Source organism: Sphingomonas sp. PP-CE-1A-559 (assembly GCF_004340965.1).
GTDB lineage: Bacteria > Pseudomonadota > Alphaproteobacteria > Sphingomonadales > Sphingomonadaceae > Sphingomonas.
On sequence record NZ_SLYA01000001.1, the window covers coordinates 57,672 to 171,781 of the forward strand.

103 protein-coding genes (2 of these 103 cut by a window edge) are annotated in these 114,110 nt (G+C 66.5%); 68 read left to right on the forward strand and 35 right to left on the reverse strand.

The genetic code is table 11. The features are described from left to right. From C8J42_RS00235 to C8J42_RS00245, 3 genes are all read left to right on the forward strand, one after another. Positions 1–296: the 3' portion of a hypothetical protein gene (locus tag C8J42_RS00235; protein ID WP_133018496.1), read on the forward strand. The gene continues 133 nt to the left of window position 1, outside the view; the window shows 296 of its 429 coding nt (coding positions 134–429); its start codon lies off the left edge, out of view; its stop codon occupies positions 294–296. Next, positions 281–592 (forward strand): DUF1294 domain-containing protein, encoded by a 312-nt coding sequence (locus tag C8J42_RS00240; RefSeq protein WP_133018497.1) that lies wholly within the window; start codon positions 281–283, stop codon positions 590–592. Before C8J42_RS00235 ends, C8J42_RS00240 begins: the two co-directional genes overlap by 16 nt. A gap of 81 nt (positions 593–673) precedes the next feature. Next, complete coding sequence (locus C8J42_RS00245) at positions 674–1,117, forward strand: nuclear transport factor 2 family protein (RefSeq protein ID WP_133018498.1); 444 nt, start codon at positions 674–676, stop codon at positions 1,115–1,117. A gap of 4 nt (positions 1,118–1,121) precedes the next feature. Here the strand turns inward: C8J42_RS00245 and C8J42_RS00250 are convergent, their stop codons facing one another. Continuing rightward, positions 1,122–2,585 (reverse strand): ATP-binding protein, encoded by a 1,464-nt coding sequence (locus tag C8J42_RS00250; protein ID WP_056051716.1) that lies wholly within the window; start codon positions 2,583–2,585, stop codon positions 1,122–1,124. Between the two features lie 112 nt (positions 2,586–2,697). On the opposite strand from C8J42_RS00250, the gene C8J42_RS00255 reads away from it, so the two are divergent. The 5 genes from C8J42_RS00255 (at position 2,698) to ruvA (ending at position 6,644) form a co-directional block, all read left to right on the forward strand. Next, a complete protein-coding gene (locus tag C8J42_RS00255) occupies positions 2,698–3,243 on the forward strand; it encodes a DUF1003 domain-containing protein (RefSeq protein ID WP_133018499.1) in 546 nt (181 codons plus the stop codon). Between the two features lie 29 nt (positions 3,244–3,272). Next, positions 3,273–4,016: a YebC/PmpR family DNA-binding transcriptional regulator gene (locus C8J42_RS00260; protein WP_056051712.1), complete on the forward strand. Its 744-nt coding sequence runs from the start codon at positions 3,273–3,275 to the stop codon at positions 4,014–4,016. A 201-nt stretch (positions 4,017–4,217) separates the two neighbouring features. Further along, positions 4,218–4,724 (forward strand): crossover junction endodeoxyribonuclease RuvC, encoded by a 507-nt coding sequence (gene ruvC / locus C8J42_RS00265; RefSeq protein WP_056061275.1) that lies wholly within the window; start codon positions 4,218–4,220, stop codon positions 4,722–4,724. Between the two features lie 323 nt (positions 4,725–5,047). Beyond that, a complete protein-coding gene (locus C8J42_RS00270) occupies positions 5,048–5,962 on the forward strand; it encodes a hypothetical protein (RefSeq protein ID WP_165895392.1) in 915 nt (304 codons plus the stop codon). Between the two features lie 82 nt (positions 5,963–6,044). Beyond that, a complete protein-coding gene (gene ruvA, locus C8J42_RS00275) occupies positions 6,045–6,644 on the forward strand; it encodes a Holliday junction branch migration protein RuvA (protein WP_133018501.1) in 600 nt (199 codons plus the stop codon). 237 nt (positions 6,645–6,881) lie between these two features. On the opposite strand, the gene C8J42_RS00285 is transcribed toward ruvA, so the two are convergent. Next, a complete protein-coding gene (locus C8J42_RS00285; protein ID WP_133018503.1) occupies positions 6,882–7,790 on the reverse strand; it encodes a 2-hydroxyacid dehydrogenase in 909 nt (302 codons plus the stop codon). A gap of 54 nt (positions 7,791–7,844) precedes the next feature. Here C8J42_RS00285 and ruvB point away from each other — a divergent pair, with 54 nt between their 5' ends. The 7 genes from ruvB to C8J42_RS00320 all read left to right on the forward strand — a co-directional run bounded on the left by ruvB (position 7,845) and on the right by C8J42_RS00320 (position 17,182). Next, positions 7,845–8,870 (forward strand): Holliday junction branch migration DNA helicase RuvB, encoded by a 1,026-nt coding sequence (ruvB, locus tag C8J42_RS00290; RefSeq protein WP_056061260.1) that lies wholly within the window; start codon positions 7,845–7,847, stop codon positions 8,868–8,870. A gap of 252 nt (positions 8,871–9,122) precedes the next feature. Continuing rightward, a complete protein-coding gene (gene ptsP / locus C8J42_RS00295; RefSeq protein ID WP_133018504.1) occupies positions 9,123–11,396 on the forward strand; it encodes a phosphoenolpyruvate--protein phosphotransferase in 2,274 nt (757 codons plus the stop codon). 108 nt (positions 11,397–11,504) lie between these two features. Continuing rightward, complete coding sequence (locus C8J42_RS00300) at positions 11,505–12,473, forward strand: helix-turn-helix domain-containing protein (protein WP_133018505.1); 969 nt, start codon at positions 11,505–11,507, stop codon at positions 12,471–12,473. Positions 12,474–12,569: 96 nt separating this feature from the next. Next, positions 12,570–13,493: a tetratricopeptide repeat protein gene (locus tag C8J42_RS00305; protein ID WP_133018506.1), complete on the forward strand. Its 924-nt coding sequence runs from the start codon at positions 12,570–12,572 to the stop codon at positions 13,491–13,493. Between the two features lie 193 nt (positions 13,494–13,686). Next, positions 13,687–14,652: a tRNA lysidine(34) synthetase TilS gene (tilS, locus tag C8J42_RS00310; protein WP_133018507.1), complete on the forward strand. Its 966-nt coding sequence runs from the start codon at positions 13,687–13,689 to the stop codon at positions 14,650–14,652. 100 nt (positions 14,653–14,752) lie between these two features. Continuing rightward, on the forward strand, positions 14,753–16,741 hold the full coding sequence (gene ftsH / locus C8J42_RS00315) for an ATP-dependent zinc metalloprotease FtsH (RefSeq protein ID WP_133018508.1): 1,989 nt from the start codon (positions 14,753–14,755) through the stop codon (positions 16,739–16,741). Between the two features lie 63 nt (positions 16,742–16,804). Continuing rightward, positions 16,805–17,182, forward strand: coding sequence for a hypothetical protein (locus C8J42_RS00320; protein ID WP_243643963.1), 378 nt, complete (start codon positions 16,805–16,807; stop codon positions 17,180–17,182). Between the two features lie 134 nt (positions 17,183–17,316). On the opposite strand, the gene C8J42_RS00325 is transcribed toward C8J42_RS00320, so the two are convergent. After that, complete coding sequence (locus tag C8J42_RS00325; RefSeq protein WP_056061241.1) at positions 17,317–18,426, reverse strand: DUF3667 domain-containing protein; 1,110 nt, start codon at positions 18,424–18,426, stop codon at positions 17,317–17,319. A gap of 77 nt (positions 18,427–18,503) precedes the next feature. Between C8J42_RS00325 and C8J42_RS00330 the strand changes: the two genes are divergently transcribed. From C8J42_RS00330 to C8J42_RS00385, 12 genes are all read left to right on the forward strand, one after another. Next, a complete protein-coding gene (locus tag C8J42_RS00330) occupies positions 18,504–19,766 on the forward strand; it encodes a glutamate-5-semialdehyde dehydrogenase (RefSeq protein WP_133018509.1) in 1,263 nt (420 codons plus the stop codon). A 49-nt stretch (positions 19,767–19,815) separates the two neighbouring features. Further along, positions 19,816–20,052 (forward strand): hypothetical protein, encoded by a 237-nt coding sequence (locus C8J42_RS00335; RefSeq protein WP_133018510.1) that lies wholly within the window; start codon positions 19,816–19,818, stop codon positions 20,050–20,052. Beyond that, positions 20,049–20,336, forward strand: coding sequence for a type II toxin-antitoxin system RelE/ParE family toxin (locus tag C8J42_RS00340; RefSeq protein WP_056061230.1), 288 nt, complete (start codon positions 20,049–20,051; stop codon positions 20,334–20,336). Before C8J42_RS00335 ends, C8J42_RS00340 begins: the two co-directional genes overlap by 4 nt. Continuing rightward, positions 20,333–20,947 (forward strand): nicotinate-nucleotide adenylyltransferase, encoded by a 615-nt coding sequence (locus tag C8J42_RS00345; protein ID WP_056061228.1) that lies wholly within the window; start codon positions 20,333–20,335, stop codon positions 20,945–20,947. Before C8J42_RS00340 ends, C8J42_RS00345 begins: the two co-directional genes overlap by 4 nt. A 1-nt stretch (position 20,948) precedes the next feature. After that, positions 20,949–21,356, forward strand: coding sequence for a ribosome silencing factor (rsfS, locus tag C8J42_RS00350; protein WP_056061225.1), 408 nt, complete (start codon positions 20,949–20,951; stop codon positions 21,354–21,356). A gap of 18 nt (positions 21,357–21,374) precedes the next feature. Further along, on the forward strand, positions 21,375–21,797 hold the full coding sequence (locus tag C8J42_RS00355; protein ID WP_060526522.1) for a 23S rRNA (pseudouridine(1915)-N(3))-methyltransferase RlmH: 423 nt from the start codon (positions 21,375–21,377) through the stop codon (positions 21,795–21,797). 3 nt (positions 21,798–21,800) lie between these two features. Then, positions 21,801–22,979: a peptidoglycan DD-metalloendopeptidase family protein gene (locus C8J42_RS00360; RefSeq protein WP_243643964.1), complete on the forward strand. Its 1,179-nt coding sequence runs from the start codon at positions 21,801–21,803 to the stop codon at positions 22,977–22,979. 182 nt (positions 22,980–23,161) lie between these two features. Then, positions 23,162–24,550 carry a S41 family peptidase gene (locus C8J42_RS00365; RefSeq protein ID WP_133018511.1) on the forward strand — a complete coding sequence of 463 codons (1,389 nt, stop codon included), beginning with the start codon at positions 23,162–23,164 and terminating at the stop codon, positions 24,548–24,550. A gap of 20 nt (positions 24,551–24,570) precedes the next feature. Then, a complete protein-coding gene (locus tag C8J42_RS00370) occupies positions 24,571–25,053 on the forward strand; it encodes a disulfide bond formation protein B (protein ID WP_133018512.1) in 483 nt (160 codons plus the stop codon). Continuing rightward, complete coding sequence (locus C8J42_RS00375; protein ID WP_133018513.1) at positions 25,050–25,586, forward strand: demethoxyubiquinone hydroxylase family protein; 537 nt, start codon at positions 25,050–25,052, stop codon at positions 25,584–25,586. Before C8J42_RS00370 ends, C8J42_RS00375 begins: the two co-directional genes overlap by 4 nt. Positions 25,587–25,648: 62 nt before the next feature. Next, positions 25,649–26,167 carry a hypothetical protein gene (locus C8J42_RS00380; protein ID WP_133018514.1) on the forward strand — a complete coding sequence of 173 codons (519 nt, stop codon included), beginning with the start codon at positions 25,649–25,651 and terminating at the stop codon, positions 26,165–26,167. A gap of 535 nt (positions 26,168–26,702) precedes the next feature. Further along, positions 26,703–27,395: a DJ-1/PfpI family protein gene (locus C8J42_RS00385; protein ID WP_120299505.1), complete on the forward strand. Its 693-nt coding sequence runs from the start codon at positions 26,703–26,705 to the stop codon at positions 27,393–27,395. On the opposite strand, the gene C8J42_RS00390 is transcribed toward C8J42_RS00385, so the two are convergent. Further along, positions 27,386–28,018 (reverse strand): DedA family protein, encoded by a 633-nt coding sequence (locus C8J42_RS00390; protein ID WP_133018515.1) that lies wholly within the window; start codon positions 28,016–28,018, stop codon positions 27,386–27,388. The two genes, C8J42_RS00385 and C8J42_RS00390, sit on opposite strands and share 10 nt — an antisense overlap. Positions 28,019–28,098: 80 nt before the next feature. Here C8J42_RS00390 and C8J42_RS00395 point away from each other — a divergent pair, with 80 nt between their 5' ends. Beyond that, the gene (locus C8J42_RS00395) at positions 28,099–28,896 is read left to right on the forward strand and encodes an aldo/keto reductase (RefSeq protein WP_056061196.1); all 798 of its coding nucleotides are present in this window, start codon (positions 28,099–28,101) and stop codon (positions 28,894–28,896) included. A 147-nt stretch (positions 28,897–29,043) separates the two neighbouring features. On the opposite strand, the gene C8J42_RS00400 is transcribed toward C8J42_RS00395, so the two are convergent. The 7 genes from C8J42_RS00400 to C8J42_RS00425 form a co-directional block, all read right to left on the reverse strand. Next, a complete protein-coding gene (locus tag C8J42_RS00400; RefSeq protein ID WP_133018516.1) occupies positions 29,044–30,429 on the reverse strand; it encodes a UdgX family uracil-DNA binding protein in 1,386 nt (461 codons plus the stop codon). A 121-nt stretch (positions 30,430–30,550) separates the two neighbouring features. After that, a complete protein-coding gene (locus tag C8J42_RS00405) occupies positions 30,551–31,795 on the reverse strand; it encodes a putative DNA modification/repair radical SAM protein (protein WP_133018517.1) in 1,245 nt (414 codons plus the stop codon). A 218-nt stretch (positions 31,796–32,013) separates the two neighbouring features. After that, the gene (locus tag C8J42_RS19955; RefSeq protein WP_165895133.1) at positions 32,014–32,190 is read right to left on the reverse strand and encodes a hypothetical protein; all 177 of its coding nucleotides are present in this window, start codon (positions 32,188–32,190) and stop codon (positions 32,014–32,016) included. A 33-nt stretch (positions 32,191–32,223) separates the two neighbouring features. Next, entirely contained in the window at positions 32,224–35,610 is a 3,387-nt protein-coding gene (locus tag C8J42_RS00410; RefSeq protein ID WP_133018518.1) for an AAA family ATPase, read from the reverse strand. A 267-nt stretch (positions 35,611–35,877) separates the two neighbouring features. Next, positions 35,878–36,618: a thioredoxin domain-containing protein gene (locus tag C8J42_RS00415; protein ID WP_133018519.1), complete on the reverse strand. Its 741-nt coding sequence runs from the start codon at positions 36,616–36,618 to the stop codon at positions 35,878–35,880. Between the two features lie 26 nt (positions 36,619–36,644). Next, a complete protein-coding gene (locus tag C8J42_RS00420) occupies positions 36,645–37,310 on the reverse strand; it encodes a thioredoxin domain-containing protein (protein WP_133018520.1) in 666 nt (221 codons plus the stop codon). Then, positions 37,310–37,873: a DciA family protein gene (locus tag C8J42_RS00425; RefSeq protein ID WP_133018521.1), complete on the reverse strand. Its 564-nt coding sequence runs from the start codon at positions 37,871–37,873 to the stop codon at positions 37,310–37,312. Before C8J42_RS00425 ends, C8J42_RS00420 begins: the two co-directional genes overlap by 1 nt. A gap of 59 nt (positions 37,874–37,932) precedes the next feature. On the opposite strand from C8J42_RS00425, the gene C8J42_RS00430 reads away from it, so the two are divergent. The 8 genes from C8J42_RS00430 (at position 37,933) to C8J42_RS00465 (ending at position 51,866) form a co-directional block, all read left to right on the forward strand. Continuing rightward, positions 37,933–38,949, forward strand: a complete 1,017-nt coding sequence (locus C8J42_RS00430) for an A/G-specific adenine glycosylase (protein WP_133019159.1) — start codon at positions 37,933–37,935, stop codon at positions 38,947–38,949. Continuing rightward, a complete protein-coding gene (locus C8J42_RS00435) occupies positions 38,946–40,298 on the forward strand; it encodes a serine hydrolase domain-containing protein (protein WP_133018522.1) in 1,353 nt (450 codons plus the stop codon). The genes C8J42_RS00430 and C8J42_RS00435 overlap by 4 nt, the downstream gene beginning before the upstream one ends. Positions 40,299–40,303: 5 nt before the next feature. Next, positions 40,304–41,182: an NAD(+) diphosphatase gene (gene nudC, locus C8J42_RS00440; RefSeq protein WP_133019160.1), complete on the forward strand. Its 879-nt coding sequence runs from the start codon at positions 40,304–40,306 to the stop codon at positions 41,180–41,182. A 55-nt stretch (positions 41,183–41,237) separates the two neighbouring features. Beyond that, on the forward strand, positions 41,238–42,644 hold the full coding sequence (locus tag C8J42_RS00445; RefSeq protein ID WP_133018523.1) for an L-serine ammonia-lyase: 1,407 nt from the start codon (positions 41,238–41,240) through the stop codon (positions 42,642–42,644). Between the two features lie 10 nt (positions 42,645–42,654). Beyond that, positions 42,655–44,688, forward strand: a complete 2,034-nt coding sequence (locus C8J42_RS00450; protein WP_133018524.1) for a M3 family metallopeptidase — start codon at positions 42,655–42,657, stop codon at positions 44,686–44,688. Beyond that, positions 44,685–45,746, forward strand: a complete 1,062-nt coding sequence (locus tag C8J42_RS00455) for a PLP-dependent cysteine synthase family protein (RefSeq protein WP_133018525.1) — start codon at positions 44,685–44,687, stop codon at positions 45,744–45,746. Before C8J42_RS00450 ends, C8J42_RS00455 begins: the two co-directional genes overlap by 4 nt. A 7-nt stretch (positions 45,747–45,753) precedes the next feature. Continuing rightward, positions 45,754–49,293, forward strand: coding sequence for a hydantoinase B/oxoprolinase family protein (locus C8J42_RS00460; RefSeq protein ID WP_133018526.1), 3,540 nt, complete (start codon positions 45,754–45,756; stop codon positions 49,291–49,293). A 269-nt stretch (positions 49,294–49,562) separates the two neighbouring features. Continuing rightward, the gene (locus C8J42_RS00465; RefSeq protein WP_133018527.1) at positions 49,563–51,866 is read left to right on the forward strand and encodes a glycoside hydrolase family 3 C-terminal domain-containing protein; all 2,304 of its coding nucleotides are present in this window, start codon (positions 49,563–49,565) and stop codon (positions 51,864–51,866) included. A gap of 528 nt (positions 51,867–52,394) precedes the next feature. Here the strand turns inward: C8J42_RS00465 and C8J42_RS00470 are convergent. Further along, entirely contained in the window at positions 52,395–54,209 is a 1,815-nt protein-coding gene (locus C8J42_RS00470) for a DUF885 family protein (RefSeq protein ID WP_133018528.1), read from the reverse strand. Between the two features lie 238 nt (positions 54,210–54,447). Here C8J42_RS00470 and C8J42_RS00475 point away from each other — a divergent pair, with 238 nt between their 5' ends. Continuing rightward, a complete protein-coding gene (locus C8J42_RS00475; RefSeq protein ID WP_132833366.1) occupies positions 54,448–54,627 on the forward strand; it encodes a hypothetical protein in 180 nt (59 codons plus the stop codon). 45 nt (positions 54,628–54,672) lie between these two features. Here C8J42_RS00475 and C8J42_RS00480 read toward each other — a convergent pair whose 3' ends face one another. After that, complete coding sequence (locus C8J42_RS00480; RefSeq protein ID WP_133018529.1) at positions 54,673–55,761, reverse strand: mannose-1-phosphate guanylyltransferase/mannose-6-phosphate isomerase; 1,089 nt, start codon at positions 55,759–55,761, stop codon at positions 54,673–54,675. 161 nt (positions 55,762–55,922) lie between these two features. Between C8J42_RS00480 and C8J42_RS00485 the strand changes: the two genes are divergently transcribed. The 5 genes from C8J42_RS00485 to C8J42_RS00505 all read left to right on the forward strand — a co-directional run bounded on the left by C8J42_RS00485 (position 55,923) and on the right by C8J42_RS00505 (position 63,605). Further along, entirely contained in the window at positions 55,923–57,311 is a 1,389-nt protein-coding gene (locus C8J42_RS00485) for a TIGR03013 family XrtA/PEP-CTERM system glycosyltransferase (protein ID WP_056484844.1), read from the forward strand. Positions 57,312–57,330: 19 nt separating this feature from the next. Further along, positions 57,331–59,370 (forward strand): XrtA/PEP-CTERM system histidine kinase PrsK, encoded by a 2,040-nt coding sequence (prsK, locus tag C8J42_RS00490; protein WP_243643965.1) that lies wholly within the window; start codon positions 57,331–57,333, stop codon positions 59,368–59,370. Continuing rightward, a complete protein-coding gene (gene prsR, locus C8J42_RS00495) occupies positions 59,367–60,725 on the forward strand; it encodes a PEP-CTERM-box response regulator transcription factor (protein ID WP_133018530.1) in 1,359 nt (452 codons plus the stop codon). The genes prsK and prsR overlap by 4 nt, the downstream gene beginning before the upstream one ends. Positions 60,726–60,828: 103 nt before the next feature. Continuing rightward, positions 60,829–62,739 carry a tetratricopeptide repeat protein gene (locus tag C8J42_RS00500; protein ID WP_243643966.1) on the forward strand — a complete coding sequence of 637 codons (1,911 nt, stop codon included), beginning with the start codon at positions 60,829–60,831 and terminating at the stop codon, positions 62,737–62,739. 62 nt (positions 62,740–62,801) lie between these two features. Beyond that, a complete protein-coding gene (locus C8J42_RS00505; RefSeq protein ID WP_133018531.1) occupies positions 62,802–63,605 on the forward strand; it encodes a DUF815 domain-containing protein in 804 nt (267 codons plus the stop codon). Between the two features lie 43 nt (positions 63,606–63,648). Here the strand turns inward: C8J42_RS00505 and C8J42_RS00510 are convergent, their stop codons facing one another. Both C8J42_RS00510 and C8J42_RS00515 read right to left on the reverse strand, forming a co-directional pair. Continuing rightward, the gene (locus C8J42_RS00510; protein WP_082452997.1) at positions 63,649–63,891 is read right to left on the reverse strand and encodes a hypothetical protein; all 243 of its coding nucleotides are present in this window, start codon (positions 63,889–63,891) and stop codon (positions 63,649–63,651) included. A gap of 98 nt (positions 63,892–63,989) precedes the next feature. Continuing rightward, positions 63,990–65,771: an ABC-F family ATP-binding cassette domain-containing protein gene (locus C8J42_RS00515; RefSeq protein ID WP_133018532.1), complete on the reverse strand. Its 1,782-nt coding sequence runs from the start codon at positions 65,769–65,771 to the stop codon at positions 63,990–63,992. A 121-nt stretch (positions 65,772–65,892) separates the two neighbouring features. On the opposite strand from C8J42_RS00515, the gene C8J42_RS00520 reads away from it, so the two are divergent. The 3 genes from C8J42_RS00520 to C8J42_RS00530 all read left to right on the forward strand — a co-directional run bounded on the left by C8J42_RS00520 (position 65,893) and on the right by C8J42_RS00530 (position 68,304). Continuing rightward, entirely contained in the window at positions 65,893–66,207 is a 315-nt protein-coding gene (locus tag C8J42_RS00520; RefSeq protein ID WP_133018533.1) for a hypothetical protein, read from the forward strand. Between the two features lie 23 nt (positions 66,208–66,230). Then, a complete protein-coding gene (locus tag C8J42_RS00525; RefSeq protein ID WP_056061146.1) occupies positions 66,231–66,896 on the forward strand; it encodes a response regulator transcription factor in 666 nt (221 codons plus the stop codon). A 97-nt stretch (positions 66,897–66,993) separates the two neighbouring features. Further along, positions 66,994–68,304 (forward strand): HAMP domain-containing sensor histidine kinase, encoded by a 1,311-nt coding sequence (locus C8J42_RS00530; protein ID WP_133019163.1) that lies wholly within the window; start codon positions 66,994–66,996, stop codon positions 68,302–68,304. A 97-nt stretch (positions 68,305–68,401) separates the two neighbouring features. Here C8J42_RS00530 and C8J42_RS00535 read toward each other — a convergent pair whose 3' ends face one another. Beyond that, positions 68,402–69,304: a prephenate dehydratase gene (locus C8J42_RS00535; protein ID WP_133018534.1), complete on the reverse strand. Its 903-nt coding sequence runs from the start codon at positions 69,302–69,304 to the stop codon at positions 68,402–68,404. 146 nt (positions 69,305–69,450) lie between these two features. Here C8J42_RS00535 and C8J42_RS00540 point away from each other — a divergent pair, with 146 nt between their 5' ends. Next, positions 69,451–70,170, forward strand: a complete 720-nt coding sequence (locus tag C8J42_RS00540; protein ID WP_133018535.1) for a cytochrome c family protein — start codon at positions 69,451–69,453, stop codon at positions 70,168–70,170. 227 nt (positions 70,171–70,397) lie between these two features. Here C8J42_RS00540 and C8J42_RS00545 read toward each other — a convergent pair whose 3' ends face one another. Further along, positions 70,398–71,282 (reverse strand): TIGR00730 family Rossman fold protein, encoded by an 885-nt coding sequence (locus C8J42_RS00545; protein ID WP_056484830.1) that lies wholly within the window; start codon positions 71,280–71,282, stop codon positions 70,398–70,400. Positions 71,283–71,328: 46 nt separating this feature from the next. Continuing rightward, on the reverse strand, positions 71,329–71,982 hold the full coding sequence (locus C8J42_RS00550; RefSeq protein ID WP_207897039.1) for an extensin family protein: 654 nt from the start codon (positions 71,980–71,982) through the stop codon (positions 71,329–71,331). Positions 71,983–72,192: 210 nt separating this feature from the next. On the opposite strand from C8J42_RS00550, the gene C8J42_RS00555 reads away from it, so the two are divergent. From C8J42_RS00555 to C8J42_RS00575, 5 genes are all read left to right on the forward strand, one after another. Next, entirely contained in the window at positions 72,193–73,347 is a 1,155-nt protein-coding gene (locus C8J42_RS00555; RefSeq protein WP_133018536.1) for a phosphoserine transaminase, read from the forward strand. A gap of 145 nt (positions 73,348–73,492) precedes the next feature. Continuing rightward, positions 73,493–75,070, forward strand: a complete 1,578-nt coding sequence (gene serA, locus C8J42_RS00560; RefSeq protein ID WP_093398618.1) for a phosphoglycerate dehydrogenase — start codon at positions 73,493–73,495, stop codon at positions 75,068–75,070. 110 nt (positions 75,071–75,180) lie between these two features. Then, positions 75,181–75,543: an endonuclease domain-containing protein gene (locus C8J42_RS00565; protein WP_279388683.1), complete on the forward strand. Its 363-nt coding sequence runs from the start codon at positions 75,181–75,183 to the stop codon at positions 75,541–75,543. After that, positions 75,540–76,640 carry an ATP phosphoribosyltransferase regulatory subunit gene (locus tag C8J42_RS00570; RefSeq protein ID WP_133018537.1) on the forward strand — a complete coding sequence of 367 codons (1,101 nt, stop codon included), beginning with the start codon at positions 75,540–75,542 and terminating at the stop codon, positions 76,638–76,640. Before C8J42_RS00565 ends, C8J42_RS00570 begins: the two co-directional genes overlap by 4 nt. Before the next feature lie 30 nt (positions 76,641–76,670). Continuing rightward, positions 76,671–77,960 (forward strand): adenylosuccinate synthase, encoded by a 1,290-nt coding sequence (locus tag C8J42_RS00575; protein WP_133018538.1) that lies wholly within the window; start codon positions 76,671–76,673, stop codon positions 77,958–77,960. A 58-nt stretch (positions 77,961–78,018) separates the two neighbouring features. Here C8J42_RS00575 and C8J42_RS00580 read toward each other — a convergent pair whose 3' ends face one another. The 6 genes from C8J42_RS00580 to C8J42_RS00605 form a co-directional block, all read right to left on the reverse strand. Then, positions 78,019–78,513 (reverse strand): hypothetical protein, encoded by a 495-nt coding sequence (locus C8J42_RS00580; protein ID WP_133018539.1) that lies wholly within the window; start codon positions 78,511–78,513, stop codon positions 78,019–78,021. Between the two features lie 56 nt (positions 78,514–78,569). Then, positions 78,570–79,637 carry a chorismate synthase gene (aroC, locus tag C8J42_RS00585; protein ID WP_133018540.1) on the reverse strand — a complete coding sequence of 356 codons (1,068 nt, stop codon included), beginning with the start codon at positions 79,635–79,637 and terminating at the stop codon, positions 78,570–78,572. Next, a complete protein-coding gene (locus C8J42_RS00590; protein ID WP_207897040.1) occupies positions 79,634–80,047 on the reverse strand; it encodes a DUF559 domain-containing protein in 414 nt (137 codons plus the stop codon). Before C8J42_RS00590 ends, aroC begins: the two co-directional genes overlap by 4 nt. Before the next feature lie 61 nt (positions 80,048–80,108). After that, positions 80,109–80,912 carry an enoyl-ACP reductase FabI gene (gene fabI, locus C8J42_RS00595; protein WP_133018541.1) on the reverse strand — a complete coding sequence of 268 codons (804 nt, stop codon included), beginning with the start codon at positions 80,910–80,912 and terminating at the stop codon, positions 80,109–80,111. A gap of 11 nt (positions 80,913–80,923) precedes the next feature. After that, positions 80,924–81,799: a YihY/virulence factor BrkB family protein gene (locus C8J42_RS00600; RefSeq protein ID WP_243643967.1), complete on the reverse strand. Its 876-nt coding sequence runs from the start codon at positions 81,797–81,799 to the stop codon at positions 80,924–80,926. Positions 81,800–81,881: 82 nt separating this feature from the next. Beyond that, on the reverse strand, positions 81,882–82,820 hold the full coding sequence (locus C8J42_RS00605; protein WP_107964574.1) for a DnaJ C-terminal domain-containing protein: 939 nt from the start codon (positions 82,818–82,820) through the stop codon (positions 81,882–81,884). 94 nt (positions 82,821–82,914) lie between these two features. On the opposite strand from C8J42_RS00605, the gene C8J42_RS19960 reads away from it, so the two are divergent. Then, entirely contained in the window at positions 82,915–83,055 is a 141-nt protein-coding gene (locus C8J42_RS19960) for a hypothetical protein (protein ID WP_165895393.1), read from the forward strand. Between the two features lie 137 nt (positions 83,056–83,192). Here C8J42_RS19960 and C8J42_RS00610 read toward each other — a convergent pair whose 3' ends face one another. The 4 genes from C8J42_RS00610 to C8J42_RS00625 form a co-directional block, all read right to left on the reverse strand. Further along, complete coding sequence (locus C8J42_RS00610; RefSeq protein WP_133018543.1) at positions 83,193–84,077, reverse strand: transglutaminase family protein; 885 nt, start codon at positions 84,075–84,077, stop codon at positions 83,193–83,195. A gap of 172 nt (positions 84,078–84,249) precedes the next feature. Then, positions 84,250–86,688 (reverse strand): circularly permuted type 2 ATP-grasp protein, encoded by a 2,439-nt coding sequence (locus C8J42_RS00615; RefSeq protein WP_133019166.1) that lies wholly within the window; start codon positions 86,686–86,688, stop codon positions 84,250–84,252. Positions 86,689–87,083: 395 nt separating this feature from the next. Further along, entirely contained in the window at positions 87,084–89,576 is a 2,493-nt protein-coding gene (gene ligD / locus C8J42_RS00620) for a DNA ligase D (RefSeq protein ID WP_133018544.1), read from the reverse strand. A 111-nt stretch (positions 89,577–89,687) separates the two neighbouring features. Continuing rightward, a complete protein-coding gene (locus tag C8J42_RS00625) occupies positions 89,688–90,569 on the reverse strand; it encodes a Ku protein (RefSeq protein WP_133018545.1) in 882 nt (293 codons plus the stop codon). A gap of 110 nt (positions 90,570–90,679) precedes the next feature. Between C8J42_RS00625 and pdxH the strand changes: the two genes are divergently transcribed. Genes pdxH through C8J42_RS00640 form a run of 3 tightly spaced genes read left to right on the forward strand, consistent with a single transcriptional unit; the run spans position 90,680 to position 93,004 of the window. After that, the gene (gene pdxH / locus C8J42_RS00630; RefSeq protein ID WP_133018546.1) at positions 90,680–91,258 is read left to right on the forward strand and encodes a pyridoxamine 5'-phosphate oxidase; all 579 of its coding nucleotides are present in this window, start codon (positions 90,680–90,682) and stop codon (positions 91,256–91,258) included. Continuing rightward, positions 91,255–92,202, forward strand: a complete 948-nt coding sequence (locus tag C8J42_RS00635; protein ID WP_133018547.1) for a cation diffusion facilitator family transporter — start codon at positions 91,255–91,257, stop codon at positions 92,200–92,202. Before pdxH ends, C8J42_RS00635 begins: the two co-directional genes overlap by 4 nt. Before the next feature lie 10 nt (positions 92,203–92,212). Beyond that, on the forward strand, positions 92,213–93,004 hold the full coding sequence (locus tag C8J42_RS00640; protein ID WP_133018548.1) for a PhzF family phenazine biosynthesis protein: 792 nt from the start codon (positions 92,213–92,215) through the stop codon (positions 93,002–93,004). A 138-nt stretch (positions 93,005–93,142) separates the two neighbouring features. Here the strand turns inward: C8J42_RS00640 and C8J42_RS00645 are convergent, their stop codons facing one another. Both C8J42_RS00645 and mnmA read right to left on the reverse strand, forming a co-directional pair. After that, the gene (locus tag C8J42_RS00645; RefSeq protein ID WP_133018549.1) at positions 93,143–93,391 is read right to left on the reverse strand and encodes a UvrB/UvrC motif-containing protein; all 249 of its coding nucleotides are present in this window, start codon (positions 93,389–93,391) and stop codon (positions 93,143–93,145) included. A gap of 14 nt (positions 93,392–93,405) precedes the next feature. Next, complete coding sequence (mnmA, locus tag C8J42_RS00650) at positions 93,406–94,527, reverse strand: tRNA 2-thiouridine(34) synthase MnmA (protein WP_133018550.1); 1,122 nt, start codon at positions 94,525–94,527, stop codon at positions 93,406–93,408. Between the two features lie 195 nt (positions 94,528–94,722). Between mnmA and C8J42_RS00655 the strand changes: the two genes are divergently transcribed. The 3 genes from C8J42_RS00655 to C8J42_RS00665 all read left to right on the forward strand — a co-directional run bounded on the left by C8J42_RS00655 (position 94,723) and on the right by C8J42_RS00665 (position 95,704). Beyond that, positions 94,723–94,950, forward strand: a complete 228-nt coding sequence (locus C8J42_RS00655; RefSeq protein ID WP_056061089.1) for a hypothetical protein — start codon at positions 94,723–94,725, stop codon at positions 94,948–94,950. 103 nt (positions 94,951–95,053) lie between these two features. Further along, positions 95,054–95,353 (forward strand): DUF1153 domain-containing protein, encoded by a 300-nt coding sequence (locus C8J42_RS00660; RefSeq protein ID WP_133018551.1) that lies wholly within the window; start codon positions 95,054–95,056, stop codon positions 95,351–95,353. Between the two features lie 93 nt (positions 95,354–95,446). Further along, positions 95,447–95,704, forward strand: a complete 258-nt coding sequence (locus tag C8J42_RS00665; RefSeq protein WP_056484797.1) for a GlsB/YeaQ/YmgE family stress response membrane protein — start codon at positions 95,447–95,449, stop codon at positions 95,702–95,704. 216 nt (positions 95,705–95,920) lie between these two features. Here C8J42_RS00665 and C8J42_RS00670 read toward each other — a convergent pair whose 3' ends face one another. Further along, positions 95,921–96,658 (reverse strand): SIMPL domain-containing protein, encoded by a 738-nt coding sequence (locus tag C8J42_RS00670; protein ID WP_133018552.1) that lies wholly within the window; start codon positions 96,656–96,658, stop codon positions 95,921–95,923. 207 nt (positions 96,659–96,865) lie between these two features. Between C8J42_RS00670 and C8J42_RS00675 the strand changes: the two genes are divergently transcribed. The 5 genes from C8J42_RS00675 (at position 96,866) to crcB (ending at position 105,276) form a co-directional block, all read left to right on the forward strand. Next, positions 96,866–98,056, forward strand: a complete 1,191-nt coding sequence (locus C8J42_RS00675; protein WP_133018553.1) for an efflux RND transporter periplasmic adaptor subunit — start codon at positions 96,866–96,868, stop codon at positions 98,054–98,056. A gap of 4 nt (positions 98,057–98,060) precedes the next feature. Then, a complete protein-coding gene (locus C8J42_RS00680; protein WP_133018554.1) occupies positions 98,061–101,282 on the forward strand; it encodes an efflux RND transporter permease subunit in 3,222 nt (1,073 codons plus the stop codon). 531 nt (positions 101,283–101,813) lie between these two features. Further along, positions 101,814–103,082, forward strand: a complete 1,269-nt coding sequence (locus C8J42_RS00685; RefSeq protein WP_243643970.1) for a DUF445 domain-containing protein — start codon at positions 101,814–101,816, stop codon at positions 103,080–103,082. A 257-nt stretch (positions 103,083–103,339) separates the two neighbouring features. Further along, positions 103,340–104,689, forward strand: coding sequence for a methylamine utilization protein MauJ (mauJ, locus tag C8J42_RS00690; protein ID WP_133018555.1), 1,350 nt, complete (start codon positions 103,340–103,342; stop codon positions 104,687–104,689). A 212-nt stretch (positions 104,690–104,901) separates the two neighbouring features. Continuing rightward, positions 104,902–105,276 (forward strand): fluoride efflux transporter CrcB, encoded by a 375-nt coding sequence (gene crcB, locus C8J42_RS00695; protein WP_133018556.1) that lies wholly within the window; start codon positions 104,902–104,904, stop codon positions 105,274–105,276. A gap of 101 nt (positions 105,277–105,377) precedes the next feature. Here crcB and C8J42_RS00700 read toward each other — a convergent pair whose 3' ends face one another. Then, positions 105,378–106,082, reverse strand: coding sequence for an HAD-IB family hydrolase (locus C8J42_RS00700; RefSeq protein ID WP_243643972.1), 705 nt, complete (start codon positions 106,080–106,082; stop codon positions 105,378–105,380). A 62-nt stretch (positions 106,083–106,144) separates the two neighbouring features. Between C8J42_RS00700 and C8J42_RS00705 the strand changes: the two genes are divergently transcribed. The 5 genes from C8J42_RS00705 (at position 106,145) to C8J42_RS00725 (ending at position 110,073) form a co-directional block, all read left to right on the forward strand. After that, on the forward strand, positions 106,145–107,254 hold the full coding sequence (locus tag C8J42_RS00705) for an ABC transporter permease (protein ID WP_056061063.1): 1,110 nt from the start codon (positions 106,145–106,147) through the stop codon (positions 107,252–107,254). After that, positions 107,254–108,162 (forward strand): ABC transporter ATP-binding protein, encoded by a 909-nt coding sequence (locus C8J42_RS00710; RefSeq protein WP_056484782.1) that lies wholly within the window; start codon positions 107,254–107,256, stop codon positions 108,160–108,162. The genes C8J42_RS00705 and C8J42_RS00710 overlap by 1 nt, the downstream gene beginning before the upstream one ends. Continuing rightward, complete coding sequence (locus C8J42_RS00715) at positions 108,162–109,127, forward strand: MlaD family protein (RefSeq protein WP_056484780.1); 966 nt, start codon at positions 108,162–108,164, stop codon at positions 109,125–109,127. The genes C8J42_RS00710 and C8J42_RS00715 overlap by 1 nt, the downstream gene beginning before the upstream one ends. Before the next feature lie 8 nt (positions 109,128–109,135). Continuing rightward, positions 109,136–109,717 carry an ABC-type transport auxiliary lipoprotein family protein gene (locus tag C8J42_RS00720; protein WP_133018557.1) on the forward strand — a complete coding sequence of 194 codons (582 nt, stop codon included), beginning with the start codon at positions 109,136–109,138 and terminating at the stop codon, positions 109,715–109,717. A gap of 65 nt (positions 109,718–109,782) precedes the next feature. Next, a complete protein-coding gene (locus C8J42_RS00725) occupies positions 109,783–110,073 on the forward strand; it encodes a plasmid stabilization protein (protein ID WP_133018558.1) in 291 nt (96 codons plus the stop codon). 214 nt (positions 110,074–110,287) lie between these two features. On the opposite strand, the gene C8J42_RS00730 is transcribed toward C8J42_RS00725, so the two are convergent. The 3 genes in view from C8J42_RS00730 to glgA are tightly spaced (at most 18 nt apart) and all read right to left on the reverse strand, a layout consistent with a single transcriptional unit that may run on beyond the window. Further along, positions 110,288–111,124, reverse strand: coding sequence for a CoA ester lyase (locus C8J42_RS00730; RefSeq protein WP_133018559.1), 837 nt, complete (start codon positions 111,122–111,124; stop codon positions 110,288–110,290). Between the two features lie 18 nt (positions 111,125–111,142). Continuing rightward, a complete protein-coding gene (locus tag C8J42_RS00735) occupies positions 111,143–112,762 on the reverse strand; it encodes an alpha-D-glucose phosphate-specific phosphoglucomutase (RefSeq protein WP_133018560.1) in 1,620 nt (539 codons plus the stop codon). Beyond that, a protein-coding gene (glgA, locus tag C8J42_RS00740; protein ID WP_133018561.1) for a glycogen synthase GlgA crosses the window boundary here: on the reverse strand, positions 112,759–114,110 show its 3' portion. Its footprint extends 94 nt past the window's final position; 1,352 of the gene's 1,446 nt are visible here — the last part of the coding sequence; its start codon lies beyond the right edge, outside the window — the gene reads right to left on this strand; the stop codon is at positions 112,759–112,761. Before glgA ends, C8J42_RS00735 begins: the two co-directional genes overlap by 4 nt.

A 114,110-nucleotide genomic window follows, 5' to 3' on the forward strand; every position in this document is an offset into this window, starting at 1 on the left:
CTGACGGCCACGCCGCATGGGAGCTGAAGACGCTCGGTGGCCTGGGTACCGCGCTGTTCGGTGGATCGAGCTATGTTTCGATGGGGCTCGGTCCGGCTGAAGACTCGGTCATCACTAACGCACGCCAATATGTCGATGCGTGTGCCAGCGTCGCCAGCGGAATGGTATGCACGGTCACCGGGCCGGCGGAATTCCAGATTGGCGTGAAAGACCACATGGTCAAGATGCGCGCGAATGCAGGCGAGCGTGCACAGGTCAGCATGGTAAAGATGCGCATCCGATGCGAGGACCGTTGACCGCGCCGAATATTGCGCTTGCTGTCGTCACAGCCGTCCTCTTGCTGGTGCTGGTCAACGTCATCACGGTCGCCGCGTTCGCGCTCGACAAGCGGCGATCATCGACTGGCGCGTGGCGCATTCCTGAATCCCGCTTGCTCTGGCTCGCCGCACTTGGCGGCAGCCCGGGCGCGTTCTGGGCGCGCAATCGCTACCGGCACAAGACACGGAAGCAACCATTCGTCGGTCGGCTCCAGCTCATCGCGATGGTACAAGTTGGCGTCGTCGCAGGTCTCGCCATCGCGTTCGCATTCTAGGTTCGGCGACCGGCAGCGTCATTGCTGCACCTGGAAAAATAGGTGTATTGCTGTAATGCTACATTGCATCGGGGGGCAAGCATGCGGGTATTTCTGGGGATTGCGGCGGCATCATTGGTTAGTGCTCCCGTCGCGGCGCAATCGGTTGAGGTCGACACCCAAAAACTCGGTCAGCGGGCCGAGGCGTTCGTCCGGGTCCGCAACCAGTTCGATCAGGCGGCGATGATCGCGATGATGGCGCCCGAGTACCGGGAGGTGTCGCCCGTTGGCGAGGTCGATTCCCGCGAGCGCGTGATCGGGTTCTACGCAGCCGACAAGAAATCGGCCGCACCGCCGATGACGATCACCGAGACCGTCGCGCGGCCTGTTGGCACGATCGGTGTCGTCACGATGCGGATCGCCTACACCATGCCCGGCAAGGACGGTCAGATGCAGACGCGCGCGCTGCGGGCCGGCTTCGTCGCGCGACGGATCAAGGGCGACTGGCAGTTCGTGTCGTTGCAGTTCACCCCGATCCGCGGATGACGACCTAAGCCGCCTCCGCCGGCAGCGTCGTCCAGCCCAGCCCTGGGATCGTGATCGAGCGTTTGCCGGCGAGATCGGTGCGGCACACGATCAGTTCGCGGCTCTCTATGTAGCCGATCAGGCGCTTCACACGGCCAAGCGAACTCGTACCATACGTCGCTGCGATGCGCGCGTCAGACGGGCAGGGCTCGCCTTCACGTGCCGCGCGGGCCACCAAAAGGAACGCGCCGAGCATGTCGTCGGGCAGGCCGCTCGCCACGTCCAGCGCCGCCGTCCACGCCTCGTCCGTCATGTCGAAAATACCGGCGCGGGCGCAGCTCAGCCGCCGCACGAAGCCGGGCAGGTCGAGCGGCGGCTTGGCGAGGCCCCCCATCCGGCAGCGCACCTGGAAATCCTGGAACAGCACCGACGGAGGCCGCAGCGTCGACTCAGGATCCTCGACGATCGCGCGGAACACGTCGGCGTAGACCGCCTCGACCTCGTCGTCGGTCTTCTCGGGCGGCGGCGGTGCGGCGGTGCGCGGTTCGGGCGGGCGGGCGATGCCGTCGAGCAGTTCCTCCGCCGGCACGCGACGCGGGCGCGAATCGAACATCAGGCCGAGTTCGGGCGCGTCGACCACCGGCTCGGACAACAGGTCCTGCAGGTCCATCGGCGCAGCGCTGGGGAGGGGAGTGAGCTTCGGGCTTCCGCTGCGCGCGGAGGTCGCTACATCGCCGATCTTCACCGTGATCGGTCGCCGCGAAACCGCCGGCCCGAGCGCCATGAACGTGCCCCGCTGGAGATCGCGAATCGCTTCGGCCTGGCGTCGCTCCATGCCGAGCAGATCCGCCGCGCGCGCCATGTCGATGTCGAGGAAGGTGCGCCCCATCAGGAAGTTCGACGCTTCCGCGGCAACGTTCTTCGCGAGCTTGGCCAGCCGCTGCGTCGCGATCACCCCGGCGAGGCCGCGCTTACGGCCGCGGCACATCAGGTTGGTCATTGCCGCCAGCGATGCGCGGCGGACTTCCTCTGACACTTCGCCGCCGGTCACCGGCGCGAACATCTGCGCCTCGTCGACCACCACCAGCACCGGATACCAATGCTCGCGCGGCGCATCGAACAGCGCTGAGAGGAACGACGCCGCACAGCGCATCTGGCCCTCGACCTCGAGTCCTTCGAGGCTCAGCACGGCGGACGTCCGATGTTCGCGCAACCGCGTCGCGATGCGCGAGATTTCGCGCTCGCTATAGTCGCCGGCCTCGATCACGACGTGACCATGCGGGCCGGCGAGCGTCACGAAATCGCCTTCCGGATCGATCACGATCTGCTGGACGTGGCCCGCCGATCGCTCGAGCAGCCGGCGCAGCAGATGCGATTTTCCCGAGCCCGAATTGCCCTGCACCAACAGGCGGGTGGCGAGTAATTCCTCCAGGTCGACGCCGACGGCAGTACCATTGCCGTCGGTGCCCATATTCACGCTAACCGTCATGCCGCGCGTTTGGCAGGTGCGGGCGCATGGGAGCAAGGAGTCTTTGTCGCTTCCGTCGCAAGCCGGGCTTTGCGCGCTGGCATAATCCGCATTCCGGGCTAGGGCGCAAACCATGGCTACGAAACAATCCCTGCTCGCCGACCTTTCGCAGCGACTGCTCGGCAAGGCGCCGGGCGATCTCGACGACGAGGAGCGCCGCGTCCTCGCGGGGATCGAATCGGGTACCACCGTCAGCCGCGACGCCGCCGACGTGTCGGACGAGCGATCGACGTTCGGTGAACGGCTGTCGGACCGCGTCGCGGCGATCGGTGGGTCATGGGGGTTCATCATCGCGTTCAGTGCGGTGCTGATCGGCTGGATGCTGCTGAATTCGGACATCCTCGCGCATTTCGGCCGCGCGTTCGATCCGTATCCCTACATCTTCCTCAACCTGCTGCTGTCGACCGTCGCGGCGATCCAGGCGCCGGTGATCATGATGAGCCAGAACCGACAATCGGCGAAGGACCGCCTGGCGGCGAGCCTCGACTACGAGACCAACCTGCGCGCCGAACTCGACATCCTGCGCGTGCATCACAAGATCGATCATCTCGTGCTCGCCCGGCTCGAAGCGATCGAGCGGAAAATCGACGGTCTGGCGAAATCCGCGCCTGACGCCTAAGAGCGGGGCCATCAGCTAAAGAGGCACCGATGGCAGGCCATTCCAAATACAAGAATATCATGTACCGCAAGGGCGCGCAGGACAAGAAGCGCTCGTCGGCGTTCAGCAAGCTCAGCCGGGAAATCACGGTCGCGGCCAAGATGGGCCTGCCCGACGTCGACATGAACCCGCGCCTGCGCGCGGCGGTCAACGCGGCCAAGGCGGCGTCGCTGCCCAAGGAGAACATCCAGCGCTCGATCGACAAGGCGAGCCGCGGCGATGCCGAGAATTATGAGGAAATCCGCTACGAGGGCTTCGGCCCCGGCGGCGTGTCGCTGATCATCGAGGCGCTGACCGACAACCGCAACCGCACCGCGACCAACGTGCGCGTCGCGGTCGGCAAGAACGGCGGCAACCTCGGGGCGGGCGGTTCGGTCAGCCACGCATTCGACCGCGTCGGGCTGATCTCGTATCCGGCAAGCGCGGGCGATGCCGACACGGTGTTCGAAGCGGCACTCGAAGCGGGCGCGGAAGACGTCACGTCGAGCGAGGACGGCCATGAGGTCTGGACCGCGCAGGGCGACCTGCACGAGGTGGCCAAGGCGTTGGAAGCCAAGCTCGGCGAGGCGGAAGGCGCAAAGCTCGCCTGGCGTCCGCAGGTGATGGTCGCGGTGGGTGCGGATGATGCGGCGACGCTGTTCAAGCTGATCGACGCGCTCGACGACGACGACGACGTGCAGACGGTGTGGGGCAATTACGAAATATCCGACGAGATCATGGAAACGCTCGGCTGAGATGAAGAAGGTTGGTTCACGCGGAGACGCGGAGACGCGGAGAGTTGTGTTTCGTGGCGACCTCCTCCGCGTCAGCGGCCTCATCTCTGCCGGCCGGCCCGGAGAACTGAAAGTCCCGCTAACGCAAGACGATCGCCAAGAACGCACCCTCTCCGCGTCTCCGCGCCTCCGCGCGAACCAACTTTCTCCTTCTACCTGCGCATGATCATCCTCGGACTAGACCCCGGCCTCGGCACCACCGGCTGGGGCGTCATCCGCGCCGACGGCAACCGCTTGAGCCATATCGCCAACGGCCAGATCAAGACCGATCCGTCGATGGCGCTCCCCCGCCGCCTCACCGCGCTCTACAACGCGCTGATCGACGTCATCCGCACCGAGCGCCCCGACGGCGCCGCGGTCGAGGAAGTGCTCGGCAACACCAACGCGCAGTCGACGCTGAAGCTCGGGCAAGCGCGCGGCGTCGTCCTGCTCGCCGCGGCGGGCGCAGGGCTGCATATCGGCGAATACCACCCGTCGACCGTCAAGAAGGGCGTCGTCGGCACCGGCGGCGCAGACAAGAAGCAGATCCAGGCGATGATGGCCGTGTTGTTGCCCGGAGCGAAACTCGCCGGCCCCGACGCCGCCGACGCGCTCGCGGTCGCGATTACGCATGCGCATCACGTTGCCAGTGCCGCCGCCCTGGCACGACGCAGCGGCATAGGCGCCTGACCTCTTCGGCGATCCGACCAACGCGGGGTAACGCCGTCCCCGGCGTAGCATCCGACGACGCGCGCCACGGCTAGCCGCATCACAAATATCAACCGTAGCCAATATCCGCTCGGACAAAACCTGGTTCATTTTGAATGAGATCAGCGCCTGAGCGCTATAATTACACCTCAATCAAGTTTTAATAGCCAAGCCTGCATTGCTGTGGCAGCGCCGCCCGTGATTTTTTAATTTAGATTAAGGGCGGCGCGATGCTTGTCGAACACGTACGAGGTGGGACGAACAGCAACAATGTTCCGGCCTCGGCGTTCGCAATGCCCGCGGGCATGACGATGCGGTACGACCTCCCCGATCTCGCGCTGTCCGAGTATTTGACGGGGTACGCGATCTACGCCTCGAACGACCGCACCCCGATGCTCAACTGGTATCTGCCGGCACCGGCGATGATCTCCGTACTGGTCGATGCCGGGCCACTGACCGTCTCGGTCGGCAACCACCGCTTCGGCCCGCTCGACCGCGCAAGCTTCTACGGCCCGACCAGCCGCGCCTTCCGGACCGAGACGCGTGGCGGGATCGCCGTCGGCATCGGCCTCAGCGCGCTCGGCTGGTCGCGGCTCACCGCGCGGTCGGCGGGCGAATTCCACAACCGCGTCGTGCCGCTCAGTTCGGCGCTAGGGTCAGATCTTTCCGCGCGGCTGGTCGAAGGGCTCGACGCGCTAGACGACGACACGATGATCAAGCCGCTGCTCGATGCGGTGTTCGCTGCGTTTTTCACTCGCCCGCATCCGCGCGAGGATCTGATCCGCGCGTTCACGGCGTTGACCGTCACCGACGGCGTGATCGAGATGAAGGACGTCGCGGACCGCCTCGACATCCCGACGCATGAACTGCGACGCATGGCGACGCGCCATTTCGGCATGCCGCCAAAGCTGTTGCTAAGGCGCGCACGGTTCCTGCGATCGTTCATCAGCCTGATCAGGACGGACGGCATGGCGGACTATTCGAAGATCGACAGCAGCTATTTCGACGCCTCGCATTTCCTCCGCGATGCCGGCACGTTCCTCGGCACGACCCCGCGCCGCTTCATCGCGTCCGACACCGTATTCCTGCGCGCCAGCCTGCGTGCCCGCGCGATGGTGATCGGCGCGCCGACTCAGGCGCTGCACGAAGCCGCGAAGGCTACCGCGACCGTCCAGAACCGACCGACGGGCGAGCAGGATCGTCCGCAGCCTAACGCCTGACCGGCATGCGCGTCGATCGAGCAGGGAAGCGGGTATTTTGACGGGATGACGCCGCGCCGTCGATGTTCTACCGCCTGATCCAATGATCGTGCATCTCAAAGGACGGCTGGACTCGACCGGCATCGACCATGCCGTGATCGACGTCGGCGGCGTCGGCTATCTCGTCGGCGCATCGGCGCGCACGCTGTCGGCGCTCGGCCCAATCGGCGAGGCCTGCACGGTGTTCACCGAACTGCTGGTAGGCGAGGATTTCCAGCGGCTTGTCGGGTTTTCCAGCGCAGACGAGCGCGATTGGTTTCGGTTGCTGACGGGCGTGCAGGGGGTCGGCGCCCGCGTTGCGCTCGCGATCCTGTCGGCGCTTGAGCCGGTCGACCTGTCACGCGCGATCGCGAGCGGCGACAAGGCGATGGTCGCGCGCGCCAACGGTGTCGGCCCCAAGCTCGCCCAGCGCATCGTGATGGAATTGAAGGACAAGGTCGGCGGCATCGCGCTCGGTCTCGGGCCGGCGGTAGTCAACGCTGCGCCCGGCGCGTCCGCGGATGCGGTATCGGCGCTACTCAACCTCGGGTTCCGCCCGAACGAGGCGAGCGTCGCCGTGGCCGCGGCGGACGAGGAACTGGGGCCGGCGGCTTCGCTTGACGCGCTGGTCAGGCTGGCGTTGCGCAAGGCGTCGAAGTCTTAGGGTTAGGACGATCGCCGTTCTCCTGCGCACGCAGGAGTCCAGGATCACAATCCTCGCGCTCTGTTGCCCTGGGCTCCTGCGTGCGCAGGAGAACGCTATCGACCGCCAATAGTCCGTCATCCTGACGAAAGTCAGGATCCAGAGCCGCGATCGGCAGTGCCAATAACCCTGGATCCTGACTTTCGTCAGGATGACGGAGATGACTCGGGCGGTATGCGTACTACGGTCGCCTCGTCCTCAGAGCGGGGTGAGCAGCGCTTTCCCCCCGAAATGCGCGTCGAGGTTCGCAACCACCAACGCCCCCATCGCCGCCCGCCCGTCGACGGTCGCGCTACCCTGATGCGGTGACAGTACCACCCGATCCATCGCCTTGAGCGCGTCGGGAACCGCAGGTTCGTCGGCGAACACATCGAGCCCCGCCCCGGCGATCGTCCCGTCCTGGAGCGCCGCCACCAGCGCCGGTTCGTCCACCAGACTCCCCCGAGCGATATTGACCAAGATACCGTCCTCGCCAAGCGCCGCGAGAACACCCGCATCCACGATATGCGACGTCGCGTCGCCCCCAGGCGCGGCAATGATCAGCACGTCGCACGCCGCCGCAAGCGAAGCGATATCGGCATGGAACACGCCCGCCAAATCCGGCTTAGCGGAGCGCGCCGTATAATGGAGTTCACTCGCGAACGGCGCAGCGCGCTGGGCGATGGCCTTGCCGATCCGCCCCAGCCCGAAGATCCCGATCCGTCGCCCGCTCGCCCGGCGCGCGAGGTCGACCTGCCACCCGCCGTCCCGCACCACACGGTCGTTCGCGACGATCCGCCGCTGCACCGCCAGCATGAGCCCGATCGCGAGGTCCGCGACGTCGTCGGTCAGCACGTCGGGCGTCGTCGTCACCGCGATGCCGCGCGCTTTGGTCGCGGCAAGGTCGATTCCGTCATATCCGACGCCGTGAATCGCGATGATCTCCAGCGCAGGTAGGCGATCGAGCAGCACGGCATCGACCACGCTGCTCCCGCCACCGACGATCGCGCGCGTCGTCGCGGGCGGATCCTTGCGGTGCAACGTGAAGCGCTCGGCAAGCGTCGCCTCCAACGCGGGCGAGACTCCGCCCAGCAGATACAAATCGGGGTGCGAGGTGTTGTTGGTCATCCCACCCCCATAGCCGCCTTGCCCCCTTTACCGCGAGCGCGCTATCGCGGGGATGTGACCGATACAGACCGCATCCTGACTGCCGCCAAGCGTCCCGAAGACGTCGACGCCGCGCTGCGCCCGAAGACGCTCGACGAATTCGTCGGGCAAAAGGCCGCGCGCGAGAACCTTCGCATCTTCATCCAGGCGGCGAAGTCGCGTGGCGATGCGCTCGATCACGTGCTGTTCTTCGGGCCGCCGGGGCTCGGCAAGACCACGCTCGCGCAGATCGTGGCACGCGAAATGGGAGTGGGGTTCCGCGCCACCTCCGGCCCGGTGATCGCCAAGTCGGGCGATCTTGCCGCTCTGTTGACCAATCTCGAGGATGGCGACGTGCTGTTCATCGACGAGATCCACCGGTTGCAGCCCGCGGTCGAGGAAGTGCTGTATCCGGCGATGGAGGATCGCGCGCTCGATCTGATGATCGGCGAGGGGCCGAGCGCTCGGTCGGTGCGGATCGACCTGCCGCGGTTCACGCTGATCGGGGCGACCACGCGGCAGGGGTTGCTGACGACGCCGTTGCGCGATCGCTTCGGCATCCCGGTGCGGCTGCAATTCTACACGGTCGAGGAACTGGAGCGCGTCGTCACGCGCGCGGCGGGGTTGCTCGGACTGGGCATCGCCAAGGACGGCGCGATGGAGATCGCGCGGCGTGCGCGGGGGACGCCACGTATTGCCGGACGGTTGCTGCGAAGGGTGCGCGATTTCGCGAATGTCGCAGGGCACGAGACGGTCGACGCGCGGGCGGCGGATGCGGCGCTCAACCGGCTTGAAGTCGATTCGCTCGGGCTCGACGCGATGGATCGGCGGTATCTGATGATGATCGCCGACATCTACCGCGGTGGCCCGGTCGGTGTGGAGACTCTAGCGGCAGGTCTCAGCGAACCGCGCGACACGATCGAGGAAGTGATCGAGCCCTATCTGATCCAGCTCGGCCTGATCGCGCGCACCGCTCGCGGTCGGTTCCTGAATGCGGGAGGGTGGAAGCACCTCGGCCTGAACCCGCCGGCGGGGAGCCAGGACGGGCTGTTCGACGCATAAGGTCGTCATCGGACTCGTGATCGTTTTGGCCTCATATCGTCACCCCAGCGAAAACTGGGGTCGCCCAATTGGAGGGCGCCGGGGGGTGGCGATTCCCACGGGAATATCCCAGCTTTCGCTGGGATGACGGCCATGAGGCCTGGGACCCCGAAACTCCTTTGTAAGAATCCACTCCCAGAGATCGATCGAACTTGGGTGCGACACTGCTTTTGTTGCGTGGCACCCAAGCGCTTCATCTGATAGCCAACGCGAATGCCCCTTTCGGCCGCCGCCTCCGCCCGCGAAATCCTCACCAGCCTTCACGACGTGATGGCGTCGCGCACGTCCGCGCAAGCCAAGCTGAACGCCGTCGTCGGCATCATCGCCACCGCGATCGACAGTGAGGTCTGCTCGATCTACCTGCTGCGCGAAGGCGTGCTCGAACTGTTCGCGACCCGCGGCCTCGACCAGGCGGCTGTCCACGTCACCAAGCTTGCGCTCGGCGAAGGTCTGGTCGGCACGATCGCCGAGGACGTCGAGGTTCTCAATCTCGACGAAGCCGCCAGCCACCCCGATTTCGCCTACAAGCCCGAGACGGGCGAGGACCGGTTCCACAGCTTTGCCGGCGTGCCAATCATCCGTCGCGAGCGCTCGGTGGGCGTCCTGGCCGTCCAGCACACCGACCGTCGCAAATATGCCGACGTCGAGATCGAGGCGCTGCAGACGGTGGCGATGGTGCTCTCCGAACTGATCGCCAATGCCGGCCTGATCGACACCACCGGCGGCGGCGCGGACCGGCCGCAGTCGACCGCGGCGATGCGGATTCCCGGACAAAAGCTCGTCGACGGCATGGGCGCGGGCTTCGCGGTCTATCACCAGCCGCGTATCCATATCGAGCACACCGTCGCCGAGGACACCGACGCCGAGCGCCACCGCGTCTACGCGGCGTTCGACAAGATGCGCGAAGGCATCGACCGGATGACGCGCGAGGCCGAATTCGGCGTCGGCGGCGAGCATGTCGAAGTGCTCCAGACCTACAAGATGTTCGCCTATGACGAGGGCTGGGCGCGGCGCATCAACGAAGCGATCGACTCCGGCCTCACCGCCGAAGCCGCGATCGAGCGCGTCCAGCAGCGCACCCGCCAGCGCATGCGCCAGATCGACGATCCGCTGCTCGCCGACCGGATGCACGACCTGGAGGACTTGTCGAACCGGCTGCTCCGCATCGTCTCGGGCCAGATGGGTACCGCCGCGCAGATGGGCCTGCGCCAGGACACTATTCTCATTGCGCGCAATCTAGGCCCCGCCGAACTGCTTGAATACGACAAGCGCCGGCTGAAGGGTGTGATCCTCGAAGAAGGCTCGCTCACCGCGCACGTCACGATCGTCGCCCGCGCGATGGGCGTCCCCGTGCTTGGCCGCGTCCGCGACATCCGCCGGTTGGTCGCAGAGGGCGACATGCTGTTGCTCGACAGCGCCGAGAGCAACGTCTTCGCGCGGCCGTCCGCGGCGATGGAGGAGGCGTTCGAGGCGCGCCTCGCAATGCGCCAGAAGCGCAAGGCTGCGTTCGCGGCGCTGCGCGACGTGCCGCCGATCACCAAGGACGGCCACCGACTGACGCTGATGGTCAACGCCGGTCTACGCGACGATGTCGCCGCGCTCGACGTGACCGGCGCCGACGGCATTGGCCTGTTCCGCACCGAGTTCCAGTTCCTCGTCTCCGCCACGCTGCCACAGCGCGAGCGCCAGCAGCGGCTCTACCGCGAAGTGCTCGACGCGGCCGGCGATCGCCCGGTGATCTTCCGCACCGTGGATATCGGCGGCGACAAGGCGCTGCCGTATCTCAACAAGGAAGACGCCGACGAGGAGAATCCGGCGATGGGCTGGCGAGCGCTGCGCCTTGGCCTCGAGCGCGACGGGTTGATGAAGGTGCAGGCGCGCGCGCTTCTCGAAGCCGCCGCGGGTCGCACGCTCAACGTGATGTTCCCGATGGTCAGCGAGCCGTGGGAATTCGACGAGGCGCGTGCGCTGTTCGAGGCACAGCGGACGTGGCTCGAAGGGCGCGGGCGGAAGATGCCGCTCGCGATCCGCTACGGTGCGATGCTGGAGGTGCCGGCGCTCGCCGAGATGCTCGACATCCTGCTGCCGAAGATCGAGTTTCTGTCGATCGGCACCAACGACCTCACGCAGTTCCTGTTCGCCGCCGATCGCGCCAATCCGAAGCTCGCCGAGCGCTACGACTGGCTCAGTCCGTCGATCCTCCGCTTCATCGCGCGGCTGGTCGCACCGGTCCGCGCGGCGGGTGTCGACCTGGCGGTCTGCGGCGAGATGGGTGGGCGTCCGCTTGAGGCTATGGCGCTGATCGGGCTCGGCATCGAGCGGCTGTCGATAACTCCCGCGGCCGTCGGTCCTATCAAGGCGATGACGCGCTCGCTCGATCGCGCTGCGCTGACCGCATACATGGCAGGGCTGCTGGCCAACCCGCCGCGCGACATGCGCGGTGCGCTGACGACCTGGGCAACCGAGAACGGCGTCGAAATCGTCTGATCGGCGGAAAGCTGCGGTTAAGACGCGCGGTGCGTTGACACGGCTGGGGCCCTCTGAAAGACGGGTGACATGGCGGGAAACGCTACGCACCCGTGTTCGGAGACAAGAATGGACGAGGTCGAAACCGGCCAGAACGCAGCACCCGCTCAACCAGAGCGTGCTGGCGACATTCTCCGCAAGGCACGCGAGGCGCAGGGCCTGACCGTCGCGGATATCGCGACGCGTACCCGCGTGCCGCTGCGCCACCTCGAAGCGATCGAGGCATCCGATTATTCGACGCTGCCGTCCTCGACCTACGCAGTCGGTTTCAGCCGTGCCTATGCGCGCGCGATGGGCATCGACGAGGTGCAGATCGCCAACATCGTCCGGAGTGACGTCGCGAAGTTGGGCAGCAAGAAGCCCGAATACGAACCGTACGAGATGACCGATCCGTCGCGCGTGCCTTCGCGCGGGCTGGCGATCGTCGCGCTGGGCATCGCGATCGCGGTGCTGGTGCTGGTCGGGCTGTGGTACGGCACCGACATGTTCCGTGGTTCGAACAACGCCTCGACCACGACGCCGATCGCCGAGACCGCGCCGAACCCCGCCGCGCAGACCGCGCAACCGGTTCCTGCGCCGGCCACGCCGGCCAACGGGCAGGTCACGCTGACTGCCTCGGACGAGGTGTGGATGCGCGTCTACGATGCCGACAACAAGACGCTGTACCTCGGCACTATGAAGCCCGGCGAGAAGTTCGATGTGCCGAAGGATGCCAAGGATCCGAAGATCAACATCGGTCGCGCCGACAAGCTGGCGGTGACGCTCAACGGCGCCGCGGCGCCTGCGCTCGGCACGGGTGAACGCGCGATCAAGGACGTGTCCGTGGGTGCGCCGGCGATCGCGGCGCGGATTGCCGGCACGCCCGAGCCTCAGGCCACGCCGACCGCGACCGAAGCGACGCCGACGCGGTCGTCCGAGCGGTCACGCACCGCCAACCGTCCCCGCACGCCGCGTCGTCCATTGAGCGAAACGCAGCGTGCCAATCTGGATGCGGCCGCGAATCCACCACCCGCCGCTACGGCAACGCCCAATCCGTAACGGCGGCAGACCGGCGCCAGGGTCTTAAGGCTGGCGACAGGATGGGTAGTGCAGCTATACCCGGACGATTAACCAATCCACCGGGGGGTGTGGCCCATGCGTAAGTCAATTCTGGTCGGCATCTGCCTCGCGGCGCTGTCGCCCGCTGCCGTACAGGCACAAAACGTCGAGGGCCGCGTCGGCAAGCTCGAAAGCGAAATGCGCGCGGTCCAGCGGAAGGTTTTCCCGGGTGGTGCGGGCCAGATGCTCCAGCCCGAAGTCCGCGCGCCGCAGAGCGAGCAGGGGCCGGGGCCGGGCTCGCCCGCGACCAGCGCGCTTGCGGACGTGAACCAGCGCGTCACGTCGCTCGAACAGCAGATGACCTCGCTCACCGAGCAGATCGAGCAGAACCAGAACCGCACCCGCCAGTTGCAGGACGCGTTCGACAATTACCGCCGTTCGAACGATGCGCGGCTGAAGACGCTCGAGACCGGTCCCGCGCCGATCGCGACGGGGGCGGGGGCTGGTGGCCCGATCGAATCCGATGATCAGTCGAGTGGTCCATCACGCCCGACCACACGCCCCGAAATCGCGAGCAAGCCTGGCGCGGCGACACCGACGAAGGTCTCGGTCGAGAAGCCGTCGACCGGCGATCCGGCTGAGGACGAGTATATGTACGGCTACCGTCTCTGGGCGGCCAAGCAGTATCCGCAAGCCGAGGCGCAGCTGAAGAAGGTCGTCGCCGAATACCCGAAGAGCAAGCGTGCCAGTTACGCGCAGAATCTGCTCGGCCGGTCGTATCTCGACGAGGGCAAGCCGAGCCTCGCCTCGATGGCGTTCTACGATAATTACAAGAAGATGCCCGAAGGCGAGCGCGCGCCGGACAGCCTGCTGTATCTCGGTCAGGCGCTGACCAAGCTCAACAAGCCGGCGGATGCGTGCAAGGTGTATGACGAGCTGAACGACGTCTACGGCGCCAAGATGGCGTCGGCGATGAAGGGGCAGGTTGCCGCCGGGCGCAGCGCGGCGAAGTGCAAGTAAGGCATCTTCCAGTGCGCATGCGTACCTGCCTGTCCGTGACCTCACGTCGCACTTTACCACCCCCCCGGCGGAGGCCGGGGCCTAATTGGCAAGGTCGTCGTAACGAAGGGCTACGCTTAGTCATCACCGTCCCCCAATTGGGTCCCGGCCTCCGCCGGGGTGGTGACTGCTCGACCGTCGGGACTGTCTCCGCATGACCGAAGAAGGACGCCGCTTCGCCGCCGACTTCGCGCGGCTCGCCAGCGACATCACCAATCCGCTGTTCGCCGTCTCCGGCGGCCCGGACAGCATGGCGATGCTCACCCTAGCGCACGAAGCCCTCTCCCCCGGCTTCACGGTCGCCAGCATCGACCACCGCCTCCGCCCCGAAGCGGTGGAAGAGTCCGCCATGGTCGCCGCGCATTGCGCAACGCTCGGCATCGCCCACGCCACGCTCGCCCCCAGCGAACCGATCACCGGTGCCAGCATCCAGGCGCAGGCCCGCACCACGCGCTACGCCCTCCTGACCGATCACGCCCGCGCGATCGGGGCAGGGGCGCTCGTCACCGGCCATCACGCCGACGACCAGGCAGAAACCTTCCTCATGCGCGCCGCCCGCGGCTCCGGCCTTGCCGGCCTCGCCGGAGTCCGCGCCCGCACCGAAGTCCACGGCGTCACGGTTATCCGCCCGCTGCTCGACTGGCGCCGCGCCGAGCTCCGTGCGATTGTCCGCCGCGCCGAAGTGCCGTTCTTCGACGATCCCTCAAACCACGACGACCGTCACGATCGCACCCGCTTCCGCCGGTTGCTCGACGAGAACGAATGGCTCGGCACGCCCAACCTCGCCCGCGCCGCAGCGGCACTCGCCGAGACCGACACCGACGTCCGCGCGATGGTCGACTGGATCTGGACCGAACGCGCCAAGGTCGGCGGCGGCGAGGTGAAGCTCGCGGTCGAGAAGCTGCCCCGCGAGATCCTCCGCCGCCTCGCGCGCCGCGCGATCGGTACGGTCCGCACCGACGCCGGCATCGTCGCGCCCGAATGGACCGAGGCTGCCAACATCGAAAGCCTGCTCGACTCGCTGATGACCGGCAAGCGCACCACCCAAGCCGGGATCATCGCCAGCGTTCGCGGCGACGTCTGGCGCTTCCGCGAGGCACCACCGCGCAGAACCGCTTAGCGCGCCCGTCCGTTCACACTGATCAACGCAAGTCGCGCGTTGTTCCATTGCCATTAACCTGCGCACGCTTATCTTGTGCGGTGAAAGGTATCGTGCACCCATGAGCGACAACGACAACCGCGGTCAGAAGCCCCAGGGCCCCGGAAACGGTGGCCCCGAGAATGGCGGCGGCAATCCTTGGATGAAGAGCCTGTTGATCTGGGTCGGCATCCTGCTCGCGCTGGCGCTGTTCGTGACCATGTTCGACGGCCGCACGGCGGCGTCGGGTGGCAACACGATCGCGTATTCGGCGTTCCTCGACAAGGTCGACGAGGGAACCGTCAAGGACGTCAACATCTCGCGCGATATCATCTCGGGGACGTTGTCCTCGGGCGAGAAGTTCAAGTCGTATCCGATCCCGGACTCAACGCTCGTGCCAAAGCTGCGCGAGAAGGGCGTCTCGATCAGCGCGAAGCCCGAAGAGGGCCCGTCGATGTTGGCGCTTTTGCTGTATCAGTCGCTGCCGTTCCTGCTGTTCCTCGGCATCGCGTTCTTCGTGCTGAAGCAGATGCAGAAGAACTCTGGCTCGGGCGCGATGGGTTTCGGCAAGAGCCGCGCGAAGATGCTGACGCAGAAGGAGGGTAAGGTCACCTTCCAGGATGTCGCCGGCATCGACGAGGCGCGCGAAGAGCTGGAAGAGATCGTCGAGTTCCTGAAGGATCCGACCAAGTTTGCACGCCTCGGCGGCAAGATCCCCAAGGGCGCGCTGCTGGTCGGCTCCCCCGGTACCGGCAAGACGTTGCTCGCCCGCGCCATCGCAGGTGAGGCTGGTGTGCCGTTCTTCACGATCTCGGGTTCCGATTTCGTCGAGATGTTTGTCGGCGTCGGCGCGAGCCGTGTCCGCGACATGTTCGAGCAGGCGAAGAAGTCCGCACCTTGCATCGTCTTCATCGACGAAATCGATGCTGTGGGTCGTCATCGCGGTGCCGGTCTCGGCAACGGTAACGACGAGCGCGAGCAGACGCTGAACCAGCTGCTCGTCGAGATGGACGGCTTCGAGGCGAACGAAGGCATCATCATCATCGCCGCGACCAACCGTCCCGACGTGCTCGATCCGGCGCTGCTGCGTCCGGGCCGTTTCGATCGGCAGGTCACGGTGCCGCGTCCGGATATCGAGGGTCGCATCAAGATCCTTGAAGTGCACATGAAGAAGGTGCCGCTCGCGCCCGACGTCGATGCTCGCGTCATCGCACGCGGAACGCCTGGGTTCTCCGGTGCCGATCTCGCCAACCTCGTCAACGAGGCGGCGCTGCATGCCGCGCGCAAGGGCAAGCGCTTGGTGGCGATGGCCGAGTTTGAGGAGGCCAAGGACAAGGTCATGATGGGCGCAGAGCGCCGCAGCATGGTCATGACCGACGACGAGAAGCGGATGACTGCGTATCACGAGGCCGGCCATGCCGTCGTCGCGATGCATGAGGCTGCGTCGGATCCGATCCACAAGGCGACGATCATTCCGCGTGGTCGTGCGCTGGGCATGGTCATGCGCCTGCCCGAGCGCGACTCGTACAGCTATCACCGCGACAAGATGTACGCGAACCTCGCGGTCTCGATGGGCGGCCGCGTCGCCGAGGAAGTCATCTTCGGCTACGACAAGGTGTCGAGCGGCGCCTCGGGCGACATCCAGTACGCCACGGGTCTGGCACGCGACATGGTCACGCGCTGGGGCATGTCGGACAAGGTTGGTCCGCTTGAGTACGGGGAGCCCGAGGGTGAGTCGTTCCTCGGCTACTCGTCGAGCCGTCCGTCGCGGATGTCGAACCAGACCGCGCAGTTGATCGACGACGAGATCAAGCGGATCGTCGAAGGTGGTCTCGACCGCGCCAAGCAGGTGCTGAGCGATCACGTCGACCAGCTTCACACCGTGGCCGGCGCGTTGCTCGAATTCGAGACGCTGACCGGTGACGAGATCAAGAAGCTGATCGCGGGCGAGGATCTCGATCGTCCGGATCCGGGTGCGAAGGCGTCGACCGTCCCGCGTGCGGGCACGTCGATCCCCAAGACCCGCCGTCCGTCGGGACCTTTCGGAACGCCAACCCCTTTGGGGGCGTGATCCGGTTCACCGGACAGTCACTTAAGTAGCTCTATGGGCGGTCTTTTCTCGGAAAGGCCGCCCATGCCGTATTCGCGTTCCAAGGCTGTAGTCGCAGCGCTACTGATGGTCGGCGCGGCAATGCCGGCAAGCGCGGCAATGACCGTCGGCACCTTCCTGGCCCGCGCCAACGCGCTGCGCGACCAGGGCCCGATGGCGCTCATGTCCCCCGACCTCCCCGCCCTGAAGGCCGAAGCCAAGGCCGCAACCAATCAATTGAAGGCGGAACGCGCCGCCCGCGCCGCCGCCGGCAAGCCCCCGATCGCCTGCGTTCCGGAAGGCGAGTCCGTCGGCATCATGGACATGCTCGACGGGCTGAACGAGCTCCCCGCCAGTTACCAGAAGCGCTCCCTCAAGGACGGCTACGCCCGCGTCCTGGCGAACCTCTACCCCTGCCGGTGAGATGTCTGGGGGAGGTGTTGAGGGTGTCCTCTTGTCGCCGTTCGTCCTGAGCGAAGTCGAAGGGCATGCCCCGCGCGAAGGTGCTTCGACTTCGCTCAGCACGAACGGGAGTTTGCAGAACCCGCCAGATGCGATCAGTCCGTCAACCCATGCAGCAACAGCAGTACGATAAACGCCAGCAAAACCGTGAACGCGAACGTCAACAGCGCCATCGTCCGCCAAGCCGCCGACCACTTCCGCAACTCATAAGCCCCACGAAGCTGCGCGAACATGTGGACTGGCGGCACGCACATCGCCGCCATCACGATCCAGCCCTCCGCGACGCCTATGACGCCCGCGACGATCAACACGATCGTCAGGAGCATCATGAACGCCAGCGAATAGGTCACGAAGATCGCGTGGTCGTAGAGGTGATGTTGGCGTCGCCAGAGGAAAAGAAGCGCCATGAACGGCACGGATAATGGAATTAGCCCCCAGCTGTATTTATACGCGCTGGTCTGCAGCTTGTAGAACATCAGGCCCGGATTGCCGTTCGCCTTGCCGATACCGTGGTCCAGCCGCTTCCAGCCGGTCCTGAAGTCGCCGAGGTCGAAAAGCGTCCCGTTGGCGCCCCCATTCTGCATATCGGCGGCGACCCTCAGTGCACGGACAGTGGTACGCAGCGCGCTCGCCTGCCGATCGAGAGTGGCAAGTTGTTCCCCCGAATATTTGGCGGGCGCGCGCTTCGCAACCTCCTGCTGCGCCTCGACTTTGTTCAGCGCGAGGCGAGCCCTGGCGGCCTCGCGCGCATAGTCGGACGTCTTGCCGGTACGCTCGTTCCGGATGAAGTCCTTCGTCATTTCCCCGCCGACCGCGCCGATCGTCGCGAACATCAGGAAGACGGTGAACAGGAACAGCGCCAGCGGCGACACGAACCGCGCCCGCTCGCCATTGACATACCGCCGCGTGAGCGCACCCGGATGCAGCACCAGCAGCGGCAAAGTCCGCCATATCTTGCCTTCGAAATGGAAAACCCCGTGCGCGATCTCATGCCCGATCCCGCCGAGCGAGCGGTGGACGTGTGCTGATTGGCCGCAAGCATGGCAGTGCTCGCCCAACAACCGCGTCCCGCAATTCAGGCACAACGCACCGTCCGTACCATGGCCCGTAGGCGCGCCATGCGCTTCGCCCGCGCTCGGTTCGAACGGGCGCCCAATGACCGTACCTGTGGCGATATCCGCCGCTGCCCCGATATCCCCAGTCATGCGTCCCCCTGCAATATCGGCAGCGTAACGAGTTCCTGACGTTGGCGCGAGCGGCTTCGCATGGTACCGGCCGGACTATGGCCGACGCAGAAAAACCGACCGAAATGATCGCAGAAATGGGCGCACGCGCGCGTTCTGACGCGCTGGTTCTAGCAGCGATGCCGTCGGCGCTTAAAGCCGCGGCGCTTGTATTGGCGGCGGAGTCGATCCGGGCAGCATCTGTTGAGATCGTTGCGGCGAACGCCGAGGACATGACCCTCGCGGACGAGGCGGGTCTGTCGGGTGCGCTGCTCGATCGGCTGCGGCTTGACGAAGCGCGTGTCGCGGCGATGGCTGACGGTGTCGCGGCCGTGGCAGCGCTCACCGATCCAGTCGGGCAGGTGATCGATTCCAGCAAGCGTCCGAACGGCCTGAAGCTCTCACGCGTCCGCGTGCCGATCGGCGTCATCGGCATCATCTACGAGAGCCGTCCCAACGTCACGGCGGATGCCGCAGCGCTATGCGTGATGGCCGGCAACGCGGCGATCCTGCGCGGCGGGTCCGAAGCGGTAAAGAGCAATCGCGCGATCCACGCAGCACTGGTCGCGGGGCTGAAGGCGGGCGGGGTGCCAGTTGGCGCGGTCCAACTCGTGCCCACCACCGATCGCGCAGCAGTCGGCGCGATGCTGAAAGCGGGCGGGGTGATCGACCTGATCATCCCCCGTGGCGGCAAGAGTCTCGTGGCGCGCGTCCAGGCCGAAGCGCGCGTGCCCGTCCTCGCGCATCTCGACGGCATCAATCACGTCTTCGTGCATACGTCGGCCAATCCGGCGATGGCCGAAGCAGTCGTCGTCGACGCGAAGATGCGCCGCACCGGCGTCTGCGGGTCGATGGAAACGCTGCTGGTCGACCGTGACTATGTGGACGCACCCGCCCTGATCCGAAGACTCGCTGCAACGGGCTGCGAAGTCCGCGGCGATGCAAGCGCGCGCGCCCTAGTTCCCGAGATTGTTCCCGCCGGAGCGGTCGACTGGGACACCGAATATCTCGACGCGATTGCCTCGGTCGCGATCGTCGACGGCATCGGCGGTGCGATTGCGCACATCGCCCGCCACGGCTCGCACCACACCGACGCTATTGTCGCCGAAGATGCCGCGATCGCCGAGCGTTTCCTGACCACCGTCGACAGCGCGATCGTCCTCTGGAACGCCTCTACCCAGTTCGCCGACGGTGGCGAGTTCGGCCTCGGCGCGGAGATCGGCATCGCCACCGGCCGCCTCCACGCCCGCGGCCCGGTAGCGCTCGAAGGCCTCACCACCTACAAATGGATCGGCCGCGGCACCGGCCAGGTGCGCGGTTGATTGTAAGAGGTGGAAAGCGCATGTTCGCGACATGACGAACGCATCGACCTTGATGATCGCGATCGAGCCCGGCGTTGCCGACAAACTCGCGACACTGGCGCAGCGCCGCGGTGTCGACGCTAGTACCATCGCTGCCGAAGCGATCGCGCGTCGCGTCGACGAAGAACTCGAATTTCTGGACTTCATTCAGGCCGGCGAGGATTCGATCGCGCGAGGCGATTATCTGACCCAGGAGGAAATGGAAGCCTGGTTTGCGCAACGGCATAAGACCGCCAACGCTGCATGAGGGGCGTAAGATGGTCGCGCGACGCGCAGGCCGATGTTGCGACGATCGATGACGAGTTCGACAAGATCGATCCGAATACCGCGAGCCGGGTTGGCACCTCGGCGGTCAACGCAGCCAGATTTCTGGCGGATTACCCGGGCGCGGGGCCAGCGGTGCCAAATACCCGACTGCGTAAATGGCGCGTCGCAGGTACGCCTTACATCTTGCTCTATCGGTTGGCGGACGATGACCTGTTCATCGTCCGCGTCATTCATGTCGCGCGTGACCGACAGCAGTTCCTATGACCCACGTCGGTATCCTCGGCGGGTCGTTCAATCCTGCGCACCGCGGGCATCGTGGCATCACGTTGGCGGCGATCGACGCGCTCGCGCTCGACGAGGCGTGGTGGCTGGTATCCCCTGGCAACCCGCTCAAGGATGCAGCCAACGACATGGCTCTGCTCGCTACGCGCCTCGCCTCCGCGCGGAAAATGGCGCGCCGTGCGCCGATCCGCGCAACCGATATCGAGACGCGGCTCCACACGCGCTACACGCTCGACACGATCCGCAAGCTCAAGCGGCGTTATCCCAAAATGCGGTTCATCTGGTTGATGGGGGCGGACAATCTCGCCGACTTCCACCGCTGGAAGAACTGGCGGCAGATCGCCCGCGAGGTTCCGATTGCGGTAATCGCGCGTCCGGGATATGACGGGCGCGCCCTCGCGGCCCCCGCGATGGGTTGGCTGCGGCGCTTCCAACGGCGCACAGACCATGCGAAGAGCTGGACGACGTGGAGATTGCCGGCCCTCGTGCTGTTGCGCTTCCGACCCGACCCGACCTCCGCAACCGGCCTGCGTGCCGAAAATCCCGACTGGGCCCAGCACGTTGCTGGCTCGGTAGTCTTACTCAGGAGCTGACTTGGCCACTTCCCCTACTGCCCCTCGCGCGACCGACCCCGAAGAGGTTGAGGCGCTGCATCGCCTGATCCTCGCGTCGCTCGACGACGACCAGGCGGTCGAGACCATCTCGATCCCGCTCGCGGGCAAGACCAGCATCGCCGATTACATGGTGATCGCCAGCGGTCGTTCGACCCGCCAGGTCGCCTCGATGGCGCAGAAGCTGGCCGAGCGGATCAAGGCCGAGTTCAAGCGTCCGGTGAAGATCGAGGGGCTCCCCACGGCTGACTGGGTGCTGATCGACGCGACCGACGTCATCGTCCACCTGTTCCGCCCCGAAGTCCGCAGCTTCTACAATCTGGAGCGGATGTGGGCGTTCGGCGATGCACCGGCGCCGCCGCCCGTACCGACCTTCACCGACGAAGACTAAACCGACCTAGAGGCGGCGATGCTGCTCCACATCGTCGCCCGCGGTCGGATCGGGCGCTCGCCAGAGGCCGACCTGGTCGACCGCTATCTTAAGCGGATCGTCTGGCCGACCAAGGTCAGCGAGCTTCCCGACACCGGCGGCAAGATTCCGCTGGTCGGGGAACAGACCAAGCGCATCCTGCTCGACGAGAAGGGCGAAACGCTCTCCTCGACGCAGTTCGCGCAAAAGCTCGAGCGGTGGCGCGACGACGGCGTGCGCGAGGCGCGGTTCATGATCGGGGCCGCCGACGGCTTCGACGACGCGGCGCGCGACGAGGCGGATCTGCTGTTCTCGTTTGGCCGCGCGACCTGGCCGCATCTGCTCGCTCGCGCGATGCTCGCCGAACAGCTTTTCCGCGCCACCAGCATCCTTGCCAACCACCCCTATCACCGCGAAGGGTGATGCATGAGGATGGGGAGGGGCCTCGTCGTCGCGGCGCTGCTCGCGGTGGCGGGCGGCGTGACCGCGCAGACCAACGACACGGCCGAGGTCGGGAGCGAGCAGGCGCGTCTGGTTGCGGCCAAGCGCGATGCCGCGATCGCCGCGCGTCGTGCCGCTAAACTGACCGCAGCGGCTACCCAGGAGCGCAACGCCGCCGACAAGGCGCGGCGTGAAGAACAGGCTTTAGCTGCTCGCGTAACGGCCGCCGAAGCGAACCTCGCCACTGCTAGTGCCCGCGTAACGCTGGTCGAGCGCCTGCTGTCCGATCAACGCGCCAAGCTTGGCCGCGCGCAAGCCCCCGTCGCCCGGCTCCTTGCAGCGTTGGAATCCCTCGCCCGTCGCCCGACGATCGTCGCCGTCGCGCAGCCGGGATCGGTCGACGACCTCGTCCACGTCCGGGCCGTCCTCGGCAGCGCGCTTCCCGTCGTCCGCCAGCGCACCGAAGCCGTCCGCATCGAACTCGCGGAGACCCGTCGCCTGCAAGCCAGCGCCACGCTCGCCGCCAAGGCGCTTTCAGACGGCCGAGCGCGCCTGGAGAGCGACCGCATCGCCCTGGCCACCCTCGAAGCGCGCCATCGCCAGCGTAGCCAGGCGCTCGGCCGCGGCGCGCTAAGCGAGTCCGATCGCGCACTGGCGCTCGGCGAACGCGCGCGCGATCTGGTCGACGGCATGACCGCCACCACGAACGCCAAGGCGACCGCAGCCAGCCTGATCGCGCTCGCCGGCCCGATCCCCCGCCCGATCGCACCCGGCACCACGCCCCCGGCGCCACCGCGCGGCGTGTACCGCACACCGGTAGCGGGCAAGCTCGTCACCGGCTTCGACGAAGCCTCTGACTCAGGCGTCCGATCGCGTGGGCTGACTTTCGCCACCGCCCCCCGCGCACGCGTCGTCGCACCCGCGGCGGGCACGGTCCGCTACGCTCGCCGTTTCCGCGACTACGGCATTATCGTCATCATCGACCACGCGGACGGCTGGACGAGTCTGATCACCGGGTTGACCGCCACCACCGCTAAACCCGGTGACCGCATCGCGATGGGGGCCCCGCTCAGCACCGCACCCAGCGTAGACCCCCTCATAACCGTCGAGCTCCGCCGCCGGGGGCGGCCCGTCGATGTCGCTTCACTGATAGGATCGCGCTGATCAACCAAACCTGATGGACGCCGCCTTTCGATCCCCCTGGCGGGGGAGGATCGAAAGGCCTCCAGTCAGTCCCCATTAACCCCCACGCGCCTTCACTCCGCGCGCGCGTTGCCGCCAGCGTTCCGCTACGCTACGCCGTCACGACCGTACGACACGTCATTTCTCAGGTTGCAGGACCATCGATGCCTCGTCCTATACTGCGTACCCCGTTCCTTGCCGCGACTGCGATCGTCGGCGCGCTGACGCTGATCCCATTGGCCACCTCCGCGATGGCGGCAGTCGACACCGACACCTACCGCGAGTTCGACCAGTTCCTCGACGTGTTCAACCGCGTGAAGGCGGAATATGTCGACAAGGTCGATGACAAGACGCTGATCAAGGGCGCGATCCAGGGCATGCTCGCCAGCCTCGATCCCCACAGCTCGTATGTCGACGCGCTCGACTACGAAAACCTCCGGATCATGACCGAAGGCAATTACGGCGGTCTCGGGCTGACGGTGCAGATGGAGGACGGTGCGATCAAGGTCGTCGCCCCGCAGGAAGACTCCCCCGCCGCCCGCGCGGGCGTAAAGTCCGGCGACTACATCACGCACATCGATGGCAAGCTGATCTACGGCGATTCGCTCGACGAGGCGGTCGGAAAGATGCGCGGCAAGCCCGGCAGCAAGATCACGCTCGGCCTCGTCCGTCCCGGCCGCGACAAGCCGCTCGAGGTGACGATGATGCGGGAGATCATCGTCCAGAAGCCGGTGAAGTGGGAAGTCCGCGGCGACGTCGGCTATATCAACATCAACACCTTCAGCGAGAACACCGGCGCCGACACGCGCGCGGCGATCATGGCGATCGACAAGTCGCTCGGCCACCGTCCGCTCGGCTATGTCGTCGACCTGCGTGAGAATGGCGGCGGGCTGCTGACCCAGGCGATCGAAGTCAGCGACGCGTTCCTTGATCACGGCGAGATCGTCTCGCAGCGCGGCCGCGAGAAGACCGATATCGAGCGCTATTATGCCAAGCCCGGCGACGACGCGCACGGCCTGCCGGTCGTCGTCCTCACCGATCCCGGCACTGCGTCCGCGTCGGAGATCGTCGCCGGCGCGCTCCAGGATCATCACCGCGCGCTGATCATGGGCGAGCGCAGCTTCGGCAAGGGCTCGGTCCAGACCGTGCTCCCACTTGGGCCCCAGACCGCGCTCCGCCTGACCACCGCCCGTTATTTCACGCCGTCAGGCCGGTCGGTGCAGGAGGGCGGGATCGAGCCCGATATCAAGGTGCCGCAGCTCACCGACCCCGACTACAAGTCCCGCCCGGTGTTCCGCGAGGCCGACCTGCGTAAACACCTGATCAACGAGGTCAAGGCCGACAACGCGGTGCTCGAGGAGGATACCAAGACCGATCCGCGCTTCTCGCAGACGCCCGAGCAGTTGAAGAAGCAGGGTATCGACGACTTCCAGCTCTATTACGCGCTGAAGACCGTCGCGCGTCTCGGCGGCCCGACCCAAGTTGCCGCCGCGACCAAGCCGCGTCCGATCAAGCCTGATCCCACGGAAACCACCAAGGCGCCCACCAAGTGAGCGTGCGTCGTGGGCTTGGCATGACGAAGAACGAAGAGATCGCGCGCGCCATCGCGCTTCTACTGCCGGCGTTCCTGCTGCTCGGTGCGCTGGGGTCGCAATATCTCGGCGGGCTGTACCCGTGCGAGATGTGCCATTGGCAGCGCTGGCCGCATTATTCCGCGGTTCTGATCGCGGGTGCGGCGTTTTTCGTCCCTGGTCGGTCGCTGAGGGCGTCGCTGGTGATCATTGCCGGGCTGTTGATCGGGCTCAGCGGGCTGATCGGCGTAGCGCATGCCGGTGTCGAATATCATTGGTGGAACGGCTTCACCGCCTGCACCACGACCGTGTCGATGGCCGGCACGACCGCCGCCGAGCGGCTCGCGGCGATCATGAACGCGCCGATGGTGCGCTGTGATTCGCCGCAATGGAAGCTACTCGGGATTTCGCTCGCCGGCTTCAACGCGATCTTTTCCCTCCTCGGTGCGTTCACCATATTCGCACTGATGAGGAAGACGAGATGAGTGGCTGGAAGCCAGGCGACGCCAAGCGCGCCACCGATTCGATGATCCGCGTCGACCAGGCCGGCGAATACGGCGCGATCCGTATCTATGCGGGCCAGCTTGCCGTACTCGGCGATCGTCACCCGGCATCACGCTCGATCCATCACATGGCGCAACAGGAAGAGCGGCATCGCGCGTTCTTCGACAAGATGATCGTCGATCGACGCGTGCGCCCGACGGTGCTGCAGCCGATCTGGAAAGTCGCGGGCTTCGCGCTAGGCGCCGTGACGGCCGCAATCAGCCCCCGGGCTGCCATGGCGTGTACGGCGGCGGTCGAGACCGAGATCGACAAGCATTACGAGGAACAGCTCGTTCAGCTTGGCGCCAGCGACCCCGAGCTATCGGCAGCCATTCTCGATTTCCAAGCCGAGGAACTCGAGCACAAGGCCACCGCGATTGCTGCGGGGGCGGAAGAGACGCCGGGTTATCCGGTATTGAGTGCCGTGATCCGGCTCGGCTGCAAGGTTGCGATCGCGACTGCCAAGCGGATCTGAGATGCGGCCGATACAATGAGATACGGCCAGCGACTGAAGTACGGATTGTGGGAGTGATGCGTATGAAAATGCTTTTTGCGACGGCGTTGCTCGTCGCCGGACCCGTTGCGGCGCAGACGGCGCAACCTGCTCGCCCTGTAGCGCCGCCAACGCTGGCGCAATTACCCGCCAAGGGACCGACGCTGGCGCCGGCTCTGCCCGGCGCCACCGGCAAGTCGAAGCCGATTTCGGCCCCCGGCGAAGTCTCGCGTAGTGCGCCTGTCAACGGCGTCCTGACGCTGTTCGGCAACGAACGCTGCCCGACCAACCAGAACGGCGAAGAGATCGTCGTCTGCGTCCGTCGCAGCGCGCAGGAGCAATACCGCGTCCCCAAGGAACTCCGCGAATTTGTCGTGACTCCCGAAAATGCCAGCTGGGCGACTAAGGCACAGGGAACGCTCGACGCAGGCGTCGGCGTCAACACGATCGGCAGCTGCTCCGCGGTCGGCCCCGGCGGCGCCTCCGGCTGCTTCAACCAGCGCGTCAAGGAATCGCGCCTGGAGAACAAGACGCGCGCGGCAGAAGTCCCCGTCCTCCCATAAAGCGGTCGTAAGCGGCAGCGCCTCTACTTCCCCCCTCCCTAAAAGGGAGGGGCAGGGGTGGGTCGGCTTTTCGCACCGCTTACCGTCCCCTGGCGCACAAAAGGGGGCAAACGGATGGGCTAACATCCGGAAATTGAAAACCGTCCGCGCCCGATCCGCGTCGATGGTTACGAAAAAGACTTCTCGCCTACTCTGCGATTCTTCTTGCCGCCGTCATGACCGCGCTGATGCTCGGGACGTGGCTGTTCGCCTGACACCCGCGCGTGCTGTTTTAGACGTAACTGTCCTACAGGCGGATGGAGTGGCATGATGCGCGAATGAGGTCGGCAGCCATCCGAAGCGCGTTCGCTCAAACCGCCTCCTACGGTGCGTCGGGCACAGGGGAAAATGCTGCGCCAGCGTCTGCACTTTCTGCACTTCGGGCGAGCGTGGTCATTGCACGTTGCCGGACTCGCGCTGTTTTTCAGCGAGTTAAGGCGATTCCGAGCGATGTCGCGATTCTTGATCGTAAGAACCTATCGCAAGGAGCAATCACATGACCAAACCGCTGAGCATCGCCTTCCTGCTGTTCCCGAACGTGACGCAGCTTGACCTGACCGGCCCCGCGCAGGTTCTGTCGCGGCTCGGCAACGCTCGCCTCGATCTTGTCTGGAAGACGCTCGATCCGGTGTCGACCGACGCGGGTTTCTCGATCCTGCCGACCGCGACCTTTGCGGACGTGCCGTATGCCGATATTCTAGGCGTGCCCGGCGGTTTCGGCATAAACGGCGTGATCGCCGACGACGAGGCGATGGCGTGGGTCCAGACGGTCGGCGCTGAGGCGACGTGGGTGACGAGCGTGTGCACCGGATCGCTGATTCTCGGCGCGGCGGGGTTGCTGGACGGCTACCGCGCCGGCTGCCACTGGGCGCAACGCGAGATGCTGACTCTGTTCAATGCGATTCCAGTCGATGCGCGGACCGTGGTCGATCGCAACCGCGTGACAGGCGGCGGCGTCACCGCAGGGATCGACTTCGCGCTGACGCTGACCGCGATGATCCGCGGCGAGGCTCACGCTCGGGCAGTGCAACTCGGTCTGGAATATGACCCCGCGCCGCCATTCGAGAGCGGTTCACCCGCCAAGGCCGGTCCCGAGATCGTCGCGGCGTATCAGCGCCGCATGCAGTCGATCGTTCCCACGCGCGACGACGATCTGCGCGCGTTAGCAAAGCTCCGTGGTTACGGGTGACGCTTCAGTCCGCGTACCCGGTGCCAGATGTAGAAGCCGACGAGGGCTATCAGGACGACGCCGATCAGCAGGTCGGCGCTGTGGAACGCGGCCTTCACGCGCGGATCGCTGTCCCATTTGTCGCCGAGCTTCATGCCGACCCACGCCAGCCCGAAGCACCACGGCCATGATCCGATGAACGTGTAGACGTGGAACGGTACCAGCTTCATCCGCGCGACGCCGGCGGGGAAGGCGATGAACGAGCGGATGACGGGAAGCAGGCGGCCGATCAGCACCGCCATCGAGCCCCAGCGTGCGAAGAACCGGTCGGCTGCGTCAAGCTCGCCCGGTCCTATCAGCAGGTATTTGCCCCAGCGCTCGGCCATCGGCCGCCCGCCACGCTTGCCGATTTCATACGCGACGATCGAGCCCAGATTGCACCCGATCGCGCCCGCAGTTGCGGCGAGGTATAGGTCGAATCGCCCGGTCGAGACGAGGTAGCCGGCGAACGGCATTATGATCTCGGACGGCAGCGGGATGCATGCGCTCTCGATCGCCATCAGCAACGCGATGCCGACATAGCCACCCGACGAGATGACGCCGATCGTGAAGGTGGCCAGCACGGCCAGGATCTTTTCGAACATGGGTCGGTCGATTGCGCGAACCGGGCGCGGAAGGGAAGAGCCAATCGGAACCGCCGGCCGTGTCGTGCGCTGTTTGCGGCATGACAGATCTTACACTCAACGACGGTCGCACAATGCCCCAGCTCGGAATGGGCACGTGGCAGATCCCCGACAGCCAGGCCGCGGCGATCGTCCGCTCCGGGCTCGATATCGGCTTCCGGCTGGTCGACACCGCGGCGGTCTACGAGAACGAACGCGGCGTCGGCGATGGGTACAAGGGAGCGGACGCGTTCCTGACGACCAAGCTTTGGAACGATCGCCAGGGCGACGCCGAGGCGGCGATGGACGAGAGCCTTGCATTGCTCGGTGTCGAATCGGTCGACCTGTACCTGATGCACTGGCCGGTGCCGAAGCAGGACGAGTATGTCGAAGCCTGGAAGGCGATGATTGCGCTGCGCGATGCCGGACAAGCCAAGTCAATCGGCGTGTCGAACTTCCTGCCCGAGCATATCGACGCGATCGTGGCGGCGACCGGCGTGACACCCGCGGTCAACCAGATCGAACTCCACCCGAATTTCCAGCAGCGCGAGCAGCGCGCGTATCATGAGGCGCACGGCATCATGACGCAGAGCTGGAGCCCGTTGGGGCAGGGCAAGACGCTGTTGCAGGATGGCGCGATCGTCCGAATCGCGGACAAGCATGGTCGAAGTGCGGCGCAGGTCATCTTGGCGTGGCATTTGGCGAACGGTTTTTCGGTAATCCCGAAGGCGTCGGATGCCGAGCATCTCGCGGACAATTTTGCGGCGTTGGATCTGACGCTGGATGACGAGGACATGGCCGCGATCGAAGCGCTCGACGATCCTGCGGGCCGGCTGGGACCAGAACCGAACAGCATGTAATGACGGTGAAGAGGCGCTCGACTGAGAAGCTCGTCATCCTGACGAAAGTCAGGAACCAGGGTAACGGGCGTTGCGCTATTCGCCTCTGGATCCTGACTTTCGTCAGGATGACGGAGATAGGGAGCGTGAAGTTTGCTCGTTCGGTGATCAAGCAATCCGGCCGCCGACCGTCCGCAAGTCCTCGACGAACCGCGCATACTCTTCCGCCGCCTGCGCTGGATCGGGTAGCCTTAGCAGATAGCTTGGATGAACCGTGATCCAGGCCTCGCCGCCATCCGGCAATTGCAGCGCCCGGCCACGCTCACGGCCGATCGTGATCACCTTCCCGAACAGCGATCTCGCCGCCGTCGCGCCTAGCGCCACGGTTACTTTTGGCTTGATGAGCATCTGTTCCTGCTCGATCCACCAGCGGCAGGCGTCAATTTCGCCCGCGCCCGGTTTGGCGTGAATGCGGCGTTTGCCGCGTTGTTCGAACTTGAAGTGTTTGACCGCGTTGGTGACGTACGCGCGGGAGCGGTCGACTCCCGCCTCCGCCATTGCCTTGTCGAACATCTGGCCGGCCGGGCCGACGAACGGGCGTCCGGCGATATCCTCCTGGTCGCCTGGCTGCTCGCCGACGAACATCAGTGGCGCATCGATTGGGCCTTCGCCGAACACGGTTTGCGTCGCGGGTTTGTAGAGCGGGCAGCGGGTGCAGCCGGCGGCCTCGTCGCGCAGTGCTTCCCACGCGATCAGGCTGTTACCACCTACCGTGTCGCGCGCCCTCGCGATCATTCCGCTCTCCCTTGCTTGCGCCGCCGCCAGCAAGCCCGGCACCAGCGCGGTTTCGGGCATGTTCTTCCAGTATTTCTTCGGCATCTCCTTCAGCATCGCGCCGATTTTCACGCGCGCCGGGTTGAAGATGCTGGCGTAATAGGTTTTCCAGACTTCCTCGGTCGGGTCGCCGTCGGGCGCGTCGGCCTTGCTCGCGCCAGGGCCTTCGCTAAGCGCCTTGCCGTCCCAGTGGATCGAGACCTCGGGCGTCAGGATCGACCAGCGCATGCTGGCGAAGCGGTTGACGAAGAACGCGGCGTTGGCGCGGACGATGTGATGGTCGGGTTCGAACCACGCGACGAAGCGGGTTCCGCCGTTCTCCTCGACTTCGCGGAAACGGAGGAACGCGCGCATCTTGTGGATGTCGCGGCGGACGTCCTTGGCGATCCGGTCGAGGCGGCGGACGAGCGGATCGGCGCGGTCCTCGATCAGTTTTTGCTCGCGGCGGAGGCGGAAAAGTAGCGTGTAGAGCAGGGCGAACCGTTCTGGGTCGCTGCCGAGGATGGCGCTGCGGGCTAGGTCGATGAAGGCGCGGGGGACGGAGAACGCCCCGGGGGGCGGGGCAGGGGCGGGTTCGGCGACGGTTGCGAACAGGTCGACGGGTTCGTCGCCGACTTGCCAGACGACGTCGTCGGGGGGGATGTCCTCGGCGATCAGGCCACGCGCGGCGTCGCGCCAGCCGTCGAAATCGTCGGGTTCGGTTAGGGTTACGACGCGCATCTTTACCTTCTTCCCTGGAAGGGAGGGGGCTGGTTGCTTTCGAGGGAATGCCGCGTGAGCCTCGGGCCGACCCACCCCCAACCCCTCCCTTTCAGGGAGGGGGGCAGGGTGCGCGCGGGGCTCACGCGAACATTTCCATCTGCTTGGGTTTTGGGGCGATGATGGGGCGGAGCTCGGCTTTGTCCGCCAGAGCTACCGGGCGCCAATCCTCGGCGATGATGAAGGGGCGGAGCTTGGCCACGGATACCGTCAACCTTCCGATGTCCGCCAGATGCAGGCGGCGCCAGCGGCGGCTGGTGAGGATGCCGTTGACTGCTTTTACGCCGAGTCCGGGGACGCGGAGGAGCATTTCGCGGGGGGCGCGGTTGACATCTACCGGGAACGATCCGCGAAATTTGAGTGCCCAGGCGAGCTTGGGGTCGATGTCGAGCGGCAGCATCCCGGTCGCGTCGTCGGCGGCGGCGACCACCTCGTGCGGCTGGAACTCGTAGAAGCGCATCAGCCAGTCGGACTGGTACAGCCGGTGCTCGCGCATCAAGGGCGGGCGTTGCAGCGGGAGGACGGCGCTTGCATCGGGGATCGGGCTGAACGCAGAATAATAGACGCGGCGCAGGCCGAAGCGGTCGTACAGGGTCGATGCCTTCCGGACGATGTCGCCGTCCGTTGCAGCGTCGGCCCCGACGATCATCTGGGTCGACTGGCCGGCGGGGGCGTAGCGGGGCGCGGACTTGTACTTGGCCTTGGCGTCCTTGCCGTCGATGATCGACGCCTTCACCTCCGCCATCGCGGTTTCGATGCGGACGCCGTCCTTCTCGGGAGCGAGGCGTTTCAGGCCGTTCGCGGTCGGGAGTTCGACGTTGATCGAGACGCGGTCGGCGTACAGCCCGGCCTGATGGACGAGTTCGGGATCGGCGTCGGGGATCGTCTTGAGGTGGATGTAGCCGCGAAAATGGTGATCCTCGCGCAAACTCCGCGCCACCTCGACCATCTGCTCCATCGTGTAGTTCGACGACGCGATGATGCCGGACGAGAGGAACAGGCCCTCGATATAATTGCGCTTGTAGAAGGCGATGGTGAGATCGACGACTTCCTTCGCCGTGAACCGCGCACGCCGTACGTTCGAGCTCTTGCGGTTGATGCAGTAATGGCAGTCGAAGATGCAGCTGTTGGTCAGCAGGATCTTCAGCAGCGAGATGCAGCGGCCGTCGGGCGCATAGGCGTGGCAGATGCCCATGCCTTCGGTCGAGCCGAGCCCCTTGCCGTCCTTCGAATTGCGCTTGGTCGTGCCCGACGATGCGCAGGACGCATCGTATTTGGCCGCATCGGCGAGGATCTCGAGCTTTTCACGGGTGTCGAGTTGGGCCATTCGTTCGTCTTACGTTCCGCGAAAAGGGGTGTCGAGTGATGGAGATCAACTTGTCGCTATGTCGTTGTACTGGCCGCCTTTCGGGTCGGCCCCGATGCCGGAAGTGCACAAAGTGCAGACGCTGGGAGCATTTTTCCGATGTCTGCACTTAGGCCCCGACGTGGACGATTGCGGATTCACGACGGTGGCAGGATCGGGTTGTGTAGGACACCCGAAAGTCAGCCGAACAGATAGCGGATCAGGTCGACCATGCCGCCGAGGCTGACGGGCAGGAGCAGCAACAGGAAGAGATAGACGAAGATCAGGCGGGTGAGCGCCTTCTCGTGCCGATACACGGGCTTGCGCGGAGGCAGGTCCTCCTTGCGCGGCCAGATGCTGGATTCGTCGAGGAACATCGAGGGTCAACGTCGCGCACGGGGATTGTCTCCCTACGCGGTTGCAATGAGTCCGGTCGCGGCTTGCAGGTCGACCGAGACGAGGCGGCTGACACCGCGTTCGATCATCGTCACGCCGAACAGGCGGTGCATGCGGCTCATCGTGACGGCGTTGTGCGTGACGACGAGGTAGCGCGTGTCGGTGTCGCGCGACATCCGGTCGAGCAGGTCGCAGAAGCGCTCGATATTCGCATCGTCGAGCGGCGCGTCGACCTCGTCGAGGACGCAGATCGGCGCGGGGTTGGTAAGGAACAGGCCGAAGATCAGCGCGACCGCGGTGAGTGCCTGTTCGCCGCCCGACAGCAGCGTTAGCGACTGGAGGCGTTTGCCGGGTGGTTGTGCCATGATTTCGAGTCCGGCTTCGAGCGGGTCGTTGGAATCGATCAGTTCCAAGTGCGCGGCGCCGCCGTCGAAGAGCGTGGTGAACAAGCGCTGGAAATGGCCGTTGACCGCTTCGAATGCCGCGAGCAGGCGTTGGCGACCTTCGCGGTTGAGCGTGCCGATCGAGCCGCGCAGACGATTGACCGCCTGGCCGAGTTCGTCACGCTCGACCGCGTTGCCGCGCGCGGACTCTTCGAGTTCGGCGAGTTCGGCCTCGGCGACGAGGTTGACCGGGCCGATCCGCTCGCGGTCGGTGGTGAGGCGGTCGTGCGTGGCGGACTCCTCGGCTGGCGCGCGTACGTCGGCGACCGCGAAGCCGAGGCGTTCGGGGAGCACCGGGGCGGGGCATTGGAAGCGCTCGCCCGAGAGGCGGCCGAGATCGAGGCGGCGCGCTTCGTGGTTCTCGACACGGGCGATCGCGCCGGCGCGGGCTTCGCGGGCGACGGCGAGCGCTTCGGTGGCGGCGCGGTGGGCGTCGTCGGCGGTGCGGGCGGCGGTCTCCGCGGTGCGTTCGGTGGCGAGGAGCGTGTCGGCGGTTGCGCGCGCGTCTTGGTGTTCGGCGTCGAGCGTCTCGATTTCAGCGTCGAGGGTGGTGGGGCGAGCGGCGATCGCGGCGAGGTCGGCGCCCAGCGTCGTTTCGCGCGAGTCCATGGCGGCGATGCGCTTGGCGGCTTCACCCGCGCGCGCGCGCCAGCTTCGGGTGTCGGCTTGCGCCGCGGACAGGCGTTCGCGGTGGGTGGCGATGCTGCGGTCGAGCGTGGTGCGATCGGCACGGGCCTGTGCGACGGCGGTGCGGGCGCGTTCGGCGTCGTACTGGAGCGTGGCGACCTGGCGGGCGTTGGCGGTGCCGTCGGGGACTGCCGCCATCGCGGCCTCGGCGCGGGTGCGGTCGGCGTGGGAGTCGGCGACGTCGTCGGCGATGCGGTGCGCGCGGACGTCGAGGTCTGCCCGCTGGGTGGCGAGGCGTTCGAGCGCGGCGGCGGCGCGGTCCTCTTGGCGGATAGCGTCGCGCGCGGCGGTTTCGGCGCGTTGGAGGGCGGCGCGGGCGGTTTGCAACTGGCCTCTAGCCTGGGCGATGCGCTCGTCGATCGCGGCGCGCGTTCGTTCGGCGTCGTCCAGCGCTTTGGCCGCAGCGGGGCGGGCGGCCTGGAGCGCGGCGAGGCGGTTGCGGCGGACGAGGCGTTCGGCGGCGGCCGCGCCGGTGCCGGTTGCGGTGAAGCCGTCCCAGCGGCGGAGTTGGCCGTCTCGGGTGACGATGCGCTGACCGACGGCGAGGTGTTGCTGGCCGTCGGTGTCGACGACGAAGACCTGCGCCAGCCTGCGGGCGAGGGCGGGGGGCGCGTCGACATGCTTTGCCAGCGGTTCGGCACCGGCGGGCGCGGCGGGGTCGTCTTCGCGGGGCTCGGCGCCTGCCCATGCATCAAGGCCGGTGTCGAGATCGTCGCCGAGCGCGGCGGCGAGCGCGCGTTCGTAGCCGGTGTTGGCCGAGACATGGTCGAGCAGCCGATCGCGGCCGCTGCGCTGCGTTGCCTTGGTGAGCGCGGTCACTTCGCTGTCGATCGCGGCGAGGTCTGCGCGGGCGGTGGCGCGGGTGGTTTCGGCGGCGTCTCGCGCGCTGGTCGCGGTGGCTTCGTCGGTGTCTGCCTGGGCGATGGCCTGGCGGGCGGACTCTGCTGCGGCGGTTGCAGCGCGTCGGGCTTCGGCGGCGGTCTCGCGCTCTGCGGCTAGCGGGGCGGGGTCGCCGAGGGCGCGAAGGGCGGCGGCGATCTGCGCGGCGTCGCGATCGGCGCGGTCGGCGCGGGTGCGGGCGGCGGCGAGGGCTGCGCTGGCGACACGGACTTCGGCGGCGTCGCGGGCTTGCGTGGCGAGTGCTTGGGCCAGCGCGACTTCGGCGTCTCGCGCGCGACGTTCGGTTTCTGCGAGTGCGGCGTCGAGATCGGGGATCGCGGCGGTGGCATCGGCGATCGCGGCGTCGAGCGCCTTGGCCTCGTCGGCGAGGCGGGCGAGCGCAGCGGCGGCGTCGCTGGCGAGCGATCCTTCGCGGGCACGGTCGTCGGCGATCCGGGCGCGGGCGTCGGTGAGGTCGGCGATCCTGCGCTCGACGCTAGCCTTTTCGGTCTTGAGCGCGGCGAGGCGGTGGGCGAGATCGCCGACGAGGTCGCGCGCGGCGAGTGCTGCGGTGCGGGCGGTGGAGACGGCTTCGATCGCGCGATGCTGGTTGGCGGCGGCTGCGCGTTCTGCTTCGGCGGTGGCGTGGACGCGGGTTTCTGCGGCGCTGGCTTCGGCTTTGGCGGCATCGGCTGCGGTGGCGGCTTCGCGCCATCGGGCGAATAATGTGCGCGCTTCGGCGACGCGGATCTGCGCGGAGATAAGGCGGTAGCGTTCGGCGGCGCGGGCCTGGCGTTTCAGTGTGGCAGCGCGCGCGTCCTGGTCGGAGATGATCTCGTCGAGCTTGGCGAGATTGGCTTCGGTGGCGCGGAGCTTCCCCTCGGCGTCTTTGCGGCGGACGTGGAGGCCGGCGATCCCGGCGGCTTCCTCCAGCATCGCGCGGCGGTCGGCGGGCTTGGCGGCGATGACCGCGCCGATCTTGCCTTGGCTGACGAGCGCGGGGGAATGCGCGCCGGTGGCGGCGTCGGCGAAGAGTAGGCCGACGTCTTTTGCGCGGACGTCGCGGCCGTCGATCCGGTAGGCGGAGCCGGCGCCGCGTTCGATCCGGCGGACGATCTCGCGCTCGTCGCCTGCTATTTCCGCGAGGATCGAGACTTCGGCGAAATCGCGCGGGGGGCGGGTGGCGGTGCCGGCGAAGATCACGTCTTCCATACCGGCGCCGCGAAGGGACTTGGCGCTGGCCTCGCCCATCGTCCAGCGGAGGGCTTCGAGGAGGTTCGATTTGCCGCAGCCATTGGGGCCGACGACGCCGGTCAGGCCGGGTTCGATGCGGAGGTCGGCGGGATCGACGAAACTCTTGAAGCCGGTGATGCGGAGGCGCTTGATCTGCATTCTTGCGCCCCCCGACGACTGTGATTTTATGCCGAACCGTAAAGCTTGTGTCCCCGCGAAGGCGGGGACACAGTTTGGGCTCCCGCCTCCGCGGGAGAACAAGAAGGAGCTGCCCATGGGCAAGCGTACTGCCCTTGCCTCCACCCCGGCGAAGGCCGGGGCCCAATTGGAGAGGTCGCGGTAACGAAGCGCTGATCTCCGTTAGCAACGTCCCCCAATTGGGCCCCGGCCTTCGCCGGGGTGGTAGTTACTGGTGGTGGGGTTAGCTTACGCCCCAGCCGCCTTCAGCGCCTTCTCCATCTGATCCCAGCTCACGACCTGATCGAGCTTCTTGTCGTTGATCAGGAACGTCGGCGTGCCCGTGACGGTGCCGGCCTGCATCGCGTTCTCGGTCGGCTTGGCCATCACTTCGAGCTGCTTCTGATCCGCGAGGCATGCGCGCGCCTTCGTTTCCGGGATCCCGCGCTGCTTGACGAAATCGATCGCGCCCATCTGTTCGGCGAGCTTGGTCGCGACGACCGTCGGCGGCTGGTTGGCGAGCGCCTTTTGCTGGTCGGGGGTCATCGCCTGGAGCTTGTCGAGGAAGGCGATCTGGTTGCCGTACATCTGCTCGAGGATCGGGAAGAACGGCGCGACGCCGCCGCACTGGCCGAGCAGGGTCAGCGCCACGTCGGGTGCGCCGTGGACGAGGAAGTCGCGGAATTCGAAGCTGACCTTCCCGGTCGAGACGTACTTTTCCGTCAGTGGCTTGTACGCCTCACGGCCGAACGCGCCGCAGGTCGGGCACGAGCGCGCGCCGTATTCGACGAGCTTGATCGGCGCGTTCGGGTTACCCATCAGGTAACCCTCGGGGGTCTTCACGACCGTCTCGGTCCAGTTCTGGCCGGCGGGGGCTGCGGCGGCTGCTACCGGCGCGGCGGCGGGCTGGTCGACGTTACCGGTCGAATCGTTCTTCGAGCAGGCGGCGAGCGCGAGCGGCAGGACGGCGAGCGTGGTCAGGAACTTCATCGGGTTACTCCAGTGGATCACGTGAATTAACGGGCGCCTGCCTTGCGGAGCGCGGGTTCGAGCTGTTCCCAGCCGACGTGCGGGACGAGTCTGCCGTTGAGGTAGAAGGTCGGCGTGGAGTCGATCTCCTTGGGCGCGTCGGCGGTCAGTTTGACGATGCGGTCGATCTCGGGCTGGTTGGCGAAACACGCGTTTATCGCGGCGTCCGACAGCCCGCGTGCCTTGACGAACGCGGTCAGGCCGGAGCCGTCGGCGTTGGCGCGGATCTGGGCCGCGGCCGGGTACATGTTCAGGCGCGCGGCGTTGCCCTGCTGGTATTCGATCCCGCGCTCGAGCCATTGCGGCTGCGCGGCGAAGATCGCGGACGAGGTGGCGGAGAAGCCTTTCGGGCCGGTGCAGCGGGCGAGGATCGCTGCGGCCAGGTCGAGCCGGTCGCGGATGAAGCTGCGGACTTCGAGGCTGGTCGAGCCCGACGCGATCATCTGGCGCTTGAGCACGGGCTCGGACTTCACCGAGAAGTCGGCACAGTGCGAACAGGTGTAGCTGGCGTATTCGACGAGCTTCACGCGGGCGGCGGGGTTGCCGATCAGGTAGGCGCCCGAGGGGAGAATGCGCGCGGTCTGCGACCAGTCGCGTTTGGGCGCGGCGCCGGTCAGCAGGAAGAGGGCGAAGACGGCAATTAGGATGCGCATCAGTTGATCCTGGGAAGGCCGTGCGTCGAGGCGACGCCGGCGGCGAGGGATTCGAGGACGGCGCGCAGTTCCGGATCGGCGATGCCCTTCAGGCTCATACCGAGATCGACGGGGACCGGGCGGATCGATGGCGGCGCCTTGCGTGGAACGGGTGCGGCGACCTCGCCCTGGCGGATCGCGACCTTCACGATCGCGGCATAGCCGAAGAAGCGGTTCACGCGCTCGATGATCTCGGGCGCGATGTGCTGCATCATCGGTGCGTGTGCGCCGCGGACGGTAAGGGTCAGGACGCCGTCCTGCTTCTTGCCGACCGGGAAGCGGATCGATTCGGGGATGCTCGCGCCGGCCAGTTTCGCGCCGACGATCTCGGGCCAGCGGCTGACGATCGAGGACTGGACGAAGCCGAATCGCCGGAATGCCGCGCCGCCGATCGCGGGCAACAGCTCGGCGACCGCGCGCGAGCGATTCTCACGCGGGGCGTCTGGGTCGGTCCTGCCTTTCACGCGCTTCGTCGCCGGCTTGGGCGTCGCGGGTTTGGCCGTGGAAACGGGCGGCTTGCTCATCCGCAATCCCATGCCATAGGCGACGCGTGAACGCCAAGCGCTCTTCGGTCTCCGGTGCCCTGCTCGACTGGTATGACGCGCACCGTCGCGACCTGCCGTGGCGCGCGAAGTCGGGCGAGGCGGTCGATCCGTACCGGGTGTGGCTGTCGGAAGTGATGTTGCAGCAGACGACGGTGGCGGCGGTGACACCGCGGTTCCTGGCGTGGACCGCGCGGTGGCCGGATTTCGCGAGTCTGGCGGTGGCGGATGACGCCGATGTCATGGCGGCGTGGGCGGGGCTTGGGTATTACGCTCGGGCGCGTAATCTGGTGAAGGCAGCGAAGGCCGTGGTCGCTGAGCATGGCGGCGTATTTCCGGGGACCGAGGTGGAGCTGCGCGCGCTGCCGGGGCTGGGTGCGTATACCGCGGCGGCGGTAGCGGCGATCGCGTTTGGCGAGCGCGCGGTGGTGGTCGATGCGAATGTCGAGCGGGTGGTCGCGCGGGTGTTTGCGATTCAGACTCCCTTGCCGGCGGCGCGGCCTGCGATTCGGGTGGCAGCGGACTCGATCACGCCGGATACTCGGGCGGGCGACTTTGCGCAGGCGATGATGGATCTCGGGTCGGGGATCTGCACGTCGCGCGCGCCGAAATGCCTGCTGTGTCCGATCCGTGAGTTCTGCGAAGGCTTCAAGCAGGGCGCGCCGGAGCGGTTGCCGGTGAAAGCGAAGAAGACGGCCAAGCCTCAGCGGTACGGGACGATATTCTGGCTGGAACGCGACGGGCAGGTGTTGCTGGTGCGGCGGCCGGACAAGGGTTTGCTCGGCGGGATGCGGGCGTTTCCGACCGGGCCCTGGGGTGAGGCCGCACCCGGTTTCGAGGACGCGCCGGCGCAGGCGGATTGGCGGATGCTGGACACGACCGTCGCGCACGGATTTACGCATTTCGATCTGCAACTGACGCTTGCGGTGGCGACGGTCGAGGCGCATCAACCGCGCGTTCCAACGGCGAGCGAATGGTGGCCGATCGACGAGCTGGATACCGCCGGCCTCCCGACCGTTTTCGCCAAGGCCGGTAAGGCCATACGGAGAGTTGCATGAAACTGGTGCACTGGATTTCGACGGGCGGACTTGCTGCGCTGGCTGCTGCCACGGCCTATGCACAACAGGCGCAACCGCGTCCGCAGGTTAGTCCGCAGGCTCGTCCTACGCCGCGGATGACGATCCCGGTGAGCGCGTTGCTACCCGCCACCACTAAGTTGTTCGATAGCCTCGTTGCGCAGAACAAGATGCCGGGGATCGTCGGCGCATTCGGCGTGGGCGAAGGCCCGACCTTGTTCCCCGCTGCCGGGAAGATCAGCGACGATCCGAACGCACCCGCCGCCGGCCCCGATTCGCTGTGGCGCGTCTATTCGATGTCCAAGCCGATCACGGGGATGTCGGCGATGATGCTGGTCGAGGACGGCAAGCTCAACCTCGACGATCCGGTCAGCAAATATATCCCGGCGTTCAAGGACATGAAGGTTGCGACCAGCCCCGACACGTCGCTCGCGACGCGGCCGGCAACGCGGCCGATCACGATCCGCAACCTGCTGACGCACACCGCGGGGCTCGGCTACACGATCGTCACAAAGGGGCCGCTGCTCAAGGAATATGAGCGGCTCGGGATCCTGCCGCTGTCGGTCAGTGCGGCGATGGAAGAGAAGATGCGGCCCGTCCGGCCGAAATCGCTCGAGGAGTTCGCCAACCGCGTCGCAACGCTGCCGCTGATCGCCGAGCCGGGGACCAAGTGGAGCTACTCGATCGGGCTCGACGTGATGGGCCGCGTGATCGAGGTCGCGAGCGGCATGAGCTTCGAGCGGTTCGTCCAGACGCGGCTGTTCGATCCGCTGAAGATGAGGTCGAGCTTCTGGCAGGTGCCGCAGAGCGAGGTCGGGCGGCTGGCGACCAACTATGCGTTCGTCGGCGACACGCGGACGCCGCTCGATCCGGCAGCAAACTCGGTGTTCCTGCAGAAGCCAAGCTTTCCGTATGGCGGCGCCGGCCTGGTGATGTCGGCGCGTGACTACGACCGGTTCCTGCACATGATCCAGGACGGCGGCACGCTCGACGGCGTGCGCGTGATGAAGCCCGAGACGATCGCGCTGGCGACGTCGAACCTGTTGCCGGCGGGCGTCATGTTCGGCGGAGTCGGTGGCGGCACCGGGGGTACGCAGGGGAGCAACATGGGTTTCGGCGCGGGCGGTTCCGTCGTGCTCGCGGATACGCCGAACGGGCCGGGCAAGGGCACCTATGCCTGGGGTGGTGCGGCGGGCACGATCGCATGGGTCGATCCGGCGAAGCATTCGCGCGGCAACGTGATGGTCAATTACTTCCCGGCGGACCGGATACCGCTCCGCCAGCAGGTCGTCGCGGCGTTGCTCCAGGATGCGGCGAGGTTGCGCCGATGAGCGTGATGGAGGCACCTGGGTTCACGGGCGGGACGCTCGACCGGTCCGATGCGCTGCGGCACGATCCGGAAGGGTTGGCGGCGGCGCAGCGCGATTGGCGTGCGCGGTTGCTGGTGCTCGACGGGTTGCTGCCTAGCACGACCGACGACGGTCATCTGGCATGGACGTCGATGGCGGACATGCCCGACGATGCCGAGCCGATTCTGCTTGGGCTCGACGAGACCGGGCGGCCGCATTTCGCGGCGCTGCTGGCGGGCATGCGCGTCGACAACGCGCCGGCGATGCGCTCGCCCGCGCTGATGGCGGTGCTGGCCGCGCTCGCGCCGGGTGAGGCAGCGACGTATGCGGGTGCGCGGAGTGTCATCGACTGGCATGTCCGGCATGGTTTCTGCGCGAAGTGCGGATCGCCGACCGAAATGTTCCGGGCGGGGTGGGCGCGGAAGTGCCCGAACTGCGGGACCGAGCATTTCCCGCGGGTCGATCCGGTGGTGATCATGATCGCCGAGCATGACGGGCGGGCGCTGCTCGGGCGCGGCAAGGGATGGCCGCCGGGACGGTATTCCGCGCTTGCCGGCTTTGTGGAGCCGGCCGAGTCGATCGAGGAGGCGGTCGCGCGTGAGATTCTCGAGGAGTCGGGCGTGCGGGTCGGCAAGGTCCGGTACGTCGCCAGCCAGCCTTGGCCGTTTCCATCATCGCTGATGATGGCGTGCGTCGCGGAGGCCGAGGACGATGCGATCACGCTCGATGTGAACGAGCTCGAGGATGCGATGTGGGTGCCGCGCGAGATGGTGCGTGCGGTGTTGCGCGGGGAGGAGGGGCCGTTCGTGGCGCCGCCGCCTTATGCGATCGCGTATACGCTGCTCAAGGAATGGGCGGGGGAATAGGCGCTGCGTCAGCTTCGGATGGACGGCGCGGGGTATAGTCTCGTAACGGCGATGCATGACTCCGCTGACCTTTGATCGCCCGGACGAGCAGACTCGCGCTCGCCCCGATTGCCACCAGGCGATCAGCATCCTCGACCTGTTCACGATCGGCATCGGCCCGTCGAGTTCGCATACCGTCGGGCCAATGCGCGCGGCGTGGTTGTTCGCCGATCTGGTTGCGGACGAGAAGCCGGTGGCGGTGCGCGTAGACCTCTTTGGTTCGCTGGCGCTGACCGGGCGGGGGCATGCGACCGACAGCGCGGTGATGCTGGGCCTGAGCGGTGCGCAGCCGGAGACGATCGATCCCGACTTGATCCCGGTGCGGCTTGCGGCGATCCGGTCTAGCGGACGGCTGATGCTGGCCGAGCGGGTGGAGATCGGGTTCGAGGAAAGCCAGCACCTCCTGTTTCATTCTAAGATCTTCCTGCCGGGGCATCCCAATGCGGTGACCTTCACCGCCTCGTTCGGCGACGGGCGCGAGGTCGAGCGGACCTATTTCTCGATCGGTGGCGGCGCGATCGTCGAGGCGGGGTCTGGGCCGGTCAAGGCCAACATCCTGTTGCCGCGGCCGTTTTCGTCGGGCGCGGAACTGCTCGCGACCGGGGACGCGACGGGGATGACGATCGCCGATATCGTCCGTGAGAACGAGATTGCGTGGCGGCCGGAGAGCGAGACCGATGCGTTCCTCGATGCGGTGCGGGGCGCCATGTTCGCGTCGATCGATCGTGGGTGTCGGCAGGGGGGCATATTGCCGGGCGGGCTGAAGGTGCCGCGTCGGGCGAAGGCGTTGTTCGAGGGGTTGCAGGCGCGCGATACTGCGGCGGATCCGTCTGCGGTCTTCGAATGGGTGAGCCTGTATGCGCTCGCGGTGAACGAAGAGAATGCTGCGGGTGGCCGCGTCGTGACCGCGCCGACCAATGGCGCGGCGGGCGTGTTGCCGGCGGTGCTGCGCTTCTACGAGACGTTCACCAAGGACCCGACGGCGAAGGGCGCGCACGACTTCCTGCTGACGGCGGCGGCGATCGGGTTTCTCTACAAGAAGCGCGCGTCGATTTCGGCCGCCGAAATGGGCTGCCAGGGCGAGGTCGGCGTCGCGTGCTCGATGGCGGCGGGGGCGCTGGTCGCGGCGCTCGGCGGGACCAACGAACAGATCGAGAATGCGGCCGAGATCGGCATGGAGCACAACCTCGGGCTCACCTGCGATCCGATCGGCGGGCTGGTCCAGATCCCGTGCATCGAGCGCAACACGATGGGTGCGATCAAGGCGATCAACGCCGCGTATCTGGCGCTGCGGGGGGACGGTCGCCATATCGTCAGCCTCGATGCGGTGATCGAGACGATGCGCCAGACCGGTGAGGACATGCGCTCGCAATATAAGGAGACGTCGCTTGGTGGCCTGGCCGTCAACGTCGTCGAATGCTGAAGGATTTCCCATGACTGCCCCGACGAACCCGCTTCTCGATACGCTGTCGCTGCCCCGTTTCGCGGAACTGTCGCCCGACCAGATCGCGCCTGCGCTCGACGAGGCGATCGCGCGGCATGAGGCAATGGTCGAGGCGCTGACGACTGCGCGGCCGACCGATTTCGCGGGGGCATGGCTGCCATACGAGCGCGCGAATACCGAGATCGGCGCGATCTGGTCGGCGGTGTCGCATCTGCACGGCGTCGCGGACACGCCCGAACTGCGCGCGGCGTATTCGGAGGGGCAGAAGCGGCTTGTCGAGAACGACATGAAGGTCGGGCAGAACCGCGATTTGTACGAGGTGTTCGTGGCGCTGAGCGTGTCGCCCGAGTTCGCCGACTTGCCCGTTGAGGACCGGGTTGCGGTCGAGCAGGCGATCCGCGACTTCACGCTGTCGGGCGTGGCGCTGGAGCCCGAGGCACGCGACCGGTTCAGCGAGATTTCGGTCGAGCTGTCGGGGTTGTCGAACGAGTTCGGCAGCGCGGTGCTCGATGCGACCGATGCGTGGTCGGAACTAGTGACGGACGAGGCCGATCTCGCGGGGATCTCGGACGCGGACAAGGCGATGTTCGCGGATGCCGCCAAGGCGAAGGGGCAGGCGGGCTGGCTGGTCACGCTGCAACAGCCGAGCGTCAACGCGGTGCTGACCTTCGCCGAGAACCGCGAGTTGCGCGCCCGCATGTATCGCGCGTTCGCGACGCGCGCGTCGGACCAGGGGCCCAACGCGGGCGAGTTCGACAACAGCGCGCGGATCGCGCGTATCCTCGAACTGCGGCACGAGGGTGCCAAGCTGCTCGGCTTCACCGATCCGGTCGCGTGGTCGCTGGAGACCAAGATGGCTCCGAACGGCGCCGAGGTGATCGCGTTCCTGCGCGATCTGGCGCGGCGCGCGAAGCCGGCGGCGGAGCGCGACCTTGCCGAGCTGAAGACGTTTGCCGTCGAGCAACTCGGGATCGCCGATTTTGAGCCCTGGGATGCGGGGTTCGTGTCGAACCGGTTGCGGCAGGATCGCTATGCGGTCGATGCGCAGGTGGTGAAGGCGTATTTCCCCGTCGAGCGCGTGATGGAGGGCTGGCAGACGCTGATGCAGCGGCTGTTCGGCATCAAGCTCGTCGAGCGCGACGACGTCTCGCTGTACCACGAGGACGCGCGGTTCTTCGACGTGGTGGACGAGAGCGGGACGGTGTTCGCGGGGCTGTACCTCGACCTGCACGCACGCACCGGCAAGCGTGGCGGCGCGTGGATGGCGCAGGCGCGGCCTCGGCTGCACGACGGCAATACGGTGACGGTGCCGGTCGCGTATCTTGTCTGCAATTTCGCGCCGGATGGGGGCGAGACGCCGTCTTTGCTGTCGCACAACGACGTGACGACGCTGCTGCACGAGACCGGCCACTGCATCCACCTGCTCTTCACCAAGGTGAACCGGCCGAGCATCGCCGGCACCAATGGCTTCGAGTGGGACGCGATCGAGCTGCCGAGCCAGCTGATGGAGGATTTCGCCTGGGACAAGGACGTGCTGACCGGCATGTCTGGCCACAAGACCGGTGAGAAGCTCCCCGCAGACCTGTTCGAGCGGATGGTGAAGGCGCGGCATTTCCAGGCGGGGATGTTCATCCTGCGCCAGGTCGAGTTCGCGCTGTTCGACTTGCTGCTGCATCTCGGCACGATGGGCAGCGATCCGATCGAGGTGATCGAGGCGGTGCGCGACGAAGTGGCGGTGATCCGGCCGCCTGCATGGCACCGCTTCCCGCACGCGTTCAGCCATATTTTCGCAGGCGGCTACGCGTCGGGCTATTACAGCTATCTCTACGCGGAATTGCTCGCGGCGGATGGCTTCGAGGCGTTCGCGGAGGCTGGCCTGGTCGATCGCAAGACCGGCGACCGGTTCCGTGAGGAAGTTCTCGCGAGCGGTGCCACGCGACCTGCGGCGGAGAGCTTCCGTGCATTCCGCGGGCGTGATCCCGAGCCGACCGCGATGCTGGTCCGTCACGGGCTGCAAGGGTGACAAAACGCGTCGACCGGCGCTGGTTGTCGGAGGCGGTGCGGCGGATCGAGGCGGACTATAACCGGTCCGCCGACACGCATCTGATCCGCGTCGACCTGCCGCGATACCCCGGTATCGTGCTGTACCTGAAGGACGAGAGTTCGCACCCGACCGGCAGCCTCAAGCACCGGCTCGCGCGGTCGCTGTTCCTGTACGCGCTGTGCAACGAATGGATCGGGCCGGAGACGACGGTGATCGAATCCTCGTCGGGATCGACTGCGGTGTCGGAGGCGTATTTTGCTAGGATGCTCGGGCTGCGGTTCATTGCCGTAGTGCCCGCGACGACCGCCAAGCCCAAGCTCGACGCGATCCGCTTTCACGGGGGCGAGATCCATATGGTCGACGATCCGCGCACCGTCTACGCGGTCTCGCACCGCTTGGCGGCCGAGACCGGCGGGCATTATCTCGACCAGTTCACCTATGCCGAGCGCGCGACCGACTGGCGCGGCAACAACAACATCGCCGAGAGCATCTTCGCGCAGATGGCCGAGGAGGAGCATCCGTGCCCGTCCTGGATCGTCTGCGGCGCGGGGACCGGCGGCACGTCGGCGACGATCGGGCGGTTCATCCGGTACTGCCGGCACGACACGAAATTGTGCGTCGCGGACCCGGTGCACTCGGTGTTCCACCGGCATTTCGAGGACCGCTCTGTTGTCGCGTTGCCCGAAGGATGCGCGTCGCGGATCGAGGGGATCGGGCGGCCGCGCGTCGAGCCGAGCTTCGTGCCGAGCGTTATCGATCGGATGATCGCGGTCGAGGATGCCGACAGCATCGGCGCAATGCGCGCGCTGTCCGACCGACTCGGCCGGCGCGTCGGCGGCTCGACCGGGACCAACCTCTGGGCGTGCGCGCAGATCGTCGAGGAGATGGCGGCGGCGGGCGAGACGGGGAGCATCGTCACGCTGTTGTGCGATGGCGGCGACCGCTATGGCTGCACCTATTACGACGATTCATGGCTCGACGATCGCGGGGTCGCGTGGACCGGGGCGGCGGCGCGGATGACGCAATTTCTGGGCTGAGTAACCGATGACCACATGGCAGTTCTGGATCGATCGCGGCGGCACGTTCACCGACGTCGTCGCACGGCAACCGGATGGGCGGATTGTTACCGCCAAGCTGCTCTCGGAAGATCCCGAGCGCTACGGTGACGCCGCGGTCGAGGCGATCCGGCGACTGACGGGCGGGGCGGAAGTCCCGCTCGAACTGCGGATCGGCACGACGGTCGCGACCAACGCTCTGCTCGAGCGCAAGGGCGAGCCGACCTGCCTCGCGATCACGCGCGGGTTCGGTGATGCTTTGCTGATCGGCCACCAGGAACGGTCCGACATCTTCGCGCGCGACGTGAACCGCCCGCCGCCGCTGTTCGCGCATGTCGTGGAGATCGACGAGCGGGTCGGGGCGGAGGGCGATGTTCTCCGTCCGCTTGATACCGATGCGGCGCGCGCAGGTTTACAGGCGGCATTCGACAGCGGCCTGCGCGCCATCGCGATCGTCCTCATGCACGGATATCGCTTCACCGCGCATGAGGAGGCCCTGGCGGCAATCGCAACCGAGATCGGCTTCACGCAAATTTCGGTCAGCCACCGCGTCGCGCCGTTGATCAAGCTGATCGGGCGCGGCGATACGACCGTCGTCGATGCGTATCTGTCGCCGGTCGTCGATCGCTATGTCGCGGGCCTGAGCGAGGCGCTGGGGCAGGGCGCGTTGTTCATGCAGTCGTCGGGCGGGCTGGTCGACGGCGCAGGCTTTCGCGGCAAGGACGCGATCCTGTCGGGGCCGGCGGGCGGCATCGTCGGCATGGCCGCGACCGCGCGTGAGGCCGGGTTCGAGCACATCATCGGCTTCGACATGGGCGGCACCTCGACCGATGTCTCGCACTACGCCGGCACTTACGAACGCGACACCGAGACGCTGATCGCCGGTGCCCGCATCCGCGCGCCGATGCTGCGGATCCATACCGTCGCGGCGGGCGGCGGTTCGATCTGTCGGTTCGATGGCGAGCGGTTGATCGTGGGGCCCGAGAGCGCGGGCGCTGTGCCGGGGCCGGCATGTTATCGTCGAGGCGGGCCGCTGACGGTGACCGACTGCAACGTGATGCTCGGCAAAGTGCGCCCCGAATTCTTCCCGGCGCTGTTCGGACCGGCGGGCGACCGGCCGCTCGACGCCGAGGCGGTGGCTGCCCGGTTCGCGGAACTGCCGCTCGATCCGCAGGTCGCGGCGGAAGGGTTCGTCGCGGTCGCGGTGGCGAACATGGCGAACGCGATCCGGACTATTTCCGTTGCTCGCGGGCATGACGTGACGCGCTATACGCTGGCGTGCTTCGGTGGAGCCGGAGGGCAGCATGCGTGCCTCGTCGCCGATGCGCTGGCGATGGACCGGGTGATGATCCACCCGCTGGCCGGGGTGCTGTCGGCGTACGGGATGGGGCTGGCCGATCGTCGGGTCCTTCGGGAGGCGACCTCGGGTGCTGCGTTCGCGAATTATGCTGAGATCGCCGCTGCGTTGGACGAGCTGGCGGAGGCTGCCCGTGAAGCACTGGTCGCGCAGGGTGTCACGGCGGACGAGGTTAGGATCGAACGCCGAGTGCATCTGCGCCGAGGCCAGACCGACCACACCATCGAACTCGATCTCGACGAACCGGCCGCAATGATCGCCGCGTTCGACGCGGCACACATCGCGCAGTTCGGTTTTGCCAGCGAAGCGCTGCTGATCGCCGACCGAATTGTTGCGGAAGCCATCGCCGAGAGTCCGCCGATCGACGCCGCGCTCGTCATGTTCCCCGACGAGCCAGCCCCGCCCCTGTCCGTCGCCCCCGTCTACATGGCTGGTGCGTGGCACGACACGCCCGTCCTGGCCCGCGAAGGCCTGCCCTCCGGCCACGCCATCGACGGCCCCGCGCTGATCCTCGACAGCGTCTCGACCACCATCGTCGAGCCCGGCTGGCGCGCGCGCGTCGATCCGATCGGCAATTTGATCCTCGACCGGATCGCCCCCCGTATCGGCGCCAGCGTCGGCACCGAATCCGACCCGGTGCGCCTCGCCATCTTCGCCGGTCTGTTCATGAGTATCGCCGAGGAGATGGGCGCCGCACTCCAGCGCTCCGCCGCCTCGGTCAACATCCGCGAGCGGCTCGACTTCAGCTGCGCGCTCTTCGACGCGCACGGCAACCTCGTCGCCAACGCCCCGCACATCCCGGTCCACCTCGGCTCGATGGGCGAGAGCATCCGCACGATCATCGACGCACGAGGCTGCCGCGCAGACGGCCGCGGTATCCGCCGCGGCGACGCCTACGCGCTCAACGCGCCGTATCGTGGCGGCACGCACCTCCCCGACATCACAGTGATCATGCCGGTCTTTGCAGGACACGACGACACGCCTGCCTTCTTCGTAGCCGCTCGCGGTCATCACGCAGACGTCGGCGGGATCACCCCCGGATCGATGCCGCCCGAAAGCCGCTCGGTCGAGGAAGAGGGCGTGCTGCTCGACGATCTTCTGGTTGTCGATGAAGGCCGCTTCCTCGAAACCGAACTCCGCGCCGTGTTCGCCGGCGGCCCCTATCCAGCGCGCAACATCGACCAGAACATCGCCGATCTCGCCGCGCAGTTGGCCGCCTGTACGCGCGGCGCGACCGGTCTCACGCGGCTGGCCGACGAATACGGCACGGACGTCGTCACTGCGTATATGGAGCATGTCCAGGCCAACGCCGACGCCGCCGTCCGCCGCCTGATCGCGGCACTCGACGACGGCGCGTTCGCCTACGAAATGGACGACGGCGCAGTGGTCCGCGTGGCGGTCCGCATCGATCGCGCGGCCGCGACGATGGAGGTCGACTTCGCCGGCACCAGCGACCAGCGCCCAACCAACTTCAACGCCCCGGTCTCGATCGTCCGTGCCGCCGTACTCTACGTCGTCCGTGCGCTGATCGACGAGGCCGTGCCGCTCAACGACGGCTGCCTGCGCGGCGTGACGATCCGCGTGCCCGAAGGCTCGATGCTCAACCCGCGCTATCCGGCGGCCGTCGTCGCCGGCAACGTCGAGACGAGTCAGGTCGTCACCGACGCGCTGTTCGGCGCACTCGGCGCGATGGCCGCGAGCCAGGGGACGATGAACAACTTCACCTTCGGCAACGACACGCACCAATATTACGAGACGATCGCGGGGGGAGCAGGTGCGGGTCCCGGCTTCGACGGCGCGTCGGTGATCCAGACGCACATGACCAACAGCCGGCTGACCGATCCGGAAATCTTCGAGACGCGCTTCCCCGTGTTGCTGGAGGAATTCTCGATCCGCCGCGGCTCGGGCGGGGCAGGCGCGCACCACGGCGGCGACGGTGCGACGCGTCGCGTCCGGTTTCTCAAGGACATGACTGCCTGCATCCTCGCCAACCGCCGCCGCATCCCGCCGTTTGGGATGGCCGGCGGTGACAGTGGCGGGCTCGGCTCGGCATCGGTCGAGCGCGCGGATGGCGGCGTCGAACGGCTTGGCTCGACCGCCAAGGTCGACATGCACGCCGGCGACGTGTTCGTGATCGAGACGCCCGGCGGGGGTGGCTTCGGTCAGGCCTGATCGCACCCGCGCCACGCGGGGAAGGACTTTCGGCTGATGGCGGAGGCGATTGCCGACGTTCGGTAGAGCATTGCGCCTCCTTCTGCCCCCTCCCCGAAAGGGAGGGGCGGGGGTGGGTAGGCCGGCTTGGGTCGTCGACGTTCCACGATCTGGAAACCGACCCACCCCCAACCCCTCCCTTTCAGGGAGGGGAGCCCTTGCGACGGCTGGTTGCGGTAACGCGACGAACGCGGCACACACGGCATTCGATCAGTCTGAAAGTGAAGCCCATGACCGCATCCCGTTCCCGCGCCCTGTTCGTCCGTTTGCTCGCGGGATCGGTGCTGGCGATCGCCGCGCCCGCCGTGGCGCAGACGACCAACAATGCACCCGGTGCGGCGGCGGCGCGGACCGAGGCCCCCAAGGCGCGGCCGTGGATGAACACCGCGCTGAGCGCCGATGCGCGCGTCGATCTGCTCCTCAAGGAGATGACGCTCGACGAGAAGCTGCAGCTCACCTTCGGTTACTTTGCGACCAATGCCGACTGGCTGAAGACGCCGGTCAAGAACTGGGTCTATCCCAAGGACGGGCTGGCTGCGTCCGCTGGGATCGTGCCCGGCATTCCGCGGCTCGGTATCCCGAGCCAGTGGCAGACCGATGCTGGCGTCGGTGTCGCTAGCCAGCGTGGGCCGACGCCTCGCTTACGCACCTCGCTGCCCTCCGGGATCGCTACCGCGTCGACCTGGAACCCCGAGCTGGCTCAGGCCGGCGGCGCGATGATTGGCAACGAGGCATTCCTGTCGGGCTTCAACGTGCAGCTTGCGGGCGGGATGAACCTGACGCGCGAGCCGCGCAACGGCCGCAATTTCGAATATGGCGGTGAGGATCCGTTGCTGGCAGGCGTCATCACCGGGCACGAGATCAAGGGGATCCAGTCGCAGCACGTCGTCTCGACGATGAAGCATTACGCGTTCAACGGGCAGGAGACGAACCGCAACAACATCGATCACAAGATCGGCGAACAGGCTGCGCGCCAGTCCGACCTGCTCGCGTTCGAGATCGCCAATGAGGTCGGTCAGCCCGGCTCGGTGATGTGCTCGTACAACCGCGTGAATGGTCATTATGCGTGCGAGAACGACTGGCTGCTCAACACCGTCCTAAAGCGCGACTGGGGCTTCAAGGGCTATGTAATGTCCGACTGGGGCGCGACGCATTCGACCAGCGAGGCGGCCAATGCCGGGCTCGACCAGCAGTCCGGCTGGGCGTTCGATCGCTCGGCGTATTTCGCCGATGCACTGCGTGAGGCGGTCAACAACGGCCATGTCAGCGAAGCGCGCGCGACCGACATGGCGCGGCGCGTACTGTGGGGGATGTTTTCCGTAGGAGCGTTCGACAAGGTCGTGGCGGGTGATCGCGCCACGACGATCGATTACGCCGGCCATGCCGCGGTGACGCGCGCGGACGCGGAAGAGGGCATCGTCCTGCTGAAGAACACCGCGGGGCTGTTGCCGATCGCCAAGACGGCGAAGTCGATCCTGCTGATCGGCGCGCATGCCGATGTCGGCGTGCTGTCGGGCGGTGGCTCGAGCCAGGTCTATTCGCATAATGCCCCGGCCAATGGCCTGATCGTGGCGGACGAGTTCCCGAGCGGGTTCCCGGGGCCGAAGACCTATCACGCGTCGTCGCCGATGAAGGCGTTGCAGGCGCGGACCGGCGCGACCGTGACGTATCTCGACGGCAAGGACGTCAAGGCGGCGGCCGCGGCGGCGCGGAAAGCGGACGTCGTCGTCGCGTTCGGCGAGCAATGGACGGGCGAGTCGTTCGACGTGCCCGACCTGAACCTGCCGGCTGGCCAGAACGCGCTGATCGACGCGGTCGCGGGGGCGAACGCGAAGACGGTGGTCGTGCTCGAAACCGGTGGCCCGGTGGTGATGCCGTGGCTCGGCAAGGTCGGGGCGGTGCTGGAGGCGTGGTATCCGGGTACGGCTGGCGGCGAGGCGATCGCGCGCGTGCTGACCGGTGAGATCAATCCGTCGGGGCATCTGCCTGCGACCTTCCCGGCGTCGCTTGCACAGATCCCGCGCCCGAAGCTTGAGGGTGACCCGAAGCTCGACCGCGATTCGCATCCAATGGGCAATTACGACATCGAGGGTGCGGCAGTCGGTTATAAGTGGTTCGACAAGACCGGCGCGAAGCCGCTGTTTCCGTTCGGCTATGGGCTTTCCTATACGAGCTTCGCGATGGATGGTTTGACCGCGGCGCCTGAGGGCAAGGGGATCAAGGCCGGTTTCTCGGTGAAGAACACCGGTGCGGTGCAGGGCAAGGCGGTCGCGCAGGTCTATGTGTCGGGTGCGGGCTGGGAGGCGCCCAAGCGGCTCGGGGCTTTCCGCAAGGTCGATCTCGCGCCGGGGGCCGAGCAGGCTGTTTCGGTGACGGTGGACCCGCGGTTGTTGGCGACGTTCGATGTCGCGAGCGGCGGGTGGAAGATCGCTGGCGGCGACTACAAGGTGATGCTGGCGACGTCGGCGGCGGATGTCGTGCAGACGGTGACGGTGCGGATTGCGGCGCAGACGCTGGATCGTGGGGGGAAGTGAGGGTTCGTCCGTTCGTCCCGAGTAGGCGGCGAGCAGCTTCGTAGGAGCGTATCGAGACGGCGTATCGAGGGACGGGTTTCCGCGCGGAACCTGTACCTCGATGTGAGCCCTCGATACGCCAAAAGGCTACTCGGTCTTTACTCGGCACGAACGGGGTTGGGGGCGAGGGCTTGACCAGGTCCCTCCTCAATAAGAGCAAGAGAAGAGACCTGCCAACTGGAAGGGGCGATCAAGTTCCGCCCCTAATCCTCTCCCACCTGGGGTAAGTGGCGCCGAAGGTAATGGTGCCTATGCCCTTCGAGCAAGTACGTGTCGGCGGTTGCGCGGCACGATACCCTTCCTTGTTCTCCCGCGAAGGCGGGAGCCAGGCTGGATCCCCGCCTTCGCGGGGAAACAAATCTCACTTGCTCAAAAGGGATATCCACCGAAGGTGACGGAGGGGGAGGTAGGTGACACCGGCGTTCCGTGTCTCCCTCCGTCACCTTCGGTGCCACCTCCCCCTGCCGGGGGAGGATTAGGCGGCTTGGCTCAACCCCGCGCCTTCATCGCCGCGATCCGCTCGTCGACGCGGCGTTCCAGGATCGTGAGCGGCATTGCGCCTTCCTTCAGTATGTCGTGGAATTGCTTCAGGTCGAACTTGTCGCCTAGCGCCGCCTTCGCCTTCATCCGTGCGCGCGTCCATGCCATGTGGCCGACCTTGTAGCTGCAGGCCTGGCCTGCCTGCGTGCAGTAGCGCTCCACTTCGCGCTGCGTGCGCGGCCGGGCGAAGCCGGTCGTCGCGACCATGTAGTCGGTCGCCTTCTCGCGGCTCCAGCGCTTCGCATGGATGCCGGTATCGACCACCAGTCGCGTCGCGCGGAAGAGGAACGACTGGAGATACCCGGCGCGCTCCAGCGGCGACGCATAGGCACCGAGTTCGTCGGCGAGTTGCTCCGCGTACAGCGCCCAGCCTTCCGAATAGGCCGAGAAGAAGCCGATCTTGCGCAGCGTCGGAATGTCCTTCGATTCCTGCGCGAGGCTGATCTGGAGGTGATGCCCCGGCACGCCCTCGTGATAGGTGAGCGACGGCAGCGTGTATTTCGGCCAGTCGCCGACGTCCTTCAGATTGACGAAGTAAATCGCCGGGCGGCTGCCATCCAGCGAGGCGCGGTTGTAATAGCCGTTCGATGCGCCGTCCTGGATCTCGACCGGGACCGCGCGGATCTCGAGCGGCTGCGTCGGCACTTCGGAGAACGCTTGTGGCAGCTTTGCATACATCGCCTTGATGCCGTCGTTCAGGCCGGCGATCAGTTCGGTGCGGCCTTCCGGGGTGTTCGCGTAGAGCTGGTCCGGCGTGACGTTCAGTTTCGCCAGCCGCTCGCCGACCGTGCCGGTCGTGAAGCCCTGCGATTTCAGGATCGTATCGAGCTGCGCGGTGATCTCCGCGACCTGCGCCAGGCCGATGCGGTGGACCTCGTCGGGGCTCATCGTCGTGGTGGTCGCCTGGTTCAGCGCCATCGCGTAGATCGCGTCGCCATTGGGCACGCGCCAGATGCCGTCGCCGGGCTTGGTGGTCGGTTTCAGCCGCTCGATCAGCGCGATCTGGCGGTCGAGCGCGGGATAGACCTTGCCCTCGACGATCTTCGAAGCGCGCGCTTGCCAGTCGTCGGTCAGGCCCTTCGCCGCGGCGCGCTTGACCAATGACTGGACGATGCTCGACGTCGCCGCCGGCTGGCCGCGCAGTTTCCGCATCTGGCCGAGCGTCAGGTCGAGCGACCAGCCGGGTGCGAGCAGGCCGCGTGCCGCCTCCGCTTGCTGCATTGCGCTTTCCTGGTCGAGCACCGTGCCGAACTGGTCGAGCCGCGACAGATACGCCTCGGCATCCGGGGTGGCGTTGATCGTGTGCGCGGTGTTGAGGAAGTCGGGCACCTGGAAATAGGCGCCGCCCTGCTGGAAGATCCGGTAGGGACGGATCGGGCTGTCCATGCCGAACTTCTCGGGCGCTGCGATCTGCGTGGCGAGCGAGTAGCGCACGACTTCGAGGTTGAGCTTGGCGGCGGGTGACAGGCCTGCGCCGTCGTAGCGAGCGAGAGTGGCGAGCGCGGCCTTGGTCTCGGCGACGTCGCGCGCGCGCTTGTCGGGTGTGCGTGGCGACAATTGCCCCTTCAGCGATGCTAGCGGCCCCTTGTCGAGGCCAAGCGACGTCGCGAGCTCGGGCGACCGCGCGACGCTCGCCTGGAAGATCCGCTCGAAATCGGCGTTGAGCGCGGTGTCGCCGCTCGACTGCGCGAAGGCCGACGACGGCAGCAGCGTTGTGGCGAGCGCGGCGACGCCTCCCGATGCGAGGAACTGGCGACGATCCATGACGAATTCTCCCGTGAACTTTGGCGCATCTAAGCCGATCTCGGTCCGGATCGCCAGCGCTTCGGAAACTGGAATTTCGACGCGTCTGCGGCCGGAACCGGCGCGAAACATGCGCATATGGCGAAACCGCGGGAAACTGCCGGAACAAGCGCGGATATCGTCGGTTTGACCCGAGAGCCCGGCGGTGTCCTTACCCCCCCGAAGGATGCCGTCGGGTGTATGCGTAGGTGAGGTAGACGTGCGAGACGAGACATCCAGGCGTGAAGCCGGCAGGCGTGAAGCCGGCGCACGATTGCATGATGTCGGCGAGAGATTGCGCTCGTCCTGGCAGACTCCCACGGACACGATGATCACCGAGGACATCCCGACGCTGCTCACGCGCCTGTCGCAGGTGCCGAAGACCCGCAAGAAACCGTAATTCGATCGGTCCGGCGCGCGGCCGGACCGATTCTATGTCCTGACCTCAGCTGGTCGGCGCGGTGTTCTTCGCAGCGTCTTTCATCGCCTCGATGAGCTTCTTTACTTCCTGGCTGCGGCCGCGCGGCATGATCAGTACGTCGTTGCCGCTCGCGACCACGATCAGGTCCTCGACGCCGACCAGCGAGACGCGGACGCCGTCGCTGCGGACGAAGCAGTTCTTCGTATCGATCGCCAGCACATCGCCGTCGCCGTGGCTGCGGTGCGCGTTACCGTCGCCGTCGGTGTCGCTGATCGCGTGCAGCGCGTCCCAGCTGCCGACGTCGTTCCACCCCATCGCGACCGGCACGACCGCGACCCGGTCGGCCTTTTCCATGACCGCGTAATCGATCGAGTCGTCGGGCGAGGCGGCGAACGCGACGGCGTCGGGGTAGATCCGCGAGCCCTGGGTACGCGCCTTGTCCATCGCCTCCTGCGTGGCGGTCAGGATGCCCGGATCGAACTGTGCGAGCGCCTCGAGATAGGCGTCGGCGAGGAACAGGAAGATGCCGCCGTTCCAGGCATGGTCGCCGCTGGCGAGCATCGACTGTGCCTTGTCGAGCGGCGGCTTCTCGACGAACCGCGCGACGCGGTTGACGCCGGGCTGAAGCTCGTCGCCGATCTGGATCCAGCCATAGCCGATCTCGGGCGCGTCTGGTGCGATCCCGAATGTGACCAGCCACCCTTGGGTGACGAGCGGCATCGCTGCTTCGATCGCTGCGTGGAATGCCGCAACATCGCCGATAACGTGGTCCGACGGCATCACCAGCAACGCGTCGCCGCCGCCACCTGCGGCAATCGCGGCGAGCGCGATGGCGGGCGCGGTGTTGCGGCCGATCGGCTCCAGGATCAACGCCTGCGGGGTTGCACCGGCCTCGGCCAGCTGCTGTTCGACGAGGTCTGCATGACGCGCATTGGCGACGACGATCGGTGCGGCGAAGCGATCGCCGAACGCGCGGCCCGCGGTCAGCTGCAGCATCGTCTCGTCCGCGGTCAGCGCCAGCATCTGCTTGGGCATCTCAGGGCGCGACATAGGCCAGAGGCGCGTGCCCGAACCGCCTGAAAGAATAACGGGAACGATCTTACGTGCGGTCATGAAGCCTCCTGCTGGCGCCGAGCTATAACGTGGCAATTTCGCGCGCCAATCGCCGAATGATCGGATTGGCATGCAGTCTTCAGGCTTTTTTGGTGTTTTACTGCGAAACGTGGCGTTCAGGTGTCGGAAGCGTTTACACTGGTGCGTCGGGATAGCGGACGATGATACGGCTCTTCAAGCATTACGTACCCTATGCGGTCCTCCTGCTCGGCCTTGTCGATGCGGTGTTGTTGATCGCGTCGGCGGAGATCGGCTGGATCGTCCGTGCGCATCAGATCGGCATGGAGGTCGGCCCGATCCATACCCGGATCGCGCAGTTGCTGACGTTCGCGCTCGCACTGCAGGTCTCGCTGGTCGCGGTAGGGGCGTACGGCGTCGCGTCGTTCCTGTCGCTGCGTTTTGCTGCCGCGCGGCTGGCTGTCGCGCTGTCGCTGGGCGTAATGTTCCTGTCACTGATCTTCTTCCTCGTGCCCCCGCTCGCGCTGTGGCGATCGAACCTGCTCTACGCGACGGTGATCGCGACCGTCCTGCTCGTCACGGTCCGCGCGGTGCTGGGGAAGACGCTCGGGGGCGAGACGTTCAAGCGGCGGATCGTCGTGCTCGGCGCCGGGACGCGCGCCGCGCGGATCGAGACGCTTGCTGCGCAACCCGGCGTCAACTTCGTCGTCGCGGGCTTCGTCCTGATGGGCGAGGCGGACCCGGTGGTCCAGGGCGCGATGCCGCGCGCCGACATCCCCAATCTCGCCGCGCATATCGTCGACCAGAATGCGAGCGAGGTCGTGCTGGCGCTCGACGAACGCCGCAACGCCCTGCCGATGAAGGATTTGCTCCGCGTCCGCACCACCGGCGTGCAGGTCAGCGAGATATCGAGCTTTCTCGAACGCGAGACGGGACGCATCGACCTGAAGAGCGTCAACCCGTCCTGGCTGATTTTCTCCGACGGGTTCGCCTCCAGCCGGATGCTGTCGAGCGTGTTCAAGCGCGCGTTCGATATCGTCGCCAGCGGACTGCTGCTGGTCGTCACGCTGCCGATCATCCTGCTCACCGCGATCGCGATCAAGCTCGAGTCGAAGGGTCCCGCTTTCTATCGCCAGCGTCGCGTCGGGCTGTACAACGAGGGGTTCGACATCCTGAAGCTGCGGTCGATGCGGCAGGACGCCGAGGTCGCGGGCAAGGCGGTCTGGGCGGCGGAGGATGATCCACGGATCACGCGGATCGGTCGCTTCATCCGGAAAGTGCGGATCGACGAACTGCCGCAGACCTGGACCGTGCTGAAGGGCGAGATGAGCTTCGTCGGCCCGCGTCCGGAACGGCCGCAGTTCGTCCAGCAGCTCGAGGAGCAGCTGCCGTTCTACGCCGAGCGGCATATGGTGAAGCCCGGGATCACCGGCTGGGCGCAGATCAATTATCCCTATGGCGCGTCGATCGAGGATGCGCGCCACAAGCTCGAATATGATTTGTATTACGCGAAGAATTATTCGCCGTTCCTCGACATGCTGATCCTGTTGCAGACTCTCCGCGTGGTTTTGTGGCCGGCGGGCGCGCGGTGATCGTCGCGTCGCACCGCGCATGATGGGGACCCTGGTCCTGTGGAGCCATGCGCTGGCCGCTTTGCTGTTCGGCGCAACCGCGCTCGGGCAGATGCGGCGACCGAGTGGGCATTGGCCGCATCGGGCGTTGCTGGTGGCGTTGATCGCGACGAGCCTGTGGGCGCTCGCGGTCGCGGGGATCGGCGCGCAGGACATGGCGACCCGCGTCGCGGCGAGCGGTCGCGATATTGCATGGCTTGGGTTCATGCTGGCTCTGGTGCGACGCGATCGTACGGGTAACCGGGCGCTGAACGCGGTGTATCTGGTGGTGATGACGCTCGCCGTGACGGGTGCGCTGCTTGCCTTCCTGGAAGTTGCCGTCGTGCATGATGAGGCGTTCGCCGCGGTTGCGGCCGCGCGCGAAATGCTCGGCATGATGGGGGCGGTGAGCGCGCTGGTCCTCACCCATCACCTGTATCAGGCGGCGCCGGCGTCGCGGGGCGGCGTCCGACTGGTCATGCTGGCGCTTGCCGCGATGTGGGGCGTCGACCTGCTGGTGTCCGCCTCGGACTATACTTCTACGGTGGCAGCGCCGATCGTCATCGTCGCGCGGGGCATCGCGATGATCGGCGTCGCCGCGCTGCTGGTCGTCGGTGTGCATCGCAGCGGTGAGTGGACGCTCGCTTTGTCGCGACCGATCGCGGTGCGTGCGTTGTCGGCGATCGCGCTGGTCCTCTACGTCGGCATCACCGCGTTCGCGACCGCCGTCGTCGCCAGCCTCGCCGGACCGTATGCGCGGGTGGCGCAGACGGCGATCGTGTTCGGCGCGACCGCGATGGTGGTGGCGCTGCTGTTGACGCCCTGGCTGCGGGCATGGGCGAAGGTGAAGGTGGCCAAGCATCTGTTTCGCCATCGCTATGACTATCGTGCCGAGTGGCAGCGCTTCACCGATACGCTGGGTCGACCTGATTCGCGTGCGGAGTCGCTCGATTGTCGCGTGGTGAAGTCGATCGCCGACCTGACCGACTCGCCCGGGGGGCTGTTGCTGGTGCCCGATGGGGCGTCGTTGGGGCCGGGCGCGACGTGGAACTGGGCGGGAGCGGCCGATGGTCCGCGCGACGAAACTCTGGCGAGGTATCTCGCGCAGGACGCGCGGATCGTCGAACTGGACCGGGTCCGCGCCGGCACCGCGCCGGGCGATGACATGGCGAGCGTTCCCGACTGGCTCCGCGAATGTCCCGAGGCATGGGCGATCGTGCCGCTGGTCCACGGGGGCACGCTGGTCGGCGCGATCGTCCTGGCCCGTCCGCCGGTCGACCGTGCACTCGACTGGGAGGATTTCGACCTGCTCCGGGTCGCCGGGCGGCAGGCGGCGAGTTATCTGGCGGAGGATCGCGCGCATGCGGCACTCGCCGATGCCGCCCGGTTCGATGAGTTCAACCGCCGGTTCGCGTTCATCCTGCACGACATCAAGAACCTCGTCAGCCAGTTGACGCTGGTCGCGCGCAACGCCGAACGGCACGCCGATAACCCCGATTTTCGCGTCGACATGGTCGCCACCCTCAAGGATTCGTCCGATCGCATGAACGCGCTGCTCGCCCGACTTTCGCAGCACGGACCCGTCCGCGGCGAACCGCTTCAGCCGATCGACGTCGCCACCATCGTCGAGCGAGTCGCGGCCGATCGCAAGGCGCAGCATCCGATCGTCGCGCGCGGCGGTCCCGCCTGCGCGCTGGGGCACGCGGCCCGACTCGAACAGGTGCTGGGACAGCTTGTCCAGAACGCGGTCGAGGCTAGCGCTGCGGATGCGCCTGTCCTGTTGGCGGTCGAGACGATCGGCGAACAGGTCGCGATCGACGTGATCGACCATGGCTGCGGCATGACGCCGGGCTTCGTCCGCGACCAGCTGTTCAAGCCGTTCGTGTCGTCCAAGCCCGCGGGGTTCGGGATCGGCGCGTTCGAGGCGCGGCAACTGGTGCACGCGATGGGTGGCGCGCTCGACGTCGCGAGCCGGGAGGGTGAGGGCACGCGCTTCCGCATTCTCCTGCCCGCAGTTGCGGCGCTGGAGGTGGCGGCGTGAGTGGAAACGAGCGGCCCGTCCTGCTGATCGTCGAGGACGACCTCGGGCTGCAGCGGCAATTGCGCTGGGCGTATGAGGGGTATGAGATCGTCGTCGCGAGCGATCGGGCGCAGGCGCTCGATGCGGTGCGCGCGCATGAGCCCGCGGTCGTCACGCTCGACCTTGGCCTGCCGCCCGACCCCGACGGCGTCACCGAAGGGTTTGCCACGCTGCGCGATATCCTCGCGATGAAGCCGGATACCAAGGTGATCGTCGCCTCAGGGCACGGCGCGCGCGACAGTGCGTTGCAGGCGATCGCGGATGGCGCCTGGGACTTCTACGCCAAGCCGATCGACATCGATGCGCTCGGCATGATCGTCAGCCGTGCCTTTCACGTCCATGCGCTGGAGGCCGAGAATCGCAGGCTTGCCGCGCGGATCGACGCGGGCGGGTTCGGCGGGTTGATCAGCGCTTCGCCCGAGATGGCGGTGGTAACCCGAACGCTGGAGCGAGTCGCGCCGGCCAATGTCTCGGTGATGCTGCTCGGGGCGAGCGGCACCGGCAAGGAACTGCTCGCACGCGGGCTGCACGATGCTTCGCCGCGGTCACGGGGGAATTTTGTTGCGATCAACTGCGCGGCGATCCCCGAAACGTTGCTCGAAAGCGAGCTGTTCGGTCACGAGAAGGGTGCGTTCACCGGCGCGGTGAAGACCACCGAGGGCAAGATCGAACAGGCCGCGGGCGGTACGCTGTTCCTCGACGAGATCGGCGACGTGCCGCTCGCGCTCCAGGTGAAGCTGTTGCGGTTCCTCCAGGAGCGCGTGATCGAGCGGGTCGGCGGGCGCAAGGCGATCCCGGTCGACACGCGCATCGTCTGCGCGACTCACCAGAACGTCGATGCGATGGTTGCGGATGGGCGGTTCCGCGAGGATCTGTATTACCGGCTCGCGGAGATCGTCGTACGGATACCGGCACTGGCCGCGCGGACCGGCGATGCGGTGCTGCTCGCGCGGCACTTCGTCACGCGCTATGCTCGCACGATGAACCCCGTCGTCACCGGCTTGGCCCCTGATGCGCGCGCCGCGATCGACGGCTGGGGCTGGCCCGGCAACGTCCGCGAGCTGGAGAACCGGATCAAGCGCGCGGTCATCATGGCCGACGGCAAGCTCGTCACGGCGACCGATCTCGACCTCGACGGCAAGGGCGAGGAGGCCGCCGCGCTCAACCTGCGCGCGGCTCGCGAACTCGCCGACCGGAAAGCGATCCGCCAGGCGCTGGCGCGTGCCGACGGCAATATCTCGGGCGCATCGCGGTTGCTCGGGATCAGCCGTCCGACCTTGTACGACCTCCTGAAAAGCTATGATCTCCATGCCTGAGACCGGATCCGCGGCGACGCACACGCATCGTTATCCGTTGCTGAGCCGGGGCCGGCGTCGGCGCCTGAAAATGCGCGGCGTCGTTACCGCGAGATATACACGCTTGATTACGATCGGCGTCCTGTGTCTGCTGATCGTCGGTATCGCGATCGCCCTCGCGACCCGTCCGCCACGGCCAGATGCGCGCCGGTCGCTGGTCGACAGCCTGACGACGTTGGGAGCAGGGAACTACAGTGCCGCGCGGACCAACGCGCAGGCCGCGATCAAGGCTGCCCCGACGTTGGGGATCGCGCATGCGGTGCTGGCGCGCGCGTATCTCGAACTCGGCGACGGGCTTGCGGCGGAGGCGGAACTGGCGCGGGCGACCGACGCGGGGTTGCCGGCGGATCGCCTGCATCAGCTTCAGGCACATGCGCGATTGCTGCAGGGCGACCCCGATGACGCGATCGACGAGGCTGCGCAGGCGCAACCGCGGTATGCCGGGTACGCTGCGCGAATCCAGGCACGGGCGCTGGCGTCGCAAGGCAAGCCGGTAGAGGCGCAGGCGGTGCTTCGGACGCTGCTCGATCGGGTGCCGAACGACGGCGCGGCGTGGACGGATCTTGGCCGCATCCGGTTGACGGCGGGCGATGTCGGCGGCGCGTCGGTCGCGGCGGCGCGCGCTGTTACGCTGGCGCGGGGCGAACCGGCGGCGCTGACGTTGCAGGGGGAGGTCGTTCGCAGCCGCTACGGGCTCGTCGCCGCGCTACCGTGGTTCGAGGCAGCGTTGCAGCGCGACGCCTATTATCACCCCGCGCTGATCGAATATGCGGCAACGCTGGGCGAGGCGGGGCGGAATGCCGACATGCTGGCGGCGACGCGTCGCGCGCTGTTGGCGCGGCCGGGCAGCCCGCAGGCGTTGTATCTCCAGGCTGTATTGGCCGCGCGCGCAGGACGCAGCGATCTGGCGCGCGGACTGCTGCAACGAACCGAGGGCGCGGTTGCCGGCTTGCCGGGTGCGATGCTGCTGTCGGGCAGTCTCGATTATGCGGAAGGCAAGTTCGAACAGGCGGCGGTCACGTGGCGACAGCTGGTCGCGATCCAGCCGCTCAACGTTACCGCGCGCCGATTGCTGGGGGCGGCGTTGCTCCGGTCGGGGGATGCGCAGGCGGCGTTGGGCGTGCTGCGGCCGATCGGGCTGCGCGCCGATGCGGACGGCTATGCGCTGACGACGATCGCTCGGGCGTTCGAGGCGACCGGGGATACGTCAACAGCGGCGCAGTTCATCGATCGTGCGGCGGGGGGACGGACGGCGCCTGCTGCGATCTTCGGTACGGACGATTCGACCGGTGCGTTGTTGGCCGTTGCCGATGCTGCGTCGAACGACCCGACCTATGTGCTGGGGTTGATCCGCGGCCAGATCGCGCGTGGGGATACTGTCGGCGCAATTGCTCGGGCGCGTGCGCTCGTCACGGCGAGCCCCGGCGCACCTGCCGCGCAACTGGCGCTTGGGGACGCACTGGGTGTTGCCGGGCGCTATCCCGAGGCGGCCGGGGTCTATGCGCGGGTGGCGGATCTATCGTTCGACGAACCGACGATGCTGCGTCTGGTCGATGCGCTTGGCCGGGCTGGGCGCGCGCAGGACGCAGCGGCCTCGCTGGCGCTGTATCTGTCGCAGAACCCGCAAAGCTTGACCGGATTGCGCCTGTTGGGGCATTGGCAGGTCGCGTCGAGGGATTGGGACAAGGCGATCGAGACGCTTGAGGGGGTGCGGCGTCGGGTCGGCAATCGCGATGGTGGCGTCTTGATCGACTTGGCTGTGGCCTACGCGGGCAGCGACGATGGCGCCATCGCGGTGCGCTATGGCAAGGCTGCGTATAGCCTCGCGCCGATGAACGCGGCCGCGGCGGACGCCTACGGTATCGCCTTGGCGGCGAGCGGGAATAGTGAAGGTGCCCGGCAACTACTCGACAAGGCGGTCCGACTCGCGCCGGGCGATGCGGTGATTGCAGGCCATCGCCGCCAGCTTGGCTGAACGCTACCGGTCTTGCCCTCGGAACCCTTGCCTCTGGGAAGGCGTGTCGTCAGAAGCCGCGCATGACCGATCCGCTGGACCGCATCGCCGCCGCACTCGAGCGCCTGTCGCCACCCCCGCCGCCGGCCGCCGATCCGCGCGCGCATCCTGCGTATGTCTGGCGTGGTGGAGTGCTCCAGCCCGCGCGCGGGTTTGCGCCGTTGCCGCTGGATATGCTGATCGGTGTCGATCGCCAGAAGGCGTCGCTGCTCGCCAATCTGCGCCATCTCGCGGCGGGGCATGCCGCGCAGGACGTCCTGCTGTGGGGCGCACGGGGAACCGGCAAGTCGGCGCTCGTCAAAAGTGCGGTGGCGGACGTGCAGGGTTCGGGCGGCGACATTGCGCTGGTCGAGGTCACCGAGCTTGCCGGGCTGCCGACGCTGTTCGCGGCGTTGGCGCAGGTAAGGCGCGCATTCGTCGTATTCGTCGACGATCTCGGGTTCGATGTTCCGGCCGAGGCGCGTGCGCTCCGGTCGATGCTGGAGGGTGGGGCGGAACCCCGGCCTGCCAATGTCCGATTGCTGGTGACCGCCAATCGCCGACATCTGGCGCCGCGGGACATCGCCGAACAGGAAAGCGCGATCAATCCGCGCGACTCGGCGGACGATCATCTGGCGCTATCGGATCGCTTTGGCCTCAGCCTTGGCTTTCATGCACTTGATCAGGAAGGGTATCTTGCGATCGTTGCGGCCTATGCGGCGACACATGATCTGGAGTTCGAACCGGGCGAGGCCATCGGTTGGGCTACACGTCGGGGCAGCCGCTCGGGCCGCGTCGCGTGGCAATATATGGTCGATCTAGCCGGTCGCGCTGGCAAGGCGTTGTAATCTCAAAACGGCGGGCCGGTGCCGAAGCACCGGCCCGGCAACATCAGTTGCTGTCCGAATCGTCGTTGTTGTCGTTGACGATGGCGATAACGCCGATCGCTGCAACGCCAGCTACGATCAGGAGGGCGAAGATGCCGCCGCCGCCTGCGAGCTCGTTCTTGCCGGACGTTGCCGAGCCAACGCGTGCGTTCGCAACCGACAGGCTGGCAGGAGCAGCCGACGCTGCAACCGAGGTGGTCATCATTGCAACGGCAAGTGCGCCGCCGGTAAGGGCCTTGAGCTTCATATACATCTCCGCATTAAACAAACAGAACTGCCGCAACGCAGCAATCACACCGTGGTTCCCGTATTGACCGAAGATGGAAACGTCCAGCTAAATCTAGTTCAAGAAGTTCCCTCAACCATTTCTGCAAGCTCGAGCCAACGCAGCTCGGCGGCCTCCTTTTCGGCGCGGGCAGCATCCATCGCCTTGGTCAGCTTCGCGAACGTCGCATTGTCGCGCATGTAGAGGTCGGGCTTCGCCAGCTTGACCGCATCGGCTGCCATCTGCGCGTCGAGTTCCTCGATTCGCTTGGGCAGCATCTCGTAGTCGCGCTGGTCCTTGTAGGTCAGTTTCGCGCGGGGCGCCGCAGCGACGGGGGCGGTCGCCGCGACCTTCTTCGAAGCACGCTTGCCGGTCGTCGTCGACACGCGACGCTTTTCCCAATCCTCGTAGCCGCCCGCAACGACATCTACCGTGCCCGAGCCATCGAGGCCGAGCGTGATCGTCACGGTGCGGTCGAGAAAGTCACGGTCGTGGCTGACGATCAGCACGGTGCCGTCGTAATCGCCGATCACCTCCTGCAACAGGTCAAGCGTCTCGAGATCGAGATCGTTGGTCGGCTCGTCGAGCACTAGCAGGTTGGATGGCTTGGCGAACTCGCGCGCCAACAGGAGTCGCGAGCGTTCGCCACCCGACAGTGAGCCGATCTTCGCATCGACCATGTTCGGGTCGAACAGGAAGTCCTTGAGGTAACCGTGGATGTGCTTGCGCACGCCGAGCACGTCGATCCACTCGCCGCCGTCGACGACGACTTCGCGCACCGTCTTCTCGGGCGCCATCAGGCTGCGCTGCTGGTCGATCACCACAGCGTCGAGAGTCTGCGCCAGCTTGATCGTGCCGCTGTCGGGCTGGATTTCGCCGGTCAGCAGCTTCAACAGCGTCGACTTGCCTGCGCCGTTGCGACCGACGATGCCGATGCGGTCGCCGCGCGTGACCCTCAACGTAAGGTCGCCGATGATCGTGCGGTCGCCGTAGACCTTCGTGACGTTCTTGGCGTCGATCACGACCTTCGACTTCGTGTCGTCGCTGGCGGTCGTCAGGTTCGCCGAGCCCTGCGGTCCGATCATCGAGGCGCGTTCGGCGCGCATCTCGTGCAGCTTGGTGAGACGCCCCTGGTTGCGCTTGCGCCGCCCGGTTACGCCGCGCAGCAGCCAATGCTCCTCAAGCTTCAGCCGCGCATCGAGCTTCTCGGCCTGGCGCTGTTCCTCGGCATAGACCTGTTCGGTCCACGCCTCGAACCCGCCGAAGCCGATCTCGGCACGCCGAATCGCGCCGCGATCGAGCCACAGCGTCTGCTTGGTGAGCCGCGTCAGGAAGGTACGGTCATGGCTGATGACGACGAACGCGCCGCGGAAGCGCTTGAGCCAGTCCTCGATCCATTCGATCGCACCGATGTCGAGATGGTTGGTCGGCTCGTCTAGCAGCAGCACATCAGGGTCCTGCGACAGCGCGCGGACGATCGCCGCGCGACGCCGCTCGCCACCCGAGGCGGAAGCCGCCTCGCGCGACAGGTCGATGCCGAGCTGGTCGGCGATCGAATCCGCCTCGTAGTTCACCGGCGCATCGTCGCCCGCCATCACATAGTCGCGCAGCGTCGCGAAACCGCGCAGATCTGGCTCCTGATCGAGAATGACGACGCGGGTGCCGGGGACGATCGTCCTGCGTCCCTCGTCCGCCTGGACGCTGCCGCCGAGCAGTTTGAGCAAGGTCGTCTTGCCGGCGCCGTTGCGGCCGATCAACGCGAGCCGGTCGCGCGGTCCGATATGGATGTCGAGATTGCGAAAGAGCCATCCCGAGCCCTGGACGAGGCCGAGGCCTTCGAATGCTAAGATTGGTGCTGCCATGTTCGCGCCACGTAGGGGGGCGAAGTGATGCAGGCAAGTTACACCGCGTGGGCTTCGTGCTGTCGGCGGCCTGTCGCGATCATTCACAGGCTGTTCAATGCGGGAGGCCTATGCCACCGCCATGAAGATGCTGCTTTTCCTTGCAACCCTGGCCGCTGCGCCGTTTCTGACGGGTGCCGCCCCCATGCTGGCGGGCGAGCCTCCGCAGCGCCGCAGCGACCAGATGTCGGCGTTGCAGGCGCGCAAGACCGGAGCGCCGTCTTTGCGCGAGATCGAGTCGCGCGTGATCCCGACGATGCGGGGCGCGCAGTATCTCGGCTCGGACTACGATTCGGGCAGCGCCATTTACACGCTGAAATTCCTGCGCGATGGAACCGTCATCTGGGTCGACGTGGATGGCCGTAACGGCCAGATCGTCGGCCGCACGGGTCGCTGAACACTGTAATCGAGAGGATTGTCATGCGCGTTCTGATCGTCGAGGACGAACCGAATCTCGGCCAGCAATTGAAGAATACCCTGGAAGGGGCCGGCTATGCGATCGACCTCGCGGTCGATGGCGAGGAAGGGCATTTCCTAGGCTCGACCGAGAATTACGACGCGGTCGTGCTCGATCTGGGCCTGCCGGAGATCGACGGGCTGACGGTGCTTGATCGCTGGCGCAAGGAGGGCAAGACGATGCCCGTGCTGGTGCTCACCGCGCGTGACAGCTGGTCGGACAAGGTCGCGGGCCTTGATGCGGGCGCGGACGATTACGTCGCCAAGCCGTTTCAGAGCGAGGAACTGATCGCGCGTCTGCGGGCGCTGATCCGCCGCGCGTCGGGCAATGCCTCGTCCGAGCTGACCGCGGGCGACATCCGCCTCGACACGCGCAGCGGCAAGGTGACGCGCGCCGGCGAGCCGGTGAAGCTGACGGCGCAGGAGTACAAGCTGCTGAGCTATCTGCTGCACCACAAGGGCAAGGTCGTCAGCCGCACCGAGCTGATCGAGCATATCTACGACCAGGATTTCGATCGCGATTCGAACACGATCGAAGTGTTCGTCACGCGCATCCGCAAGAAGCTCGGCCAGGACGTGATCACGACGATCCGCGGGCTTGGCTACAGCCTCGAAGATCCGGACGCCTGATCGGCTGACGATGGACAGCGCGCCGGTCACAGACACGCCGATAGCGGACGGGCCGATCCGGGTGGCTGCCGCGGTCAAGGGATCGCTGTCGCGGCGGATGATTCTGATCGCGGCAGTGTGGATCGGCGTGCTGCTCAGCGGCGGCGGGTTCGCGCTCGACCGGGTGCTGTCCGCGGCGGTGACGCGCAATTTCGACGACCAGCTCGAATATGTGCTGCGGTCGCTGCTCAATTCATCCGAGATCGGCCCTGACGGCGAAGTGATCTTCTCGCGCGAGGCTGCGGCCGACCAGCGGTTCGTCGAGCCGTATTCAGGGCTGTACTGGCAGGTATCGGGCAAGGGGCGCGAGGATTTCCCGTCGCGTTCGCTATGGGATCGGCGGCTCGCGTTCGGCGGGACGCATGACGACCGCAACGCGCATTTCTACGACAGCACGCAGTTTCCGGACGAGAAGCTTCGCGTCGTCGAGCGGGACGCGGTGATCCCCGGGTCGAAGGTGCATTGGCGGTTCCAGGTGGCGCAGAGCCGCGACGGGCTCGATGCGCAGATCACGACGTTGCGGCGGACGCTGGTGCGGAGCTTCGCGCTGCTCGCGCTCGGGCTGATCGTGATGGCGGCGCTGCAGACCTTCTACGGCCTGTGGCCGTTGCGGCGGGTGCGCGAGGAGATCGCGCGGATGCGCGCCGGCCAGTCGAACCGCGTGTCGAGTGCGATGCCGGTCGAGGTCGCGCCGATGGTCGAGGAACTGAACGCGCTGATCGAGCATAACGAGCGCCAGGCGGAGGAAGCGCGGCGGCATGCCGGCAACCTCGCGCACGCGCTGAAGACGCCGCTGACGGTGATCATGAACGCGGCGACGGCGCAGTCGGACGACCTCGCCGACACGGTCATCCGCGAGGCGCGGACGATGCGGCGGCAGGTCGACCACCACCTCGCGCGGGCGCGGGCCGTCGGGCGGCGTGGATCTGCGCATAGTCGTGCGGATGTTTGGCCGAGCCTGGAGTCGGTCGAGCGGGCTGTCGGCCGGCTGTACCGGCATGTCCGGATCGACGTGACCGGGCCTCGCGGGTTGCAGGTGCATGTCGAGCGGCAGGATCTCGACGAGATGCTCGGCAATCTGATCGAGAACGCCGCGAAATATGGTGGCGGCAGCGTGTTCGTGACGGTCGGTGCGCAGGCGGGCTTCGTCGAGTTCCTGGTCGAGGATGACGGCATCGGTATTCCGGAGGAGGAGCGGGTGCGTATCTTCGATCGCGGCGTGCGGCTGGATACGGGGAAGCCGGGGACGGGGCTCGGGCTGGCGATCGTGCGCGATGTGGCGGAGATCTACGAGGGGACGGTTGCGCTGGAGGAGAGCGAGGATCTTGGTGGCTTGCTGGTGCGGTTGAGGTTGCCGGCAGCGAACTAGCACTTAGTCCCGTTTTCCTGCGAACGCAGGAATCCAGGGTCGAGAGCGACGGCGCTTGTGACCCTGGGCTCCTGCGTCCGCAGGAGAACGGCACGGACTACCCCCGCGATCGCGCCTGGCGGTACGTGCCCAGCACGCGCAGCCATTTCGAATGGAACCCCAGTTCCTCCAGCGCATGGCCGAGGTTCGCGTCGCCCGGCTTGCCGACCACGTCCGCATAGAATTCCGTCGCGGAGAAGCTGCCGTTGCGCTGGTAGCTCTCCAGCTTGGTGATGTTTACGCCGTTGGTCGCGAAGCCGCCGACCGCCTTGTACAACGCGGCGGGGACGTTCCTGACCTCGAAGATCAGCGTCGTCATCCATTCGCCACCGACCGGCTCCTGCGCCGCGGGAGGCTTGCCACCGCGGGCCAGTACGACGAACCGCGTCATATTGTGGTCCGCATCGGCGATGTCGGTCGCGAGCAGATCGAGACCATATAGCGCGGCCGCGGCAGGCGGCGCGAGTGCGGCGATCGCCGGGTCGCCCAACTCCGCCACCACTGCCGCCGCGCCTGCGGTGTCGGGATAACTGACTGGCTCGATCCCGTGTGCTTTCAGCCAGTGCCGGCATTGGCCCAGCGCCTGCGGATGGCTCATCGCCTTGCGGATGCCGTCGCGCGGGCCGCATGCCATCAGCGCATGGCGGATCGGCAGGAAATGCTCGCCGGTGATCACCAGCCCCGATTCGGGGAGCAGGAAATGGATGTCGGCGACGCGGCCGTGCAGCGAATTCTCGATCGGGATGATCGCGCAATCGGCGCGGCCGTCCTTCACCGCGTCGATTGCGTCGGAGAAATCGAAACAGGGCAGGGGCAGGCCGTCCGGGAACGCCTCGACCGCGGCGACATGGCTGTTCGCGCCCGGTGCACCCTGGAACGCGACGGCGCGCGCGGGCTCGGCGGCGGCGGCGTCGGTCATCCGCGCGACGATCGGGCGGGCGGGTGCGGCGAAGTTTTCCATGCGCCGAGCGCCTAAAGCGCGCTGCCTGCCTGTTCAAGCCGCGTAAAGCGCCGCCGCCCGCCATACACCCGCCCTTCAAGCGCGGCTTGCGGTGCGCGCTCGCGTTTTCTATGGCTATCCCAAACAGAACAGGGCGGATGCACAAGATGGACAATCGGACCAATACGATCGCCGGCTGGGTGCTCGCAGGCTGTGGTGCGGCGCTTGGGCTGTCGATCGTCGGCGGGATGATGTTCCACGGCGAGCGCCCCGAGAAGATGGGCTATGCGATCGAGGGCGTCGTTGCCGAGGGCGGCGAGGGTGCGGCCGCCGAAGTGCCGATCGCCTCGTTGCTGCCGACCGCCGACGCCGCCAAGGGCGCCGAAGTGTTCAAGAAGTGCGCCGCCTGCCATACCATCAACCAGGGCGGCGCGAACGGCGTCGGCCCGAACCTGTACGGCACGGTCGGTGAGGAAATCGCCAAGGGCAAGGCCGGGTACGCCTTCTCGTCGGCGCTGGCCGGGATCGGCGGCAAGTGGGACTTTGACAAGCTGAACGCTTGGCTGACCTCGCCGCGCAAGTTCGCGCCGGGGACGAAGATGACGTTTGCGGGGCTCGGCAATGCGCAGGACCGCGCGAACGTGATCCTGTATCTGAACCAGCAGGGTTCGAACCTGCCGTTGCCGGCGGCACCTGCGGTTGGCGTTGCTCCGGCGGCTGGCAAGGATGCGGCGGCTAAGGATCAACCGGCGACGGCGAATGCGGCGGAAGCTGCGGCTACGAAGGGCGCGCCGACTGCGGATATCGCGAATACCGGAACGCCGGCCTCGGGTGCGCCGTCGGTCGATCCGGAAGCAGCCCGCAAGGGCGCCCGCTCGGAGAAGTAATGGTTCCAGGCCGGAATGATCGGCCTGGATTCACCCTGCCACTAGCGCGGGAGGGTTGTTCCAAGATTAGGGGCACCGTGTACGGTCCGATCCCGCTCCATTCCGTCATCCCGGCGGAAGCCGGGACCCACGGTTGCGGTCAGCGTCATAAACGGACGCTTCGTGTCCATGGGTCCCGGCGTGCGCCGGGATGACGGAATGGGTGGTAGTTGGAACCGCGAGAAAGCTTAGCCCTCGGCGGCTTCCTTCTCCGCCCGCTCGCGATAGAACGACTGCACCGCGTCCCAAGCCTCGTCCGCCGTCTCGACGTAGCGGAAGATCCCCAGATCCTTCTCGCTGACGACGCCTTCCTCGACCAGCGCGTCGAAGTTCACGACCCGCTCCCAGAACTGACGCCCGAACAGCAGAACGGGAATCGGCTGGATCTTGCCCGTCTGGATCAGCGTCAGCAGTTCGAACAGCTCGTCGAACGTCCCGAACCCGCCCGGAAACGCTGCGAGCGCGCGTGCGTGCAGCAGGAAGTGCATTTTTCGCAGCGCGAAATAGTGGAACTGTACCGACAGCGACGGCGTGACGTACGGGTTCGGCGCCTGCTCGTGCGGCAGGACGATGTTCAGGCCGATCGACTCGGCGCCGACGTCGTCCGCGCCGCGATTGGCGGCTTCCATGATCGACGGACCGCCCCCTGAGCACACCACGAACTGCCGCCAGCCACGCTCGTCGCGCGGCAGGACGCTGACCTTGGCCGCCAGCTCGCGCGCGACGTCGTAATATTTCGACTTCTCGACCAGTCGCTCGGCGATCTTCTTCGACTTCTCATCCGTAGCGAGCTTCAGTAGCGCTTGCGCCTTCGACGGCTCGGGAATGCGCGCGGAGCCGTAGAACACGAACGTCGAACCGATCTTCGCCTCGTCGAGGACGAGTTCGGTCTTCAGCAGTTCGAGCTGGAACCGCACCGGCCGCAGGTCTTCGCGCAACAGGAAATCCATGTCCTGGAAGGCGAGCCGGTAATGCGGGTGCTGCGTCTGGGGTGTGGAAACGGAGTCGCGGGCGGACTCGGCATCCTGGCTGGCGTTCGGAAAAACGCGCGATGGTACTCGTGTATCGGTCATTCAGGCGCGATTAGAGGAAACGCGAGGGGAGGGCTAGAGCGGTGCGCTAGCGGCAGAAATTGGCGCGGTCGTCTTCGAGATGGAGGTGGTTGCGATGCGCGGCGTTGTAGTCGGGGCTGAGAACGGTCCCGAATCGTTTGCACGCCGACCCGCGGATCGTCTGGAGGAATTGCCGGACCTGCGGGTCGGACGAGTTCCAGTCGTTCAGCACGGTGATTCGCCGCCCATCCTTCAGCACGAACCCGCCGATATCGATCGCGTTGGCGATCGCGTGGCCCGATCGCCGGGTGGGACCGCGCGTGGAGCCGACGACGTTGCGACACGCGTAGCTCCCCATGCTGTCGACCCGCGCGAGTTCGCTGCCGAGCATTTGGTACGCGGCCGGTGCGACCGCGTTGCGCGTCCAGCCGATCAACGCGCGCGCCGCCCCGCAGCGGACCGCGGTGAGGTTGGCGACCGGCACACCGATATCTACCAACTTGACGGTGCCGGCGAGCCCGCAGCCGGGACCGGTTTCGCGGTCGGGCAGGACCTGGAACGAGACGTGCAACTCGCGCAGGTCGGCGAGGCACTGCGCGGTTTCGCGGTTGCTCGGGACGGAGAGATTGGGGCGGGTCTTGGTTGGCGCCGCGGGGCGATCGGCGCGTCCGCAGGCGGCAAGCGCGAGGATGACGAGAAGGGGATAAAATACGCGATACATGCCCGTATAATCACTGCCTTGGCCCTGCTTGTCATCCTTTCTCCGTTCGTGCTGAGCGCAGTCGAAGCACCTGGTAGCGCGGGATGGTACCCTTCGACTTCGCTCAGGGCGAACGGAGAAGCGAAGGTTGACACTCCCGCGAACGCCGTTAGGGCCGGCGACGGGCCACGCGGTCCCAACGCCGCGCGTGCTCTCTGTGAGGAGAGATAAATGACTGATACGACCTACGCACCCGCTACAGATGCGCCTGCACTGCCCGCTACGAAGCCGGCACGTCCCTTTTTCAGCTCCGGTCCCTGCGCGAAACCTCCGGGTTGGTCCGCGGACAAGCTTGCCACCGACTCGCTGGGTAGGTCGCATCGCTCGAAGATCGGCAAGACCCGTCTCCAGTACAGCATCGACCTGATGCGCGAACTGCTGAAGCTCCCTGACACGCACCGCATCGGCATCGTCCCCGGCTCCGACACCGGCGCGTACGAGATGGCGATGTGGACGATGCTCGGCGCAAAGCCCGTCACCGCGCTCGCGTGGGAGAGCTTCGGCGAGGGCTGGGTCACGGATGCCGTGAAGCAGCTCAAGATCGACCCCACGGTGGTGCGCGCCGATTACGGCCAGCTGCCCGACCTGGACGCGGTCGACTGGTCGAACGACGTGCTGTTCACCTGGAACGGCACCACCAGCGGCGTGCGCGTGCCGAACGCGGACTGGATCCCGGCCGACCGCGAGGGTCTCTCGTTCGCCGATGCGACTTCTGGCGTGTTCGCGTACGATATCGACTGGACGAAGATCGATGTGGCGACCTTCTCGTGGCAGAAGGTGCTCGGCGGCGAGGGCGCGCACGGCGTACTGATCCTCGGGCCGCGCGCGGTCGAGCGGCTTGAGACGTATACGCCGGCTTGGCCGCTGCCGAAGGTGTTCCGCTTGGTCTCGAAGGGCAAGCTCACCGAGGGCGTGTTCAAGGGCGAGACGATCAATACGCCGTCGATGCTGGCGGTCGAGGATGCGATCTTCAGCCTGGAATGGGCGAAGTCGCTGGGCGAAGATGGCTTGATCAAGCGGTCGGATGCGAATGCGGCGGCGTTGGACAAGATCGTCGCGGAGCGCGATTGGCTGGGGCATCTGGCGGTCGATCCGGCGACGCGGTCGAAGACCAGCGTGTGCCTTACGGTCGAGGGTGCGGACGAGGCGTTGATCAAGGCGATGGCCTCGGCGCTGGAGAAGGCGGGGGCTGCGTATGACGTCGCCGGGTACCGCGATGCGCCTCCGGGCTTGCGTATCTGGTGCGGCGCGACCGTCGACACCGCCGATATCGAAGCGCTCGGCCCTTGGCTCGACTGGGCCTACGCGACCGCCAAGGCGGCCTAAACCAACCTACCGTTACCGCTTCCTTTAGCCTTCCTTCCAACAACCACCCCCATTCCGTCATCCCGGCGCACGCCGGGATGACGGAGGTGGATGGAACGGAACGGAAGGCGCGCCGCCAATTCACCGAATTCCCAGGAGCAATCCCATGCCAAAAGTCCTCATTTCCGACAAAATGGATCCCCGTGCGGCGCAGATCTTCCGCGAGCGCGGCGTCGAGGTCGATGAGATCACCGGCAAGACGCCAGCCGAGCTGATCGCGATCATCGGCGAGTATGACGGCCTCGCGATCCGCAGCTCGACCAAGGTGACCAAGGAAATCCTCGAGCACGCCACCAACCTGAAGGTCGTCGGCCGAGCCGGGATCGGCGTCGACAACGTCGATATCCCCGCCGCGTCGGCGAAGGGCGTGGTCGTGATGAACACCCCGTTCGGCAACTCGATCACCACCGCCGAGCACGCGATCGCGCTGATGTTCGCGCTCGCCCGCCAGCTGCCCGAGGCGGACGCCTCGACGCAGGCCGGCAAGTGGGAGAAGAACCGCTTCATGGGCGTCGAGCTGACGTCGAAGACGCTCGGCCTGATCGGTGCGGGCAATATCGGCTCGATCGTCGCCGACCGTGCGCGTGGCCTGAAGATGAAGGTCGTCGCGTTCGATCCGTTCCTGACGCCCGAGCGCGCGATCGAGATCGGCGTCGAGAAGGTCACGCTCGACGAACTGCTCGCGCGCGCCGACTTCATCACGCTGCACACGCCGCTGACCGACCAGACGCGCAACATCCTTTCGGCCGAGGCGCTCGCCAAGACCAAGAAGGGCGTGCGCATCATCAACTGCGCGCGCGGCGGCCTGATCGACGAGGTCGCGCTGAAGGCGGCGCTCGATTCGGGGCAGGTCGGCGGCGCCGCGCTCGACGTGTTCGTCGAGGAGCCCGCCAAGGCATCGCCGTTGTTCAACACGCCGAACTTCGTCAGCACGCCGCATCTCGGCGCGTCGACCACGGAGGCGCAGGTCAACGTCGCGATCCAGGTCGCCGAGCAGATGGCCGATTTCCTGATGTCGGGCGGCGTCACGAATGCGCTCAACATGCCGTCGCTGTCGGCGGAGGAAGCCCCGAAGCTGAAGCCGTACATGGCGCTGGCGGAGAAGCTGGGGTCGCTGGTCGGCCAGTTGACGACGGGCGCGGTGTCGCGGATTTCGGTGCATACCGAGGGCGCGGCGGCAGACCTGAACGCGAAGCCGATCGTGAGCGCGGTGCTCGCCGGGTATCTCCAGACGCAGACCGCGACCGTCAACATGGTCAACGCGCCGGTGCTGGCGCGCGAGCGTGGCCTCGAGGTGCGTGAAGTTCGCACCGAGCGTGAGGCGGATTACCACACGCTGCTGCGCGTCTCGGTGAAGACCGAGGATGGCGAGCGGTCTGTTGCCGGCACGTTGTTTGGCGATTCGGCGCCGCGTCTGGTGGAACTGCTGGGGATCAAGATCGAGGCCGATCTGGCGGGGCCAATGCTGTACGTCGTCAACGAGGATGCGCCGGGGTTCATCGGGCGTCTCGGGACTGCGCTTGGCGAGGCTGGGGTGAATATCGGGACGTTCCATCTTGGGCGCCGGTCTGCCGGTGGCGAAGCGGTGTTGCTGCTGTCGGTCGACGAAGCCGTGACGCCGGACTTGCTGACGAAGGTTCGCGCGCTCCCCGGCGTGAAGACCGCAATGGGCCTCAACTTCTAACAAGACTCCCTCTCCCCTTGGGGAGAGGGTAGGGGAGAGGGGCAGTACCAGGAGGTGGCGTTTGGGGCGGCCCCTCTCCCCGGCCCTCTCCCCATAGGGGAGAGGGAGTCGTGCCCAAAACCGATGACAGCATGTTGGGCCGGGCGAAGGCGATGCGGTCCGGGCAGACCGGGCCGGAAATGCGGTTTTGGTACGAAGTTCGCGCCAAGCGCTTCCAAGGCGTGAAGTTCACCCGCCAGGTCGTGATCGGCGCGTTTATCGCTGATTTCGTCGCGCGTTCGCACATGCTGGTCGTCGAGCTTGACGGCGATACGCACACCGACCAAGCACGCGACGCCCGCAGGACGGCGTGGCTGGAAGAGCAGGGATATCGGGTGATCCGTTTCGCCAATACCGATGTGATGACCAACCTCGAAGGCGTTTTGCAGGTGTTGGGCGATGCACTTGTCACACGCGTGGACCTGACACGATGACCGCACTCCTCCCCGAAGGCTTCCGAGATCGCCTCCCCCCGTTCGCCGATTCGGCCGCGGCGCTGGAAGCCCGCGTGCTCGAAGCAGCGCGTCTCCACGGCTATGAGCGCGTCGATCCGCCGCTCGCCGAATTTGCCGATGGGCTTGAGATGCGCCTCAAAGCCGGCGGCCTTCACGACGCAGTGCGCTTCGTCGATCCGGTGTCGCAGCGGACGCTCGCGATCCGGCCGGACATCACTGCACAGGTCGCGCGGATCGCCGCCACTCGGATGGGGCATCACCCTCGGCCGGTTCGGCTGAGCTATGCTGGCTCCGTGTTGAAACTGCGCGCGTCGCAGCTCGCGCCCGCGCGTGAGACTCGGCAGATCGGCTGCGAGTTGATCGGGCTCGATTCGGTTGCCGCCGCGCAAGAATTGGTCGCGGTCGCGGTCGACATGATCGCCGCCGCTGATGTCACCGGCGCGTCGATCGACTTCACGCTCCCCGACCTAGTGCCGACGCTCGCTGCCGGCCCGCTCCCCGTCGCACCTGAGCAGATCGCTACCTTGCGCGACCGGCTCGATGCGAAAGATGCCGGTGCCGTCGCCGCGCTCGCCCCCGCCTACCTCCCGCTGATCGAAGCCGCCGGGCCGTTTGACCAAGCGATGGACCGCCTCCGTGCGTTCGACACGACCGGTGCGCTGGCTTCGCGCCTCGACGGTCTCGCGCGCATTGCTGAAGCGATTGGTGGCCGCGTTGCGCTGACGCTCGACCCGACCGAGCGGCATGGCTTCGAATACCAGACGTGGCTCGGCTTCTCCCTCTTCGCGGACGGTAGCGCACGCGAAGTCGGCCGCGGTGGCACCTACACCGTCGTCCACGAAACCGGCGCCGAGGAAGCTGCGACCGGCTTCTCGTTGTTCGCCGATGCGCTCGTCGAGCGTGTCGCCACCGTCGACCGTCGCCGCCTCTTCCTCCCGTTCGGCACGCCAGCCAGCGAAGGCGCCGCGATGCGCGCGCAAGGCTGGGTCACCGTCGCCGCTCTCGACGCCGGCGACACCCCCGAAGCACAAGTCTGCACGCATCTATGGGTGGCGGGCGAGCCCCGCGCGCTGTAGGCGCTGCGCGTAATCCTCAGGAGATAGAGTTTGGCCAACGTAGCAGTCATCGGCGCGCAATGGGGCGACGAAGGCAAGGGCAAGATCGTCGACTGGCTCGCCGAGCGTGCCGACATGGTCGTGCGGTTCCAGGGCGGCCACAATGCCGGCCACACGCTGGTCGTCGGCGACAACGTGTACAAGTTGTCGCTGCTGCCGTCGGGTATCGTCCGCGGCACGCCGTCGTTCATCGGCAACGGCGTGGTGCTCGATCCCTGGGCGCTGAAGGATGAGATCGCGCGGTTGGGCGCACAGGGCGTTGTCGCCACGCCGGAGACGCTGCGGATTGCCGATACCTGCGCGCTGATCCTGCCGTTCCACCGCGATCTCGACGGTCTGCGCGAAGACGCGAGCGGCGCGGGCAAGATCGGTACGACCCGTCGCGGCATCGGGCCTGCGTATGAGGACAAGGTCGGTCGCCGTGCGATCCGCGTGTGCGACCTCGCGCATCTCGACGATCTCGGGCCGCAGCTCGATCGCCTCACCGCGCATCACGACGCACTCCGCGCCGGCTTCGGCGAGCCGCCAATCGATCGCGCGCGCTTGATCGAGGAATTGCGCGAGATCGCCGGTTTCGTCCTTCCGTTCGCCAAGCCTGTATGGCGCGATCTCAACGCCGCGCGCTCGGCCGGCAAGCGGATCCTGTTCGAGGGCGCGCAGGGCGTGCTGCTCGACGTCGACCACGGCACCTATCCGTTCGTCACCTCGTCGAACACGATCGCAGGCGCGGCGGCCGGCGGATCGGGCCTCGGGCCATCCGCGGTCGGCTTCGTGCTCGGCATCGCCAAGGCGTATACGACGCGCGTCGGCTCGGGACCTTTCCCGACCGAGCTCGAGAACGAGACGGGCGAGCGCTTGGGCGTCCGTGGTCATGAGTTCGGCACCGTCACGGGGCGGAAGCGTCGCTGCGGCTGGTTCGACGCGGTGCTGGTGCGGCAGGCGGCAGCGGTTGGCGGCATCACCGGGATCGCGCTGACCAAGATCGATGTGCTCGACGGGTTCGAGACGGTATCGATTTGCACCGGCTACAAGCTGCGCGGCGAGACGCTCGATTATTTCCCGGCGCATGCGGCGGACCAGGCGCTGGTCGAGCCGATCTACGAGACAATGGAAGGCTGGCAGGAGACGACTGCGGGTGCACGTAGCTGGGCCGACCTGCCGGCGCAGGCGATCAAGTATATCCGCCGGATCGAGGAGCTGATCCGCTGCCCGGTGACTTTGGTGTCGACCAGCCCGCAGCGTGCCGACACGATCCTCGTTCGCGATCCGTTCTCGGACTGATACGCAAAAAGCCGGGCGATCGCTCGCCCGGCTTTTCATTTACTGTAGCGACTTCGGATCAGCGCGGGGTGGTCGTGCCGGTCGTCCCGCCCGTGGTCGAACCCATCGTGCCGGTGGTCGTGCCACCCATCGTGCCCGTGGTTCCGGTCGAGCCGCCCATCGGTCCGGCCATCGTGCCGGTGGTGCCCATCGTACCAGTCGTGCCGCCCATCGTGTCGGCGCCCATCGTGCTACCGGTCGTGCCGGACATCGTGCTGCCCGTCGTGCCGGTGCCGCTCATGGTGCCCGACGTCGTACCGCGCGTACGGCTGCGAGCCTTGGTGCCACGCTGCGTGCGCGTTGTGGTCGAACGGGTGCTGGTCGAGGGGTTGGCCTGATCCATCGTACCGGTCGACATGCCGCCGGTCGTGCTGCCTGCGGTCGAACCGCCCATGGTGCTGCCGCTCATCGTGCCACCCGTGGTGCCGCCCATCGAGCCGCCGGTGCCCGTCTGTGCCAGTGCCACGCCCGGAATGATCAACGCTGCTGCTGCGATCGAAGTTAGAATACGCATTTCGCTCTCCTATGTTATTGAAGGGCAAGCGCTTAAGTCCGGCTTATGTTCCAGCGTCAGCCGCACTGGCCCCGATGCAGTAACGCCTGGTCGGCGAGTACGAGCGCCACCATCGCCTCGACCACGGGGACTCCGCGGATGCCCACGCACGGGTCGTGACGGCCTTTGGTAGCGATCGTCGCGGCCTCGCCGGTCGGGCTGATCGTCTCGACCGGGGTGAGGATCGAGCTGGTCGGCTTGAAGGCAACGCGCAACCGGATCGGCTGGCCGGTTGCGATGCCCCCAGCGATGCCTCCGGCATGGTTGGCGAGGAACTCCGGGCCATCGACACCGGGACGCATCGGGTCGGAATTCGCTTCGCCTGACAGCGCGGCAGCGGCGAACCCGTCGCCGATCTCGATGCCCTTGACCGCGTTTATGCTCATGCAGGCGGAGGCGAGTTCGGAATCGAGCTTGGCGTAGAGCGGCGCGCCCCAGCCGGCCGGCACACCGGTCGCCTCGCACGCGATCACCGCGCCGAGTGACGAGCCCGACTTCCGTGCCGCGTCGACGAGCGCCTCCCAACGGAGTGCGGCCTCGGCGTCGGGGCAGAAGAACGGGTTCTGGTCGATCTGCGCATCGTCGAAGTTCGCATGGTCGATCGCATCGCCACCGATCGCCTCGACCCAGGCGCGGACTCGGACCTGCGGCACGACGAGGCGCGCGACTGCCCCCGCTGCGACGCGTGCGGCTGTCTCGCGCGCGGACGAGCGCCCGCCGCCTCGGAAATCGCGAAAACCGTACTTCGCGTCATAGGCATAGTCGGCGTGGCCGGGGCGATAGGCCTTGGCGACGTCCGAGTAGTCCTTCGATCGCTGGTCGACATTCTCGATCATCAGGCTGATCGGCGTGCCCGTCGTCCGCCCCTCGAACACGCCCGAGAGGATGCGAACCGTATCCGGCTCGCGCCGCTGCGTGGTGAAGCGCGACGTGCCGGGGCGACGCTTGTCGAGCCAGGGTTGGATATCGGCCTCGGTCATCGGGATGCCAGGCGGGCAACCGTCGACGATCGCGCCTAGCGCAGGGCCGTGGGATTCGCCCCAAGTGGTGAAGCGGAACAGCCGTCCAAACGTATTGAAGCTCACTGGCCCCTCTCCCGGACGGGGAGAGGGAGGGGCCCGTGCGAAGCATGGGAGGGTGAGGGCGGGCACGTAAGTCCATCAAGGATCGCGGCGAGCACACCGTCCATCCGCTGCATCACGTCGTTGTTCCAGACACGGATCACACGATATCCCTTGGTCGCGAGGAAGGCGGTTCGATTGTCGTCGTAAGCGGCGCCATCGAGGTGTTGGCTGCCGTCTACCTCGACGACCAGCATCGCGTCCATGCAGAGAAAGTCGGTGATGAAGGGGCCGATCCAGACCTGGCGGCGGAATTTAAAGTTGCCGAGACGACGGCTGCGGAGTTGATACCACAGCCGGTCTTCTGCTTCGGTCGCGTTGCGCCTCAGCTTTCGGGCTCGGTCCAGTGCTTCGGTACCGTCGTGTTGCCTCACCTTGCCCTCACCCTCCCATGCCTTGCATGGGCCCCTCCCTCTCCCCGGAGGGGGAGAGGGGTTATGCCAGTGCGATATCGGGCGCGTCCTCGGCCTTCATGCCGATCACGTTGTAGCCGGCGTCGACGTGGTGCGTCTCGCCCGTCACGCCCGAAGCCAGGTCGCTCAGCAGGTACAGCCCAGCGCCGCCGACGTCGTCGATCGTGACGTTGCGCTTGAGCGGCGAGTTCAGCTCGTTCCACTTAAGGATCAGGCGGAAATCGCCGATGCCGCTTGCGGCCAGCGTCTTAATCGGCCCCGCCGAGATCGCGTTCACGCGAATATTGTCGCGGCCGAGATCGACCGCGAGATACTGCACGCTCGTCTCCAGCGCCGCCTTCGCGACCCCCATCACATTGTAATGCGGGATGACCTTCTCCGCGCCGTAATAGCTGAGCGTCAGCATCGCGCCGCCCTCGGTCATCATCTTGGCCGCGCGCTGCGCCACCGCGACGAACGAATAGACCGAGATGTTCATCGTCATCAGGAAATTGTCGAGGCTGGTATCGACGAACCGCCCGCGCAGTTCGTTCTTGTCCGAAAATCCGATCGCGTGGACGACGAAGTCGATCGTCGGCCATTCCTCGGCGAGCTTGTCGAAGGTCGCATCGAGCGCGCCCATGTCCGACACGTCGCAATCGAACAGCCGCGCCACGCCCAGTTGCTCGGCGAGCGGGCGGACGCGCTTCTCCATCGTCTCGCCCTGGTAGCTGAACGCGAGGTCCGCGCCCGCCTCGGACAGCTTCTTGGCAATCCCCCAGGCCAGCGACTTGTCGTTCGCCAAGCCCATGATCAGCCCACGCTTGCCCGCCATCAAACCGTTCACGCCGTCCCCGCCTATACCTGCATATCCGTAGCAGGCTGCTCTAGCGTTGTTTCGGGGGGTTCCGCCAGTGCTGCGTTGAGATGCGCACCGAATACCAGCCCGAGCCCGATGACATAGAAAAATAACAGCATGATGACGACGCCCGCCAGGCTGCCATAGGTGAGGTCGTAACCACCGAGACGCGACAGGATCACCGGCAGCAGCGCGGTCGCGCTGACCCACCAGGCGGTGGTAAATAGCGCGCCCGGCCATTTGCGGCACTTCGAATAGCGATAGCGCGACGGGGTGACCGAGTAGAACAGCAGGTACAGCGCGCCGAACATGAGCAGGCCGGGGATGAGACGAGAGAGCCCGACCCAGCCGGCTGCGTCCTGCGCGAAGGGGACGAGGCGGTAGATGAACTGCTCCGCCGCCGTGAGGATGCCTTGCACCAGGAACGAGAGCAGCGCGATCACCACCGACAGGATGATTACGAACGATGATCCAAGCCGTGATTTCCAGAACGGTGCGGTCGCCTTGATCCCGTAAGCGCGGTGGAAGATGTCGCGGATCGTCTCGACGAAGCTGCCGACCGTCCACAACCCGACGAGCGCGCCGAGCCACAATAGCGACCCGGTCCGCGCGGCGAGCACGTCGGCGATCGGTTTGCGCAACAGGTCGCCGACGTTGGGCGGCAGGACGTTGAGGAACGATTCGACCGCGCGCACAGTCTCGACGCTCTGGCCGAAGATCGACAGGATTGCCGCCGCAACGATGAAGAACGGGAACACCGTCATCAGTGCGAGATAGGCGAGGTTCCCTGCGTGGATGAAGCCGTCGTTGAACACGCCGACGGCTGCCCGCTTGACGATCTCGAACGCGTAGCTGCCTGGCCTGACCTTCGCCATGCCACGAGTGAGACGGGCGCGCGTCGCACCATGATCGTGCGCGCGCGCTTCGGGCGTTAAGGTATTATCATTCACAAGGCGTTCAGACGCCCATGGCCCCCCGCGGGTTCCCCGCTTCGCGCCCATCCCAGCTTTCGATGAACGCGGTCAGCGCCGCATCGCTGGCGGGAATGTCGATCATGAGGGTGACCAACTGGTCGCCCCGCGTGCCGCCCTTCTTGTGGAAACCCTTGCCTTTCAGGCGCAGCGTCTTGCCCGATGTCGTACCCTTGGGAATCGTCAGCATCACCGGCTTGTCGACCGTCGGCGCCTTGACCGAGCCGCCCAGCACGGCCTCGGCGAGCGTGATCGGCAGGTCGAGGCGGACATCGTCGCCGTCGCGCGTGAAGAACTTGTGTGGCTGGACCTCGATCGTGAGGATCGCATCGCCTGCGCCGCCCGGACCTTGCTCGCCCTTGCCGGCCAGCTTCATCTGCGTGCCGGTCTCGACCCCGGCGGGGAGCTTGAGGTCAAGCGTCTTGCCGTCGGCCAGCGTCACGCGTTGGGGCTCCAGCGTCGCAGCTTCGACGAACGGGACCTGCAGGCGATACGCGGCATTCTCGCCCTTGGGCTGAGGACGGCGACCGAAGCCGCCGGAGAACCCGCCGCCACCGCCACGTTGCGCGCCACCGAACAGCCCTTCGAAGATGTCGCTCATGTCGGCCCCGCCGGCGCCGCTCTCATAGCCTTCGCTGCGGAAGCCGCCGCCGGGCTGCGGCCGTCCGCCGCCACCACCGCCAAAGCCGAACGGCGATGCGGGATTGCCGTCGCCGTCGATCTCGCCGCGATCGAACCGGGCGCGCTTGTCCTTGTCGTTCAACAGGTCGTACGCATTGGTGACGGTGCTGAACCGCTCCGACGCCTTCGGATTGTCCTTGTTGCGATCGGGATGAAGCTCCTTTGCGAGCTTGCGGTACGCCTTCTTGATGTCGGCTTCGGTCGCGTCGCGCGCTACACCCAGAGTCTTGTACGGATCGGCCACTTACGTCCCCATTATACCTTGCGCGTCTATGTGGGGGGATCGCCCTCGCAACGCAATTGCGCGCGGGGTGTTTGGTTGCACGAGAGGAACGATCATGACCAAACAACCGATGCAGGGCGTGCCGAAGAACGACGACGGCGCGAAGGAGAAGGACGGCGTGAACGACGCGCCGGACAAGGATAAAGGCGGCGAGAGTGGCGGCGGGTCGTATCCTAACCCGCACGACGAGAAGTAACGCCTTCATCCTCCCCTATCAGGGGAGGTGGTAGCCCGCTTGGGCTGACGGAGGGGTGACCCGCCATCGAGAGGGCGTCACTCCTCCGTCTGGCAAGTGCCAGCCACCTCCCCTTGCAGGGGAGAATCGCATCGCTCCTATGCGGACTCCAAAGGCGCAACGTCGACACTGACATCCATGTTCTGCGCCCCCGACCCGAGTACCACTCCGTCGACCGGCGCGATCTCGGCATAGTCCCGCCCGACCGCCATCACGATGTGATCGCTCGCCATCCAGATCCCGTTGGTCGGATCGACCCCGACCCAGCCGCGCACCGGCCCGCACCACAGCAGCACCCACGCATGCGTCGCATCCGCGCCGACCAGCCGCGGCTGGCCCTCGGGCGGGATCGTCCGGATATACCCCGACGCATACGCGGCGGGCAGGCCAGCCGCGCGCAAGCCGGTGATCATGATCTGCGCGAAATCCTGGCACACGCCCTTGCGCTGGAGGAACGCCTCGTGCGGCGGCGTATCGACCAAAGTCGCGTCGGCATCGAATTCGAACTCCACTTGGATCCGCCGCGCGAGCGCGATCCCGGCCTCCAGCGCTCCCCGCGAAGGGTCGAGATCGACCGCGCAATAGTCCGCGATCGCCTGGTCGAGCGGGATCAGCGGCGAGGGATAGATATAATTCGCCGGGCTCGCCGCGGAGAGGTCGGTGCTGGCCCGCGCCATCGTCGCGATCTCTGCGAGGGTAGGGTCGCTCGCGTCGGGGACGGGCACGAGTCGGTCGACCGTCATCCGCGACCGGCTCTCGATCGTTAGGTGCCGGACCGGACTGTCGACCACCAGCCGCGTGACATTGGCGAGCCCGGCTTCGGCGCGCGCGGCGCTGGTCCGCCCCGCCGGATGCACCGAAAGCGCGTAGCTATCCAGCCGCTGACCCGGCCAGTCGATCGGCTTCAACCGCAGATTGCACCGCGCGAACTTCACGCTCGCGCCGTAATCGAACGTCGTGACGTGGCGGATATCGTAGATCATGAAAGTTCCGGCCGCCGCAGGGGGAGAGCTGTTATCTTCTTGCTCCCTCTTCCCTCCGGGGAGAGGGCTGGGGTGAGGGGCTGTTCCGGGCGCAGCATTGCTTGGCTGCCCCTCACCCCGACCCTCTCCCCATAGGGGAGAGGGAGTAGGTTGCGCACGGCCACGCCCACCCTCACGCCAACGTCAGCCCGCTAGTCCGCAACGGCTCGGCCCCCTGCAGGAAATACCGCCGCGCCAGCGCATCCGACACCGCGCCAAGCCGCCGCTCGATATCCCCCAGCGTCTCCGCATCCAGCTCCGCGGCCGTCGCGGTCATCACGATCGCCTGCAACCCGGTCGCTTGCGCCTGTTGCGGCTCCGCCATCTCGTCGTCGCTCAGCACCGGCAATTCCGCCAACCGCGCCGCGATCCGCTCCGCCGAAAACGCCAGCGACCGAGGATTGCCCGGATCGAGTGCGACCAGATCCATCACCGGCACGCGCGCGATTCCGGTCGGATAGCGCTGCCGATAACTGATCTGGCTGTCCGCGAGGTCGAGCAGCACCGACAGATCGTCGGGCGACGCGCCCGGCATCCCGAACAAGCGGATCGCGCGCGCCATCGCCATCGCCCGCTCGATCCGCCGCCCGAGATCGTGAAAGCGCCACGCCGCGGTCCGCCCCATATGCTCCGCCGACAGCCCCGCGATCGCCGCATACCGCCGTTGCAGCGACCCGGCACGCTCCAGCATCCCGCGATGCGTCGGGAAGGGCGCTTCGAGCAACCGCACCATGTCCGCCGACAACCGATCGCGCGAGCCTTCGCCGATCTCGCGCGCATGACGGTTGAGCGTCAGGATCGACTGCCCGCGCTCATCCTCCATCGCGGTCCGAGCGAGCGCGGTCAGGTCGGCGCGGCGCAGCGACGGGGGGTGCGGCGCGCTGCCCGCCCCGACGATCAGCCCGACCAGCTTGCCGACCGTAGTGGGCGACAGGACAGCCCCCCCATCGACGTCGATCGAATTGCCGAGCATCACGCGGATCGCGCCGAGCAGCGCCTCACCGCGCTCCAGATAGCGCCCGAGCCAGTAGAAATTGTCCGCCACCCGGCTCGGCAACGTCCCCGGATTGCGGCGGACCTGAAGCGAGTCCGCGGCGGTCAGCAGCGACACCGGCGCGACCGGATCGGCGCCGTAGATACAAACGTCGGCGGACCAGATGCCTTCGCCCATCACCGCCGCCCGCGCGTCGGGATGCTCGCCGATCCGCGCGAACCCGCCGGGTAGGACGGTCCATTCGCCGTCGCCGTTACGCGCCGCGAAGACGCGCAGGGTGAAGGGGCGGGGGACGAGCGCATCGCCGACCACGACCGGCATGGTCGAGAGCTGGACGAGTTCCTGCCCGACATAATCCTGCGGCCGATTTGCCATGTCGGCGAGCAGGCGCGTCCGGTCTTCGCCAGCGATGTCGGCACCCGTGACCGGGCCGCCGGTCATGCCGAGAGGCCGCGAATGGAATGCCGGACCGATCAGCAGGCGATCGAAATTCGCCTCGACCTGGGCCCGCGCGCCGTCCTGCCCACACCACCATGTCGCGATGTTGGGGAGCAGCAGATCTTCGCCGAGCAGCGACTTCGCGAGCTGCGGCAGGAACGCCGAGAACGCCGGCGCTTCCAGCACGGCGGACCCCGGCGCGTTCGACAGCACGACGTTGCCGGCGGCGTACGCGTCGATCAGCCCGGGCACGCCGATCTGCGAATGCGTGTCGAACGCCAGCGGATCGAGCAGCCGCGGGTCGAGCCGTCGCCACAGCGCGTCGATCCGCTTGAGCCCGCCGATCGTGCGGACATACACCTTGTCCTCAAGTGCGGCGAGATCGGCGCCCTCGACTAGCAGCAGCCCGAGATAGCGCGCGAGATGCGCTTGCTCCGGGTAGCTCGGGTTGAACCGACCAGGCGTGAGCAGCCCGATCCGCGGGTCGGTCCGCTTGCACATCGCCGCGATCCCGGCGCGGAAGGCTGCAAAGAACGGCGCGTGGCGCTGCACGTTGAGCCGATCCTGCAACCCGCCGAGCGTGCGGCTGACGGCGATGCGGTTCTCCAGCGCGTATCCGGCGCCGGCGGGCGCGCGGAGGTGATCGGCGAGCACGCGCCATTCGCCGGTCGGCCCGCGACCGAGGTCGATCGCGATGAAATCGAGATGGCGGCCGCCGGGCGGGTCGAGCCCGACCATCGGTCGCAGGAAGAACGGACTGCCGGTGACGAGCGCGGCGGGGATGTGGCCGTCCGCGACCAGCTTTCCCTCGCCGTAGAGGTCGGCGATCACCGTCTCCATCAACGTCGCGCGCTGGATCACGCCGCGCTCGATCCCCGCCCATTCGCCGGCCTCGATCAGCAGCGGGACGGGTGAGACGGGCCAGGGGCGCTCGTCGGGCTCGTCGGCGATCCGGAAGCCGGTGCCGATGTCGACCGCATGCCGCTGGACGCGTTCGCGAATGTGGCCAAGGTCGTCCGAGGCGACCATCGCCAGCTCGGCAAACATCGCTGCCCAGGCCGGGTCGGCATCCTTGCAGAGCACGTCGGCACCGGTGGTGCGCGCGCAATAGTCGGCGATCCAGCGCTCGGCATGGATCATCGCGTCGAAAAGGGGCGCGGTTTGCGTCGCCGTGTCCAATGCCTCAAGCCCCCGAATACAGGCGGCGGTGTTTCACCTTTCGACGCGGCGGTGCAACATAAATTGTCGCGGGGGCCGCGCGTTACTCCTGTTCCATCGCGAACGCGGGGTCCCGGAATTCCAAGCGCTGCGTGCAGTTACCCTGGCCCCCCGCGTTCGCGAGGGAACAGTAAGGGGGGCGAGCTGTCGCCTCCACAAACCACCACCCCGGCGGAGGCCGGGGCCCAATTGGGGGACGGCGCTAATGACGGGCATCGCGCCGTTACCGCCACCTTTCCAATTGGGCCCCGGCCTTTGCCGGGGTGGTTATGGTTGTGGTTGTGGTTGTGGTTGTGGTTGTGGGGAGGGGGAATGGCTCACAAATCCGGCAGAACCTGATCCGCTACACCCCATCCCGCCAACGCCCGTGACCCGGCCCGGGCGATCAACTCGGTCCCATCCTTCACTCCCCAGCATGCCGCCGTCTCGATATCGCGTAACTCGGTCCACGACACCGGTGCCGCCACCGGCGCGCCCGCTCTCGCCCGCGCCGAATACGGCATCACCGCCGTCGCCCCGCGCTGGTTGCGCAGCCAGTCGATAAAGATCCGCCCCTTCCGCTTCGCCTTGGCCATTGTCGCAACGAAGCGCTCGGGATCGGCCCCCGCCATCGCCCGCGCGAAGCGGTCGGCGAAGTCCTTCACCGCCGGCCATTCCGCCTCCGGAGTCAGCGGCACCACTACGTGCACGCCCTTGCCCCCAGACAGCATCGGGAAGCTGACCAGCCCCAGTTCGGCCAACTGGTTCTTCAGATGCTCCGCCGCCTTCTTGGTGTCGCCGAAATCGAGCCCCTCGTCGGGATCGAGATCGAACACGAGGCGGTCGGGCTTCTCCAGCGCGGCGTTCGACGATCCCCAGCCGTGGAACTCGATCGTCCCCATCTGCACGCACGCGACCAGCCCGTCCGCATCGTCGACATACAGATAGTCCTCGGTCGAGCCGTCCTTTTCGCGGATCGGCACTTTGTGGACAGCGTCGCCGAAGCTCCCGGCATCGTGTTTCTGGAAGAAGCACGCGCGCGATCGACCCTGGGGGCAGCGCACGAGGCTAATCGGGCGATTGCCCGCTACCGGGAGCATTATGCCCGAGACTGCGACGTAATAGTCGGCGAGATCGCCCTTGGTGACGTCCGACTTGTCGAAGATCACGCGGTCCCGGCTGCTGACCTTTATGCTCGTCTCGGGGGCGGCATCGGGCAAAGGCGCGGGCGTCTCGGCGACGACGTCCTTTGCCGCCTTGTCCTCGCGCAGACCGATGAAGCTCGAATGGCGCAGCACGCCGTCGGGGGTGATCTCGGCGAAGGCGACCTCCGCGACGAGTTTCGGCGTCACCCATTTCGCGCCGCGGACCGCTGCCTTGGGGGCCTCGACCGTCGGCATCTTGCGGTCGAGCGCGTCCAGTTTGTCGCGGATGTCGTCCATCAACGCCTGGTCGAACCCGGTGCCGACCTTCCCCGCATAGCGAAAGCCTTTGCCCTCGCGGACGCCGAGCAGAAGCGACTTGAAGCCGCGTTTCTTGTCGGAGGGCAGCCAGCCGACGATCACGAACTCCTGGCGGTGCGTGCATTTGACCTTGAGCCACGTCTTGGTCCGCTTGCCCGAATACGGCGCGTCGGCGCGTTTCGAGACGATGCCTTCGAGGCCTTCGCGGCACATCGTCTCGAACAACTGCTCGCCTGCGCCGATGACGTGGTCGGAGTAGCGGAGACGGTCTTCATCCTCGGGGATCAGGGGCTGCAGGCGCGCTTTGCGGTCGAGGTTGGAGAGGCCGGTCAGGTCTTCGCCGTCGAGCGCGAGCAGGTCGAACGCGAACAGCGTCATGTCGCCGCCGGAGGAGATCGCGTCCTTCAGCGTCGAGAAATCGGGGTGGCCGTCCTTGAACGCGACGATCTCGCCGTCGATCAACGCGGATTTTACGGGGAGCTTCGCGGCGGCCTCGGCGATCGCGGTGAACTTGTCGGTCCAGTCGAGGCCGGTGCGGGTGAAGACCTTGGCCTTGCCGTTGGCGACGGAAATCAGCGCGCGGTAGCCGTCGTATTTGACTTCGTGGAGCCAGGCGGAGCCGGTGGGGACGGCGTCGACGAGGGTGCAGAGTTGTAGCTCAACGAATTCGGGTAGTTTTCCGTCATCCTGGCGAACGCCAGGACCCAGGGTACCATTTGCATCGCTCTTGGCTCTGGGTCCCGGCTTTCGCCGGGATGACGGGGTGGACGTTGGCTGGCTCGAACGTGCCGGTTTCTTTCCCTCCTCGATCTCGACCATCGTGCGGCCGGTCGAGACGCTGGTCAGCGCTTCTTCTACCAGTGTGTCGGTGCCGCCCGCTGCTGCGTCGTCGATCTTGCGGAGGAGCCAGTTCTCGCGCTTCTCCTTCGCGCGGGGCTTCAGGCGGATCAGCAGCCATTCGCCCTTCATCCGTTCGCCATCGAGGACGAAGTGGAGGTGGCCCTTGTCGAGATCCTTGGCCGACTTGCCCTTGATCGGCGACCATGTGCCGCGGTCCCACAGCATCACCGTGCCGCCGCCATATTCGCCCGCGGGGATCGTGCCTTCGAAGGTGGCGTAGCTGAGCGGGTGGTCCTCGGTGCGGACGGCGAGGCGTTTTTCGTTGGGGTCGAGGCTGGGGCCGCGGGTGACCGCCCAGCTTTTTAGGACGCCGTCGATTTCGAGGCGGAAATCCCAGTGGAGGCGGGTGGCGTCGTGCTTCTGGACCATGAAGCTGTTGCCGTTGCCGGGGTCCAGCGTGCCCGCGGGTTCGGCGGTCTTGGTGAAGTTCCGCTTGGCATTGTAGAGCGCGAGGGGATCGTCGACCATCTTCACCCCTCCCTGGAAGGGAGGGGTCGGGGGTGGGTCGGCCGCTTGGCGGGCGTAGCGCTGGTTCGGTGAGTAACCCACCCCCAACCCCTCCCTTCCAAGGATGGGAGCTTATGCACGCTTTTTGGCTGGCGCTTTGGCCGCCGTTTTCGCCGGCGCGCGTTTGGCGGGAGCTTTCTTTGCAGGCGCCTTCTCCGCCGCACCCCCACTCTTCTCCATCGACTTCTTCAACGCCGCCATCAGGTCGACCACGTTCGAGCCCGACTTCGCCCCCGTGTCCTTGTCCTCGATGATCTTCTTCCCGTTCGACTTGCGCTTGCGCTCGATCAGGTCCTTCAGCGCGTCGACATAGCGATCGTGGAACTCCTGCGGGTGGAAGTCCGCGCTACGCTTCTCGATCAGCGCCTCGGCCAGTTCCAGCAGTTCCTCGGACGGCTTGTCATCGGGGATCTCGCGGAAATACCCCTGCGCCTTGTGCACCTCGTCGGCGTAGCGCAGCGTCTCCAGCACCATGCCGCGCCCGCACGGCTTCAGGCTGACGACGTATTCGCGCCCGCGCATCGCAAGCTGGCCGAGCCCGACCTTCTTCGTCCGCTTCAACGCCTCGCGCAGAACGATGAACGCCTCCTCCGCGAGATCGTCCGCGGGCACAACGAAATACGGCTTTTCGTAATAGAGCACGTCGATCTCGCTCGCATCGACGAACTGCGTCAGTTCCAGCGTCTTCTTCGATTCGAGCTTCACCGCGTCGATCTCGTCCTGCTCCAACAGGACGTATTCGCCCTTCGAGACCTCATAGCCCTTCATGATCTCGTCGGCATCCACCGGGCCGACGCCGGTGACGACCTTGTCGTAGTGGATCGGCTGGCCCGAGGGTTCGTGGATCTGCTTGAACGATACCGCCGCGCCGGATTTCGTCGCGGAATAGATCTCGACCGGGATCGAGACGAGGGCCAGCCGGATCTGCCCCTGCCAATATGCTCGCGCTGCCACCCTGCGTGTTCCTTCGTTGCGGAAACGATTCGATTACCTGGGTCAATCATCGGCACGGTAGAGTCGTTCCCAAGTTTCGTTCCGGCCCAAATCCCGCTATGGCGCGCGGCATGTCAGACGATCCCTTCACGCTGTTCGATAGCTGGTACGCCGAAGCCAAGCAGTCCGAGCCGAACGACCCGAACGCGGTCGCGCTCGCGACGGCCGATGCCGAGGGGCGGCCGTCGGTGCGCATGGTGCTGTTGAAGGGGCATGGCCCCGACGGCTTCGTGATCTACACCAACCGCGAAAGCCGCAAGGCAGGCGAGCTGGCCGCCAATCCGCAGGGTGCGCTGCTGTTCCACTGGAAGTCGCTGCGCCGCCAGATCCGGATCGAGGGGCCGGTATCGTGGGCCAGCGACGAAGAGTCGGACGCCTATTTCGCCTCGCGTGGTCGTGATTCGCAGCTTGGTGCCTGGGCTTCGGAGCAGTCCCGGCCGCTCGACAGCCGCGAGACGTTCGAGCAGCGCTTTGCCGAAATGACCGCGAAGTTCGAAGGCCAGGACGTGCCGAGGCCGCCGCATTGGGGTGGCTACCGCGTCAAGCCAACGCGGATCGAGTTCTGGCAGGACCGTGCGCACCGGCTCCACGAACGGCGGTTGTTCGTTCGCGAAGACGGCAACTGGAGCGAAGGGCTGCTGTTCCCATGACGCAGGACGAACGGCGCAGGGTCATACCCCTCGCAACCCGCGCGGCGCTGGCCAGCGTCGCGATGGCGTGTTTCCTGCTGCTGTTGAAAGGCTTTGCGGCGTGGTCGACGGGCTCGGTGGCGATGCTTGGGTCCCTTGCCGATACCGCGCTCGACCTGCTCGCGTCGCTGGTCACGCTGTACGGCGTGCGGCTGGCGGCGACGCCGGCGGATCACGATCACCGCTTCGGCCACGGCAAGGCGGAGGCGCTCGCGGCGCTGTTCCAGGTCATGCTGATCACTGCGTCGGCGGTCGGCATCGCGTGGCGCGCGATCCTGGCGTTCGGCGATCCGCAGCCGACCACCGGGGCGGATTTCGGCATCGGCGTGTCGGTCGTCGCGATCGTCGCTACGGTGTTCCTGCTGTCCTATCAGCGTCGCATCATCCGCCAGACCGGCTCGGTCGCGATCCTCGCGGACAACGTGCACTACCAGTCGGACGTGCTGCTCAACGGGTCGGTGATCGTCGCGCTGGTGCTCGATCAATATGTCGGGTGGAGCGGCGCGGATCCGATCTTCGGCATCGTCATCGCGTTGTGGCTCGCCTGGGGCGCGTTCCAGGCGTCGTCGAATGCGATCGACCAGCTGATGGACAAGGAATGGCCGGAGGACTTCCGGGCGCAATTCCTCGATGTCGCCGCACGCCAGCCCGGTATTCGGGGAATCCATGATTTCCGCACGCGCCGCTCGGGGAGCCACGACTTCGCGCAGTTCCACATGGAGGTCGCGCGCGACCTGACCGTCGAACACGCGCACGACATCGTCGAGGCGGTCGAGCGCAACCTGCGCTCCGCGTTTCCGAAGGTCGAGGTGCTGATTCATCTCGATCCGGAGGGGCATGTCGACACCGACAATCCGCTGGTCGAGGCGGACGTGACGCCGCATTGGTTCGGCAAGCGGGTTTGAGGACTTAAGTATGAGAATACCGTTCGCGCAGATCGATGCGTTTTCCGACACGCCGTTCGGCGGCAACCAGGCTGCGGTGATGCCGCTGTCCGCATGGCTCGACGACGACGTGCTCCTCAACATCGCGCAGGAGAACAACCTGAGCGAGACCGCGTTCATCGTCGCTTCGGACGACGAGGGTGTCGATTTCGATCTTCGCTGGTTCACGCCGGGGGCGGAGGTGGCGCTGTGCGGCCACGCGACGCTGGCGAGTGGGCATTTCGTGCTGTCGTCGGATACCGCGCTCGATCGGGTGCGGTTCCGGACGCGGCAGGCGGGCATGCTCGAGGTTGCTCGGGCGGATAGCGGGTATACGCTGGAGCTGCCGGCCTGGGGACCGAGCCCGAAGGCGATCCCGGAGATCGTCGCGGCGTTGAACGTCGCCGAGACCGTCGAGACCTTGTGGCATGACAAGGGCTATGCGCTCGTGATCGTCAAAGACGAGGCCGTGGTCCGCAATCTGAAGCCAAATTACGCAGCGTTGGCTGAATTCCCGATCGTCGCGATTGTCGCGGCTCGAGGCGAGGCTACGGATATCGTCAGCCGCGTCTTCACGCCCTATTACACGATCGACGAAGATCCGGTGACGGGCTCGGCGCATGCGGTGATGGTGCCGTATTGGGAGCCGACCTTGGGGAACAGCTTCACCGCCTATCAGGCGAGTGCGCGCGGGGGAAAACTGACGTGTCGCCTTGAGGGCGACCGGGTGGTGCTGGGCGGATCATGCGTGACGACGATCGAGGGGACGTTCTTGCTGCCTTGATCCGTAAGGACGGCACAGGCTTCTTCACCCCTCCCTGGAAGGAAGGGGCCGGGGGTGGGTAGGCTGCTTGGCGAGCGCGGCGCTGGTCCGGTGAGCGACCCACCCCCAACCCCTCCCTGCCAGGGAGGGGGGAAGAATCTACCGCTTACGCCCCTTGGTCATCGGATCGGGCTTCTTCGGCTTCACCCAGCCGGGCGGCGGCGTCATGCGTTGCTGGCTGGTGCCGAGCCCCATCGCGCCCGGCTGTTGCCGCGTCAGCCCTGCGGTGTCCGCCACCTCGCCGCCACCGCGCAGCACGCTGATCTGATCACGCAACTTGCCCGCGGTTTCGAAATCCATCGCCGCGGCGGCGGTTTCCATCTGGTGGCGTAGATCTTCGATATCCATCCGCGCTCAACGCGTCAGGCGGCGACGAGTGCCGCTTCGGTGTCCGCGATCCAGCCGCCGCCGAGCACGCGCTCGCCCGCATAGAGCACTGCCGCCTGACCGGGCGCGACGCCATATTCGGGCGCATCGAACACCACGCGGTCGCCGACCAGACGGGCAGGGACGGGTTTAGCCATCGACCGCACCTTGGCCGTCAGCGGCCCGGTGAAATCGCCGCCCAACCAGTTGATGTCGGTCATCCGCGCCGCCTCGACCGCGAGCGCGCGACGGGGGCCGACGACGACGCGCTTCGTCTCAGGCTCGACTCGCACGACGTAGAGCGGCTCGGGACTGCCGCCGATCTCCAGCCCGCGGCGTTGGCCGACGGTGAAGTGGATCAGCCCACGATGTTCGCCGAGCTTTGCGCCGCCAAGGTCGACGATGTCTCCCGCCGTCTCCGCCGCTTCGGGACGCAGTTTTTTGACGAGGCCGGCGTAGTCGCCATCCGGCACGAAGCAGATGTCCTGGCTGTCCGGCTTGGCCGCGACGCCGAGGCCGAGTTCGGCAGCAATCTCGCGGACGCGCGCCTTAGGTAGGCCACCAAGAGGAAAGCGGAGGTAATCGAGCTGCGTCTGCGTGGTCGCGAACAGGAAATAGCTCTGGTCGCGTGCGGGATCGGCGCCGCGGTGGAGCTCGGCACCGTGTGCGCCTTCGACCCGGCGGACATAATGGCCGGTCGCCAGGCAATCCGCACCGAGATCGCGCGCGAGCTTCAACAGGTCGGTGAACTTCGGCCCCATGTTGCACTGGACACACGGGATCGGCGTGCGACCGGCCAGATACTCGTCGGCGAACTTGTCGACGACCTGCTCACGGAAGCTGGTTTCGTGATCGAACACGTAATGCGCGATGCCGAGTCGGTCGCAGACCGCGCGGGCGTCGCGGATATCGCGGCCCGCGCAGCACGAACCTGCGCGGCCGACCGCCTCGCCGTGATCGTAGAGCTGGAGCGTCACGCCGATCGTCTCGGCGCCGGTAGCATGCGCGAGCGCGGCGACGACCGAGCTGTCGACGCCGCCCGACATCGCCACGACGATGCGCTTACCGGCCATGCCCGTATCCGCGCTGGCCCCGAGCTGAAAATCGGTCTGATCCATGCGGCGCTACATAAGCGCGGAGGCACTCCGTTGCAAAAAGATGCGTCGATTAACCTCGATCAGGCCAAAGCGAGTGAAAAATGCGACCGGCGAACGTCGCAATGCAACAAATCGGCCACTGCGTGGCGGGTGTTTTACGCAGTCTTCATCCCCTTGGCCTAGACAGGGGCTTCCGAGAATGAAGCGAGTATCCCGTTGGACCTGAGTTTTCCCCGTTTCGATCGCGACGCAGAGGTCACCGTTCTTCCGGGTGACCTGGCCGTCCTGATCGTCGGTATCGCCGCCCGACAGGCGGCGAGCCCGACAGCGGCGGTGCAGGCGGGATTTGCTCGCGCCACGATCGATCCGAAGTTGTTTGCGCCGCTCCACGGTGCGTTCAACGGGCCGATGGCCGCGGCGTTGACCCGTTGGAAGGAGGAATGAAGATGCTGTTTACCGCGGCGTTTCAGCCGATCTTCAAGACCTGCGATTACAGGTCGTGTGTGCGTATCGAGAGGGGGCCCCCCGCCCCGATCAGAGGTTTCAAATGATCGAGAACCAGAAAATCCGTCCCGGCAAGGTCATCGGGCCCTTGGGCGAGCAGTTGACGCTGGACAGCCTGCCACCGCCCAGCACCACGCGCTGGGTCGTGCGGCGCAAGGCCGAAGTCGTCGCCGCGGTGAATGGCGGACTGTTGAGCGTCGACGATGTCTGTGCGCGCTACGGCCTGACGGTCGAGGAGTTCGCCGGGTGGCAGCGGGCGATCGATCGGTCGGGAATGCCCGGACTGCGCGTGACGCGGATCCAGCACTATAAGTTGTTGTACGAGCGCCAACAAAAGTATTGAGCCGCAAAACTCAAAACGCGAGCGGAACAAAAAACGCCGTTCGCACGTCTTTCCGCCATCGCCCGGATACGGGTTCAACGGAGGGAAAATATCATGGGTCTCATTCTTTGGCTGATCATTGGCGGCGTCATCGGCTGGATCGCTAGCATGATCATGCGCACCGATGCGCAGCAGGGCATCTTCCTGAACATCATCGTCGGCATCGTCGGCGCGTTCATCGGTGGCCTGATCCTGTCGGGTGGTTCGATCAACAACGCACCGCTCACGCTGACCTCGTTCATCGTGTCGCTGCTGGGCGCCATCGTCCTGCTCGCGATCGTGAATCTCGTGCGTCGCGGTAGCGTCCGCTAAGAGTTCGCTTCGTCACGCGAAGTTGAAGAAGGGCCGTCCGGGCAACCGGGCGGCCCTTTTTCTATGTGCCCGAGCATGCGGGCCAATTCCGACGGTCTCCCCTCCCTGGAAGGGAGGGGGCGGGGGTGGGTCGGTTCTCTGTGTCGAAACGTCGCGGCACAAACGAGCCTACCCACCCCCAACCCCTCCCTTGCCAGGGAGGGGGGCAACGAAGCGTCAGTTCAGCAGGAAGCGGACCGACAGCGTGACCGTCACGTCCTTCTCGCCGGGTGCGATCTGCGTGCTGTCCTTGGCCATCGCCGCGCGCGCCATGAACATCGGTTGTGCCGGACCACCCGTATCCTGGCCCGATTCCGCGATCGAGACGATCCGCGACACGCGCAGCCCCGCGGCCTTGGCATACAGATCCGCGCGGCGCTTGGCCTGCGCGATCGCGTCGGTCCGTGCCTCGTCCAGCGCCGCGTCGGGCTTGTCGATCGTCAGGTTCGGCCCGTCGATCTGGTTCGCACCCTCAGCCACCAGCGCATCGAGGACCGTCCCCGACTTCGCGACGTCGCGGAAGCGGATCGAGACGGTGTTGGTCGCCTGATACCCGGTGATGACCGGCGGCTGGTTGTCCGCATAGCGATATTGCGGCGCAAGCTGGACGGTCGAGGTAGCGATGTCGCGCGGCACAACGCCTGCGCGCCTGAGCGATGCCAGCACCTTCGCCATCCGCTGCGCATTGTCGGTGAGCGCAGCCGCCGCGGTCGTCGACTGGGATACGACGCCGGCGCGGATTGTCGCCAGATCGGGCACTCGAGTTGTCCGCCCCTCGGCGGTCACGTCCAGAACGGTCCCGGCGGCAGGCACCATGGGCTCGACGGTCGTCGGCGCGGCCTGGGCGTTGGCAGCGACGGCAGGCAAGCTGATCGCGACGGTAGCGAGGGCGCTCAGGAACGATGCTGTCTTCATTGTTTCTCTCCGGTAGAACACGACCTGCCTGTCGTCCTACACAGTTCAACGCAAGCTGAACGGCATTGCGGATAGATCGGAATCGAAGCATGTCTGCGGTCCGCATGAGCCAAAGGGCTTGAGCGCGGTGACCTATTCATATAACACAGCCGGTGAATGGCGAAGCGGGTCGAGACAAGACCGGTCGAAATTGGGATTGTGACGCGCATGAACTACGAGACGAAGACCGTCGGCCAGATTGACGGTGGCGAGCACGAAGATCAGCTGGTGCTCCCCGATTACACCGCACCGTCGCACCGCCGCCGCAACATCATCATCGCGGTCGTCGTCGTGCTGGCGATCATCGGCGCCGTCTTCGCGTTCAAGGGCGGCAAGAAGGACGCCGCCGCCGGTCCGGTCGTCGAACAGGTGCCGACCGTTTCGGTCATGGTGCCGGGGCGCAAGACCGTCGACCGCACGATTTCTGCGACCGGCACGATCGCCGCACGTCGCGAAATGCCGGTCGGCGTCGCGGGCGAGGGCGGGATGATCACGCGCGTGCTGGTCGAGCCGGGCCAGTGGGTCGCGGCGGGCCAGGTGCTGGCGACGGTCGATCGCTCGGTCCAGACCGAGACGGCCGCCTCGCTCGCCGCCTCGGTCAGCGTCGCGCGTTCCGACGAGACGATCGCGCAGGCCGAACTCGATCGCGCCAAGCAGCTCGTCGATCGCGGCTTCATCTCGAAGGCCGATCTCCAGCGCAAGGCCGCGACGCGCGACGCCGCCGCGGCGCGCGTGAAGGTCGCGCAGGCCACGCTCGGCGAGGCGCGCGCGCGCAACGGCCGGCTCGATATTCGCGCGCCCGCCGCCGGCCTCGTGCTGACGCGCGGCGTCGAATCGGGCCAGGTCGTCGGCGCGGGTACCGGCGTGCTGTTCCGCATGGCCGCGGACGGCCAGATGGAAATGCGCGCGCAGTTGAGCGAAGCGGATCTAGCCGGGCTCCATGCCGGCGCCCGCGCGACGGTCGTTCCGGTCGGCACGACTCAGGGCTTCCCGGGCCAGGTGTGGCAGGTCTCGCCGGTCATCGACCCGCAGAGCCGCCAGGGCATCGCGCGGATCGCGGTCGCCTATGACCCCGCGCTGCGGCCAGGCGGATTCGCCGCGGCGACGATCGTCGGGGGCGCGACCCAGGCACCGTTGCTCCCTGACTCCGCGCTGCAGAGCGATGAGAAGGGCAGCTTCGTCTATATCATCGGTGCCGACGACAAGGCGGTACGCCGCGATATTAAGATCGGCCAGGTCTCCGACGCGGGCGTAACGATCTTGAGCGGACTCGACGGAACCGAACGGGTAGTGTTGTCTGCGGGCGGGTTCCTGGCGCCCGGGCAGAAGGTGAAGCCGGTCACGAAGAAAGCGAGCTGAGCTCATGAACTTTCGCAACATCTCGGCCTGGGCGATCCGCAACCCGGTGCCGCCGATCGTGCTGTTCATCGCGCTGACCCTGGCGGGCATCGTCAGTTTCATGCGGATGGACGTGAACAACGATCCGGACATCGATTTCCCGATCGCGATCGTCGTCATCAACCAGCCGGGTGCCGCGCCGACCGAGCTCGAGACGCAGGTCACGCAGCGCGTCGAGGCCGCGGTGCGCTCGCTCCAGGGCATCGACGAGATCACCTCGACCGTCACCGAGGGCCAGTCGCAGACCGTCGTTCAGCTCAGCATCGGCACGCCGATCGACCGCGCCGTCACCGACGTCCGCGACGCTATCGCACAGATCCGCAGCGACCTGCCCGAGGGTATCCTCGAGCCGCAGGTGTTCCGCGCGAACACCACCGACAACGATCTCGCCAGCTATTCCGTGATCGCCAAGGACATGACGGTCGAACAGCTGAGCTGGTACATCGACAACAACGTCGCGAAGGAATTGCTGTCGGTCCCCGGCATGGCCGCGGTCAACCGCAACGGCGGCGTCAGTCGCGAAATCCGCATCATCCTCGATCCGCTCAAGCTGCAAAGCCAAGGGCTCACCGCAAGCCAGGTCAACGCCCAGCTCCGTCAGGTCAACTTGAATGCGGCGGGTGGTCGCGCCGAGATCGCCGGGTCCGAACAGTCGGTCCGCGTGCTCGGCAACGCGAAGGACGCGGTCGCACTCGCCCAGACCCAGATCAGTGTCGGTAACGGCCGTACCGTGCGATTGGCCGACATCGCACAGGTTCGCGATCTCTACGCCGAACAGCGCAGCCGTGCCGCGATCGACGGCCGCCAGACGATCAGCTTCGACTTCCAGCGCTCCAAGGGATCGTCCGACGTCACCGTCTTTAACGAGGCGGTGAAGAAGCTCGCGGCGATGGAAAAACGCAATCCGAACGTGCATTTCGTGCTGCGCTCGAACAGCGTCAAATACACCGAGATGCAGTATGAGAGCGCGATCCACGCGATGATCGAGGGCGCAGTGCTCGCGGTGATCGTGGTGTTCCTGTTCCTTCGCGACTGGCGCGCGACAGTGATCTCGTCGCTCGCGATTCCGCTGTCGGCGATCCCGGCCTTCTGGTTCATGGACCTGCTCGGCTTCAACCTGAACCAGATGACGTTGCTTGCGCTCAGTCTCGTCGCGGGCGTGCTGGTCGACGACGCGATTGTCGAGATCGAGAACATCGTCCGGCACATGCGGATGGGCAAGTCCGCCTATCAGGCCTCGATCGACGCCGCCGACGAGATCGGTCTCGCCGTGCTGGCCACGACGATGGCGATCGTCGCCGTGTTCCTGCCGGTCGGCCTGATGCCGGGTATCTCGGGGCAGTTCTTCAAGAATTTCGGCCTGACGGTGGTCGCCTCGGTACTTATGAGCCTCGCGGTCGCGCGTCTCGTCACGCCGATGCTCGCCGCGTATTTCCTCAAGTCCGCCGGCCCCGCTGTGCACGGCGAGGGCGTCCTGATGGACGGCTATATGGCAACGCTGAAGTGGACGCTGGAGACCGGCAAGGCGAAGGCCTCGGCCGCCCGTGGCGGCTTCCACCGCTTGACCAGCCGTTTCCGCGATCACCGGTTCTGGGTGCTCGGGCTCGGCCTGTTCGCGTTCCTGATGACGATCGTGATGTTCGCGGTCCTGCCGATGACGTTCCAGCCTGCGCAGGACAACGACACCTCGATGGCGGTCATCGACATGGTGCCGGGCACGACGCTGGCGCAGACCGAAGCGGTGGTGACCAAGGTCGCGGCGCTGATCGGATCGCAGCCCGACGTCCAGTCCATCTACGCGCGCAGCGGTGCCAACGGTTCGGTCAATGCCGGCCGCGTCACCGCGACGCTGAAAGACGACCGCAAGATGAAGAGCACGGAGTTCGAGCGCAGCCTCGCACCCCAGCTCGCGGCGATCCCCGACGCACGCGTCTCGTTCCGATCTCAGAATGGCTGGGGCGGCAGCACGCGCGACATGAGCGTGACGCTGGGTGGCGACGATCCCAAGCTGCTCGATGCGACCGCGCAGAAGATCGTGACCGAAATGTCGCGCCTGCCGACGCTGGTCGCGCCGCGCGTCGCCGGCAACATGCAGCGCCCGGAAATCGTCATCAAGCCGCGCTTCGATCTTGCCGCCAATCTCGGCGTGACGACGCAGGCGCTGTCGTCGGCGATCCGGATCGCGACGCTCGGCGACATCGACCAGAACTCGGCGCGCTTCTCGCTCTCCGATCGCCAGATCCCGATCCGCGTCGCGCTCGACCAGGGCGCGCGTAGCGAGCTGTCGACGATCCAGAACCTGCCGGTCTCGACCGCCTCGGGTGGTTCGGTGCCGCTCAACCTGGTGGCGGAGATCACGCTCGGCTCCGGTCCGACCAAGATCGACCGCGTCAATCAGCAGCGTCAGCTGACGATCGGCGCCGATCTCGCGCCGGGGATAGTCTCCGGCGTCGCGCAGAAGCAGATCGATGCGCTGCCGACGATGGCGAACCTGCCGACCGGCGTGAACAAACTCGTGCTGGGGCAGTCGAAGTTCCAGGCGGAGATGATCAACAACTTCATCCTGGCGGTGATCGCGGGGACATTCCTGGTGTTCGCGGTGCTGGTGCTGCTGTATCGCCGTGCGCTGCCGCCGTTCGTCAACATGGGGTCGCTGTTGCTGGCGCCGCTGGGCGGGTTGATCGCGTTGTGGGCGACGGGCAATCCGGTATCGATGCCGGTGTTCATCGGCATCCTGATGCTGCTCGGCATCGTCGCGAAGAACTCGATCCTGCTGATCGATTTCGCGCTGGAGGAGATGGGCAAGGGCGTCGACGTCTGGACCGCGGTGGTCGATGCCGGCCACAAGCGCGCGCAGCCGATCGTGATGACCACGGTGGCGATGGTCGCGGGCATGATCCCGACCGCGCTGTCGCTGGGCGGCGACGGATCGTGGCGCGCGCCGATGGGCATCGTCGTGATCGGCGGGCTCGTCCTGTCGACCATCCTGACCCTGTTGATCGTCCCCGCGGCGTTCAGCCTCGCGGTCGGGATCGAGCGGTATATCGGCCCACGCCTCGGCCGCAGCCTGCTCACCTATCGCCCCGGCGACGACGGCAGCGAAGTGATCGGGCTCGCCGGACCGTCGGGCCCACGGCTCGGACCGGCAACCCCCAAGCTCGGCGATGGCGCACAGCCAGCCGAGTGACGCCATCGCGCCCCTCGTGTTGAGCGACGTTGAAGCTCCGCGCGATGGCGTGGCGTCGCGTAATACGGCACGAACGGCGCCTGCACGGGTCGTCGAGTCGAGCATGGGGAGGTCGAGCGTGTGCCGGTCGAGCGTAGGCCGGATATGCCGGAGTCGGTCAAAAGCCGGGCGGTCGAGCATGGGTCGGTTGAGTGCGGGCCGGTCGAGCATGGGCCAGTCGAGCGCGGGCCGGTCAAGAGCATCGTGCGCCGGCCTCACCTCGACGAACGCAGCACGAACGTCACCAGCGCGAGCCGTCTGGTCGAGCACGGGCGAATCAAACACGCGGCGGTTGAGCGTGGGCCGGTCATGCCGGCATCGGTTGGAAGCAGGCTGGCAGTCGAGCGCGGACCGCTCGGGGCCCAGCCAATCACGCGCGGGGGTGGCCAAATTCCACCAGCCGAGCGCACCTGAATCGAGCGCTCGCCGGGCGAAAGCCGGATCGTCGGCGGCGCTCGTGAACTATCCCCGCGCTGGGGGATTGTTTCGGGCATGACAGTTTCAATCCGCACGCGCCCGGCGAGCGAAGCAACGCCGCCCGCCCTCGTCCGCATGCGGATCGTCGCGACCGGCCTGCTCGTGTTCATGGCCGCGACCTTCTTCGTCAGCCGCGCGCTCGTCCCCGTCCACCCCGCCTTCGCGTTCGTCCGTGCGTTCGCCGAGGCGGCGATGGTCGGCGGCCTCGCGGACTGGTTCGCGGTGACCGCGCTGTTCCGCCATCCGCTCGGCCTGCCGATCCCGCACACAGCGATCGTGCCGCGCAACAAGGACCGTATCGGCGACACGCTCGCGCAGTTCCTCCGCGCGAACTTCCTGATCCCCGTCGTCATCGCCCGGCGTACTCGCCGGCTCGACGTGGCGGGTGCGATCGCCCGCTGGCTGACCGATCCGCCCGAGGGGGCAGGGGGGCGCTTTCGCCAGGGCGCGTCGAAGCTGGTCGCGCAGGTGCTGGAGGGTCTCGATCCGGCGCGGCTCGGCGGGATGGTCAAGGCCGGGATCGGCGCCCGCCTGCGCGCGACGGAGGTGTCGCCGATCCTCGGCCAGTTGCTGAAGGCCGCGATCGCCGAGCGCCGCCACGCGCCGCTGCTCGAAAGCGCGATCCGCTGGGCGGCGAAGACGCTGGCGGCGAACGACCACCTCGTCCGCGCGATGGTCCACGACAAGGCCGGCTCGATCCTGCGCTGGACCGGACTCGACACGACCGTCGCGGACAAGCTCATCAGCGGCTTCGACAAGCTGCTCGCGGAGATGGCGGAGGACCCCGAGCATCCGCTGCGCCTGAAGGCGGAGGAGGGGCTCGATCGGCTCGCCTGGGACCTGCAATATGACCGCCGGATGCGCGAGCGCGTCGAGACGATGAAGAACGACCTGCTCGACAACCCGGCGATGCAGCGCTGGCTCGACGGCCTGTGGGAGCAGGCGCGCGGCGCGCTGCTGGCGATCGCGCGCGATCCCGAGCGGGCGATGGCCGGCAAGCTCGGCGACATCCTCCGCCAGCTCGGCGAGACGTTGCAGCACGACCCACGCATGTCGCGGACGATCAACCGGTTCGTGCGGCGTGCGGCGGTCGGCGCGGCGGCGGACTATGGCGACGGCATCGTCAAGCTGGTCTCGGAAACGGTCCGCAGCTGGGACGCCGACACGATCACCCGCCGCCTGGAAAACGCCGTCGGCCGCGACCTGCAATACATCCGCGTGAACGGGACGATCGTCGGCGGCCTGGTTGGGCTGGTGATCCACAGCGTCGATGTGCTGTTGTGATGGGTAGAGCATAGGATCTTTTAGATCGCACGCGGAACGGCAGTTTTACAGGTATCGTCCGGTCGTTTGTGGCTGTGTGGGTTGAGCAAGACCTGGAGGGGTTGGGTTCGAAAACAGATCGAGATGCGATGGCGCTTGCCGACATCGAATGTCTGGGTTGGGAAGGGAAGGCCGACAGGCCGCCTTTGATAGGCGACGGCCCGTAAGAAGCCGTTCGTTCAGTGGTAGCGCCAGGTATCGTCCGCTATCATCTGGCCATGAGTGAATCGGCAGACACGACCGCGCGGCCACCGTGGCAACTCGAGCTGCCCGATCGCGCGTCGATCATGGTCGGTGAGCTGGCGAAACGGGGACACTGGATCGTCGCCACGTTGGCGACCGGCATACCATGGCCGGTAAAGACGCACAAAGTCGTATATCTGGGGCAGGATTTTTGGATCATTCCCCCGACGCAGAATACAAGTCCTGCAGTCGCTATGCGTATGGAGCGCGATGCGACCAGCGATCATCGAACGAAGATGATGCGGTTTCTGAGTGCGCTGTCCTGGGCGCAGGGATACGGGGTCAGGGTCAGCGGTTTCGGCGGCGGGAGTATGCCGTTCCTGTCCTCGGGTAGAGGAACGGGCGGTCACACGCTCACAGCCGACTTTGTTGTGCGCGACCTGCCGGAACCGGATGCGTCTGGTCAGCTCGCACTCGCTCTCATGCGAGAGGCCCGCGGACTTGACCATTCGGCTTATTCGTTTCTGACCTTCTACCGCGTGCTGGAAGCGGCATTGCCCCAGGGTCAGGCGCGAGGCGCCTGGATCACTGATGCGCTCGATAAACTAGAGGGGCAAGCCAAAGAGGCGCTGTCCAAGGTCAGGGCGCGCGGCATTAATGATGTCGGCGTACATATCCAGCGCGCCCGGCGGCAGGCGATTGCGCATGCCGCCAAGCAGCCGATTATGGATCCTGACGACTACAGCGTCGTGCACGAACTTTATGAAGAGCGGCCCCTCATCCAGGGACTGGCCGAACGGGCGATTGAGGAAATCTTTGGCATTCCGACACCGTCGTCGATTTACCGGGCACACCTCTACGAGTTGGCCGGATTTCGCCTCATCATGCCGCCGGACCTCATGACACAAATCATGGAGGGACCATGGGAAGGTATCAGCGGCACAATCGATGTACCGCTGCTCGATATCGAGTTGCGCCGGAGTGAGCCGTTCTCGGCGCTGCGCGGTATGCTCCCCGTTGCCGTCGACATCGCGGAAGCAACGTTGAAGCTGCTCTATCGTTCACCTGACAACCTCATCGACTTCGAGTTTGAGCTGCACTTTGACAATGAACGGCTTGTGTTCGACCTCGACTCTGGACTGACAATTCGGGACGACGGGTCCGCGCACTCCGCGCGCAACATCGCCGACCTACGGCGGTTCCAGCTCGATTATTTAGGCAATGGGGAGCTGCACGTTTATGATACTGACACGAGGGCGCTGCTCTCCCGCGTTGATGCTTTTATACCGGTGAATTGTTGGGGCAATCACGAGTGGTTTGAGTCTGAGATCGCCAAATGGCTCAAAGCCGCGGAGCATCGTGCCAACCTAACCCCGCAAAATTAATTTGCCTTAGATCGACCGTTAAAATCGCACATGAAGCAGCGGCCGATTTCGGACATCGCTAAAGCTGAAGTTACTGCCGCCATTTTGGGCGTAGGTTGAATAGCTGGGATGGGTGGAAAGCGGTCGTTCACGAGATGATCCATACCGAAGTATGATGTCATCCGCGTTACCGATCCGTATCATGCGCATCACTAGCTGCGGATGACAACTACATGGGCTACCTAATTGTGTTCTTCGGGGCTGGAGTGGGAGGGGTCTTTCGGCAAGCTTTAGGATCGACTGTCACGAAAGCGCTCGGGCCAGATTTTCCGTACGGCACGCTGCTAATCAATGTGACTGGATCTGCCATAATGGGTCTCGTAATTGGCGTTTTCGAGGCCCGGAATATTCAAAGTAATGACCTCCGTCTTTTCCCTACTACGGGTATACTGGGAGGTTACACAACATTCTCTACCTTCTCTCTGGACTCGGTGACGCTTCGGGAGCGTGGGCAATACGTCGAGTCACTTGTCTATGTGAGCACGAGTTTGATCCTGTCTCTCTCGGTGCTTGCATTGACGATGATGCTCGTCCGACGGTGGGCCTGAGTGCGTCAAATCAAAGACTTCAGCACTTCAACGATGCGGTCCTATTTTGAGCGATAGTGATTAAATAGGTTTCGGCTGCCGTCACCGATGGCGCAACGGAGCTACCGCTCCCAATCCGGCATTGCCCAGCCCTTCGCCTTCGCCAACAACCGCAATGGACCATGCGCATTCACCGCGAAGGGTTCGTCGGACCATTCGAAGGTTGGGGCATCCGAAACATGGTCGGAATAGAAGCGGACGTGGGCGTGGTCTCGGGCGATGCCTTCGCGGTCCATCCAGGCCTGGATCATCCGTAGTTTGGCCGGGCCATAGCAATTCTCGCCTTCGATGCCGGCGAGCAGGACGCCGTCGCGGTCGCGCAGGCTCTCGGTGCCGATCACCGCGTCGAAGCCCAGTCGCCGCGCGATCGCCTCGACGTAGAACCGGTATGACGCGGTCGCCATGACCAGCCGGTAGCCGGCGGCGCGGTCGGCCTCGATCTGCGCGCGGGCGCTGGTGAAGACGCCGTCGCGCATGACGCGGTCGGCGAAGGCTTCGGCGGCGCGGCGTTCTTCGGCGGGCGTCATGCGCTTGCCGAGCATCATGCGCTGCATCAGGTATTTGAGCCGGCCGCGGCTGATCAGCTTGCCGACATAGCCGAGCGCGGCGACTCCGGCGAACGGGACGAGCGCCAGCCGCCACGGTGCGCCGCCTTTCTTCGCGGTGTGCAGCAGGAACGGCGTCCAGGTCGGCGCGTGCGTGATCGTCTTGTCCATGTCGTAGATCGCGAGACGGACGGACGGGGAGGCGGAAGGCATTTCGATCATCGTCGTCGCTTACGCCGCATTCATCTTGCCGATCCAGTCACTTTGCCGCAAAGGTGCCCCCGATGAGCGCGATGGCCGATTTCCAGCAGGACGGTGCCGATACCGGCACGCTTCGCTTTACCGGCGATCTGTCGCTCGCAAAGATCGGCAATCTGCCCGATCGGCTCGAGGCGATCGACGCGGCTTCGGTGAAGCATGTCGACCTGAGCGGCGTCGACCGGATCGACACGATCGGCGCATGGGTCGTCCACCGGTTCGCGGCGCGCAACGATGCGACGATCGACGGGCTCGACGAGAACGACCAGGCGCTGTTCGACCAGGTCGTCGCCTCCGACCAGCCGATCGCCGCGCGGCCCGCCAAGGTCGGTGCGCTGTCCCGCGTGGTCGGCGAGATCGGCGACGCGGTCGTACTGTCGGGCAAGACGATGCTCGGCCTGCTCGGGTTTCTCGGCGCGACGACGATCGCGTTCGGCAGCGTCATCCGCCACCCGCGCCGCTTCCGGTTCAACGCCGTGGTCCAGCGGTTCGAGGTCGTCGGCGTCGCCGCGCTCGGCATCGTCGGGTTGATGAGCTTCCTGATCGGCATGGTCATCGCGCAACAGGGCGCGGTCCAGTTGCGGCAGTTCGGCGCGGAGGTCTTCACGATCAACCTCGTCGGTCGCCTGACGATCCGCGAACTCGGCCTGCTGATGACCGCGATCATGGTCGCCGGCCGCTCGGGCTCGGCGTTTGCGGCGCAGTTGGGCACGATGAAGCTCACCGAAGAGATCGACGCGATGCGGACGATCGGCGTGTCGCCGATGGAAGCGCTGGTGCTGCCCCGCGTACTCGCGGCGATCGTGATGATGCCGTTGCTCGGTTTCTATGCGTCGATCATCGCGATCATTGGCGGCGGGCTGCTGTGCTGGGTCCAGCTCGGCATTCCGCCGGTGACGTTCATCGCGCGGATCCGCGAAGTCGTGCCGATCACCGATCTCTATATTTCGCTGATCAAGGCACCGGTGTTTGGCGCGATCATCGCGATCGCGGGCTGTTTCCAGGGCATGCAGGTCGAGTCGGACGCCGAGCAGGTCGGCCTGCGCACCACGTCGGCGGTGGTCCAGGGGATCTTCCTGGTGATCGTGCTCGACGCGTTCTTCGCGGTGTTCTTCACCTGGTTGGGTTGGGACTGATGCCCCGCAAGACGGACAACAAGACAGACGATTTCATCATCTCCGTGAAGGGGCTGAAGAACGCGTTCGGCGATTCGGTGGTGCACGAGGGGCTCGACCTCGACGTGCGGCGCGGCGAGATTCTCGGCGTGGTCGGCGGGTCGGGGACCGGCAAGTCGGTGCTGATGCGCTCGATCATCGGCCTGCAGACGCCGGTCGCGGGTGAGATCACGGTGTTCGGCGAGCCCAATATCGGCCGCGAGGAAACCGAGGCGACCGAGATTCGCAAGCGCTGGGGCGTGCTGTTCCAGGGCGGCGCGCTGTTCTCGACGCTGACGGTGGCCGAGAACGTCGAAGTGCCGTTGCGCGAATTCTATCCGGATTTGTCGCCGGCGCTGCTCGCGGAGATCGCCTCGTACAAGGTGGTGATGACGGGCCTGCCCGCCGATGCTGCGAACAAGTTTCCCGCCGAACTGTCGGGCGGCATGAAGAAGCGCGCCGGCTTGGCGCGTGCGCTGGCGCTCGATCCCGAATTGCTGTTCCTCGACGAGCCGACCGCGGGGCTCGATCCGATCGGGGCGGCGGCGTTCGACGGGCTGACGCAATCGTTGCAGAAGACGCTCGGGCTGACGGTGTTCCTGATCACGCACGATCTCGATACGCTGTATGCGATCTGCGACCGGGTCGCGGTGCTGGCCGACAAGAAGGTTATCGCGGTCGGCACGATCGACGAACTGATCGCGCTCGATCATCCGTGGATCGAAGAGTATTTCAAGGGGCCACGCGGCCGTGCCGCGGTCGCGACTCAGGAGGCGCACGAGCGCGCCGACGAGCAAGCAGCCCGACACCCTACCGAAGTCCAGTCCAAGCAGTCCGCGCCGGACGACGCCGACGCGACATACGCCGAGAAAGAAGCAAGGACGCGCTGATGGAAACCCGTTCGAACCACGTCCTAGTCGGCGCCGTCGTGCTGATCCTGCTGGCCCTGCTGGCGCTGTTCACCGTGTGGATCGCGCGGATCGGCGGCAAGGAAGAGAAGGAATACGACATCTTCTTCCGCCAGTCGGTCGATGGGCTCGCGCGCGGCTCTGCCGTCGTGTTCTCAGGCGTGCCGTCGGGTCAGGTGAAGACGATCTCGCTGTGGAAGAACGATCCGCAGTTCGTCCGCGTCCGGATCAGCGTCAACGACGAGACGCCGGTGCTGCAGGGCACGACCGCGTCGATCTCGGGCGTCGGCTTCACGGGCGTCAGCCAGATCTCGCTCGATGGCGCGCGCAAGGGTGCGCCGGCGATCGGCTGCCCCGACACGAAGACGCCGACCGAATGCCCGTACGGCGTGCCGGTGATCCCGACCAAGCTCGGTGGCCTGGGCGCGATCCTGAACTCGGCACCGCAGTTGCTCGAGCGTCTGTCGACTCTGACCGAGCGCCTGACCGGCTTGCTGACCGACCGTAACCAGGCGTCGATCGCGGGTATCCTCGAGAACACCAACCGCCTGACGGATGCACTCGCGGATCGCGGGCCTGAGATCGCCGCGACGCTCGCGCAGACGCGTGTCGCGATCCAGCAGGCCGGCGATGCCGCGCAGCAGTTCGGTGTGCTCGCCAAGACCACCAACGGCGTGCTGTCCGAGGACGTGAAGCCGGCGATGGCGAACCTGAACAAGGCGATTACGTCTGCACAGCAGAGCGCCGAAACGCTCAACGCCGCGATCGGCGATGCACGGCCAGGCTTGCAGGCCTTCTCCAAGACGACGATCCCCGAGGCCAACCGTCTGGTCCGCGACCTCCGCACGACCGCCGCGGCGCTGTCGTCGGTCGCCGAGAAGGTCGACCAGCAGGGTGCAAGTTCGCTGATCGGGCAGCAGAAGCTCCCGGATTACAAGGGTAAGTGAGGCACGCCATGAAGACACCGCTCATCCTGATCGCGATGCTGCCACTCGCCGGGTGCATCAGCTTCGGCGCGAAACCGCCCCCCACGCTGCTGACGCTGACGAGCGCATCGTCGGTGCCGGTCGGCCAGAACCAGGATTCGGCGACCGCGAAGTCGATCACGATCCAGGTTCCGGTCGTGCCGCAGTCGCTCGCGACCGCGCGCGTGCCGGTGCAGGCGACGCCGACCTCGATCGCGTACGTGACGGACGCGCAGTGGGCCGAGCCCCCGGCGCGGCTGTTCGCGCGGCTGGTGTCGGATACGGTTGCGGCGCGCACCGGGCTGGTGGTGCTGTCGACGGCGCAGTCGGTCGGCGATCCTGGTGGGTTGCTCGGTGGCGAGCTGCGGTCGTTCGGCCTAGACGCGACGACGCGCGAGGCGGTCGTGACGTTCGATGCGTCGCTGACCCGCGTCGGCAAGACGACGGTCGAGAAGCATCGCTTCGAAGCACGCGTACCGGTCTCGGCGATCGATGCACCCTCGGCCGCGGCCGGGATCAACCAGGCGGCGAACCAGGTGGCGACGCAGGTGGCGGACTGGATCGGTCGGTGAACGGCCCTTCGTTTTGAACGCGGCGTCGGCCTGAGCGTTGACGCTCTCTGACGAGGAGAGCGACGATGCCACAGGGCGACAAGAGCGCGTACACCGACAAGCAGAAGCGCAAGGCCGCGCATATCGCGGACGGCTATGAAGAGCGCGGCGTTCCCGAGAAGGAAGCCGAGGCTCGGGCCTGGGCTGCGGTGAACAAGGATTCTGGCGGGGGCAACCTGTCCGGCTCGGGCCGTGGCAAGCCCGATACGCATGCGTCTTCGCATGAGGGCGGGAAGCAGGCGGCTGGGCGTAGCGCGGCGGTGAAGTCTGCGGCTGCGAAGAAGGGTTGGGAGACCCGGCGGAAGAAGGCTGGGTAAGGCTGGAGCGCACCCTCGAAGCGATCTGTCATCCTGGCAAAAGTCAGGATCCAGAGTTACTTGCGGTGCGCTTCATGGCTCTGGATCCTGACTTTCGTCAGGATGACGAACGGTGTTTGCGTGCAGTTCTCGGCGGCGCTTCAGCCTGCGAAGGACGTGTCCGCCTCGGTAAGATGCAGTCGGGGCCCGCCGCTCTTCCTCGAAGGGAGAGGGTTTAGAGGGCGAGAATCGCTTCCGCCTCGACCAGATGGAGACGCTCGACCATCTGGCCATCGAGGCGGATAGCACCCTTATCGGCATTCTCCGGTTTCGCGAACGCCGCCACGACGTTGCGGGCCCATGCCAATTCTTCCTCGCTGGGGCCAAAACCGGCGTTGGCCGCATCGATCTGGGACGGGTGGATCAGCGTCTTGCCGTCGAACCCGAGTGTTGCCCCTTGCGTGCATTCGGCGACGAAGCGGGGCGGGTCGTCGAGGGTGTTGCAGACGCCGTCTAGCGCCACGATCCCGGCAGCGCGGGCGGCCATCATCGTTGCCGTGAGAGCAGGGATCAGCGGCATGCGATCGGCCCCGAGCCGGCAACGCATCTCCTTGGCGAGATCGTTGGTGCCGGCGACCAGTGCGGTGAGGCGCGTTTCGGCTGCTGCTGCGGATAGGGCGGGGAGGGCAAGGATTGCGGCGCAGGTCTCGATCATCGCCCAGACCGGCGGGCCGTCTTCGCCTAGTGACACGCGGACCGCGAGCAGGTCGGCGACCGACGAGACCTTGGGGAGGAGTACCGCATCCACGCCGATCGCGCGGATCGCGGCGATGTCGTCGGCATACCAGGGGGTGTCGAGGCCATTGACCCTGACTACCAGTTCTCGCTCGCCGAAGCCGCCTTCGCGGACCGCCTCGACCACGCGGTCACGGGCTGCGGCCTTCTCGTCGGGCGCGACGGCGTCTTCCAGGTCGAGGATGACGACGTCGCAATCGAGCGTCCGCGCCTTGGCGATCGCGCGAGCGTTCGAGGCGGGCATGTAGAGCGCGCTGCGGCGGCGTCTGGTCGTCATGCTAGCGGCCGTTGTGGATCAGGTGACGACGTCGGGCGCGGTGCGGCCGGTGTGCTGCGCGATGCCGGCTATCGACTCCGCGGCGGCGACGATGCTGGCGAGCATCTCGCCGGTGTCGCGGTCGAGGTTGCCGCCGACGGGCTCGTAGCGTTCGAGGTATACGCGCAGCGTCGCGCCGGTGGTGCCGGTGCCCGACAAGCGGAACACGACGCGGCTGCCGCCTTCGAACAGGATGCGGACGCCCTGGTTGCGGCTGATCGAGCCGTCGGTCGGGTCGGTGTAGGCGAACTCGTCCGCGGTCTCGACGGTGAGGTCGCCGAACTGCTGGCCGGGGAGGGTGGCGAGGCTGGCGCGTAGGGCGGCCATCAGCGCGTCGGCGCGTGGGGTCTCGACGCCTTCGTAATCGTGGCGGGCATAGTAGTTACGGCCGAACTTCGCCCAGTGATCGCGGGCGATCGTGTCGACGCTCTCGCCTCGGACGGCGAGGATGTTGAGCCACAGGAGGACCGCCCACAGGCCGTCCTTCTCGCGGACATGGTCGGAGCCGGTACCGGCGCTCTCCTCGCCGCAGATCGTCGCCATGCCGGCGTCGAGCAGATTGCCAAAGAACTTCCAGCCGGTTGGGGTCTCGTAGGCGGGGATGCCGAGCGCTTCAGCGACGCGGTCTGCGGCGGCGCTGGTCGGCATCGAGCGGGCGATGCCCTTGAGGCCGCCTGCGTAGCCGGGCGCGAGGTGTGCGTTGGCGGCCAGCATCGCGAGGCTGTCGGAGGGGGTGACGAAGCGGTGCTTGCCGATGATCAGGTTGCGATCGCCGTCGCCGTCCGACGCCGCGCCGAAATCGGGTGCGTCGGGGGCCATCATCGTCTCGTACAAGGCGTGCGCGTGGACGAGGTTGGGATCGGGGTGGTGGCCGCCGAAATCGGGCAGGGGCTCGCCATTGCGGACGGTGCCGGGCGCGAAGCCAAGGCGCCGTTCTAGGATCTCGGTGGCGTAGGGCCCAGTGACCGCGCTCATCGCGTCGAACGCCATCGTCAGCTTGGCGCTGCGGATCGCGTCGAAGTCGAAGAGCGTTTCCATGAGCGCGGCGTAGTCCTCGACCGGGTCGACGACCTCGACCGGCATATCGCCGACCGTGACTTCGCCGTCGGTGTCGAGGTCGATGTCGTCGGCGTCTACGGTCAGCCAGCGGTCGATCTCGAGCGTGCGCGCGTTGATCGCGTCGGTCACGGACTCAGGGGCGGGGCCGCCATTGGCGATGTTGTACTTGATCCCGAAATCCTCGTCGGGACCGCCGGGGTTGTGGCTTGCCGAGAGGACGAGGCCACCGATGGCGCCACGCTTGCGGATCATGTGGCTGGCGGCGGGGGTGGAGAGAATGCCGCCGCGGCCGACGATGACGCGGCCGAAGCCGTTGGCCGCCGCCATGCGGATCGCGACCTGGATGACCTCGCGGTTGAAGAAGCGGCCGTCGCCGCCGATGACCAGCGTCGCGCCGGCCTTGTCCGCGACGACGTCGAATACGCTTTGGACGAAATTCTCGGCGTAGTTCGGCTGCTGGAAGACCTTCACCTTCTTGCGCAGGCCCGAGGTGCCGGGCTTCTGATCGGTATAAGGCGTGGTCGGTACGGTGCGGATCATGCGGTCCCCGTCAGGCTTGCGTAAAGGTCTGCGTAGCGACGGCCGCTCTCGTCCCACGAGAAGTCCGCGCGCATCGCGTTGCGCTGCAACATGGACCAGCGATCGGGGCGTGCATAGAGGGCCATCGTTCGGCGCAGCGCGTGGCTTAGCGCTTCGGGCGTGACGCCGTCGTGCTGGATGCCGGTGGCGACGCCCGCGGCGATCGCGGCTTCGTTGGCGTCGATCACGGTGTCGGCGAGGCCGCCGGTGCGTGCGACGACCGGAATGCAGCCGTAGGCGAGGCCGTAGAGCTGCGTCAGGCCGCAGGGTTCGAACCGCGACGGGATCAGGATCGCGTCGGCACCGCCTTGCAGCAGGTGCGAGACGGGTTCGTCATAGCCAATGCGGACGCCGATCCGGCCGGGGTGGCGTTCGGCGGCGGCGAGGAAGGCGAGTTCGAGTTCGGTGTCGCCGGAGCCGAGCAGCGCGAGACGGCCGCCGAGCGCGACGAGTTCGTCGAGTGCGCCGGCGAGGACGTCCATGCCCTTCTGCCAGGTGAGGCGGCTGATGACGGTGAAGATCGGGCCGTCGCCGGTGTCGAGGCCGAACAGGGTTTCGATCGTGCGCTTGTTGGTGCGGCGGCGGGCGAGCGTGCGCGCCGTGTAGCGGGCGGGAAGGGACGCATCGGTTTCCGGGTTCCAGACGGCGGGGTCGATGCCATTGACGATCCCGGTGACGCGGCCGGCGCGGTCGTTGATGAGGCCTTCGAGACCCATGCCGAACTCGCCGCGGCGGATCTCGGCGGCGTAGGTCGGGCTGACGGTGGTGATCGCGTCGGCGGCTTCGAGGCCAGCTTTCAGGAAGCCGACGCCGCCGTAATATTCGACGCCATCGAGCGCGAAGGCTTCGTCTGGGAGCGCTAGGTCGGCGAATATGTCGTGGCCGTAGCGGCCCTGGAACGCGATGTTGTGGATCGTGACGACCGTCTTGGCGGGGACGCCGGGGCCTGGGGCGTAGCGGAGGTACGCGGGGGCGATCGCCGCCTGCCAGTCGTGCGCGTGGAGGATGTCGAACGCGTAGCCGGGGACCGCGCCCGAGGCGAGGTCGGCGGCGGCGCGGCTGAACGCGGCGAAGCGGCGCCAGTTGTCGGGCCAGTCCGCGCCGGTCGCGTCGCCGTAGGGGCCGCCGCCTCGGGCGAACAGCGCGGGGGCGTCGAGGACCAGCAGCGCGTGGTCGCCGATCTTCGTCTTGAGGATGCAGGCTTCGGTGCCGAGCAGATCGGTGTAGCGGTGGACGACTTTTGCGCGCTTGGTGACGGCGGCGAGGGCTGGGTAGCCGGGGAGGAAGGTGGTGAGGGCGACGTCATGCG

What these genes read in the sequence shown, in the direction of transcription:
- C8J42_RS00240 (WP_133018497.1), top strand. Translation starts at nt 281, where the DNA reads ATGCGAGGACCGTTGACCGCGCCGAATATTGCGCTTGCTGTCGTCACA.
- C8J42_RS00245 (WP_133018498.1), top strand. Translation starts at nt 674, where the DNA reads ATGCGGGTATTTCTGGGGATTGCGGCGGCATCATTGGTTAGTGCTCCC.
- C8J42_RS00250 (WP_056051716.1), bottom strand. Translation starts at nt 2,585, where the DNA reads ATGACGGTTAGCGTGAATATGGGCACCGACGGCAATGGTACTGCCGTC.
- C8J42_RS00255 (WP_133018499.1), top strand. Translation starts at nt 2,698, where the DNA reads ATGGCTACGAAACAATCCCTGCTCGCCGACCTTTCGCAGCGACTGCTC.
- C8J42_RS00260 (WP_056051712.1), top strand. Translation starts at nt 3,273, where the DNA reads ATGGCAGGCCATTCCAAATACAAGAATATCATGTACCGCAAGGGCGCG.
- ruvC (WP_056061275.1), top strand. Translation starts at nt 4,218, where the DNA reads ATGATCATCCTCGGACTAGACCCCGGCCTCGGCACCACCGGCTGGGGC.
- C8J42_RS00270 (WP_165895392.1), top strand. Translation starts at nt 5,048, where the DNA reads ATGACGATGCGGTACGACCTCCCCGATCTCGCGCTGTCCGAGTATTTG.
- ruvA (WP_133018501.1), top strand. Translation starts at nt 6,045, where the DNA reads ATGATCGTGCATCTCAAAGGACGGCTGGACTCGACCGGCATCGACCAT.
- C8J42_RS00285 (WP_133018503.1), bottom strand. Translation starts at nt 7,790, where the DNA reads ATGACCAACAACACCTCGCACCCCGATTTGTATCTGCTGGGCGGAGTC.
- ptsP (WP_133018504.1), top strand. Translation starts at nt 9,123, where the DNA reads ATGCCCCTTTCGGCCGCCGCCTCCGCCCGCGAAATCCTCACCAGCCTT.
- C8J42_RS00300 (WP_133018505.1), top strand. Translation starts at nt 11,505, where the DNA reads ATGGACGAGGTCGAAACCGGCCAGAACGCAGCACCCGCTCAACCAGAG.
- C8J42_RS00305 (WP_133018506.1), top strand. Translation starts at nt 12,570, where the DNA reads ATGCGTAAGTCAATTCTGGTCGGCATCTGCCTCGCGGCGCTGTCGCCC.
- tilS (WP_133018507.1), top strand. Translation starts at nt 13,687, where the DNA reads ATGACCGAAGAAGGACGCCGCTTCGCCGCCGACTTCGCGCGGCTCGCC.
- ftsH (WP_133018508.1), top strand. Translation starts at nt 14,753, where the DNA reads ATGAGCGACAACGACAACCGCGGTCAGAAGCCCCAGGGCCCCGGAAAC.
- C8J42_RS00320 (WP_243643963.1), top strand. Translation starts at nt 16,805, where the DNA reads ATGCCGTATTCGCGTTCCAAGGCTGTAGTCGCAGCGCTACTGATGGTC.
- C8J42_RS00325 (WP_056061241.1), bottom strand. Translation starts at nt 18,426, where the DNA reads ATGACTGGGGATATCGGGGCAGCGGCGGATATCGCCACAGGTACGGTC.
- C8J42_RS00330 (WP_133018509.1), top strand. Translation starts at nt 18,504, where the DNA reads ATGGCCGACGCAGAAAAACCGACCGAAATGATCGCAGAAATGGGCGCA.
- C8J42_RS00340 (WP_056061230.1), top strand. Translation starts at nt 20,049, where the DNA reads ATGAGGGGCGTAAGATGGTCGCGCGACGCGCAGGCCGATGTTGCGACG.
- C8J42_RS00345 (WP_056061228.1), top strand. Translation starts at nt 20,333, where the DNA reads ATGACCCACGTCGGTATCCTCGGCGGGTCGTTCAATCCTGCGCACCGC.
- C8J42_RS00355 (WP_060526522.1), top strand. Translation starts at nt 21,375, where the DNA reads ATGCTGCTCCACATCGTCGCCCGCGGTCGGATCGGGCGCTCGCCAGAG.
- C8J42_RS00360 (WP_243643964.1), top strand. Translation starts at nt 21,801, where the DNA reads ATGAGGATGGGGAGGGGCCTCGTCGTCGCGGCGCTGCTCGCGGTGGCG.
- C8J42_RS00365 (WP_133018511.1), top strand. Translation starts at nt 23,162, where the DNA reads ATGCCTCGTCCTATACTGCGTACCCCGTTCCTTGCCGCGACTGCGATC.
- C8J42_RS00370 (WP_133018512.1), top strand. Translation starts at nt 24,571, where the DNA reads ATGACGAAGAACGAAGAGATCGCGCGCGCCATCGCGCTTCTACTGCCG.
- C8J42_RS00375 (WP_133018513.1), top strand. Translation starts at nt 25,050, where the DNA reads ATGAGTGGCTGGAAGCCAGGCGACGCCAAGCGCGCCACCGATTCGATG.
- C8J42_RS00380 (WP_133018514.1), top strand. Translation starts at nt 25,649, where the DNA reads ATGAAAATGCTTTTTGCGACGGCGTTGCTCGTCGCCGGACCCGTTGCG.
- C8J42_RS00385 (WP_120299505.1), top strand. Translation starts at nt 26,703, where the DNA reads ATGACCAAACCGCTGAGCATCGCCTTCCTGCTGTTCCCGAACGTGACG.
- C8J42_RS00390 (WP_133018515.1), bottom strand. Translation starts at nt 28,018, where the DNA reads ATGTTCGAAAAGATCCTGGCCGTGCTGGCCACCTTCACGATCGGCGTC.
- C8J42_RS00395 (WP_056061196.1), top strand. Translation starts at nt 28,099, where the DNA reads ATGACAGATCTTACACTCAACGACGGTCGCACAATGCCCCAGCTCGGA.
- C8J42_RS00400 (WP_133018516.1), bottom strand. Translation starts at nt 30,429, where the DNA reads ATGCGCGTCGTAACCCTAACCGAACCCGACGATTTCGACGGCTGGCGC.
- C8J42_RS00405 (WP_133018517.1), bottom strand. Translation starts at nt 31,795, where the DNA reads ATGGCCCAACTCGACACCCGTGAAAAGCTCGAGATCCTCGCCGATGCG.
- C8J42_RS19955 (WP_165895133.1), bottom strand. Translation starts at nt 32,190, where the DNA reads ATGTTCCTCGACGAATCCAGCATCTGGCCGCGCAAGGAGGACCTGCCT.
- C8J42_RS00410 (WP_133018518.1), bottom strand. Translation starts at nt 35,610, where the DNA reads ATGCAGATCAAGCGCCTCCGCATCACCGGCTTCAAGAGTTTCGTCGAT.
- C8J42_RS00415 (WP_133018519.1), bottom strand. Translation starts at nt 36,618, where the DNA reads ATGAAGTTCCTGACCACGCTCGCCGTCCTGCCGCTCGCGCTCGCCGCC.
- C8J42_RS00420 (WP_133018520.1), bottom strand. Translation starts at nt 37,310, where the DNA reads ATGCGCATCCTAATTGCCGTCTTCGCCCTCTTCCTGCTGACCGGCGCC.
- C8J42_RS00425 (WP_133018521.1), bottom strand. Translation starts at nt 37,873, where the DNA reads ATGAGCAAGCCGCCCGTTTCCACGGCCAAACCCGCGACGCCCAAGCCG.
- C8J42_RS00435 (WP_133018522.1), top strand. Translation starts at nt 38,946, where the DNA reads ATGAAACTGGTGCACTGGATTTCGACGGGCGGACTTGCTGCGCTGGCT.
- nudC (WP_133019160.1), top strand. Translation starts at nt 40,304, where the DNA reads ATGGAGGCACCTGGGTTCACGGGCGGGACGCTCGACCGGTCCGATGCG.
- C8J42_RS00445 (WP_133018523.1), top strand. Translation starts at nt 41,238, where the DNA reads ATGACTCCGCTGACCTTTGATCGCCCGGACGAGCAGACTCGCGCTCGC.
- C8J42_RS00450 (WP_133018524.1), top strand. Translation starts at nt 42,655, where the DNA reads ATGACTGCCCCGACGAACCCGCTTCTCGATACGCTGTCGCTGCCCCGT.
- C8J42_RS00460 (WP_133018526.1), top strand. Translation starts at nt 45,754, where the DNA reads ATGACCACATGGCAGTTCTGGATCGATCGCGGCGGCACGTTCACCGAC.
- C8J42_RS00465 (WP_133018527.1), top strand. Translation starts at nt 49,563, where the DNA reads ATGACCGCATCCCGTTCCCGCGCCCTGTTCGTCCGTTTGCTCGCGGGA.
- C8J42_RS00470 (WP_133018528.1), bottom strand. Translation starts at nt 54,209, where the DNA reads ATGGATCGTCGCCAGTTCCTCGCATCGGGAGGCGTCGCCGCGCTCGCC.
- C8J42_RS00480 (WP_133018529.1), bottom strand. Translation starts at nt 55,761, where the DNA reads ATGACCGCACGTAAGATCGTTCCCGTTATTCTTTCAGGCGGTTCGGGC.
- C8J42_RS00485 (WP_056484844.1), top strand. Translation starts at nt 55,923, where the DNA reads ATGATACGGCTCTTCAAGCATTACGTACCCTATGCGGTCCTCCTGCTC.
- prsK (WP_243643965.1), top strand. Translation starts at nt 57,331, where the DNA reads ATGATGGGGACCCTGGTCCTGTGGAGCCATGCGCTGGCCGCTTTGCTG.
- C8J42_RS00505 (WP_133018531.1), top strand. Translation starts at nt 62,802, where the DNA reads ATGACCGATCCGCTGGACCGCATCGCCGCCGCACTCGAGCGCCTGTCG.
- C8J42_RS00510 (WP_082452997.1), bottom strand. Translation starts at nt 63,891, where the DNA reads ATGAAGCTCAAGGCCCTTACCGGCGGCGCACTTGCCGTTGCAATGATG.
- C8J42_RS00515 (WP_133018532.1), bottom strand. Translation starts at nt 65,771, where the DNA reads ATGGCAGCACCAATCTTAGCATTCGAAGGCCTCGGCCTCGTCCAGGGC.
- C8J42_RS00520 (WP_133018533.1), top strand. Translation starts at nt 65,893, where the DNA reads ATGAAGATGCTGCTTTTCCTTGCAACCCTGGCCGCTGCGCCGTTTCTG.
- C8J42_RS00525 (WP_056061146.1), top strand. Translation starts at nt 66,231, where the DNA reads ATGCGCGTTCTGATCGTCGAGGACGAACCGAATCTCGGCCAGCAATTG.
- C8J42_RS00530 (WP_133019163.1), top strand. Translation starts at nt 66,994, where the DNA reads ATGATTCTGATCGCGGCAGTGTGGATCGGCGTGCTGCTCAGCGGCGGC.
- C8J42_RS00535 (WP_133018534.1), bottom strand. Translation starts at nt 69,304, where the DNA reads ATGGAAAACTTCGCCGCACCCGCCCGCCCGATCGTCGCGCGGATGACC.
- C8J42_RS00540 (WP_133018535.1), top strand. Translation starts at nt 69,451, where the DNA reads ATGGACAATCGGACCAATACGATCGCCGGCTGGGTGCTCGCAGGCTGT.
- C8J42_RS00545 (WP_056484830.1), bottom strand. Translation starts at nt 71,282, where the DNA reads ATGACCGATACACGAGTACCATCGCGCGTTTTTCCGAACGCCAGCCAG.
- C8J42_RS00550 (WP_207897039.1), bottom strand. Translation starts at nt 71,982, where the DNA reads ATGTATCGCGTATTTTATCCCCTTCTCGTCATCCTCGCGCTTGCCGCC.
- C8J42_RS00555 (WP_133018536.1), top strand. Translation starts at nt 72,193, where the DNA reads ATGACTGATACGACCTACGCACCCGCTACAGATGCGCCTGCACTGCCC.
- serA (WP_093398618.1), top strand. Translation starts at nt 73,493, where the DNA reads ATGCCAAAAGTCCTCATTTCCGACAAAATGGATCCCCGTGCGGCGCAG.
- C8J42_RS00570 (WP_133018537.1), top strand. Translation starts at nt 75,540, where the DNA reads ATGACCGCACTCCTCCCCGAAGGCTTCCGAGATCGCCTCCCCCCGTTC.
- C8J42_RS00580 (WP_133018539.1), bottom strand. Translation starts at nt 78,513, where the DNA reads ATGCGTATTCTAACTTCGATCGCAGCAGCAGCGTTGATCATTCCGGGC.
- C8J42_RS00600 (WP_243643967.1), bottom strand. Translation starts at nt 81,799, where the DNA reads ATGGCGAAGGTCAGGCCAGGCAGCTACGCGTTCGAGATCGTCAAGCGG.
- C8J42_RS19960 (WP_165895393.1), top strand. Translation starts at nt 82,915, where the DNA reads ATGACCAAACAACCGATGCAGGGCGTGCCGAAGAACGACGACGGCGCG.
- C8J42_RS00610 (WP_133018543.1), bottom strand. Translation starts at nt 84,077, where the DNA reads ATGATCTACGATATCCGCCACGTCACGACGTTCGATTACGGCGCGAGC.
- C8J42_RS00615 (WP_133019166.1), bottom strand. Translation starts at nt 86,688, where the DNA reads ATGATCCATGCCGAGCGCTGGATCGCCGACTATTGCGCGCGCACCACC.
- ligD (WP_133018544.1), bottom strand. Translation starts at nt 89,576, where the DNA reads ATGGTCGACGATCCCCTCGCGCTCTACAATGCCAAGCGGAACTTCACC.
- pdxH (WP_133018546.1), top strand. Translation starts at nt 90,680, where the DNA reads ATGTCAGACGATCCCTTCACGCTGTTCGATAGCTGGTACGCCGAAGCC.
- C8J42_RS00635 (WP_133018547.1), top strand. Translation starts at nt 91,255, where the DNA reads ATGACGCAGGACGAACGGCGCAGGGTCATACCCCTCGCAACCCGCGCG.
- C8J42_RS00640 (WP_133018548.1), top strand. Translation starts at nt 92,213, where the DNA reads ATGAGAATACCGTTCGCGCAGATCGATGCGTTTTCCGACACGCCGTTC.
- C8J42_RS00645 (WP_133018549.1), bottom strand. Translation starts at nt 93,391, where the DNA reads ATGGATATCGAAGATCTACGCCACCAGATGGAAACCGCCGCCGCGGCG.
- mnmA (WP_133018550.1), bottom strand. Translation starts at nt 94,527, where the DNA reads ATGGATCAGACCGATTTTCAGCTCGGGGCCAGCGCGGATACGGGCATG.
- C8J42_RS00660 (WP_133018551.1), top strand. Translation starts at nt 95,054, where the DNA reads ATGATCGAGAACCAGAAAATCCGTCCCGGCAAGGTCATCGGGCCCTTG.
- C8J42_RS00665 (WP_056484797.1), top strand. Translation starts at nt 95,447, where the DNA reads ATGGGTCTCATTCTTTGGCTGATCATTGGCGGCGTCATCGGCTGGATC.
- C8J42_RS00670 (WP_133018552.1), bottom strand. Translation starts at nt 96,658, where the DNA reads ATGAAGACAGCATCGTTCCTGAGCGCCCTCGCTACCGTCGCGATCAGC.
- C8J42_RS00675 (WP_133018553.1), top strand. Translation starts at nt 96,866, where the DNA reads ATGAACTACGAGACGAAGACCGTCGGCCAGATTGACGGTGGCGAGCAC.
- C8J42_RS00680 (WP_133018554.1), top strand. Translation starts at nt 98,061, where the DNA reads ATGAACTTTCGCAACATCTCGGCCTGGGCGATCCGCAACCCGGTGCCG.
- C8J42_RS00685 (WP_243643970.1), top strand. Translation starts at nt 101,814, where the DNA reads ATGACAGTTTCAATCCGCACGCGCCCGGCGAGCGAAGCAACGCCGCCC.
- mauJ (WP_133018555.1), top strand. Translation starts at nt 103,340, where the DNA reads ATGAGTGAATCGGCAGACACGACCGCGCGGCCACCGTGGCAACTCGAG.
- crcB (WP_133018556.1), top strand. Translation starts at nt 104,902, where the DNA reads ATGGGCTACCTAATTGTGTTCTTCGGGGCTGGAGTGGGAGGGGTCTTT.
- C8J42_RS00700 (WP_243643972.1), bottom strand. Translation starts at nt 106,082, where the DNA reads ATGATCGAAATGCCTTCCGCCTCCCCGTCCGTCCGTCTCGCGATCTAC.
- C8J42_RS00705 (WP_056061063.1), top strand. Translation starts at nt 106,145, where the DNA reads ATGAGCGCGATGGCCGATTTCCAGCAGGACGGTGCCGATACCGGCACG.
- C8J42_RS00710 (WP_056484782.1), top strand. Translation starts at nt 107,254, where the DNA reads ATGCCCCGCAAGACGGACAACAAGACAGACGATTTCATCATCTCCGTG.
- C8J42_RS00715 (WP_056484780.1), top strand. Translation starts at nt 108,162, where the DNA reads ATGGAAACCCGTTCGAACCACGTCCTAGTCGGCGCCGTCGTGCTGATC.
- C8J42_RS00720 (WP_133018557.1), top strand. Translation starts at nt 109,136, where the DNA reads ATGAAGACACCGCTCATCCTGATCGCGATGCTGCCACTCGCCGGGTGC.
- C8J42_RS00725 (WP_133018558.1), top strand. Translation starts at nt 109,783, where the DNA reads ATGCCACAGGGCGACAAGAGCGCGTACACCGACAAGCAGAAGCGCAAG.
- C8J42_RS00730 (WP_133018559.1), bottom strand. Translation starts at nt 111,124, where the DNA reads ATGACGACCAGACGCCGCCGCAGCGCGCTCTACATGCCCGCCTCGAAC.
- C8J42_RS00735 (WP_133018560.1), bottom strand. Translation starts at nt 112,762, where the DNA reads ATGATCCGCACCGTACCGACCACGCCTTATACCGATCAGAAGCCCGGC.